Raw genomic sequence first — 115,343 nt, 5'->3', positions numbered from 1 at the left:
GTTGGCGTTCATGTGTTCTATAATACGATTAAGCAAAACATTCTCCTTATTTTTTAAAAATAATGAGAATATTATAATCAAAAAAACTAATTTTGAGCTTAATCTTTTGATCGCTTGATAATCAAACTCATAAAACGGAGCTGGATTCAATCTTTAGCGGAAATTTTGGTTTTGATTTCTATGCCTAAAAGTTTGAAAGCGTTAGTCAAACTCAAGCTCACCATTAAACAAATTTTTAAAAGCTCTTTCGCTTTAGGGGTGTCTAAGATTTTGCCAGCGTTATAGAAGCGGTGGAATTCTGAGGCGAGGGTTTTTGCGTATTCGCACATTTTTTGCAAGCCGTATTCTTCAAAAGAGGATTCAATTGCTTTAGGCAAGCTTAAAGCACTAAAAAGCAGGTACTTTTCTTCAGCGTTTAAATTTTTTAAAGGGGTTTGCAAAACCTCTTCTTTAGAAAAGGGGGATTTTTCTAGCATGGTGTGGATGCGTGAATTAGCGTAATGGATATAGTAAATAGGGTTTGAGCTGTCTTGCTTTTTTAAAGTATTGACATCAAATTCTAAATGGGTATCAAGCCGTTTGCTCAAAAAAATAAACCTCAAAGCGTCCTTACCCACATCATCAATCACATCTTTAATCAAAATAAAATTACCCGCTCTTTTACTCATCTTGTAAGGCTCGTTATCTTTGAGCAAGCGCACCATTTGAGCGAGTAAGACTTCAAGCTTGTTGGAATCATAGCCCAAAAACTCAAGGCTGGCTTTCACTCTAGCGATATAGCCGTGGTGGTCTGCCCCCCAAATGTTGATGTATTTGGTATAATCTTGCTTGAATTTTTCATCATGATAGACAACATCGCCGGTTAGATAAGTGTAGCTCTTATCTTCTTTAATGAGCACCCGATCGCTTTCATCTTGGTAGAGTGAAGATTTGAGCCAGATTTTAGAATCCTTTTCATAAAGGGCGTTCGCTTTTTCTAATCGTTCAAACACCGCATCTTTATGTTTAAAAATTTCTTTTTCGCTCGCATAGGAATCAAAATAAATGCCTAAAGCGTCTAAATTATCTTTAATTTCTAAAAGCATTAGATCTTTAGCATAGCCGCTCAAAACTTCAATGATAGTTTCTTCGTTTTCTTTAAAAAGGCTTGGCTCTAAATCGTTACTTGCCTTTTTGGCGATTTCAATGATGTATTCGCCCTTGTAAAAGACTTCCGGATAAGTTACGCTTTCTTTTAAAACATGCTCTCTGTAAGCGAGCCATACAGAAAGCCCTAACAAGCGGATTTGAGATCCCATGTCATTAACATAATATTCGCACAAAACTTCATGCCCTAAAAAACGAGCGATTTTAGCCAAACTATCGCCAAACACCGCCCCTCTAGCATGCCCTATGTGTAAAGGCCCTGTGGGGTTAGCGCTCACAAATTCTAAAAAGATTTTTTGAGAACGCTCGCTTTTAATTTGAGAGCCAAATTGTTCTTTTAATTCTAAAGCCTTTTGGGTGAAACGCTCTAAAAAATCTAAAGAAAGCGTGAAATTGATATAGCCCTTGCAAGCCACTACGCTGTCAAAAAACCCTTGAGTTTTTTTGTGCGTGCTGATTTTAAGGGCTAACTCTTCAGCGATAACTAGGGGCGATTTTTTAAAAACTTTGGCGAGATTGAAAGCAATGGGCGTAGCGTAATGCCCATACTCTCTGTCTTTAGGGTATTCAATAATGACTTCAACTTCTAAAATCTCTTCTAAAACGCCCTTAATGAGAGTGTGCATGTTTAACTTTCTTGTTTGCTTTTAATCTCGCTAGTTTCATGCACTTTGGTTTGCGTTGCTTGAGCGTCTAGGGTTTTTGGCTCGTTTTTAGCCTCTTCTTCATCGTCTTTCACGGCTTTTTTGAAATTCTTAATCCCACTGCCCAAACCTTTAGCCAACTCTGGGATCTTTTTAGCCCCAAACAACAATACAATCACCAATAAAACAATGACCCAATGCCATATGCTTGTGAATCCGCCCATATTTTACTCCTTAAACTATTGGTTGGTTTTTTCTTGAATTATAGCTTTTTTAAAAAATAATTGATAGGTTTTATAAGGATTCGTTTTTCCAGGCCTTGCATATTTTTTCAAAATTAAACGCTTTTAAGCGATAGACTAAAGTTTTTGCGATGCTTAAGATGATTTCTTTGGATTTTTCTAAATCTTCATTGATGATGAGGTAATCAAAGCTTTCCAAGCACTGCATTTCCTTATAAGCGTTGATCAAGCGTTTTTCTATCGTCTCTTTAGAATCTGTCCCCCTTAAAAGCAAGCGCTCTTTTAAAATTTCTTGGTTTTTGGTGCTAATGAACACTGAGCATGCGTTAGGGTAATGCTTTTTAAGGATCTCATGCCCTTGCACATCAATGTCAAAAATGACGATTTTGCCTTCTTTTAAGGCTTTTTCTACAGGGATTTTAGAAGTGCCATAGTAGTGGTTATGCACGATCGCCCATTCTAAAAACTGCCCTTTTTCTATGCCTTGTTTGAATTCTTCTTCGCTGACAAAATTATAATGCAAGCCATCAACTTCGCCCTCTCTAGGCTTTCGTGTGGTGGTGGAAAGGGAAAAATGGGTTTTTGGGATTTTTTCTTGCAAATACTTTGTAAGGGTGCTTTTACCCGCTCCGCTAGGGCCTGAAAGGATGAGTAAATTAAAATCATTATGCATTAGGTTTCTTATCCTCTAAAGTGATTTTAATGCTTAAGGTTTTGTTTTCTAAAAGGCTTTTTAAGGACTCTTGATTCAGGCTTTTTAATAAATCCTGCAAATTCAAGCGCAATTCTAGGGGGCTGGAAGTTTTATCGCTTTCTTCTTTTTCTTGCGGGGCTTTTATATCGCTCTCTTTAGGGGTTTCTGTGTCGTTCTCATTATTAGGAATTTTTGCAACAGCTTCATTCAAAAAGGGCAATTCTTCCCCCATCGCTTTAGCCATCACCGGCTCAGGAATGTCTTCAATGCTTTCGTAATGATCTTCTTGGGTTTCTTTTTCTTGTGGGGTTTCTGCGTTTTCTTGGATTTCTTCTTGGGTTTCTTCCTGTGGGATTTCTGTATTTTCTTGGATTTCTTGCGTTTCTTGGATTTCTTGCGTTTCTTGGATTTCTTGCGTTTCTTGGATTTCTTTATCTTGGATTTCTTGTGCTTGGTTTTCTACATCTTGCGGTGTTTCTTGCGGTGTTTCTGCGTTTTCTTGGGTTTCTTTTTTATCCTCTTGGCCGTTAGAGTTTTCTTGGATTTCTTTGACTAATTCTTGCATGGCCTCTAATTCTTGCGCGCTTGGGGAATCTTGTGTTTCTTCTTGTTTTTTCTCCTTATTTTCTTGCGTTTCTTCTTTGATTGGCTCTTGTTCTTTGACTCGCTCTTCTTGCGTTTCTTCTTTAGGGATTTCTAATTCTTGGGGTGCTTTCAACTCTTTAGAAACTTCTTCATCTTTGGGGGTTTCATCACCCTCTTGCGTTTCATCATCTTTAGGCTTTTCTTCTTCTTGGGGAGTTTCTTTAACCTCTTCTTTAATCTCTTCTTTTTCTTCTTCTTTAATCTCTTCTTTTTCTTCTTGATCGTTTAAAGTGGGGAGTAGTTGCTCTTCATTGTTAGGCTCTTCTTTGGCTAGGGCTTCTAAATCGCCTAAATTTTCTAATTCGTCCCAATTGGTTTCTAAAACTTCTTGAGTTGGGTCTAAATTCTGGCTAGGCTCTAGCTCGCTTGCGTTAGAACCAAGCTTTTTTTGAAGGACTTTCAACATTTCAGTGGGTAAAAAAGGTTTTTTGATTTTCATCTCAAAGCCCTCTAAGAAAGGCTGCGCTTCATCGCCCTTTTTATACATGCACACGCTGTTTTTATTTTGAGAGATGATTTCTTTTAATTCTAGCCAATCCACTTGGTCTAGTTTTTCCAAACATTCATCATCGGCTATTAAAAGCCATTCTGGATCTTTTTTAAGGTGTGCGGATAGCTCTTGATAATGGTTAAAATTTTCTATAGATAATTCTAATTTCTTAGAAACACTCTCAAGCAGTTTTTCAATCATGGGGTTTTGGTTGAATAGAATCATTTTCATTTTAGGGACTCCTTATTTTATTAAGAAACGCTTCTTTAAGCCTATCAATTTTTATCGCTTTTTTTAAATCTTTTATTATAATCAAAAATCCACTTGGTTGGTTGTTTTTATCATGAGTGTAATTTAAAATTAAGGATCATTTGATGTTCAACAAGTTTAAAAAAATCGTTGGCGTGGGTGTGTTAGTGGGCTGTTTAGGGGTTTTGCAAGCTAAAAACAGCTTATTTGTCTTACCTTATGAGCAAAGAGAGGCTTTGAATGCTTTAGTTTCTGGCATTAGTAACGCTAGAGAGAGCGTGAAAATCGCTATTTATAGTTTCACGCACAGAGATATTGCAAGAGCCATTAAAAGCGTAGCGAGTAGGGGGATTAAGGTGCAAATCATTTATGATTATGAAAGCAATCATAATAACAAGCAATCCACTATTGGCTATTTAGACAAATACCCTAACACGAAAGTGTGCTTATTGAAAGGGCTTAAGGCTAAAAACGGGAATTATTACGGCATCATGCACCAAAAAGTGGCGATCATTGATGATAAGATCGTGTTTTTAGGCTCAGCGAATTGGAGCAAAAACGCTTTTGAAAACAATTATGAAGTGCTTTTAAAAACCGATGACACAGAGACAATTCTCAAAGCCAAGAGTTACTATCAAAAGATGTTAGGGAGTTGCGTTGGGTTTTAAAAGCCCTTTTAGAAGTGGTAATTATACCCCACATAAAAGGCAAAGACCCTACGCATTTGAACCTTGAGTGCATCAGTAGTGTAGTATTTGTTATTAATGGTGGGGAATTTAAACCCGATTTCAAATTCATGTTCATCTACAAACAAAGCCTTGAGGCCAAAGTTAAAGAGGAATTGAAAAGAGGTGTTATCAACCGCACTGCTATTAGTGATGCCTAACAATTCCTGCCCTTTACTGCCAATATACCAGCTATTCCCCGCAATCGCAATCCCCCCAAAAACGCCAATATCCACGCTAATATCATCTTGATAGAAACTCCCTTGGAAGAAATTCCACACCGCATCCACGCCCACGCCATAAGTGATCATGTTATTGCCGCCATAATAACCTTTAGGGTATCTCATGCCATAGCCTTGCCAATCTAAAAAAGCAAAATAGCGCAAGCCCAAGATTTTATCCGGATGGAAAAAGTGGTTATAGCCCATGACTAATCCAATCCCATTAGATCCCATGTTGGTGAGTTTTTTAACGCTATTAACGCTAGTTATGATATTGGTGTAACCGGTTTGATAGTTAGTAACTTCTCTAACTTCATGGATATTAGTCATTAAATTGATAGAACCTGTTTGGTAATTGAATCCCATATACAAATTTTTTGTCCAAGAAGGCGCTGCACTTTCTTCTTTAGCTACTAAGGCGTGTGTCAGCAAGCTTGCGCCAACTAACATTTTTAACAAGGTTCTCAATTTTATCTCCTGCATAGTAAGTTTCATTATAAAGATCTTAAAGATCTAAATTTTACAACAACTTACTCAAAATTAAGCATTTATTCTTTACAAGAGAGTATAATTTAAGGCTTAAAATAACTCAAAAGTAAGGCTAGTGGATGAAAAAAGCGCTTTATTTAGGGGCTGTTGCGTTTAGCGTTATATTTAGCATGGCATCAGCCAATGAGCCAAAAATTGATTTTAACCCTCCCAGTTATGTAGAAGAAACCCCCTCTAAAGAATTTATCCCTGAATTGAACAAGTTGGGGAGTTTGTTTGGGCAGGGTGAGCGCCCTTTATTTGCGGATAGGAGGGCGATGAAGCCTAACGATTTGATCACAATCATTGTCTCTGAAAAGGCGAGCGCGAATTATTCCAGCTCTAAAGATTATAAAAGCGCTTCAGGGGGTAATTCCACGCCCCCAAGGCTCACTTATAACGGGCTAGATGAAAGAAAGAAACAAGAAGCGCAGTATTTAGACGATAAGAATAATTACAATTTCACTAAATCCAGCAATAACACGAATTTTAAAGGCGGTGGTTCGCAAAAAAAGAGCGAAGATTTAGAGATCGTGTTGAGCGCTCGAATCATTAAAGTGCTAGAAAACGGGAATTATTTCATTTATGGGAATAAGGAAGTGCTAGTGGATGGGGAAAAGCAAATCCTTAAGGTGAGCGGGGTGATCCGCCCTTATGATATTGAAAGGAATAACACCATCCAATCCAAGTTTTTAGCCGACGCTAAGATTGAATACACGAATTTAGGGCATTTGAGCGATTCCAATAAAAAGAAATTCGCTGCTGATGCGATGGAAACCCAAATGCCTTATTAAAAAGAGCAAAGCCTAGCATGAGAGCGATCGCTGTTGTTTTAGCCAGAAGTTCCAGTAAAAGGATCAAGAATAAAAATATTATTGATTTTTTCAATAAACCCATGCTCGCTTACCCTATTGAAACAGCGCTAAATTCCAAGCTCTTTGAAAAGGTGTTTATCTCTAGCGATAGCATGGAGTATGTGAATTTAGCTAAAAATTATGGGGCGAGTTTTTTGAATTTACGCCCTAAAGTTTTAGCAGACGACAGGGCCACGACTTTAGAAGTGATGGCTTATCACATGAAAGAATTAGAGTTAAAAGATGAAGATATTGCGTGTTGTTTGTATGGTGCTTCAGTATTTTTACAAGAAAAACATTTGAAAAACGCTTTTGAAACTTTAAAACAAAATCAAAATACGGATTATGTTTTCACATGCTCTCCCTTTAGCGCTTCGCCCTATCGTTCTTTTAGCCTTGAAAACGGCGTTCAAATGGCTTTTAAAGAGCATTCAAATACGCGCACGCAAGATTTAAAAACGCTCTATCATGACGCAGGGTTGCTTTATATGGGGAAGGCTCAAGCCTTCAAAGAAATGCGGTCTATTTTTAGCCCAAATTCTATCGCTTTAGAATTATCGCCCTTAGAAGTCCAAGATATTGACACTTTAGAAGATTTAGAATTAGCCAAGCTCAAATACAGCCGTTTGAAAAACGCATGCCAGTAAAAATTTTGTGCGATTGTTTTTTAACAAGCGGTTTAGGGCATGTGAGGCGTTGTGAAAAAATCCTTTTTTTTATAGAAAAATTAGGCGTTGAAGCGAGCCTTCATTTATATAAGCAAAACGATATAAGCACTTTTTTAGAGGGCGTTGGCAATGATGATTTGTTGATTGCAGACAGCTATCGTTTGAATTCAAAGGATTTTTATCTTTTAAAAGAAAAAGCCAAAAGCCTTATGGTGATAGAAGATGAAGAGCATGCTAAGGGGTTTTACCCTAAAAACACTAAGATCATGAATTTCACGCTGAACGCCTTAAAACACTATAACCATGCGTCTAAAGATCATTATTTGGGGGTGGGGTTTTACCCTGTTGATACTCGTTTTGTTTATGAGCGCCCTATCAATACAGAAAATAAAGAAGTGCTGATCACTCTAGGGGGGAGCGAGCAAAAAACGCTTAAAGAGATAGTCAAAATTTTAGAAAATAAGAATGTGAATTTGCATATCATTTCATCTTATACGCCTAAAAATCCTCCCAAAAACACGCATTATTACAGCCCTTTAAACCCCTTAGAGTTCAGTTCTTTGATGAAATTCTGCACTTGCGCTATTAGCGCTGCTGGTCAAACCCTCTATGAATTGGCCCTTTCTCAAACGCCCTCTCTTATCCTTCCCATCGCTTCTAATCAAATCATTCAAAGCCAGGAATTTGAAAATTCAGGCATTTTCAAACAAACGAGTTTAAAAACTCTAGCTAAAGATTTTGAAAATTTACAAATTCAAAAAAATCAAGCCTGGGCAAAAACCCTGACCTTTGGGAGTGAGCTAGAGGGCGCATTAAGGGAGTTTTTAGAAATTTGAAAAAAAATTATTCTTATAAAAATATCCAAGCGATTGATTTTACCCAGTTAAACGATGGAGAAAAATTGTTGGTTTTAGAATTTCGTAACCACCCAAACACTGCCTTATGGATGTATAGCGCTAATATTTCTTTAAAAACGCATTTGCAATTCATAGAAGATTTAAAAAATTCGCCTAGCCACCGCTATTTTTTGTTTAAAGAAGAGGGCGTTTATTTAGGGGTTGGCTCTATCACTAAAATCAATTTTTTTCATAAGCATGGGTATTTGGGGATTTATAAAAACCCTTTTTTGAAAAATAAGGGAGAAACGATTTTAAAAGCTTTAGAATGCATCGCTTTTGAAGAGTTCCAATTACATTCTTTGCACTTAGAAGTGATGGAAAACAATTTCAAAGCGATCGCTTTTTATGAAAAAAACCATTATGAGTTAGAGGGGCGTTTGAAAGGCTTTATCTCTAAAGAAAAGGAATTTATAGACGTTCTTTTGTATTACAAGGATAAGAAAGGATATAACGATCAATCTTTTCTAAAACTTTAGGGCAAATTTCTAGTTTTAAATTTAATACGCTTAAAGGCAAGTTGCAATCTTGTAATTTGACGAGATCTTTTGAAGTAACCAATAAGGAAGTGGCGTTATTTTGATAAAACTCTTTTTCTAAAAGATTCAAATCAAAAGGGGCATGGTCTCTAAAATACAATTTTTTAACCACTTCTTTGGGTAAAAACGCATCAAGCCTGCTAGGGTTAGCGATAGCCGTTACTAAAAGCATGCGTTTGGTGGGGTGAGAAATAGAGGTTATTCTTTTATAATCCTCATCTTCTGTAACGACTAAATGGGCTTCTTTATAGCTTTCAATATTTTCTCTATACAACCCGCTAGGCAAACAAAAGGGGTAGTAGGGGGGGACTTTAGGCTTTAAAAGCACATTGAATTGGTTGAAATTAAACCTAAAACCATCGTCTAAAAACACAATCTTTGATCCTAATTCAAGGGCTTTTAAAACGCCTAGCTCTCTTTTTTCGCTCACAATCACGCTTGCTTGTTTTAAATTCAAGGCCAAAAGATAGGCTTCATCGCCCGCTATTTTTTGAGGAACTAAAATGTTTCCCTTAATGCTCACCACCACTAAGCCTTTAGAATTTCGTTGATACCCCCTAGAAACAATAGCCACTTCTTGGTATCTTGGAGCGATCTCTAAAATGAAGGGCGTTTTACCGCTTCCCCCAGCAATCAAGTTGCCTATGCTGATAAGGGGGATTTTAAAATCATGTTTTTTAGCGGTTTTTCGTTTAAGGGTGGCGATGGCTTGATAGATTAAAGAAAAAGGATAGAGCGCGAAAATCAACCCTTTTTGTAGGAGAGTGGGGTCATAAAAATAGCGTTCTAAAAAGGGTTTATCGCTTTTCATTTAGGGTTAAATCGTTTGGCGATAGTGGGTAATTCCAATTTAAAGGCGTTTTTTTGGATACGGTTTATGATGTTTTTTACTAAAATTTCATCATAGCCTAATTGAGTGAGCGTTTCTGCATCAATGGGCTTGTTTTTGAACAACGCTTCAATATCCTTCAATAAAGGATCGATCACGCTATAAGGATAGCCCAAATCTTTTTCATCGCTTTGCCCCACAAATAAATCCGCGCTAGGGGGCTTATTTAAAATCTTTTTAGGGATATTTAAATAATAAGCGAGTTCATAAACTTCGGTTTTAAATAATTCCCCAATCGGGTTAATCGCGCACGCCAAATCCCCAAATAAAGTGCCATAGCCTAACATTCTTTCGCTTTTATTGCTCGTGCCAATGACTAAAGAATCGCTTTTTAAAGAATAATCGTATAAAAAAGCCATGCGCAATCTTGCACAAAAATTCCCCTTCCTGGTAAGGCTTGCGTCTTTAAAATGAGAATCAAAGATGGCTTCATAGGGAGCGATAGAATATTCTGTATAAGGGATAGAAAATGTTTCGCACAAATTTAAAGCGTCTGTTTTACTTTCTAGCATAGAGACTGAAGAGGGCATTAAAAGGGCATGGGCGTTTTCTTTAAAAACTTTTTGACACAGCACCCCAACGACCGCACTATCTAGCCCCCCACTCAGCCCGTAAACGACTTTTTTAAAGCCGCGTCTTTGAACTTCTTTTTCTAAAAAATCGCATAAATAAGCGATGAGTTTTTGGTAATCTTTTTGCATGCCTTAAATTATAATAGAAAAAACGCACCGCTTAAGTGAAAAATTAGTTTTTCTTGCTATAATCTTTGTTTCACTTCTTTAAAAGTGCTCGTAGCTCAGCTGAATAGAGCAACAGGTTGCGGTCCTGTAGGTCGGGGGTTTGAATCCCTCCGAGCACACCATTTCTTAACATTCTGCATGTTTTTAAACATTATCGCTCCCATTATGGTAAAATAAATACTTGCTTAAACACGCTAGGAGATTTGATTTTGGCATTACCCGTTTATTATGATAAAGACATTGATTTAGGCGTTATCCAATCCTTACAAGTGGGCGTTATTGGCTATGGCGCGCAAGGAGAGGCTCAAGCACTCAATTTGAGGGATTCTAAAGTGAAGGTGCGTATTGGCTTGTATCAAGGGAGTTTGAGTGCTTTAAAAGCAAAAAAAGAGGGTTTTGAAGTGCTGGGAGTCAAGGAGTTAGTCCAACAATCGGATGTGATCATGGCACTACTCCCAGATGAATTGCATAAGGGAGTGTTAGAAAAAGAAGTGATCCCTTTTTTAAAAGAGGGGCAAATTGTGGGCTTTGCCCATGGTTTTAGCGTGCATTTCAATCAGGTTGTTCTTCCAAAAGGCGTGGGTGCAATTTTAGTCGCGCCAAAAGGGCCAGGGAGCGCTTTAAGAGAAGAATACCTTAAAAATAAGGGCTTATACCATCTAATCGCCATAGAGCAAGAAAGTTCAATTCATAACGCTAAAGCGGTGGCTTTAAGCTACGCCAAAGCGATGGGTGGAGGGAGAATGGGGGTTTTAGAAACGAGCTTTAAAGAAGAATGCGAGAGCGATTTATTCGGCGAGCAAGCGGTTTTATGCGGGGGGTTAGAAGCGATCGTAAGGATGGGGTTTGAAACCTTAATCAAGGCAGGATACCCTGAAGAATTAGCCTATTTTGAATGCGTGCATGAAGTGAAATTAGTGGCGGATTTATTGCATTATAAGGGGGTAGAGGGCTTAAGAAAGCACATTTCTAACACCGCTGAATTTGGGGCGATTAAAGCTAGAGAGCCTATGGGAAATCTGTTGGAAAAACGCATGCAAAAAATCTTAAAAAAGATTCAAAACGGATCATTCGCTAAGGATTTTTTACTAGAAAAGAGCTTGAATTACCCCAGGTTAAACACAGAGAGGAAAGCCCTTAAAGAGACTAAAATAGAACAAATTGGGGAAATTTTACGCGCCCCATTCAATCATAAAAAATAAATCATTAAATTAAAAGGAATCATATGGCAATAGTAGTTACTATCACTTCAGGTAAGGGGGGCGTGGGTAAAAGCACCACCACGGCTAATTTAGCGATTGGACTTGCAGAGAGCGGTAAAAAAGTCGTAGCGGTTGATTTTGACATAGGCCTTAGGAACTTGGATATGATTTTAGGCTTAGAAAATCGCATTGTTTATGATGTGGTGGATGTGATGGAAAAAAATTGCAACCTTTCGCAGGCTTTGATCACGGATAAAAAGACTAAAAACCTTTCTTTTTTAGCGGCCTCACAAAGCAAGGATAAAAATATTTTAGATAAGGAAAAAGTAGCGATTTTAATCAACGCTTTAAGGGCGGATTTTGACTATATTTTGATTGACTCACCGGCTGGGATTGAAAGCGGTTTTGAGCATGCGATTTTACATGCGGACATGGCGTTAGTGGTGGTAACGCCTGAGGTAAGCTCTTTAAGAGATAGCGACAGAGTGATTGGCATTATTGACGCGAAGTCTAATCGGGCCAAAAGGGGCGAAGAAGTGCATAAGCATTTGATAATCAATCGCTTAAAACCTGAATTAGTGGCAAATGGCGAGATGATTCCCATAGAAGAAGTGCTTAAGATTTTGTGCTTGCCTTTAATTGGGATCATTCCTGAAGATCATCATATTATTTCAGCGACCAACAAGGGCGAGCCGGTGATTCGCACAGACTGCGAGAGCGCGAAAGCTTACCAACGCATCACCAGACGGATTTTAGGCGAAGAAGTGGAATACGTGGAATTTAAGGCTAAAAGAGGCTTTTTTAGTGCGTTAAAAGGGATATTTTCATGAGTTTGTTTGATTTTTTTAAAAACAAAGGGAGTGCGGCTACCGCAACCGATAGATTGAAATTGATTTTAGCCAAAGAGCGCACCTTAAATTTACCCTACATGGAAGAGATGCGTAAAGAAATCATTGCCGTCATTCAAAAATACACTAAATCTTCAGACATCCATTTCAAAACCCTTGACAGCAATCAGAGCGTGGAAACGATTGAAGTGGAGATTATACTGCCTAAATAGTTAGCCAACGAATGAAAAGCAATTTCCAATACAGCACGCTAGAAAATATCCCTAAAGCCTTTGATACGCTCAAAGACCCCCCTAAAAAGCTCTATTGTGTGGGCGATACCAAGCTTTTAGAAGCGCCTTTAAAAGTGGCTATCATCGGCACAAGAAGACCCACCCCTTATAGCAAGCAACACACGATCACTCTAGCCAGAGAGCTTGCTAAAAATGGCGCGGTTATTGTGAGCGGAGGAGCGTTAGGCGTGGATATTATCGCTCAAGAAAACGCCTTACCAAAAACCATCATGCTTTCGCCTTGCAGTTTGGATTTGATTTATCCTACGAACAATCATAAAGTGATCCAAGAAATCGCACAAAACGGCTTGATTTTAAGCGAATATGAAAAGGATTTCATGCCCATTAAAGGCTCTTTTTTAGCGAGAAACCGCCTAGTGATCGCTTTAAGCGATGCGGTGATTATCCCCCAAGCGGATTTAAAAAGCGGCTCTATGAGTAGCGCGAGATTAGCCCAAAAATACCAAAAACCCTTGTTTGTTTTACCCCAACGCTTGAATGAGAGCGATGGCACTAATGAGCTTTTAGAAAAAGGGCAGGCTCAAGGGATATTTAATATTCAAAATTTTATAAACACCCTTTTAAAAGACTACCATTTAAAAGAAATGCCTGAAATGGAAGATGAATTTTTAGAATATTGCACCAAAAACCCGAGCTATGAAGAAGCGTATCTCAAATTTGGGGATAAGCTTTTAGAATACGAGCTGTTGGGTAAGATCAAGCGCATCAATCATCTCGTGGTGTTAGCATGATTTTGGCATGCGATGTGGGGTTAAAACGCATTGGCATCGCTGTGCTTTTAAACGGCGTTGTCTTGCCCTTAGAAGCGATTTTACGCCACAACAGGAATCAGGCCTCTAGGGATTTGAGCGATTTATTGAGGGAAAAAAACATTCAAGTGCTAGTGGTGGGCAAACCCAATGAAAGCTATGCGGACACTCACGCACGCATTGAGCATTTTATCAAGCTTGTAGATTTTAAGGGCGAAATCGTTTTTATTAATGAAGATAACTCCAGCATAGAAGCCTATGACAATTTAGAGCATTTGGGCAAGAAAAACAAGCGGCTCGCTACCAAAAACGGCCGGTTAGACTCTTTGAGCGCTTGTAGGATTTTAGAGCGCTATTGCCAGCAAGTTTTAAAAAAGCGCTAGATCTGATTGCAATTTGATTATAATAAAGTCTAAATTTTTTAATAAAGGGAGAAGCGTCATGCTAGGAAGTTTCAAAAAAGCGATTTTTAGAGTTTTGTGCTTGGGTTTATTGGGGGGGTTAATGGCAGAGCCAAACCCTGAAGAGCTTTTTGATCAGGGCAAAGAGATTCTTGATTTTGCCGTGAGTGGTGGGGGTGGTGCATTTAGAGGAGATAGTCTTGAGGCTAAGAAGTATTATATTCAAGCTAAGGAATACTTTGAAAAAGCTTGTAATTTAAACTATGCTAAGGGGTGTGTTAGTCTAGGGGGTTTATATGAGGGTGAAAATCTGGTAATTAGGAGAGAACCTAGGTTAAAAAAGCGTTTGGAAAAAGCCATTCAATACTACTCTAAAGCGTGTGATTTAAAAGATGGTGAAGGGTGTTTTAATTTAGGGTATATATATGAACTAAATGGGTATGGAGTAGAAAAAAACTCAATAAAAGCCGCTTACTTTTACTCTAAAGCATGCAAACTAGGATTTCAAAAGACATGCGAGATACTCAAAGAATTGAAATAGGGGACAAAAAGCATGCGATAGTCTCATCTAGAAACTATCCCGCAAAAGCCCTATTTTAGGGGGTTAGAGCATCGCCAAAATGCCCCTTATTCTTTTAAGAAAATATTTTTACTAGGGAGTTTTAATCTTTTTTTGGTATTCTTTTAGGGGTCATTAGTCTTAAAAACTCTTTAAAAACGGATAATAATGAAAATCATGCATCAAGTTAGGGATTTTTTAGATTCTTGCAAACAAACGATCCACAAAAATTCTAGTGAAGTCTTTCAAAAAACCAAACGAGCGCTTTTTAAAGAAAAATCTCAAAAAATCAGGGAGCAAGCGGTTAAAATCGTAGAAAAACGCTTGATAAAAGAGAACATGCAACTGAGCGATTTTAATGAAGAAGAATTAAAAATCATGTTTGAAGCTGAAGAAAAAAGGTTGTTAGAGCAAATCCACGCTAAAGAATTGAAAGAAAAACAAGAAAAAACCACCAAGCATTTTAAAGAAGTTTGGGAAAAGGGCGAGAATGAGCAAGAAAAATAGCGTAATTTCTGGTTTGATGAATTTTTTTAGCGAAAAGAATGAACGCTGGCTGTTAGCCCACAGGCACACGAGAGGGTTTGTGATAGTGGCGTGGCTTTTTAGGTTTAAAAGCATTGCGTTTTCTATTTTGATCACTCTGTTGGTTATTTTAGTGGATATTTGGGTTTATAGCGATGTGCGCCAGTTTTTATTGGACACTTCTAGCTCGTTTGTTTGGCTTTTGATCGCTTTACTAATCAAGTGGGGCGTGATTGTTTTTAGTGTGCGTAAATGCTATAAGTTCAGCCAAAAAATGTTTGCAATCATTCAAAGAAAAAGACAGATTAGAGAGAATTTGAAAAACCGCTCCAACTACAAAGACACCAAAAATGCGGAAAAACTCTCTAGCATCGCTGAAGAGATTATTTCAAAAAAACAAGAAGAATTACAGAGCAAAGAAACCCCAGAGGGTAAGCATGATGGAGAGAGACTCTCTAGCGTTACTGAAGAAATCATTTCAAAAAAACTAGAAGAATTGAAAGCTAAGAATAATAAAGGCAGCTAAAAGGGTGTTGGACGCTTTATCTTAGCAAATTGATCTTAGCGGCGTCGTTTTTGATAGTGGATTCAGAGGGGTTTTCGCCTTCTATTTATACCGACAAGACGGAGCATCCCACGATTGGCTATGGCTATAATTTGAGCGTTTATTCTTATGAGGGTAAGCGTATCACCAAAGCGTATGGGCTTTTAACTGACATATTAAAAGAGAATTATAAGGCTCTCCTCTCTTATGGGTGGTATAAAAATTTGGACGCAATGAGGAGAATGGTCATCTTGGATTTGAGCTACAATTTAGGCTTGAACGGACTGCTCAAATTCAAGCAATTCATCAAGGCCATAGAGGATAAAAATTATGCTTTGGCTGTGGAGAGACTGCAAAAAAGCCCGTATTTCAATCAAGTGAAAAAAAGAGCGTCAAGGAATATGGAAATTTTGAAATTGGGGGGTTGCGAAAAACATTGTAAGAAAAAATACACGATAGAAAAGGTGATCAAAGAGGTGGGGCTTGAGCTCAAATCAAAGTCAGTCATGCCGTATTTTTTCAACGAATACGATCTGACCAAAAACGCCAACAGAGAAGAGCCTGAGAGATTGAGAAGCTAAATAATATCTATTTTGATGAAAACCCCTAAGGGGCGAGAAATTTTGAAAGAATATTTGAACGAGGGCTGTATTTTGCTTGGGGAATAAGGAATATTGTCATGCTAAAGAATTTCAAAAAGGCCTTTTTAGGGCTTTGTGCTTGGGTGCGTTGTGTTTATTGGGGGAGTGGTGTAGTAATTTAGGGAGGCTTTAAAAAAGCAAGGGAGCGGAAATGTTAAAAATAAGGGCTTGATGCGAGTAGGCCAAAAATCATGTTAAAACACCCAGTCTTAACTTTTGTAAAGGAATGGATTTGAGAATCAATCTTAAAATTTTGCTTTTTCTCTCTCTAAAAAGCCAAGTGGTAGCGTTTGGGTTGTTAAAACGCTCTTGAAAGGGTGAGCGTGGAATTTGCTTCTATCGTTTGGTTGCTCATAGTCAATATTCTGATTTTTATTCTCATGCTGGTGGATAAAAATTCGGCTGAGCAAAAAATGTGGCGTATTCCTGAAAAAGCTTTGTGGGCTTTATCGCTCCTTGGCGGGTCTGTCGGGTTTTTGGTCGCTATGGTTGTGTCCCACCATAAGATCTTAAAGCTTAAGTTTAAATACGGCGTTTCGCTCATTTGCTTGATAGAGAGCGCGATCCTTTACTTTGTCAGCAAGGATCTTTTTTGGATAGTAGTGCTAACGATATTCTCACTATCTTTGATACTGGTAGCGTTTAAGATCTTCCTCCTTAAAGACAACCCTAACAAACGCTTCAAAAACAACAAGGGGGATAAAAGATAATGTCTTATTTTTTTAAAATCATTCTGGGCACAAGCGTGATCGTGGGGGTGTTGTTGGTCTTATGGCGTTTGACTTACGATAAGTCCTGTTTCTCGTTGGTCTTTGTGCTGCTGATACTAGGGATTGTCGCTTACAGCTATATTTCTTTAAAAATGCATCAGAGGAAGTGCTTCGCCAAGTGTTTCGTGAATAGCGAATCCTTCTTATCCAAGATGCTACACTCCCCAATAATGGTGTCTTGCTTTTATTATATTTTTTCAATTTTCACATCCATATCCATCGCTTATAGCGTGCTGGACTATAATTGGATGATGTGGGGGATTGTTTTTTGCACTATCGTTGTTTGCGCTACGGTGTTTGGCGTGTTTGAAGAGATGCTTAAGAGTATCATCAAAGAAGATTATTTGATGCTGATGTCTAGAGAAGTGAGCGCTTTTGTGGGGACTCTTTTCTTCATTGGCTTGAGTTGCTATGCGATCTATCATGGCAACATGCCCGATTATTTGAAACCAGCTTTGATAGACACTATTAAGGCAGCGAGTGATTCCGCTTATTCAAATTGTGATTATACGAGTTATGTTTTAGAATTTAAAAAAATGTTAGAGGGGGTTACTTGGTGGGGCATGTGCAAAGCAGAGAGCATGGGCTTAAATAAGGGGTTTATGGTTGCGGGCTGGGTAGCGTTTATCATCTATAACGCTCTTAGTGGGATAGCCATCAGTAGGTTGAGCGCTCAAATCATTTATTGTTTATCAAAATGTATTAGGGGTGAGTGTGGAAAATGATGTTAAAGAAGATCTAGAGCAAGCAAGACCAAAGCTAGAACTAAAAAAACAAAAGCAAGAGCTAGAAAAGCTAACACAAGAAAAAGAACAAGAAATTAAAAAAAAAAGGAAGAAAGAAAGTATATTTACATTCTTTTAGGAATTATTTAGGAATTATTATTGTTTTATCCATACTTTATACTATTTTAAGTAGCATCCCATATAATGAACCCAGTCAAGCGATCAAAACAGCTCGCACAAAAACAATCATCGAAACTTTTCCAGATCTAATATCAGATCTAATAAAAAATAATTTTGATAGCCACCAACAAGAAATAAGCGATTTGCTGAGTAGCAGTAAGGATAAAATGCATAGCAAGGTGGACGCTCAAATAGACAATCTTTTTGATCCAATAGAAAACAATGTGGATAAGTTCTTAGACTGGCACTACTCTCTCAAGGGAAATTATAGCGAGTTTGCCCTTTTTGTAGCTAAAAAGATCGGCTTGAGCGCCGAAGACGCATTATTCAATAAATTACAGGAAAAACTTTTAGGGGCTGATTACAAACAACGATTAAAAACGATGACAGACAACATTTCTGATGCTTTTATAAGCTTGTTGCGCCAGCACAAAAAGGATACAGAAAAGATTGCCACACAAGGAGTGGCTGGTATTTCTCAAGTTGCGGAATCTTTAAAAAATATTGATGACAGAATAGAAAGAGATTTGAACTTAAAAATGGGTTTCGCAGCGACAATAGGGGCAACGGCTAGTGTGCGTGCTAGTGCACTTATGAAAAGGCTAGCCCCAAAGCTTGTGAAAAGGCTTGGCACTAAATTAGGGGCTAAATTCCTCGCAAAGATTGGCATAGCCGTGGGTGGCGTCTTATCAGCTCTTGGGACTGATGTGGCTTTTAATTATATTGATGAATGGCTCCACAGAGACGAATTCAAAAAAGAAATTTTGAACAACATCAACGAAGCGAAAGAAAACCTCAAAAACAGCTACAAACAGCAATTTAACGATAGCTTTGTTAAAATCAGCCAAGAATTTCAAGAGAGTTACAAAAACGCTCCTATGGTGGAGAAAAAAATCATTAAAGAGCATATAGACGATCTCAACCAAACCCCAGAAGAGGACAACTAAAAGATCAATCAATAAAAGAGCGGTAGATCTTTTAGAAACGGCATGAAGCGTTCGGGCATTGGGGAAGCGATTTTGTAGATCGCTCCTTTAAATTCAAACTCTAAACTAGCGGCATGGAGCATGAGGGTTGGGGCGTTATTTTCACGCTTTAATTGAAGGTATTCTCTAGCGTTTTCATCTATCACCCCATAAAGCCCCTCACCCACGATCCTATGATTTATACTGCTTAAATGCAAGCGGATCTGGTGTGTGCGCCCGGTAAGTGGGGTTATTTTAAGCAAGCTTATATCCAAAAAAGGGTTATAGCTTAAAGGCTCAACAAGGGTAATTGAAGGCTTGCCTAAAGGAGAAATTTTAGATCGAATGCGCAAATCTTTTTGAATGTTTTGTGGCGTTAGAATGGGTTTGTCTATTTTCATGCTTTTTTCAACCAACCCATGCGCTAGCGCTAAATAAGTTTTTTTTACTTTTTTTTGCATGAAAAGTGCTTTTAAATCCTTAACGCTTTGTAAGGTCTTGCCCGCTAAAACCAACCCGCTCGTTTCATAGTCCAGTCTGTGGGCTGGGTGGGCGTTTTTGCTAAAATGCGATTGGATGCAATCTAATAAGCTTTCATGGTAAAAATAGCCTTTAGGGTGGGTATAGACTTGAGCGGGTTTGTCAAACACGCCAAAATCTTTCGTTTCAAAAACAAGTTTTTCTTGTTTTTCATTAGGCTTGAAATGAATCAAGCGAACGACCCCTTGAATGATTTGAGATTTACGCACGGCTTGTTGGTTTTGTTTCAGGCGTTGTTTGTCAAGGTGCCGTTGGGCTTCTTTTAAAGAGCATTTTAAAACATCGCGCACCAAAAACAAGGCTTTGGTGGGTTTTAAAATTTCAAATTCTTCTTCAACAAAAGGCACTACAACAAACTTTTAACAAACATTTTAGGCTCATTAGAACACTCATCTAATTCCACGCTAAAAAGCACGCTCACCTTTTCGCCCGCTTTCAAAAACCGCTCAGCGTTAAAATAAATCGCCTCTTTAACGCATTCTTTATCCTTAAAACGCAAAACCTGGTGGCTTTCTTTAATGATTTTTTCTTCTATGACTTCTAAATTTTTTGCTTGGAATAGGGGTTCAGGGTTTTCTTGCCCATAAGGTTCGCCCGCTTCTATAATCTCTAAAAGCTCTCTGTCAATGTCTTTTAATTTGAGCGTTAAAGGGGGTTCTTTTTCACAAAAAGGCAAGACTTTAAAATCAAAATTTTCTAAAGTTTCAAAGAGCGAGACGATATTGTTTTTTCCAATGCTCAACCCGCACGCTTGCCTATGCCCTCCATAGCCGAGCAATAAAGAAGAAACCCCATTCAAAGCGTCAATGAGATCAATGTTTGGAGAGCTACGCCCACTCCCCTTATACACCCCTTCTTTAAAGGTAAAAACCAGGCTTGGCTTTTGAGTGGCTTCCACTAATTTTGAAGCCACGATCCCCAGCACGCCCTCATGCCAATTGTCCTTAAAAGCGACGATGATTTTTTCTCCAACCATCGCATGCTTAAAAGCTTCTTCAAAAACCTGCTGTTGGATCATTTTACGCTTCAAATTGCATGCTTTCAAGCGTTCATACAAAGAATAGCCATCTTGAAAATTATTCGCGCTTAAAAAATCTAAAGCCATTTTAGCGTCTTGCATGCGCCCTGCGGAGTTGATTAAAGGGGCGATATTAAAAGAAATATCGCTCGCTTTTAAAGAGCGTTTTCTAAAAACTTCTCTTTGGCGCAAAAACCCCATCGCCCCTAAGGATTCTTTTTGCAAAAAATACAAGGCTTTAGAAACTAAAAAGCGGTTAAAAAAAGTCAAAGGCATCATGTCAGCAATAGTCGCCACGCCCGCTAAGCATAGCAACTCACTAGAATGGCTTTTTTCTTTTCCTAAAAGCTGGTGGATTCCATAGCACAAATAAAACGCTACTAACGCCCCGCACACTTCCTTTTGGATAAAATCACAATCCGGTTGCTTGGGGTTGATCACCGCATAAGCGTCTGGGACTTCATCATTATTTAAGCAATGGTGATCGGTGATGATAAGGGTGTAATTTTTTTCTTTGCAAAATCGCGCGGCTTCAAAGGCGTTAATCCCGTTATCCACCGTGATGATTAAAGGGGCGTGGTGTTTTTCTAAAAATTTTTTAGAAATCCCATAGCCATCCATGAAGCGATTAGGGATTGCAATGCGGACATGCTTATAGTTCAGGCTTTCAAAAAATTTTGCCATGATAGTAGAGCTAATCACGCCGTCAGCGTCATAATCGCCCACCACTAAAATTTCTGTGTTTGCGCGTATGGCTTCTATGATTTTGAGCGCGGCTTTTTTCAAGTCTTTAAATAAAAAGGGGCTAGGAAACCCTTTTTCATTATAAGCGATAGAAGCCACTCGCTCTTTGATTTGAGCTTTAAGCTTTTGTTTCATTCTTTAGATTAGGATTTAGAAAGAGCGTTCTTAATGAAATCCAAAATAATAGGGTTAGGGCTTTGCAACCTGGAGGTGAATTCCGGGTGGAATTGCACCCCCACAAAGAACGGGTGTTCTTCTAATTCAATCGCTTCAATCAAATGATTCGCTCCAAAACCCACCACTTTCAAGCCCTTATTTTCCCACTCTTGGCGGTATTTGGGGTTGATTTCATAACGATGGCGGTGTCTTTCTTTAATATTGGGCTTTTTATAGGCTTTTTCTAGTAAGCTGTTTGGCATGATTTCGCATTCGTATTCGCCTAATCGCATGGTGCCTCCTAAAGGCGAGTTATAGGTGCGCACCTGTTTTTGGTGGTTTTGATCCATAAAATCTTCAATCAAATACACCACAGGGTATTCGCAGCGTTGGTTAAATTCCGTAGAGTTAGCCCCTTTTAAACCTAAAACATTGCGGCAAAATTCAACGATCGCTAATTGCATGCCCAAACAAATCCCTAAAAAGGGGAGTTTTTCCACCCTAGCTCTTTGAATGGCGCAAATTTTGCCCTCAATCCCCCTTTCTCCAAAGCCTCCAGGCACTAAAATCGCATCAACGCCCTCTAAATCCGTCTTTTCATTAAAATTCTCGCTATCCAGCCATTCAATATTGACTTGCGTATCCAGATGCGCACCCGCATGGATTAAGGCTTCAATCAAGGATTTATAAGATTCTTTCAAGCTTAAATACTTGCCCACAAAACCAATTTTAACTTTGTGTTTAGGAGCGATAATCTTTTCTACTAAAGTGTTCCAAGCCGCCATTTTGGGGTGTAGTTTATTCAAATTAAAGCGTCTGGCAATGGGGGTTAAAATGCCTTCTTGCAAGAAAAGAATGGGGCATGCGTAAATGCTTTTAGTGTCTGTGGCGACAATCACGCTGTCTTGCTCCACATCGCAACTCAAAGCGATCTTTTTTTTCAATTCTTTATCCAAAGGCTTAGGCGATCGTGCCAAAATGATTTGAGGGGTTACGCCAAGGCGCCTTAATTCCTGGACAGAATGTTGCGTGGGTTTGGTTTTTAATTCGTTAGTGGTTTGGATATAGGGGATCAGGGTTACATGCACATTGATGACTTTTTCATTCCCTAATTCCAGTTTAAGCTGGCGGATCGCTTCCAAATAAAACATGCCCTCCATATCGCCCACGGTTCCGCCCACTTCCACGATTAAAAAATCCAACCCCTTAGCCGCGCTTTTAATGCGCCTTTTGATTTCATCGGTTACATGGGGGACGATTTGAATGGTTTTGCCTAAATATTCCCCTTTCCTTTCATTTTCTATCACGCTTGAAAAAATCTGCCCGGTAGTGAAATTATTCAACCTTGTTAAATTCCTGTTCAAAAAGCGTTCATAATGCCCAATGTCTAAATCCGTTTCAGCGCCATCGCTAGTTACAAACACTTCCCCATGCTCTAAAGGGCTCATGGTGCCTGGATCAATATTGATATAAGGGTCAATCTTCAAAATAGAAACCTGGTAATTGCAATGCTGTAAAAGCGTAGCGATTGAAGAAGATGAAATCCCTTTCCCTAGAGAGCTTAACACGCCCCCTGTAACGAATATAAATTTGGCTCTATCCATTATGTCGTGTTCCTTTGATTTTTACTTCTCACATTGTAGTCTAAAAAGGGTTAAAAAGCTTTAAAAGAGAGTAAAAATTAAAGCGGTTTCAAAAAAAAAAAAAAACAATTTCAGTTTCTTATTAGTTAGGTTTGATTAAAATAAAAAGCTTTTATGCGTTTAAACTTCATTGTCTTAAATTTTTTAAGAGCGATTTTAAAATTCGTTGGCGTATAATATCCAATTTGAATGAACTGACTAAAAGGGTTTTAAATAATGGCCGAAAATTCTTTCAAAAATGTTTCCACACAACCCAAACCATTTTTCTTATTACCAGTTAAAACCCTGTTTCTTTTAGGAGGCGTTTTTAGCGCATTTTTTATCCTTATTGTTGGCTTGGTTTTTTTTGATTACGCCAATTCAATGGATAATGCCATTTTTAGCTTGATGCGTTCAAATTCTTCTAACCCTATTTTAGATCAAACGCTCCGACGCGTTGTTTTTTTAGGCTCTTCTCAATTCGTGTTGCCTTTGAGCTTGTTGGTGGGGGTGTTTTTAAGCCTTTATCGCAGAAATTTAGTGCTTGGGGTGTGGTTTGTGTTGAGCGTGATCTTATTTGAAGCCCTTTTAGAATCTTTAAAACACCTTTTTTTGCATTCTGTTCAATGGCTTTCGCACAGCGCTAATTTCCCTAGTGCTATTGCACTTTCTTTAACGCTATTTTATGGGTTGCTTGTTTTATTGATACCCCATTTGATCACGCATCAAATATTTCAAAACATTCTTTCTTATAGTTTATTTGGTTTGATTTTTTTAATAGGCTTAGCGCTCATTGTTTTAGGGGTGTCTTTTAGCAGTGTTTTAGGAGGGTTTTGTTTAGGGGCGTTAGGGGCTTGTTTTTCCATAGGGATTTATTTGAGCGTGTTCCAAAAGATCTAAGCGAACGGCTTAAAAGAATGAAAATTTTATCAAGGTTTTAATATTGGATTTAAAGATATTATTGCAACGGATTGTTGATTTTTTCATCAAGCTCAATAAAAAGCAAAAAATCGCCCTGATCGCAGCGGGGGTTTTAATCACGGCTTTGCTTGTGTTTTTATTGCTCTATCCCTTTAAAGAAAAAGACTACGCGCAAGGGGGCTATGGGGTTTTATTTGAAGGATTAGACTCTAGCGATAACGCTTTAATCTTACAACACCTCCAACAAAACCAGATCCCTTATAAAGTCTCAAGAGATGACACCATTCTTATCCCTAGAGATAAAGTGTATGAAGAAAGGATCACTCTGGCTTCTCAAGGGATCCCTAAAACGAGTAAAGTGGGCTTTGAAATCTTTGACACTAAAGACTTTGGGGCGACTGATTTTGATCAAAATATCAAACTCATTCGCGCCATTGAGGGGGAATTGTCGCGCACGATTGAAAGTTTAAACCCCATTTTGAAAGCCAATGTGCATATTGCAATCCCTAAAGACAGCGTGTTTGTGGCTAAAGAAGTCCCTCCTAGCGCTTCGGTGATGCTCAAGCTTAAGCCTGACATGAAGCTTTCACCCACTCAAATTTTAGGGATCAAAAATTTAATCGCTGCAGCTGTGCCTAAACTCACGATAGAAAATGTGAAAATCGTGAATGAAAACGGCGAATCAATAGGCGAGGGCGATATATTAGAAAACTCCAAAGAATTAGCCCTAGAGCAATTGCATTACAAACAAAATTTTGAAAACATTTTAGAAAATAAGATTGTCAATATCTTAGCCCCTATTGTGGGGGGTAAAAACAAGGTGGTCGCAAGGGTCAATGCGGAGTTTGATTTCAGCCAAAAGAAAAGCACCAAAGAGACTTTTGATCCCAATAATGTCGTAAGGAGCGAGCAAAATTTAGAAGAAAAAAAAGAAGGCGCTTCTAAAAAACAAGTTGGCGGTGTGCCTGGGGTTGTGAGCAATATCGGGCCTGTGCAAGGATTGAAAGACAATAAAGAGCCAGAAAAATACGAAAAGTCTCAAAACACGACCAATTATGAAGTGGGTAAAACCATTAGCGAGATCAAGGGCGAGTTTGGCACTTTAGTGCGTTTGAATGCGGCGGTTGTGGTGGATGGCAAGTATAAAATCGCGCTCAAAGATGGGGCAAATACTTTAGAATACGAGCCTTTGAGCGATGAATCGCTTAAAAAAATCAACGCTTTAGTCAAACAAGCCATTGGTTATAATCAAAATAGAGGCGATGATGTGGCGGTGAGTAATTTTGAGTTTAACCCTATGGCGCCTATGATTGACAACGCCACTTTGAGCGAAAAAATCATGCACAAAACTCAAAAAATCTTAGGTTCATTCACGCCTTTAATCAAGTATATTTTGGTGTTTATAGTGCTATTTATTTTCTATAAAAAAGTGATTGTGCCTTTCAGCGAACGCATGCTAGAAGTGGTGCCTGATGAAGATAAGGAAGTGAAATCCATGTTTGAAGAAATGGACGAAGAAGAAGATGAATTGAACAAACTCGGCGATTTGAGGAAAAAAGTAGAAGATCAATTAGGGCTTAATGCAACCTTTAGCGAAGAAGAAGTAAGATACGAAATCATTTTAGAAAAGATTAGAGGGACCCTTAAAGAACGCCCTGATGAAATCGCCACGCTCTTTAAACTCTTAATCAAAGATGAAATCTCTTCAGACAGCGCGAAAGGTTAAAAGATAGAAGGTTAAAAATGGCAACCAAGCTTACCCCCAAACAAAAGGCTCAATTAGACGAACTTTCCATGAGTGAAAAAATCGCTATTTTACTCATTCAAGTGGGCGAAGACACCACAGGCGAGATTTTAAGGCATTTAGACATTGACTCCATTACAGAGATTTCTAAGCAAATCGTGCAATTAAACGGCACAGACAAGCAGATCGGTGCGGCGGTTTTAGAGGAATTTTTTGCGATTTTTCAGTCTAACCAATACATCAATACCGGCGGTTTAGAATACGCCAGAGAGCTTTTAACCAGGACTTTAGGGAGCGAAGAAGCCAGAAAAGTGATGGACAAACTCACTAAAAGCTTGCAAACGCAAAAAAACTTCGCTTATTTAGGCAAAATCAAGCCCCAACAACTCGCTGATTTCATCATTAACGAACACCCTCAAACCATTGCCTTGATTTTAGCCCACATGGAAGCCCCTAATGCGGCTGAGACTTTGAGCTATTTCCCTGATGAAATGAAAGCCGAGATTTCTATTAGAATGGCGAATTTAGGCGAAATATCGCCCCAAGTGGTTAAAAGGGTTTCCACGGTGTTAGAAAACAAACTAGAATCGCTCACTAGCTATAAAATTGAAGTGGGTGGTTTAAGAGCGGTGGCTGAAATCTTTAACCGCTTAGGCCAAAAGAGCGCTAAAACCACGCTCGCTCGCATTGAAAGCGTGGATAACAAGCTCGCCGGTGCGATTAAAGAGATGATGTTCACTTTTGAAGACATATCCAAACTAGACAATTTCGCTATCAGAGAGATTTTGAAAGTAGCGGATAAAAAAGATTTGTCTTTAGCGTTAAAAACTTCTACCCAAGATTTAACCGATAAATTCTTAAACAACATGAGCAGCAGGGCAGCAGAGCAGTTTGTAGAAGAAATGCAATATTTAGGGGCAGTCAAAATCAAAGATGTGGATGTGGCCCAAAGGAAAATCATTGAAATCGTGCAGAGCTTGCAAGAAAAAGGCGTGATCCAAACCGGTGAAGAGGAAGATGTCATTGAATAGCCGTAAAAACTTGATCCAAAAAGATCATTTGAATAAGCATGACATTCAAAAATACGAATTTAAGAGCATGGCAAACTTACCCCCTAAAACTAATCCTAATGGCGCGTCTTTAGAAACGCCTAACCACCCGCAAGAGCCTTTGGAAAAAAAAGCGATAGAAAACGATTTGATTGATTGCTTATTAAAAAAAACCGATGAGCTTTCAAGCCATTTAGTGAAATTGCAAATGCAATTTGAAAAAGCCCAAGAAGAGAGCAAGGTTTTGATTGAAAACGCTAAAAACGATGGCTATAAAATCGGCTTTAAAGAGGGCGAAGAAAAAATGCGTAACGAGCTCACCCACAGCGTGAATGAAGAAAAAAACCAGCTTTTGCATGCGATCACGGCTTTAGATGAAAAAATGAAAAAATCACAAGATCATTTAATGGCTTTGGAAAAGGAACTGAGCGCGATTGCAATAGATATCGCTAAAGAAGTGATCCTTAAGGAAGTGGAAGACAACAGCCAGAAAGTGGCCCTTGCTTTGGCTGAAGAGCTTTTAAAAAACGTTTTAGACGCAACGGATATTCATTTAAAAGTCAATCCCTTGGATTACCCTTATTTAAACGAGCGTTTGCAAAACGCTTCTAAAATCAAATTAGAGAGCAATGAGGCTATTTCTAAAGGAGGCGTTATGATCACTAGCTCTAACGGGAGCCTTGATGGGAATTTGATGGAGCGCTTTAAAACGCTCAAAGAAAGCGTGTTGGAAAATTTTAAGGTGTGATTTTGCAAAATAAAACTTTTGATTTAAACCCTAATGATATTGCAGGCTTGGAGTTGGTGTGTCAAACGCTACGGAATCGTATTTTAGAAGTGGTGAGCGCTAATGGGGGGCATTTAAGCTCTTCTTTAGGGGCTGTGGAGCTGATTGTAGGCATGCATGCCCTATTTGATTGCCAAAAAAACCCTTTTATTTTTGACACTTCGCACCAGGCTTACGCTCACAAGCTCTTAACCGGGCGTTTTGAAAGCTTTAGCACTTTAAGGCAGTTTCAAGGTTTGAGCGGCTTTACTAAACCCAGCGAGAGTGCATACGATTATTTCATTGCCGGGCATAGCTCCACTTCGGTGTCTATAGGCGTGGGGGTGGCTAAAGCTTTTTGTTTGAAACAAGCGTTAGGCATGCCTATCGCTTTATTAGGCGATGGGAGTATTAGTGCGGGGATTTTTTATGAAGCCTTAAACGAACTGGGCGATAGGAAATACCCCATGATCATGATTTTAAACGATAATGAAATGAGTATCAGCACGCCTATTGGCGCTTTATCCAAAGCCCTTAGCCAGCTGATGAAAGGCCCGTTTTATCAGTCTTTCCGCTCTAAAGTTAAAAAAATCTTAAGCACCTTACCTGAAAGCGTGAATTACTTAGCGAGCCGTTTTGAAGAATCTTTCAAGCTCATCACCCCGGGCGTGTTTTTTGAAGAACTAGGCATTAACTATATAGGGCCTATTAACGGGCATGATTTGAATGCGATTATTGAAACCTTGAAATTAGCCAAAGAGCTTAAAGAACCGGTGCTAATCCATGCGCAAACCTTAAAAGGTAAAGGCTATAAGATCGCTGAAGGGCGCTATGAAAAATGGCATGGGGTGGGGCCTTTTGATTTGGATACCGGCTTGTCTAAAAAATCCAAAAGCACGATTCTATCGCCCACTGAAGCGTATTCTAACACCCTTTTAGAATTGGCCAAGAAAGATGAAAAAATCGTAGGCGTAACCGCAGCGATGCCTAGCGGCACAGGATTAGACAAACTCATTGACGCTTACCCTTTGCGCTTTTTTGATGTCGCTATCGCTGAACAACACGCCCTGACTTCTAGTAGCGCTATGGCTAAAGAGGGGTTTAAACCTTTTGTGAGCATCTATTCTACTTTTTTGCAACGCGCTTATGATTCCATTGTGCATGACGCTTGCATTTCTAGCTTACCGATTAAATTAGCCATTGATAGGGCCGGGATTGTGGGCGAAGATGGCGAGACGCACCAAGGGCTTTTAGACGTGTCGTATTTGCGCTCTATCCCTAACATGGTCATTTTTGCCCCACGAGATAATGAGACTTTAAAAAACGCCGTGCATTTTGCTAATGAACACCATTCAAGCCCTTGCGCGTTCCGCTACCCTAGGGGGTCGTTTGCGTTAAAAGAGGGGGTTTTTGAGCCTAGCGGTTTTGTTTTAGGGCAAAGCGAATTATTGAAAAAAGAGGGCGAAATTTTACTCATTGGCTATGGTAATGGCGTGGGGCGGGCGCATTTAGTCCAACTGGCTTTAAAGGAAAAAAACATAGAGTGCGCGCTGTTGGATCTCAGGTTTTTAAAGCCCTTAGATCCAAATTTAAGCGCCATCATTGCCCCTTATCAAAAGCTCTATGTTTTTAGCGATAATTACAAGCTTGGGGGGGTGGCTAGCGCGATTTTAGAGTTTTTGAGCGAACAAAATATTTTAAAGCCTGTTAAAAGCTTTGAAATCATTGATGAATTTATCATGCATGGGAACACCGCTTTAGTGGAAAAATCCTTAGGCTTAGACACAGAGAGTTTGACTGATGCTATTTTAAAAGATTTAGGACAAGAGAGATGAAAACAAAAGCGCCAATGAAAAATATCCGCAATTTTTCCATTATCGCTCACATTGACCATGGCAAAAGCACTTTAGCGGATTGTTTGATTTCTGAATGCAACGCTATCAGTAACAGAGAAATGAAGAGCCAAGTGATGGACACGATGGATATTGAAAAAGAAAGGGGCATTACGATTAAGGCTCAAAGCGTGCGCTTAAATTACACTTTTAAGGGGGAGGATTATGTTTTAAACCTCATTGACACCCCAGGGCATGTGGATTTTAGCTATGAAGTGTCTCGCTCTTTGTGTTCGTGCGAAGGGGCGTTATTGGTGGTGGATGCCACTCAAGGCGTGGAAGCGCAAACCATTGCAAACACTTATATCGCTTTAGATAACAATTTAGAAATTTTACCGGTGATCAATAAAATTGATTTGCCTAATGCGAATGTTTTAGAAGTCAAACAGGATATAGAAGACACGATAGGGATTGATTGCTCCAATGCTAATGAAGTGAGCGCTAAAGCTAAGCTAGGCATTAAAGATTTGTTAGAAAAAATCATTACCACCATTCCTGCCCCTAGCGGTGATTTTAACGCTCCCTTAAAAGCGCTCATTTATGATTCATGGTTTGACAATTATTTAGGGGCGCTAGCGTTGGTGCGTATCATGGATGGGAGCATCAATACCGAGCAAGAAATTTTAGTGATGGGAACGGGTAAAAAACATGGCGTTTTAGGGCTATACTACCCTAACCCTTTGAAAAAAATCCCCACTAAGAGTTTAGAATGCGGCGAGATTGGCATTGTGAGTTTGGGGTTAAAGAGCGTTACTGATATTGCGGTGGGTGATACGCTCACAGACGCTAAAAACCCTACCCCTAAACCCATTGAAGGCTTTATGCCGGCTAAACCCTTTGTTTTTGCGGGGCTTTACCCTATAGAAACGGACCGGTTTGAAGATTTAAGAGAAGCGTTATTGAAACTCCAGCTTAACGATTGTGCTTTGAATTTTGAGCCTGAAAGCTCTGTGGCGCTTGGCTTTGGCTTTAGGGTGGGCTTTTTAGGGTTATTGCACATGGAAGTGATCAAAGAAAGGCTAGAGAGAGAATTTGGCCTTAACTTAATCGCTACCGCTCCCACGGTGGTGTATGAAGTGCATTTGACGGATAATAGCATCAAATACGTTCAAAACCCTAGCGAATTGCCCCCTGAAAATCATATCGCTTGCATCAAAGAGCCTTTTGTTAGGGCGACGATCATCACGCCGAGTGAATTTTTGGGTAATTTAATGCAGTTATTGAATAATAAAAGAGGCATTCAAGAAAAAATGGAATATTTGAACCAGTCTCGTGTCATGCTCACTTATTCCTTGCCGAGCAATGAAATTGTGATGGATTTTTATGACAAACTCAAATCTTGCACGAAAGGGTATGCGAGCTTTGATTATGAGCCGATAGAAAACAGAGAGGCTCATTTGGTGAAGTTAGATGTGAGAGTGGCAGGCGATGTGGTGGATGCGCTTTCTATCATTATAGATAAAAACAAGGCGTATGAAAAGGGGCGCGCTTTAGTGGAAACGATGAAAGAGCTTATCCCAAGACAGCTTTTTGAAGTCGCCATCCAAGCGAGCGTGGGGAATAAAATCATCGCCAGGGAGACGATTAAATCTGTCGGTAAGAATGTAACGGCTAAGTGCTATGGGGGCGATATTACACGAAAAAGAAAACTCTTAGAAAAGCAAAAAGAGGGCAAGAAACGCATGAAGGCTATCGGTAAGGTAGAGCTTCCCCAAGAAGCGTTTTTAGCGATATTAAAGATCGATTAGGGCGTTGCTAAGTCTATGGCAAAACATAGAAATTATGAAATTTTAAATCTCATAGGCTATGCTTTGGCGAAATTTGATAATGATTTTATTAAAGAATTTGGTTTTTCTACTAAAAACGCCTTTTTTGAATATTGCGTCCAAATTGGCTTGGCTGACACGATTGGTGTTATCAAAAATCGCATGGATTTATTTGATTATTTTTTTCCTAACAAACGCAAAGGTTGGTGGCAAAAAGGCGATGCCTATATCCATAGAAAATTATGGATTGATAGCTTGTTTAAAGATGAAGACGCTAAAGGTTTTAGCTATATTGTGAAATGGTTTTTACAAGAACAATACGGAATCAAAGATTTAGGCGTTACCCCTAACGCTTACCTCAAAACCCGCTATAAAAGCATGCAAGAAACGGGTTTAGAAGCCGAATTGTATTTCTTAAACCACTATAAAAACATCAAAATATTCTCTTGTGGGCATTTAAAAGACATGCGTCTTTTTGGCGATGGGTATGACTTCTATATTCAAACCAACAAGCAAGCGTTTTTAGTGGAAGTTAAGGGGATTAGAGAAAAGCAAGGGACATTGAGATTGACCCAAAAAGAATACGAACAAGCGCAAACTTATAGCCATGATTATGTGCTTGTAGTGGTATTGAATTTGAGTGAAAAACCCTATCTTTTATCCATTGCTAACCCCTTAAAGCATTTAGAATTTAAGGCATGCGAGAGGAAGCAAAAAAGCATTTTAGAATACCACTTAATAGGGCAAATAAAATAAAATAACTATATTAAAGGTGGGGTTCATTTAATCTAATTAATAGCAGTGGTTGGAAATTTAGATATAATGAAGAGTTTTAACCAAGCTTGAGAGACGGATGAAAAAATCCGCTTGAATTATCTTAAAAACGAGCCAAGAAAGGAAAAATCCACATGAGCAATCATCATAACAACAAAAAAGAAGAGAATACAAACAAGGCACAAATTACCCCCCCAACAATAGTAACGATGCGGAGCCTTTAAAGGTAACCACACGCTACTTAGAGGTCAAGAATTATAAAAATATTGGCTTAGAGAAAAACATTTTTATTGAAGATTTGGATAGTTTTGATCTAGACAATAAGCCTAAGCAACAAATTGAGTTTAAAGCGTTCAAACTTTTTTTAAACCACACTTTCACAGATAAGTTAGGGGGATTGATCATCATTATTGGTGAGAACAATACCGGTAAAAGCAATTTATTGAAAGCTTTAGGGTGTTTTAGCGAGCATGTAAATGAATTTAAGAAAAACTGCACCCCTAATTATGTGGGCTATGAAGAATCGATAAGTTCTTTAAAATTAAGCACCCTTAAAGATAAAATACTCCAAAATGAAATGACTTTAACCATAGATAGTTCTTCAAAAATCACTTTTGATGAGAGTATTGCAAAGGTTGATTTGCTTGAAGGTGTTTGCTATAAAGCCCTTAACAATGATTTGTTAAGCGAAGAAGACAAGTTGTCTTATGAAAAGGCTATTGAAGAGTGCCGAAGTTTAGACCCATACAGAAGGGAGAGCAAATTGTTAGACTTATACAATAGCTATAATAAAACCATCTCTTGCGTCCCTAGTAACATTCAAAATGAATTGCCTTCTCAAGTCATTTCTAACATGAGAGATTTATTCGAGACGTTGTGGGAAGAAAATGTGCAAAATTTTAGGAGTGATTTTTGCGATAATCTTAAAACCAAGTTTAGAAGCGCTTGGTTAGAAAAAATGATTCAAGATTTAACTGCAAAGACAACCCTAGAAGATAAAAATGAAATCCTTAAAAATTTCAAAGAAAAATTGCTCCCAATCGCTCAAGAGTGGCTTAAAAATGACTACTACAACCGCAGAAGGTCTGATTTAAAACTTTCTCAAATCACTATCTGGCGTTTTATCAACGATGATGATTTTCTCAAAATAGAATCTGATGAACCCACCAATGAATTAGAACAAGTTCTAATAACCAACCTACAATTTACACAAGCGTAGATGATTTATTGAATAGCGAACCCATAGATGTGTCTAAAATCTCTCGCTTCCCTCAAGTGATTTACTACGATAACAAAAAGCGTTTCAAACATAAGGATTTGATTGTCAAGCCAGAAGAATTGGAAAAAAGTGTCTTTTTTAGGGCGTTTTTTAAAGCTATTGGTGTGAATTTATCAAGCGTTAAGAAAAGTTATTCAAAGGCGAGCGGAAACATTGGTTATTTGACACAGTTGCAAGATGAGATCAAAGAAAAAGTTATTTCTAAAATTACCAATAGATTTAACAGGCTTTATTTTCAAAAAGATCAAAACCGAAAATGGTCGTATTTATTTGATTTTAGATTGGACTTACACAATATTTCTCTATCGCTTTTTAAAAAAGATTCCAACAAACAAAAAGAAGTGTTGCATTTAGACGATCAAAGCGATGGGTTTAAATGGTTTTTCAATTTGTTTTTTGGCCTTTTATTTGGTAATTCCTTAAAAAAAATGCCATTGTTTTGATGGATGAAATGGGTTCAAACCTTTCTGTGCCAACTCGCAAAGAGTGTAGGAAATTTTTAAAAGAGTTTGGGCAAAGAGTGGGAGTTACTTTTGTTTTGGTAACCCATGATCCCTTTTTAGTGGATATGAATCATTTAAATGAATTGAGAGTCTTACGCCATAATGAAGAGTCTTTGCAAAGCGTTAGCATTCGTCATTTTTCATCTGTGGATTTGGGCGATAATGGGGCATTGAAAACCATTAAAAAATCTTTAGGCGTGAGTCATAAGATTCTCAATGAAAACGATCGTCTTTTGTTTGTAGAAGGCATTAGCGATTACAATTATTTGAGCGCGTTTAAATTGCTCTATGAACAGGAAAAAAAGACCTCCTTAAACATCGTGTTTTTACCCGTTAACGGACTAGGGAATGATGATTTAAAAGAATCAAAAAAGCCACAAATGAAACAAATTTTAGAAACTTTAGTTCAAGAAGAGCCAAACACCACGCTATTAGTGGATGGGGATACAAGGGGTAAGGCATGCGAAGAGTTGAATAAGGAATTAAAGAATAAGCTCAACATTCTAAAACTCAATGATTGCGATGATAGTTTTAAAAATTTCAAAAATATTGAAGATTGTTTCAGCCAAAAAGATAAAATCAAATTGGACTTAAAAAACAAAAGTTTTCGCTCACACACCGCCTATACCAGCGCTTTAAAGAATGACTTGCTCTTAAACCCTAATTTAGTGGAAACAGAAAGAAAATTTTTGCAAGCTTTTAAAATGGCTCTATCTTAAAATGAACGCTGATAGTCAAGTGGGTAATCAAAAAACTTGATTGGGGCGATAAAAACATTAAGGGAATTAGAAACCATTGGGGCACTCTCTAACCATTACAGAAACGGCACTAACTGTAGCGTCCTTAATGGGAACAATCCTACCACAAACGAACTTAAAACACAAGAGCCATAACAAGAAAAATGGGGGCGTTTGCTTACAGAATACCACAATAAAGAGCGTTTTAAACAACAAACGAAATAATTAAAATTGAATCATTGTTGAATAGCTAGCGGCTATAAAGAGAAGCTTGCGTTACCGTCTACTTTGCAAGCGATTACAAAAGAAAAGGCATTTAATTCTTTAAACTCTTTTAAAACTAATGCTATACAAAAAAGATTAACAAGGCTTTTAAAAAAGCGTTATTAGGGAGTTAGGGTATCGCAAAAACCCTCCTATGAATTTTAAAATCGCCAAAAGTTTAAGCTTTTGTAGCGAGTTTGTTGATCGCTTCAGCGTTCATGTCATCTTGATGGGTTTTTAGCACTTTAGAATACATGTCCAAAAAGCGGTTGATTTCAATCAAAGCGCTCATCTCGCGTACCGCATTGACATTGCTTTTTTCTAGCATGTATTGTTTTAACGCACCAGAGTCAGAGACTTGATGGACGCCTTCGCCCTGATAAATATAAAGGTTTTGCCCTATTTTTTTAAGGTTTTTAGGTTCGCTAAAACTCACTAAAGCTAACGCGCCCGCTTGAATTTGGGCTTCATTATCCCTAAAAGTGATTCCGCCATTTTGATCCACTTCAATTTCAGCGTCAGGCATGAGCATGATCTCTCCTTTTTCGTTCAAGCCAGAGCGTGAAAGCACCTTAAAGCCATTAAGAGTAACTAAAAAGCCGTCTTTATCAACGCTAAAATGCCCGTCTCTGGTATAAGCGACGCCCTCATTAGTTTGTATTGCAAAATAGAGGTTAGGGCTTGTTAGGGCAAAATCTAGGGGGTTATGCGTTCCTTCAAACGCGCCAAGGCTTCTATCCGTATAGATTTCTGATAGAATAGGCACACGATTGAGATTGCGGTTTAAATACTTCGCGCTCGCTTTGGTTTGATCTTCTAAGGGCAGTTGCTCTCGGTATTGTTGGTAAAGCCTTAAAAAATCGCCTGTAATTGCATCGTCTCTTTTAAAGCCATTGGTGTTTAAATTAGCTAAATTATTAGAGGTCAAATCCAAGCGGTTAAATTGTGTCGCCATAGCACCTGTGGCCGCATAATACCCATTTTGCATGCAAGAATCCTTTTAAAATGAAAAATTATAGCAAAAATTAAATAAAAACAGATTCATTCCAAATAGGTTTTTTAGGGAATATGATAACCATAACCATAAAAATAACAATACTAGCCATGACATAGCCCACAAACCCCGCTTCAAAACCATGCTGTTTGAACTCTAACGCTACATAACTCGCGCTCCCTCCAAAAAGCGCATTGGCGATCGCATAGGCTAGACCCACGCCAAGCGCTCGCACATGTTCAGGGAATAATTCCGCTTTAATGACCCCAGCAATGCAAGTGTAAAAACTCATGCTGCTCAATGCGAGTATTTCATAAAATAGGGCTTCATACACGCTAGTGGCATGCTTGATACCATAAAAGACAACGGGCGTTACAATAAGCCCTGTGATCGCAAAAACCATCAGCATTTGGGTGCGTTTGATTTTATCCGCAAGCATCCCGCATAAGGGCTGTAAGAAGATGAAATAAGAGAGCGCTAAAAGCATGATGAAACTGCTTTCTTTAGGGCTGAATGATGAGCTGTTGGTTAAAAAGATTTTTAAATACACCGTAAAAGTATAAAAACACAAACTCCCTCCCATAGTGAGTCCAAAAACTATCATTAAGGCTTTTTTATGGTGGAGCAATTCCTTCAAACTGCCTCTTTGGGTTTCTTTTACATTATTTACATTAGTCTCTTTTTGGGGAGTCGCTTCATTATCCATGGTTTCTTCCATGATATTTCTCAAAAAGAGCGAGAGTAGGGCTAATATACCCCCTAAAGCGAATAAATAACGCCAAGCGAACGCGCTGATTTGCTCATGCGTGTAAATGTTTTCAACGATAAAGAGTGAAAAAATAGCTAAGAGTTGCCCTCCAACTAAAGTTACATATTGGAAAGAGCCATAAAAACCTTTTTTACCATTCCTGCCTAATTCAGAGAGGTAAGTAGCGACCACGCCATATTCTCCTCCCACGCTAAAGCCCTGTAAAAGCCTGGCTAATAATAAAAACAAGAACGCCCATTCCCCTACGATTTCTTTAGTGGGGAGCAATGCGAGCAAAAAAGAGCCTAGCGCCATAAGGATAATGGAATACACCATAGAAGTTTTACGCCCCTTTTTATCCCCCAATTTACCAAAAAACAAACTCCCCAAAGGGCGCATGAAAAACCCTAGCATGAAAACCAAAAAAGCTGAGATGAGCGCTAGAGTGGGGTCGTTCGTGTGGGTAAATTCCTTAGCGAAATAAGGCGCTAAGAACGCATAAGCGTAAAAGTCATACCATTCCACTAAATTGCCTGAACTAGCGGCTAAAAGGGATTTTAAGGGTTTTTTGGTGGCGGGTTGGGGGTTCATGGCTATCCTTGAACATGAAATTTTTAGGTAATTTTACTAAGAGTTAGGGAAACCACAGATAATATTTGATTAATGGGTTAAAGGTTAGTGCCGTTTGTATCATTGAGAAAAGTTTTCTTAAAGAAAATGAATTTTAAAAATTAAAAACAATGTTTCTATTGCCAATATCCAATGAAAACAAAGCCTAAAAGTTTTGCAAAATCTCTCTGTTGCCTTTGGCGTTTCTTGGGGATAAAAAGCCTTGAGCTTCTAATTCGTCAGTAATGGTGGCGGCTTGGTTGTAGCCGATTTTTAATTGGCGTTGTAAAAAACTCGTAGAAGTGATCTTTTTTCTAAAATCACCGCTTTAGCCCTTTCTAAAATGTCATCGCCTTGATAGTTAGGGGTGTCTAAAGGCATGCGCGATTCTTCTAGCAAGAAATCTTTATCATATTCCACTTCTTTTTGGGCTTTAATAAAATCCACGATTTTTTTGATTTCATCTTCAGTGGCAAAGGGGGCATGCAAGCGCACTAACCCGTTTGTTCCTGGGGGGTAAAGAGCATATCGCCCCTTCCTAACAAGCTTTGCGCCCCATCGGTGTCTAAAATCACTTTAGAATCAATCTTAGTGCCTACCCTAAAACTCACCCTTGAAGGCAAGTTGGTTTTAATCAAGCCGGTTACGACATCCACGCTTGGGCGTTGGGTCGCTACAATGAGGTGCAAGCCGCTCGCTCGCCCCATTTGAGCGATCCTAGCGATAGGAAATTCCGCTTCTTTGCCCCCTGTCATCATCAAATCCGCTAATTCATCAATCACCACAATCAAATAGGGGAACGCTTCAACGCCGTTACTTGGGGCTTGTTCATTATAAGAATCAATGGTTTTAACCTTGTACTCGCTCATTAAAGAGTATCGGCGTTCCATTTCTTTAGCCACGCTTTGCAAAGCCCCAATAGCTTTTTTAGGGTCGGTGATAATGGGCGTGAGCAAATGAGGGATGTCCGCATAAATGCTAAATTCTACCATTTTGGGATCGATCATCACTAATTTGAGCTGATCGGGGGGTTTTTATAAAGTAAGGATAAAATCATCGCATTCACGCCCACGCTCTTACCGCTCCCTGTTGTGCCGGCAATGAGCAAATGAGGGAGCTTTTTTAAATCCGTGATGAAAGGGTTACCCACAATGTCTTTGCCTAAAGCTAGAGTTAAGGGCGAGCTGGATTTTTGAAACAATTCGCTCTCTAAAATTTCTCTTAAATAAATAATTTGGCTTTGGCTGTTAGGGATTTCAATGCCAACGACATCTTTACCCTTAATAGGGGCTTGAATGCGGATGGATTCAGCGCATAAAGTCATCGCTAAATCATCGCTCAAGCCTAAAATACGGCTCACCTTAACGTTAGGGGCTGGGCGGAATTCAAAAGTGGTTACAATAGGGCCTGAATAAGTGCGGATAATATCGCCATCAATTTTAAAGGTGCGCAGCTTGCTCAATAAATCCTGGATTTTTTGGTCAATCTCGTTTTCGTCTAAAGAAGTTTCTTTCAAACAAACCGCATTCAATAATTGCGTGGTGGGAAGCTCATAATCTTTGGGTTTTTGCACTTCGCCATAATCCAACCCGTCTAATATCTCTTTATTTTCGCTCAATTCTTTAACCATAACGGGTTTTTTAGCGCTTGTGGGGGTTAGTGGGCTAAAGCTTGGAGCGTTTTGCGCCTCTTTTTCTTCTTCTTTGAGATTTTCTTTTATCGTTTCTTCTATCATTTCTTCTTGCGCGTTTTCTTGTGGTCTTTCTTGCAAATCATCTCCTTTTATGGGGTGGTTGGGGGTTTTGTCATTTTCTGTTTTGTTGTCATTTTCTATTATGGGTGCAGATGCGGGCATGACGGGTGCTGATATGATAGGTTTGAGTGTGGCAGGTTTGGGCGTGGTGGGCGTAAGAGTTTCTTTTGTGGGCGTGGGTTCTCTTTCTTTGGTTTCTTGTTTAGTTTCTTTTAAAGGGGGGTTAGTGGGGTTAGTCAAATCATCAAATCGGTTTTTTTTAGGGTAAATGGTGTAATGGGTAGGGGGGTGGGAGGAAATTTGGACCAAGCCTTCTTGCGGCTCTGAATCGTTTAAAGTCGTGTTATAGGGGGTAGGGATCGCTAAAAACGATTCTTCGTTAGGGGTTTTGTGGTTTTCATCAATAAGGTTTTCTTTAAGGTTTTCTTTTTCTTTGTCGTTGTTGGTTTCTTTTTTTTGAATATCTGGTGGGGTGTTTTCAAAACCCTCTTTTTTTAGGCTAAAATTAGGGCTAAAAGCCTGTAAGCATTGTTTATAAATCTCTTTTAAAAGGTTTTGTGTCTTGTTTATATAAGGATAAAAAACGCTTTTAGGGGGCAGTTTGAATAAAATCAAATAAGAGATGACTAGCATGAGTATTATCAGCGCATAAAGCCCAAAGTCCCCTATAAAAGGGCGTAAAAACAAACGCGCGCTGTTGCCGATTTCCCCTTGATTTAAAAGGCTAGATTGCAAAAAGAGCAAAGATAAAATGCCTAATAGATGCCCTAAAGTTTTTTCTAAAACGATTTCTGTAAAAGGGTTTTTAGTCTTGTATAAAAGGAATAAAACCCACGCCAAATAGGGTAAATTAATCAATGAAAGATACCCAAAATATTTTTTATTGATTGCGGCAAACCACACCCCAAAACGCCCCACTAAACCGCTGTTACCCAGCCATGAAGATAGGGTTAAAAACGCTAATAAAACCCCTATGATTAAAGCTAAATAAAGTTTTTTAGATTTCATCGGTTGCACATGTCTTTAAAAGAGCAATACTCACAATCTTTAACTTCTAAAGTTTTTTCAAAATCAATTTCTTGCTTGAGCTTGGGGATAAGAGAAAATTCCAAATGATCCATTTTAGCCTGCAAAACAAGCTCGTCTTCTTCTAATAACTCGCCCTTTCTTAAGTCATAAAAAAAGGCTTTTATAGGATCTTTGTAGCCCAGATTTTTAAGGGCAAACGCATAGATGGCCATTTGATAATCGGTGCTGATTTGAGCGATTTCTATGGGGCTTAAGCCTCCTCTTTGTGTTTTACTCATGTTGTCTAATTTCAAATCGTTTTTAAATTTGTAATCCAATAAAATAATCTCATTGTCAGCCGTTTTGTCAATCCTGTCTATACGCCCTTTAAAAACAACGCCTTGAATGATCGTTTCAAAGCTTTTTTCAAGATCAAGGATTTTGATTTTTGCGTTAAAGCGTTCTTGCTCTTTTTTATAAAAAGCCTGGATTTTTTTAAGTGCTACAAGAGTGTCTAAACGCTCTTTAGGGGTAATGTTTTCTCTTGTTTCTAAGAGCCAAATGAGCCTCTCTTCTAATACATAAGGGTTTTTGTCTTTTTCATAAGCTTCTTTTAAAAGTTCATGGAGCAAACTGCCCACAGCGCTATTATTTTCATCTTTAGGGCTTTCTTTGAAGCGCTTCATGTAGTGGTAATAAAAACGGCGCTTGCAAGTTAAAAAAGCGTTCAATGAGCTAGCGCTAAAGCTAAAATCTTTAGGGATAGCGGCTTTGATTTCTTCTTCTTGGTAGTCTTTTAAAGGACTTGGTGCAAAAAGCGTGTAAGCGTCTTTGATAGGCTCTATATGCAAATCCAATTCTAAAAGCATGTTAGAGGCTTTTGAAGTTTCGCTCTCTATATAAGAAAGTGTTATTTCTTTAGAGTTTTTAAAGAGCTGGTAGTAATAATGTTTTTGCAAATTTTTCTTATCTAATAAAGTGGGGAGGTTGAGCGATTTCCTTAAGGCAGAGTTTAAAAACAAATCGCAATCTTTAAGGCTTGGCACGCAGGTTTCATTAAAATCCACAATAACGATTTTATCAAATTGCATGCCCCTTGTCTCTAAAGTGTCTATGACTCGTATTTTGCCCCCACTAGAATCGTCTAAGCGGAAATTGGCTTCAAATTCTTGCAAATACAAATGCAATAAATCTTTAAGGCTGTAGTTTTTAAGCGTGTCTTTTAAAAGATGATACTGGTGCATGATTTGAGAATGTGCTTCTTTTAAGGGCGCTTTTTCTTTAGAGCTTTGTTGTTCTAAAAGCGCAAGCGTAAGGTTTTCCAAATCCAATAAAGGCGATGCGCTCAAATCAAAACCGCTTTTTTGTAAATCTTCTAAGATTTTGACAAGCTCTGTATAATAAGGGCTGTTTTTAGCCCCTAATCCCATCGCAAAATTCAAATTGTTGTTTTTGTCTAAAAGTTTTAAAAAAGGTAAAAAATCCGCATTGGGCGTGATGATCGCCATTTTATTAGGGTCGTTATCTTTTTGCAAATATTCTTCTATGGTTTGTAAAACTAAAGCACCTTGTTTTAAATAACTGGAGTTAGCATAAAGCTTTGGTTCTATTTTTTGATCATTAAAAGTTTGAGAAAGGATCTTTTGGGTTTTAAAATCAATGGAATAATCGCAATCTGTCTCTAATTTGAGATTGAGAAATTCCAAAAATTTTTGGTTGTATTTATCGCAAGATAGGTGTAAAGTGATAGGCACTAACTCGGCCGCTTCCAATAGGCATTGCCTTTCAAAAACGCTCATAAAGCCGTCTAAATGCCATTCAATGGAGGAAAAATGCTCAAAAAATTCTTTTAAAATGGCGGGTTTTTCTTGCATGATTTTGTCATAAAAGCCTAATTCTTCTAGTTTTTTAATGTAGCGGTCATAAATCATTTCTAAGACTTCTAAATGCTTTTCATAATCCAAATAAATGTCTTTAAAAGAAAGTTCATTGAGTTTGATACAAGCAGAGCTTAATTCATCAAACAAATCAAACAAAAAAGAAGTGCTTTCCAAATACCCCAAAAAGCTGTTTTCAAAAAGCAAAAGCCCTTCAAGAATGGATTTTTTTTCTTTAGCGATAGCTTTAATGGTGTCTATCATTAAAATTAGCCGTGCACTGTTAGGGATTTTCTTTTTATTAGGGATGTAAAAAGCCTGTTCAAAAAAACTCCCCATGCTCATTGCGTTAGGCAAAAACCCTTCGCCTTGCTCTAAATAGAAATGTTTTAAACGCCTAGTGGAGCTAAAAACAAATAGGGGGGTTTTTTCTAAAAAAAGTTTTTCTAAGTTCATGCGTTGAGCAACCTTTTAGCTTGAGCGGTGATGTTTTCAACGCTAAAGCCAAATTTTTCAAAGAGTTTATCGCCCTTTGCTGAACTCCCAAAAGAATCCATGCCAATGATTTTATCCGCAAAACGATACCACTCTATCGCGCGGCTCGCTTCAATGACTAAGACTTTGCCCTTAAAGAGTTCTTTAAGGTAGCTTTCATCTTGCTCTATCAATAGATCAAAGCATGGCGCGCCGATGACTTGCGTTTGGATATTTTCTCGCTCTAAAATTTTAGCGCTCTCTAAAGCTAAAGAGACTTCGCTCCCGCTCGCAACAAGCGTGATAATGGGATCTTTAGAGTGGTGTTTAACATACGCCCCTTTTAAAACCTGCTCTTTAGAAACCTCATCAAGCACGGGCAAATTCTGGCGCGATAAAATAAGAGCGCTAGGAGCGTTCAAACTTAACGCTACTTGCATGCAAGCCGTATTTTCAAAAGCATCGCTGGGCCTGAAAGCGTAAAAATTAGGCAAAGCGCGTAAATGGCTCAATTGCTCTATGGGTTGGTGCGTCGCTCCGTCTTCGCCCACGCCAATGCTGTCATGCGTGAAGATAAAAAGGGCTTTTAATTTCATTAAAGCGCTCAAACGAATGCTTGGCATTAAATAATCGCTAAACACAAAAAAGGTCGCGCAAAAAGGCAAAAACAAGCCATACGCCGCTAAAGCGTTAGTGATAGCCCCCATGGCATGCTCTCTGATCCCAAAATGCAAGTTCTGCCCTAAAGGGAAATCGCCAGAGTGTTTCAAATGCGTGTTATTAGACGGGGCTAAATCCGCGCTCCCTCCTAAAAAGCCCTCGCATTCTTTGGCGATAGCGTTTAAAATCATGCCGTTACTCACTCTCGTGGCTAGAGATTCGCCTTTTTTAAAGGCGGGGTAATGGATGGTGTTAAAATCAAAATCCTTCAACGCATGGATTTTTTCTTTTATTTTAGGGCTTAAGGATTTTTCCCATAAGGCTTCTAAACTAACGCCCCTAACTTTCACTTCTTCAAAATGCATTTTGTTTTTTGGGCTAATGATAAAGCTTTCATCAGGGTTGATTTGAGCGTTTTCTTTGGATTGTTTTAACACTTCTTTATTTAAAGGCGAGCCATGCGTTTTTTCACTCCCCTCTAAACCAATAGCCCCCTTACCAATAATCGTATGAGCGATTAAAAGCGTGGGTTTATGGGATTTTTTGGCTTCTTCTAAAGCATCATTAATCGCTTGATAGTCATGCCCATCGCATTCTAGCACTTCCCAATTTTGCGCTAAAAAACGCATTTTAACCTGTTCGCTAAAACTAATATTAATAGCGCCTTCAATACTGATCTGATTACTATCATAAATCACAATGAGGTTATCAAGGCGAAAGTGCCCGGCCAAAGAAGCGCTCTCATAACTAATGCCTTCTTGCAAATCCCCATCCCCACACAGGCAATAGACTTTATGAGAAATCGCTTCTTTATCTAAAAGGGTTTGAGCGTATTGGCTCGCCATGCTAAAGCCCACAGCGTTAGCAAAACCTTGCCCCAAAGGGCCTGTCGTGATTTCAATGCCTTCGGTGTGGTGCAATTCAGGGTGTCCTGGGGTTTTAGAATGTAATTGCCTGAAACGCTTTAAATCGTCTAAGCTCAAATCAAAGCCCCACAAATGCAACAAACTATACGCTAACGCGCTCGCATGCCCCCCACTAAAAACCAACCTGTCTCTATTGAGCCATTTAGGGTTGGTGGGGTTTAGGTTGAGGTGCAAGCTTAAAACCACCATCACATCGGCTAGTCCCAAGCACACGCCCGGATGCCCGCTATTAGCCTTATCTATCATGTCCGCGCATAAAAAACGAAGCGTGTTCGCCATGCTTTTTAATCGTTCTAAGTCAGCGTTACTCAATCGCATCAAATTTTTCCATTTTTAAGGTTTTTGAGAGCCATTTTAACACAAATTATCTCAAAATCTCTTTGGCCATTAAGATGTCTTGTTGGATCTGATTTTTAAGCTCTTTTAAAGAATTAAAACGCATGTTGTCTCGTATTTTTTGAACCCAACGCAAAGCGATTTCTTTAGGCGGGTTTTCTATGATAGTGTCAATTGCATGGCATTCTATGGCGAAATTGTGATCCGTGCTTAAGCGATTGCCTATAAAACTCACGCTTTTTTGATAAATTTGATCTTTTATTTTCACTAAACTCGCATACACCCCAAAACCAGGGAGGATAAAATCTTTAGTTGTTATATTTAAAGTAGGCGCTAATTCTTTATGCCCTAAGCCTTGATCGCTAATGACTTTCCCGCACACTTCATAAGGCCTGCCTAAGAGCTTGTTAGCTAAAAGCAAGTCGCCATGACTTAGGGCTAGTTTGATCATCTTAGAATGCACGCTAATGTTTTGGACCTTCACTTCAGGCACAATAATGGTTTTTTCAAAACGCTCTTTTAAAAATAAAGCGTCATTTTGCCTCCCATGCCCAAACCTGAAATCATAACCCACCACTAGGCGTTCTAAATTGGGGAATTTCTTTTTTAAAAGATCTAAAAATTCTAAAGCATTTAGGAGTGAAATCTCTTCTAAATACACAAAAAATAAAGGCATGCCCACGAGTTTAGCGCGGTATTTTAGGGGGGTTAAATAGCCTTTAGTGTAATGTTTTTTTTCTATGATTAAAAGGGCTTTGGGATCTTTTAATTCCTTAAAAAGGGCTTGATGCCCTAGATGCAAGCCATCAAATTTACCGATAGCTAGGCTTTTAATCTCAGGCTCGCTTGAAATGGATAAAAAATTCAACATTCCCGTTTTTCCCTTTCACTAAGCTTTCTTGGATCTTTAAGATTTGAAAATCCTTTGTTTTTAAATGGTTTTTAAAGTTTTCTAAAGCGTTCAAAATGGCTTTTTTATCCATTACCACCCCCTTTTTATTGCGTTTTATTTTTCTACCCACTTCAAATTGCGGTTTGAAAAGCGCCAAAAATTCATCGCTTAAAGGCAAAATCGCTTCTAAAATACAATATAAAGAAATAAAGCTCACATCACAAAGCACTAAATCAATTGTTTCTGGCGTTTTAAACCCTCTAATATCGCATTCTTCGTAACATTCTATGCGTGTATCGTTCCTTAAATTTTCATCTAATTGCATTTTCCCCACATCCACGCAAAGCACCTTTTTGGCCCCTTTTAAAAGAGCCACTTGACTAAAGCCCCCCTTGCTCGCTCCCACATCTAAAACCACCTTTTCTTTAAAATCTATAAAATGATCTTCTAAAAAAGCCCCTAATTTTTCCCCAGCCCTGCTAACGAATGGATTGGTAGCGATTAATTCAATTTGATCACCCTCTTCAACGATAAAAGAGGGTTTAGAGATGACTACCTTATTGACTAAAACCTGATTTTTTAAAACCAACGCTTTAGCTTTTTCTCTGCTATTTGCTAAATGCTGGTTGAATAAGGCGTAATCTAATCGCATTAAAATTGAGGTAAGGGGACTTGATAAGCGAAATTAAAAACAATCTTGCCTAAACTATAGGCATCAAGCTCTAGTTTGGCTTCTTGCACCGCTAAATAATCCAATTTGTTAAAAGCGAGCAAAAAAGCTCGGCTCCACCGGTTCGTGGTTTCTAAAATGCCATCGAATTCATCTTTTGTGATTTCTCGCACCCATAAAGGCTCTGAGCCTATAGGTTTTGTGCCAAAAAGTTCATAAGAAATATAGCCATCATCTATCCAGTCGTTATTTTGCGTGAAAATCTCCACTAAAAAATACTCATGGTCATAGTAAGTGCCGCTATCCACATCGTTTAAATGCGTAGCGATAGCCGTGATGATAGGCACATTATCTTTGGTGATTTCGCCTTTCCTGCTGGCTTGGATCTTTTTTTCTAAAACTAAGTCTAGCGTGTAGGTGTCTTCATTAAAATTGCTCACACACCCCAAACAAAAGAATAAAAACACCAGAAGTGTTGAGAGATTTTTCAAGCCCATTCCTTGCTAAAACCCATGCCATTTTTAGCTAAAATAAAACCGATATTATAACTAAAAGGGGGTTTTATGCCAAAAAAATGCCGACACTTGCTCCAAACCAGCGATTTAAGCCTAGATGAAATCAAGCTTTTATTGAACAAAGCGAGCGTTTATGCGAACGATTTTAACGCCGTATCTTTAGAAACGAAAGAAAAAATGCAAAATAAAATCATCGTGGCGTTATTTTTTGAAAATTCCACCAGAACGGTGTCTAGTTTTGAAATCGCAAGCCTAAGGTTGGGGGCAAAAATAGTGAAATTAAACATGCAAACAAGCTCCGCTTCAAAGGGTGAAACTTTGATAGACACTTTCAAAAATATCCATGCCATGCAGCCTGACGCTATCATCACACGGCATGCTTTTTCAAGCGCGCCTTTTAAATTAGCCGAATTTTCACAATGCCCCTTGATTAACGCAGGAAGCGGCACAAGCGCTCATCCTACCCAAGCGTTATTAGATTTGCTCACCCTTTATCGGCATTTTGGCGGTTTAGAAAATCTAAAAGGGAAGAAAATCGCTTTCATAGGCGATGTGAAAAATTCCAGAGTAGCTAATAGCAACATTAAATTGCTCCAAAGGCTAGGGCTTGAGATCATGCTGTGCGCTCCAAGCTCCATGCTCCCTACCACTCCTTTAAAAACGACGCACAACATTGAAGAAGCGATAGAATTTGCTGACATCTTAATGAGTTTGAGGACCCAAACCGAACGGCACAACGCACCCATTTTTGCGAGCTTGAAAGATTACGGCAACGCTTATTGCATCACCCAAAAACGCCTAAGCGCTCACGCTAAAAATAAAGAGATCATTATTTTACACCCAGGCCCGGTGCATAGGGATATTGATATAGAAAGCGCAGTGTTAGAAGACAAGCGTTCTAAAGTCTTAGAGCAAGTCAAAAATGGCGTGGCAATGCGCATGGCGGTGTTGGAGTTTTTGCTATTAGATTGATTGTCAAACTTAAAAAATGCTTTTTAGCATTTTTTAAAATCAATATAAGGACTTTCATATTAAAAAAATGGGTTTGGTTGTAAAACGGCACAAAAACACCACTTTGATTAAATTTTGATTTACTTCATCTCATTTTATGATGAAACTAAAATAATTTCGTTATAATCTAAAATAATTGGGTTAATTAAAAGTAAATAAATAGCTTGATTATGCTTCTTTGTTTTTAGATCAGTTAAGAATTGTAGTCTTTAAGATGTATTGGCTATTAAAAGGAAAAAAATGAAAAATAGCGCGCCTTTAAAGAATCAAGTTTTTTGCGGGTTATATGTTTTAAGTTTGAGCGCTTCTTTGCAAGCGTTTGATTATAAAATTGAAGTTTTAGCGGAGTCCTTTTCTAAAGTTGGCTTTAATAAAAAAAAGATTGATATAGCTAGGGGGATTTATCCTACAGAGACTTTTGTAACCGCTGTAGGTCAGGGCAATATCTATGCGGATTTTTTATCCAAAAGCCTTAAAGATCAAGGGCATGTTTTAGAGGGAAAAGTCGGTGGCACGCTAGGAGGGATTGCTTATGATAGCACGAAATTCAATCAAGGTGGATCGGTTATTTATAACTACATCGGTTATTGGGATGGCTATTTAGGGGGTAAAAGAGCTTTGCTTGATGGCACGAGTATCCATGAGTGCGCGCTTGGTTCTGATGGCAAGGTGATTGATTCTATAGCGTGCGGGAACGCTAGGGCTAATAAAATCCGCCGTAATTATTTGATGAATAACGCTTTTTTAGAATACCGCTATAAGGATATATTTGCGGCTAAAGGGGGGCGTTATCAATCCAATGCTCCTTATATGAGCGGTTACACGCAAGGCTTTGAAATCAGCGCTAAAGTCAAGGATAAAAATGATGGGAGTCATAAACTATGGTGGTTTAGCTCATGGGGTAGGGCGTTCGCTTATGGGGAGTGGATTTATGATTTTTACTCTCCAAGAACCGTGGTTAAAAACGGGCGCACTCTAAATTATGGTATCCATTTAGTGAACTACACTTATGAGAGAAAAGGGGTTAGCATCAGCCCTTTTTTCCAATTTTCGCCCGGGACTTATTATAGCCCTGGGGTGGCTGTAGGCTATGATAGTAACCCTAATTTCAATGGCGTGGGCTTTAGATCCGAAACGAAGGCTTATATTTTGCTCCCTGTCCATGCCCCCTTAAGAAGAGATACTTATCGTTACGCTGTGAAAGCTGGCACTGCCGGGCAAAGCTTGCTTATTAGGCAACGATTTGATTACAATGAATTTAATTTTGGGGGAGCGTTTTATAAAGTGTGGAAAAACGCAAACGCTTACATCGGCACGACAGGAAACCCTTTAGGCATTGATTTTTGGACCAATAGCGTTTATGATATAGGGCAAGCTTTAAGCCATGTGGTAACCGCTGATGCCGTCTCTGGTTGGGTTTTTGGTGGGGGCGTGCATAAAAAATGGCTGTGGGGGACTTTATGGCGTTGGACTAGCGGCGCTTTAGCCAATGAAGCGAGCGCGGCTGTTAATGTGGGCTATAAAATCAGTAAGAGTTTGACAGCGAGCGTGAAATTAGAATACTTTGGCGTGATGACGCATGCAGGCTTTACGGTGGGGAGTTACAGACCCACGCCCGGCTCTAAAGTGCTTTATTCAGACAGGAGCCATTTGATGACAACCCTTAGCGCTAAATTCTAATCAATCGCTTTAAGCTGTTTATTAAAGCGTTAAAAATCCCTTAATAAAAACACTATAATACAAGTTTAATCAAATCCAAAGGTTAAGCATTTGAAACTCTTTTTCAGGCGGTATTCTAAATACCTTAAAGAGCATTATAAAAGTTTTATAGTGGTTTTATTTTCTTCTTTAGTGGTGGCTTTAAGCACGGCTTGGGGGACTTATTTGGTCAAGCCCACTTTAGATGAAATTTTTATCAATAAAGACACTCACATGCTCAAAATCCTGCCTTTTTTAGTGATTTTGGCGTATTTGGGTAAGAGTGGGGGCATGTATTTAGGCACTTATTTCACTAACTTTATTGGGCTTGATATTGTCAAAAAAATACGCAATACTATGTTAGAAAGCCTTCTCAAAATGGAAATGGATTTTTTTAACAGGACTAAAAAGGGCGAATTGATCGCAAGGATCACCAATGACATAGGTTTGATTAGAGCGAGTTTGTCCAATTATCTTTCAGAGAGTATAAGAGAGGGGCTAACGGTTGTTGGGTTAGTGGGGGTGGTGATCTATCAAAGCCCTAAATTAGCGCTAGTGGGGCTAGTCATCATGCCGCTAGCCGCTATTCCTATCAGTAAAATCATTCGTAAGGTTAAAAAACTCGCTAAATCCCATCAAGAGAGTAACGCCAAAATCACCGCTCGTTTGAGCGAAGTCTTTAACAATGTGGAAGCGATTAAAATCTCTAATGGCGAAAAATTAGAGCATAGGGCTTTTGTGAAAGAAAATGAAGCGTTTTTTAAAATCGGTATCAAAAACATCGCTGTGGCTGAAATTTCTTCGCCTTTAATGGAGTTTTTAGGCTCAATCGCTATAGCGTTAGTGATTTATTTAGGGGGGAATGAAGTGATTAGGGGCCATATTAGCGTGGGGGCGTTTTTTTCTTTCATCACGGCCCTTTTTATGCTCTATACGCCGATCAAACGCTTAACTAGGATTGTTTCTAATTTTCAAGAAGCCTTAGTCGCTAGCGACAGGATTCATGAGATTTTAGAAAGAGAGCCGGTTATTGTTGATGGGGAATTGACGCTAAATAACGCCATACACACCATAGAGTTTAAAAAAGTATGGCTGGCTTATGCACTAGACAATCAAGAGCGTTATGTTTTAAGCGATATTAGTTTGAAATTCCAACAAAATGAAATCATCGCTTTAAAAGGCGAAAGCGGGAGCGGTAAAAGCTCATTAGTGAATCTGATTTTACGCCTTTATGAGCCAAGCCAGGGCGAAATTTTCATCAATGATCAAAAAATAGAGAGCATCACTCAAAAATCCTTAAGAGAAAAGATTAGCGTTGTCACTCAAAGGGTGTTTATTTTTAACGGGAGCGTGGCTGAAAATGTGGCGTATGGTTTAGAAATTGATGAGGTGAAAATCAAAGAATGCCTAAAAAAAGCTCAAGCCTTAGATTTTGTGGAAAAAATGCCTCATGGGATAGAGAGCATTTTAGATGAATTTGGCGCTAATCTTAGTGGTGGCCAACGCCAAAGAATCGCCATTGCAAGAGCTTTGTATAAAGACGCTCAAGTTTTAATCTTTGATGAAGCCACTTCCGCTTTAGACAATCACACAGAAGAGAGCGTCAAACAAAGCATTTTAGAATTGAAACAAAACCGCTTGATCATTCTCATCTCGCACAACCCAAGCACGCTTAAATTAGCCACCAAGCATGTGAAATTAGAGCATGGGCGTTTGGTAGAATGCTAAGGGTTTTAAGCGTTGGTGTCGTTTTTATTTTACTAGGGTGTCAGTTTTTCAACAAAACGACGCTCCACTTAAAATATAAAGATTACCCCAAAAACAGCGCTTTAAAAACCGCTTCCACTTTAACCCCCCCTAAAATCTTTTTTAACGCTCGTTTTGTGCCGCCCTTTTACCAAAAAGAATTTAAAAAAGCGATCACCCAGCAAATCGCTTATTTTTTAAAAGATAAAAGCACTCTCACTTTCAATATTTCAGGCAATGTTTTTTTTTCTTTTGAAGAGAGTCCTAAGGATTTAAAAGCCATTAAAGAAAGGCTTAAAAAGACGATTGAGCCTAACACTGACCCTAAATCTGTCATGCAGTTTTTAAACCTTCAAGCGAGCTTGATTTTAGAATGCGTCCCGCAAACCACTTGCCCGTTTGACACCCTTTTAATCCCCACTGCTTTCAGCGTGCCTGTTTATTACGCTAATCGTTTGGGCGATAACCCCTCTCTTTTTTCCCAAGAAGACAAATCCTATCATAACGCTTTAATCAAGGCCCTTAATAAGGCTTACTATTCTCTTATGGAGGGTTTAGAAAAGCGTTTGAACGCTATAGAAAATGCAGAGTGGCTTTAAGGCATGAAAAAGGTTTTATTCTTTATTTTTGTCATTTTGTTTTCGGTAGGGATTTATTTAGCATGGAATGTTTTATTGGAAAAAGCCTTAGAATTGAAATTAGTAACCTCGGCTAACGATTTGCTTTTAAAATTGTTCGCGCTTCTTGGCGTTTTTTCCATGTTAGTGCTTTTTCAAGGCGTTATCTCTTCGTATAAGGAGCGCCAACTCAAACGCATTTTGCAAAAAATAGACGCCATGAACGGCTTTGAATTTGAAGAATATTCTAAAATCTTTTTCACTTCAAAGGGTTTTGAAGTTACAATCACTCAAAAAAGCGGCGATTATGGAGCGGATTTGATTGTAGAAAAAGATGGCGTCAAATGGGCGGTTCAAGCCAAACGCTACTCGCATAAAGTTTCGCCCAAAGCCATTCAAGAGGTGGTCTCTTCTAAAGCTTACTACGCTTGCGAAAAAGCTTGCGTGATCACCAACAGCTACTTCACGCAAGCCGCTCAAAAATTGGCTCAAGCTAACGAAGTGCTTTTGATTGATAGAGACGAATGGGTCAAATTTTTGGGTGGGAAAAACTAATCTAGTTAAAAATTTTTTAGGGCAATTTGCAGAAAATAATCAAAAAACAAATCCTAAAATTTTCTAATTTAACAAAATATATTACAATCATTCAAAAAATATTATTTTTACAAAAAGGCGTGCTGTGAAATTGTGGTTTCCTTATTTTTTAGCGATTGTGTTCTTGCATGCATTGGGTTTAGCGTTACTTTTTATGGCTAATAACGCTTCGTTTTATGCGGCGGCGTCTATGGCCTACATGCTAGGGGCAAAGCATGCGTTTGATGCGGATCACATCGCTTGCATAGACAACACCATTAGAAAGCTCACCCAACAAGGCAAAAACGCCTATGGTGTGGGGTTTTACTTTTCTATGGGGCATTCAAGCGTGGTGATTTTAATGACCATCATCAGCGCGTTTGCGATCGCTTGGGCTAAAGAGCATACGCCGATGCTAGAAGAAATAGGGGGGGTAGTGGGGACTTTAATTTCTGGGCTTTTTTTGCTCATTATAGGGCTATTGAATGCGATTATTTTAATAGATTTATTAAAAATCTTCAAAAAATCGCATTCTAATGAAAGCCTAAGCCAGCAACAAAATGAAGAGATTGAACGGCTTTTAACGAGTAGGGGCTTACTCAACCGCTTTTTTAAGCCCTTGTTTAATTTCATCTCCAAGTCGTGGCACATTTATCCTGTGGGTTTTCTTTTTGGGCTAGGCTTTGATACCGCTAGTGAAATCGCGCTTTTAGCCCTTTCTAGCAGTGCGATTAAAGTGAGTGTGGTGGGCATGCTCTCTTTACCCATTCTTTTTGCCGCTGGCATGAGTTTGTTTGACACATTAGATGGGGCGTTCATGCTCAAGGCGTATGACTGGGCGTTCAAAACCCCTTTAAGAAAAATCTACTACAACATCTCCATAACAGCCTTGAGCGTGTTTATCGCGCTTTTTATCGGGTTGATTGAGCTTTTTCAAGTCGTTAGCGAGAAACTCCATTTAAAATTTGAAAACCGCCTTTTAAGCACCCTACAAAGCCTGGAATTTACAGACTTGGGCTATTATTTAGTGGGCTTATTTGTAATAGCGTTTTTAGGCTCATTCTTCTTATGGAAAATCAAATTTTCTAAACTAGAAGGCTAGATTTTAAGCCCTCAAGTTATCGCTCAACAAATCTTTAAGGCTTTTATTTGAAAAACTTGGCATGAAGGCTTTAGGGTTTGAAAGGCTTTCACTCAAATAGCCTAATAATCCCTTAATTTCGTTTAATTTTTCTTCCAAATAAGCTTGAAACTCGCCCACATTTTCCAATAAATTCAAAGGATTATCCACAATCATGGAAAAAACTTCATCGTTAATGGCAATGTTGAGCTGGGTGTCAAACAAAGGGGAGGCTAAAAACTGGCAATTTTCTACAATTTCTCGCAATTCTTGTTTGATGATAGAAGCTTGCAAAGCGTCTTTATCTTCTAAACCCATGCTCTTATTGAAAAGCTTTTTGCAAGCGATTTGCAAGACTTGTAACGCTCCAACGCTCTCGTTTATATTTTTCATGTCCCTACTGAATTTAGCGATTTGCTGGGATTTTTCTATCGCATTGGTTTTAAAATCGCTTGTTTCAACACCGCCCAAATGCTTTTGAAGAGTTTTTAAAATATCCATAAAAAACCTTTTAAATAGAATTGATCATTCACAAGCATTTTTCGTTCCTTTTTTATGGAAACTTTAAAAAACACCCTTAAAAAGGTTTTTAGGTATAATTAGCGATCTTTTAGTTTCAAATAGTAGAGAGATTGGATGAAAAAAATATGGCTTTTGGTGTGGGGCTTGTATTCTTGGGTGTTTTTGAACGCGATAGAAACGATAGAAAAAGCCCCTACAAATGTAGAAGACAGAGACAAAGCCCCCCATTTGTTGCTTTTAGCAGGGATTCAAGGCGATGAGCCTGGAGGGTTTAATGCGACTAATTTGTTTTTAATGCATTATAGCGTTTTAAAAGGCTTGGTTGAAGTGGTTCCGGTATTGAATAAGCCTTCCATGTTAAGAAATCATAGGGGCTTGTATGGGGATATGAACCGCAAATTTGCCGCTTTAGACAAGAATGACCCTGAATACCCCACTATCCAGGAAATCAAATCCTTGATTGCAAAACCCAATATAGACGCTGTCTTGCATTTGCATGATGGCGGTGGGTATTACCGCCCTGTTTATATTGATGCGACGCTCAATCCTAAGCGCTGGGGGAATTGCTTTATCATTGATCAAGATGAAGTTAAGGGGGCGAAATTCCCTAACTTGCTTTCTTTTGCCAACAATACGATTGAGAGCATCAACGCCCATTTATTGCACCCCATTGAGAAGTATCATTTAAAAAACACGCGCACCGCGCAAGGCGATACAGAAATGCAAAAAGCCCTAACTTTTTATGCGATCAATCAAAAAAAGAGCGCTTTTGCCAATGAAGCCAGCAAAGAACTCCCTTTAGCATCAAGGGTGTTTTACCATTTGCAAGCCATTGAGGGCTTACTCAATCAGCTCAATATCCCTTTTAAGCGCGATTTTGAGCTTAACCCTAATAGCGTGCATGCCCTAATCAACGATAAAAGCTTGTGGGCAAAAATTAGCTCTCTGCCTAAAATGCCCCTTTTTAACTTACGCCCTAAACTCAATCATTTCCCTTTGCCCCACAACACTAAAATCCCGCAAATCCCCATAGAGAGCAACGCTTACATTGTGGGGCTAGTCAAAAATAAACAAGAAGTGTTTTTAAAATACGGCAACAAGCTCATGACACGACTATCGCCCTTTTATATAGAGTTTGATCCTTCTTTAGAAGAAGTGAAAATGCAAATTGACAATAAGGATCAAATGGTTAAAATAGGGAGCGTGGTTGAAGTGAAAGAGAGTTTTTATATCCATGCTATGGACAATATCCGCGCGAATGTGATTGGCTTTAGCGTTTCTAATGAAAATAAACCTAATGAAGCGGGTTATACGATTAGATTTAAAGATTTTCAAAAACGCTTTTCATTGGACAAGCAAGAAAGGATCTATCGCATAGAATTTTACAAAAATGATGCGTTTAGCGGGATGATCCTAGTGAAATTTGTGTAGGGATGGATAAACCTTACCAAAAGATCTCATAGCGTTTTAAGGCAACGCATGACATAACATGACAACCGCCAATAAAGGATAGTGATGCCAGACATTAGAAATCTTTATTTATCATTACCTAACTTAACGAATAGGCTATGTAAAATAAGCAACAGACTTCGCATCATGCGTTCATCTTGTTCTTTTTTTAGCAAGGGGATATTGTGTTTTAGAAAGAATGCATGAGATAATCCAAAAGGGCATGGATAGCCTAACACAGCGATTAGACAATGACTTAAAAGATGGTAACCCCCATATTCGTGTCCCTATTGAATACATAAGGGGCTTATGCCCTATTGGCAACATGAAATGATGGAGCTATGCATGTTGTTTGTTAAAATCTGTGAACTTATTCGCTCATCATTCAAAAGCCATTTATCCCACTAGCACGAAAAACTCCGTCCTTTAGGGCGGAGATGTAAGTGCTTAGCCGTTAGGCTATTTGAATATCGTTTCACTTGGATCCATTCGCTTTTTAGCGCATTCTATAAAAATCAAAGTTAGCTAGTTAATGCGGTGTTTCTTGTTCTTGTATGTATTGCTTAATCATCTCTAAAGGCGCACCCCCACAACTCCCAGCGAAATAACTAGGCGACCACAAATGCTTCCCCCACAAACTAGCTTCAACGCTTTTGAAATGGTGTTTTCTAGTCAAACGACTGCTAACGCCCTTTAAAGAATTGACTAACTTACTCACGCTCACTTTGGGTGGGTAGTTGATAAGCAAATGCACATGATCGCTCTCCCCATCAAATTCTACCAACTCGCTCTCAAAGTCCTTACACACTTTGGCAAACACCGATCCTAAAAAATCTATCACTTCCTTGTTGAACGCTTTACGCCGGTATTTAGTAACAAATACCAAATGCGCGTGTATTAAAAAAACACAATGCCTTCCGTGTCTCATATCATCAATTTTTTTCATAGACTTATTTTAACTAAAAGAGGTTAAAATACTTCTATGAAAGTCAATAAGGGTTTTAAATTCCGCTTGTATCCCACTAAAGAACAACAGGATAAATTGCAACACTGCTTTTTTGTCTATAATCAAGCTTATAATATTGGCTTGAATTTACTGCAAGAGCAATATGAAACCAACAAAGATTCACCTCCCAAAGAAAGAAAGTGGAAAAAATCAAGCGAGTTAGATCATGCGATTAAACACCACTTGAACGCTAGGGGGTTAAGCTTTAGTAGTGTGATAGCCCAACAATCACGCATGAATGTTGAAAGGGCTTTAAAAGATGCTTTTAAAGTTAAAAACAGGGGCTTTCCTCAATTCAAAAACTCTAAATCCGCCAAACAATCTTTTTCGTGGAACAATCAAGGTTTCTCTATTAAGGATAGCGATGAGGAGCGCTTCAAGACATTCACTCTGATGAAAATGCCTTTACTCATGCGCATGCATAGAGACTTCCCCCCTAATTTTAAAGTGAAACAAATTAGTATCTCTTGCAACCATAGAAAATATTTTGTTAGCTTTAGCGTGGAATACGAACAAGACATTACTCCCATCAAAAACCCTAAAAATGGTGTGGGGCTAGATTTGAATATCCTTGATATAGCTTGTTCTTGTGGGGTGAATAATCACAAAAAACTAACGGACTTTAAGCAATACCCAATAGACATGAAAGAATTACTAGGGATAGAAATAGATGAAGAGTTGGATACTAAACGACTCATCCCTACTTATTCCAAATTGTATTCTTTAAAAAAATACTCTAAAAAATTTAAAAGATTGCAAAGAAAACAAAGCCGTATGGTGTTAAAGTCTAAACAAAACAAAACCCAATTAGGAGGTAATTTTTACAAAACCCAAAAGAAATTAAACCAAGCCTTTGACAAGTCTAGTCATCAAAAAACAGACAGATACCATAAAATCACAAGCGAACTTTCAAAGCAATTTGAATGGATAGTAGTTGAAGATTTGCAAGTAAAAAACATGACTAAAAGAGCTAAACTCAAAAATGTTAAACAAAAGAGTGGGCTTAATCAATCTATTTTAAACGCTTCATTCTATCAAATCATTTCTTTTTTAGATTACAAACAACAGCATAATGGCAAATTGTTAGTGAAAGTTCCCCCACAATATACGAGTAAAACTTGCCATTGTTGTGGGAATATCAACCACAAGCTTAAATTAAATCATAGGCAATATTGGTGTTTAGAATGCGGGTATAGAGAACACAGAGACATCAACGCTGCGAACAATATTTTAAGCAAAGGGTTAAGTCTTTTTGGGGTAGGAAATATCCATGCAGACTTTAAAGAACAAAGCCTTTCGTGTTAGTGTCCATTAGAATGCTTTAGTTAGGAAGCTCCTTGCTTTAGCAAGGGGTGGTTTCACTATATTACTTCTTGCCCCGCATCCAATAAGGCTTCCTTAATCAAATCCTGTGTCGCTGGAGCGTCAAATTCTACAACCACGCTCTTTTTTTCCACGCTCGCATCAATAAAGCTCACGCCTTCAATTTCGCCCACAAATTTTTCAATTTTATCCACGCAATGGCTGCAAGTAATGCTTGGCACTTGAAAAGTAACTTTCATTCAATGATCCTTAATTTTAAAATTCCTTAGCCTTTGGGAGTTTAAGACCACACTCACAGAGCTTAAGCTCATCGCTAAACCCGCAATCGCCGGGCTTAACATGAGATTAGCCTTATAAAGAACCCCACAAGCTAAAGGGATAAACACGCTATTATAACAAAAAGCCCAAAACAAATTTTCTTTGATATTTTTAATGGTCGCTTGGCTCAATCGGATCGCGCTATAAACCGATTTAATGTCGTTATTAAAGCTCACAATATCCGCTGCTTGCACGCTCACATCGCTCCCTTTAGCCATCACCACCGCCACATCGCTCATAGCAAGGCTAGGAGCGTCATTCAAGCCATCGCCCACCATCATAACGATCTGCCCTTTTTCCTTAAGCTCTTTGATCTTGTTGAGCTTGTCTTGTGGTTTAGCGTTACTGATATAGCCATCAATCCCTAATTCAAGCGCGCATTTTTGGACATTCTCCTTATTATCCCCGCTTAAAAGAAAAGTGTTAATGCCTAATTTTTTGATTTGAGCGATATGTTCTTTCACGCCTTTTTTGGGCAAATCTTCTAAAACAAACGCCCCTAAAAGCTCGTCTTCTTTTTCACTGATCGCTCTACCCACAAACACTAAAATCCCGTTTTCTTGAATTTCTAGCGTGTTAATAGGGTTAAAAAATTCGCTACTGCCTACTTTAATGGTCTCTTTAGCGCCCTGATAATCTGTTTTAGCACTAATGCCAAAACCCGTTTTCACTTTAACCCCGCTCATTTCTTTTAAGGGAGCGTTACGCTCTTTGGCGTATTCTACAATCCCTTTAGCAATGACATGTTCGCTGCTCTTTTCAATACTGCCCGCTAAACTCAATAACTCTAATAATTCTATCTTAGAATGAACGCTTTTAACGACAGGCTTGCCGTTAGTGAGCGTGCCGGTTTTATCAAAAACGATCGTATTAACTAGCCTTGCTTTTTCTAAACTTTTAGCGTCTTTAAAAAATAAACCTAAAGAACTCGCTTTTTGGTTCGCTACTAAAATGCTCATAGGCGTAGCCAATCCTAAGGCGCAAGGGCAAGAAATCACTAAAACCGATACAAACACTTCTAAAGCGATCCCAAAATTCCACCAAAAATCAGGCTTAGGCGCAATGATGAGCCACACCACAAACGCTAAAACAGCGATAGCGATCACGCTTGGCACAAACACGCTTGAAACCTTATCCGCTAAGCGAGAAATCTCTGCCTTTGAGCTTTGAGCGTTATGGATCATTTCTATAATTTGAGACAAGGTGCTGTTTTTGTTATTTTGCGTGGCTTTCATTAAAAAACTCGTGTGGCTATTGAGCGTCCCTGAAAAGACTTTATCGCCGACTTTTTTATAAACCGGCAACGCTTCGCCGCTTAACATGCTCTCATCTAATTCCCCTTCGCCCTCTATGATTTCGCCATCCACTGCAATCGCACTTCCAGGGAGGACTTTCAAAATATCCCCCACCACAATGCTATCCACTAAAACTTCAATCTGTTGGTTATTTTGCATTTTAAGGGCGGTTTTTGGGGCGTTTTTCATCAAGGCTTGCATAGCATCTAAAGCTTTGTCTTTAGAAACGTTTTCAATGCGTTTGCCCACCATCACAAACATTAAAATCACGCACATGCTTTCAAAATAATAATGCCCATAAGACCACTGGCTTGTATAAACGAAATACAATTGCCACAAGCTTGAAATTAAGGCAGCGCTTGTGCCTATGGCGATAAGGCTACTCATGTTGGGCTGTCTGTGCCATAAGGCTTTAAACCCTTGAATGTAAAAATCCCTCCCCCAATGCATGACAATGAGCGTGCCTATAAGCTGTAAGCATGCGTTTAAAAAATTACTATGGTTGTTAATCGTAAGCAAGCTTTCAGGTAAAAGGCTAGGACTAAGCATCGCCCCCATAGAAAGATACACCACAAAAAGCGTGAAAATAACCGCCAACGCTAATTTAACATTAGGGCTAAAAAATTCTTTTTTTTCTTCTGCTAGAGTTTTTTTAGGGCTATAGCCCAGTTTTTCAATGAGTTTAAAAATTTCGTCTAAATTGGTTTCGTTTTCGTTAAATTCAATGTTAGCGCTCTTATTTAAAAGGCTCACTTCTATTTTTTTTACAAAACTCTTACGCCCTAAAGAGCGTTCAATCCCACTAGAGCACGCCGTGCAAGTCATTCCCTCTATGTAAAAAGATTCTTTCATGCGCTTTTATTTTTATTAAAAATAATTTTTACCATTAAAAAGAGCCACCGAATGATGCCATAAATCAAATACAGCCCCATAAACACGCTTAAAGCTTCTAAAGGGCGCACAAACACTAACGATAAAAAAATCAACACTAAGATGAAAAGCTTGAGATTCCATTTGACTTTTTTAAAATTAGGGTAGCGGATATTGCTCACCATAAGCACCCCCAATAAGACAATAAAGCCTAAAAATAACCTTTCGGTATTGCCTTCTAAGAAATGGTATTTATTATCCAATAACACACAAAGCACCACCAATACCGCCGCCGCAGGAATGGGAATACCGATGAAAGAATAAGGGTCGCTTGTGTTGGTGCTGATATTGAATCGCGCTAATCGTATCGCTCCAAAAATCACAAACAACGCGCTCACCGCCATGCCTATGCGCCCAAAGTTATACCCCACATAAAAGTAAGTAATAAGACTTGGGGCTACTCCAAAAGCGACTACATCAGCTAGGGAGTCAAATTCAATACCAAACTTGCTGGTGGTGTTGGTAAGTCTTGCGACACGCCCATCAAGCCCATCTAAAATAAGGCTCGCTACCACTAACCAACATGCCATGACAAATTGGTAACTAGAAGCGTAAAAAATACTCATCATGCCTAAAAAAATACTGCTAGCGGTAAAAAGATTGGGGAAAAGATAGAGAGGGTTAATAGGCATTAGAGATTCTTTTTAACTTGGCTTTTAGAATAGGAATAAAAACGATTTTAAAATCAATTATGGGAATAAAAATCTTACAAGCGCTAAAAAACTCACAAAAAAAGAGCGTTAAAGCAAACGCTTTATAACGCTGTTGATAAGCATGGGTTTTTAGAAAACAAAATCTAAAAAAAAGCTTTAAACAAACAGAATATTTATCATAAGGCTTTAAACCCTTATCAAAAATCTGTTTGTAAGCCCGCACTTTTAACTCGCTTGCTCTTCTAAAGGGATCAAACGGCTTTCTAAATTATTGGCGGCCTCGTATTCGCTGATGATTTCACGCACCCTCTCGCCTGTAATGACTTCTTTGTCAAACAATTCTTTGACCATGATTTCAATCGCTTCTCTATAGTCGCTCAAGGTTTGTTTGACATGCTCATAGCGCTCTTCTAGCAAATTTTTAATGAAAAAATCCATTTCTTCTGCAGTCTTTTCGCTAAATTCCCTACTGCTTCCATAACCGCCTCCTAAAAAGGCGTTCCGTTGCTTTTCTAACACCATAAGCCCACTGACACTGCTCATGCCGTAGTAACTCACCATGCCTTTAATAATATCAGTCGCTCTTTCTAAATCGTTGCTCGCACCGGTAGAAATTTCTTCCAAAAAAACATCTTCAGCCGCTCTTCCGCCTAAAAGCACATCAATTTCAGCGATGAGTTCGTGTTTTTGCATCAAGTATTTGTTTTCTTCAGGCGTGTTAAGGGTGTAGCCTAAAGCCGCCATGCCCCTTGGAATGATAGAGACTTTATTCACCCTAGCGCTCCCTTTAGTCATTTCAGAAATTACGGCATGCCCGCTTTCATGGTAGGCAACGATTTTCTTTTCTTTGGGGCTGATGCGCCTGCTTTTCTTTTCTAACCCCGCAATCCCTCTTTCAACTGCTTCTTTTAAATGCTGTTGCCTGACTTCTTTTTGGTTGTTTCTTCCTGCTAAAAGCGCGGCTTCATTGATGATATTCGCTAAATCCGCTCCTGCAAGCCCTGCGGTGAGTTTGGCGACTTCTTGCAAATTCACATCATTAGCGAGTTTCACGCCTTTAATATGCACTTTTAAGATTTCTACCCTGCCATTAAAATCAGGCTTATCCACTAAAACCTGCCTGTCAAAGCGCCCTGGACGCATTAACGCCGGATCTAAGATTTCGGGGCGGTTCGTTGCGGCTAAGACAATCACAGGCGCGTTTTCGCTCCCAAAACCATCCATTTCGGCTAAGAGTTGGTTTAAGGTTTGCTCTCTTTCATCGTTCCCGCTCACCACGCCTCCAGCCGCTCGGCTTTTACCTATGGCATCAATTTCATCAATAAAAATGATGCTAGGGGCTTGTTTTTTAGCGGTTTCAAACAAATCCCTAACCCTGCTTGCCCCTAAGCCCACAAACATTTCAATGAAACTGCTCCCTCCCATAGAGAAAAACGGCACATGCGCTTCGCCGGCTACCGCTTTGGCTAAAAGGGTTTTACCGGTTCCTGGAGGCCCTACTAATAACACGCCTTTAGGGATTTTAGCCCCTAAATTAGCGTATCGTTCGGGGTATTTTAAGAAATCTACGATTTCTACCACCTCTTCTTTGGCTTCTTCATTGCCCGCCATGTCATTAAAACGCACATTAGGTTTTTCAGCGTTAATGAGTTTTTTCGCGCTCCCCATGCCAAAAATACCCCCACCCATATTTTTTTGCATGCGGTTTGCCATAAACATCCATAGCCCTAAAATCACTAAAATAGGCATGAGCCACCCTAGCATGTCCGTAAAAAAGTTAGACTCGCTAAAACCAGAATAATTGATTTTTTTCTCGTCTAACAAAGGCACTAAGGTTAGATCAGGCACTCGTTTAGCGATATAAATCACACGATTGTTGCCCTCTTTGTGGCTGGCTTTGATCAAAGTTTGACCGATACTCACATTTTCCACTTCATTATTGCTGATGAGCTGTTTGATCTCATGGTAGCTCACATTTTTAGTGCTAGAAGCTAAGAAATTGTCCGAAAAACTGCCATCAGAATTGAAAGAGCGCAGAAAAAAAATGAGTAAAATCCCTCCAAGAACCGCAAGGATAATGGGACTTTGAAAAAAAGGTTTTTTAGGTTCGTTCGTTGGTTTCATTATAATCCTTAATTTATTGGTTGTTTTTTAAGCAATTTTAGAGCGACCCATTCGTTACGCTGTCGCTGTTCTAAAACCTCAAATCCATTATAATAGATCTGTAAAACAGAGTTTAAATGGGTTTCTAAAATCCCTGATAAAATAAGAGTGTGGTTACAAAGCCGCACAAATTCACTATACAAACTCTTAATCACATCAGCGACAAGGTTCGCCACAATAATATCAAAACGCCCTTCAATTTTTTGCGTAGAGCCATAAATGACCTTATCTTGCGCTAATAGGGGTATTTGATTCAAGCTAAAATTTTTTAGGGTTTCTTCAACGGCTAAACTATCCGTATCGCAAGCTACTAAAGCGCTAACGCCTTGTTTTTTTAAAGCGATGCTTAAAATCCCGCTCCCACAACCCACATCTAAGGCGTTTTTGCGTTTTAAATCAAGGTTAGAGAGCAGTTCCAAACACATAGAAGTGCTTTCATGATGGCCTGATCCAAAGGCCAAAGCCGGATCAATCATTATGCAATCATTTATAGCGACATGGCTTGGCTTTTGATGCCAGCTAGGGTGTATGTAAAATTTGGCGCATTGCACCGGCAAAATAGCTTGTTTGTAGGCTTCTAGCCAGTCTTTTGAAGCCAGATTGCGTGAAAGACAGAAAAAATCAAACTCGCTTTGCAAGTTTTGTTTTAAATTCAAACAAAACGCTTCTAATGCTAGAATGAGCGAGTCATTCAAATCCTTTTGAGAGCGTAAAATAACGAAATTTTTGAGGTGTGGGGGTTTTTCTTTTAAATCTTTCTTTAGGGGGTCATGAGTGGCGAAATAGTGCCAATTGGATTGGCTTATAAACTCAATGGTTTCTTTATCGTCAAACGCTTTTAAATTTTCTAAGCTAGATTCTTCTAAGGCTAGATGCGTGGTGTCTAAAAGAAAGCTCTCAAAAAGCTCTCGCTCCTTAGGGAAGATAAAGAAAAACTCATAATACATTGGCTTTAACACTCAATCGTTTGTCCCTAAAACAACCTCTAATTTTTCTTTCAAAACTTGGGGGGTAAAAGGTTTCACAATGTAGTTGTTCACGCCCGCTTTCAAAGCCGTAATGACTTCGGCCTTACCGCCCTCTGTGGTGATCATAATAATAGGGATTTCTTTAAAACGGCTATCAGAGCGCACCTTTTTAACGAGATCCAAGCCGTTCATTTCAGGCATGTTCCAATCTGTGATAAGCACCTTAGTGTCCGCATTAGCGTCTAGTTTCTCCCAAGCTTCCACCCCATGCTCAGCTTCTAAAACATCTTCATAGCCTAAGCGTGAAAGTGTATTTTTAATAATTCTTCTCATAGTTGAGCTATCATCTACTACCAGTAGTTTCAAAGCGCTTCTCCTTTTAAGATTGCATTTAAATTAGGCTCTTTTTAAACAGCCAAAGCGTCTCTAACGCCTTATAATAATAAATCGTTCCAAATAATAGCATGTTTTGATTAAAATTACCTTGACCAACAATAATCATTGGCTAAATGGAGCGTTTAATGAGCGTTCTCATTTGTAAAAAAATTCAGTTTGTTTTTGCTATCATAATAGTTTAAAAGTAATAAAATAACTTTTGAGTGCGATAAAGGGTCATTGGATGGTTTGAAAAAAGAAAGACAAGGATTTTACAAGTAAGTGTATTATTTAAGAATTTTAATACTGGGTATAAGTTTTTTAAATATTTTAAATGCTGAAAATTTGAGTTACATGTCTTCTTCTTATCAAATAGGCACGGTGTTTATGCGCCCTTTAAACACCAACAAGCTTTTACAAGGGGCTTCAATCCTTCAAGGCTATGAAGTGAATCCTAAAAACGATTGGGCGTATTCTAGGTATTATTTCTTTATAGATTATGGCAATGTGCTTTTTAATAATGACTCTACTTTGCAAGCGAACATGTTCACTTATGGGGTGGGAGGGGATTTCATGGTCGCCTACGCTAAAAACCCTATCAACCGCTGGGCTTTTTTCTTTGGCTTGCAACTGGCCGCCAACACATGGATACTTAACAATAAAGTCAAAGATTTGGTGGTGAATACTTGGGATTCATTAAAAGATTTCAATTTTCGTAACACTTATTTCAGGGCTATCGGGAAATTTGGGGTGCAGTTTCGCACGATCGTTTTGTATCATAAGGTGGATGTGGAAATTGGCATGAAAATCTTTCTAACCCCTGAAAGGCACAGCTTGTTTGAAAGGAGCTTTTTGTTTTTTGTTTCGCATTCGTGGCATTTTTAAATGGCGGAGAGAGAGGGATTCGAACCCTCGAAGGCTTGCACCTTACACGCGTTCCAGGCGTGCTCCTTCAACCACTCGGACATCTCCCCTTAAAAAAGGCTTACTATAACTAAGATTTGTTTAAAAAGGGCTTATTTTAAAAGGAGTGAATCTTTAGAAATCACGCCATCGATTTGATTTTTAGCGCAAATTTCCCATGACTCTGTATCGTTAAAATCCATAGAAAACAAGATTTTGCTATCTAATAAGTAATTAGTGGCGTGTTGTTGGGCGAGTATGGCTTGCTTAATATCCTTAAAAATACAATAGAGCGGTTTGAAAGCGTTGAATAAAAAAAAGGCGTCCGTTTCTATCTTGTGCGATAAAAAGATCACGCTAAAATGGACGCTATTTTCACAGCAATACTTAGCTAATTCCAAATTTTTTGAGTGCGCTTCAAAACACACTATATCGTTATTGGTGCTAGAATGAACGCCGTCGGTGTTTTTAATGAAAACAAAACGAGCGCTAGGGATTAAAGGGTGTCCTAAAATAAGCATTTTTATCTCTTATCATTCAAACAAGTTTCACTGCAATACGCCACTGCTCCGCTATAAATAGCGTCTTTGCTAGAGACATAGGTTTGGCATTTAGAGCATACAATCATGTGATCTTCTAATTCTTTGGGGGTTTGTTGCGTGTAAGAGTGGTTGTCTTTAAGGGGTTTTTGCCTCAAAAACAAACGCCATAAAATCCATGCGATAATGAGTAAGGGGATTAAAATTCTTAACATAAACTTTCCTTTGATTTGTAAAAATAAACTCGTTTTTGATGCACAAAACATTCAGTGTCTTCACAAGCGATTTCATCTTTTAATTGCTCGCCTTTATAGAATAAAAAATACCCCTTATCTTTTAGGAAGCGTTGGCTTTTTTCTATCAAAAAAGAAGAGCTAGCGACCGCTCTAGAAGTGATTAAATCCACTTGTAAAAGATTTTGATAATCTTCTAAACGCTTTTTAATGATTTCAATATTTTTTAAAGGTAAAACGCTTTTAAGGTAATTTAAAAAAGCCGCTCTTTTTATCCTTGGCTCTAAAAGAATGAATTGTGTTTCAGGTTTTTCAAGGGCTAAAGGGATAGCAGGAAGTCCCGCCCCGCTCCCAATATCCAAGCAGCTTTTAAAATCTTTGACAAATTCTAAAGGTTTTAGAGCGTCTGTGATCTGGGGTTCTAATTCGTTTAAATTTTTTGCGCCGCTCAAGTTGTGCGTTTGATTCCATTCTAAAAGGATGCGCGCATAATCTTGCAATAAGGGGTTCATAAAATCAGCATCCCATCGCCATAAGAATAAAAACGATACTTCTTTTCTATGGCTATTTTGTAGATTTCTTTGGTTTTTTCTAAGCCTATCATCGCGCTCACAAGCATTAAAAGGCTTGATTTGGGTAAATGGAAATTAGTGAGCAAATAATTGACATGCAAAATAGGATTAGCAAGATGCAAGAATATATCGCATTCAAACGCCTCTTGATTAGGGTTTTCTAAACGCTTAAAGTATTCCACGCTCCTTAAAGCGGTCGTGCCGATGCATAAAATCTCTTGGGATTTTTGCAAAATTTCTTGGCTCTTTTTAGGAATATGCAAAACTTCTGTATGGATTTGATGCTCTCTAATATCTTTAGTTTCTACGCCAAGAAAAGTCCCAGCCCCCACATGCAAGGTTAAAAAAGTGTGCTTGAAATCTTTCAATAATTTTTCTAAGGTATTTTGAGAAAAATGCAATGACGCTGTAGGGGCAGCCACCGCACCAATGTGTTTAGCGAACACGCTCTGGTATTCATGTGCATCCAAACTTTCATCCGCTCTTTTAATATAAGGGGGTAAGGGCATATGCCCGTATTGCTCTAAAAGCTTTAAGATATTTTCTTGATTTAAGGGGGTTTGATTGTCATAAAAAGCGATCAAGCGTTGGCCGTTATGGAGTAATTCCAAAACTTCAGCGTAATAATTTTCATCAAAAAAGATTTTATCCCCCACTTTGATCTTACCCTTGATTTGAGTTAGGGCGGTATTGTCTTTAAAAAAGCGGTGGAAAAACACTTCGGTTGTTTTTGATGGCAAAAAGGCATGCTTAGATCCAAAAAGCCTGGCCTTAATCACTTTAGTGTCGTTCAACACAATAAGGGTGTTTTTAGGGAAAAAATCTAAAACATGCTCAAAAGTGGTGTGCGTGATTTTTTGCGAACGCCTTTCATAGACGAGCAATTTAGCCTTTTCTTTGGGCAAAATGGGGTAGTTGGCGATCAATTCTTTAGGTAAGTGGTAATCATAGCTTTCTAAATCAAATTCTTTCAACTACGACTCGCTCTTTGTATTCTCTTTGGTGTTATTTTCGTTATCATTTTCGTTATTATTTTCGTTGTCTTTGGAAGCCGGATTGACCATTTTGGCGATTAAAATAGAAAGCCCATAAAGCCCCACTAAGGGCAACGCCATAAAAATTTGACTCACCACATCAGGAGGAGTGATAATCGCTGCTACAATAAAAATCACTACAATAGCGTATTTGAAATACGCTTTCAAACTCGCATCGGTAATCAAGCCCACTTTAGCCAAAAAATACGCCAAAACAGGCAATTCAAACGCCACGCCAAAGCCTAAAATCAAGCGCGTGAAAAAGCTCACGTAACTGGACGCAGAAATATTGGCCGCAAACACATCGCTCCCAAAAGTGGCCAAGTATTCAATGATGAAAGGGAACACCACATAATAAGAAAACGCCGCCCCCATCAAAAACATCCCACTCCCAAAAAACACAAAAGGCAAAATCACTTTTTTTTCATTCTTGTAAAGCCCTGGAGCGATAAAGAGCCACAATTGCCAAAAAATAATGGGCATGGAAATGACGATAGCGGCTGAAAAACTGATTTTAACCGCTACCATGACCCCTTCAATAGGGGAGAGCTGAATGAGCGTGCCTTTATAAGAATTTTTAACAAATTCAAAAATATTTTTCCAAAAATGAAAGCACCCCAAAAACGCCACTAAAATCGTTCCTACAGAAATCATCAAACGCTTTCTTAATTCCTGTAAATGCGGTTTTAAATCTTCAAACATGCTCTTTTTCTTTGTCGTGTTCTTTGGCGTTGTTATCGGTTGCTAATTGGACTTCTTTAGGAGATTCATCGCTTGAAATTTCTTCATTTAAGGCTTCTTCATTAGAAACTTCTCCGTTGGGGTGGTTAGGGGGCGTGTTGTTTTCTAGGCTTTGTTTGTAATCTTGCATCAAGTCCTGAATGCTTTTAATCTCCTTTTCTGCAGTTACTTTAGCGTCTTCTAATTCTTCAATCTTAACGCCTTTAAGACTCTCCACTTTATTTTCAAAGAGCTTTTGATACTCTAGGGTTTCTTTTTTGATTTCTTCAATATTGATTTCTTTATCTAAAGTGTCCTTAGCGTCATTGAGCGTTTTTTTAACTGCGCGAAAAAACTTCACCACATCCACGACAGTCTGGGGGAACTTTTCTGGCCCTAAAAAAATAATCGCCACAACCAACACCACAAGGATTTCAAAAAAGCCCATGCCAAACATAATAATCTGCTTTCACACCCTTTAAAATTTTATCGTTATTGTAGTGTAATTTTCTTTCTAAACAAGATTAAAAAGTAAAAGTTTGAAATGAAAAGGGTTTAGGGAGAATATTCTCAAAAGATAAATCCTTAAAACAAACTTTGAGATCTTAAAGTGGGGATTTTTAAAAGTGCATGGGTTTTAGGCGTGGCGATTCTGCCTTTAGCGGTGCGCTCTAAATAACCATTAGCGAGTAAAAAAGGCTCAATCACGTCTTCAATCGTGCCTTCATCTTCTCTCATAGACGCTGCAATCGTGTTCAAACCCACCGGCTTTCCTTGAGCGTTAGCCAACAAAGATAAATACGCCAAATCCGCTTCATCAAAGCCTAATTCGTTCACGCCTAATTCATTCAAAGCATGCAAAGTGATGTTTAAATCCATCAAGCTTGAATTTTTGACTAGCGCAAAATCGCGCACCCTTTTTAAAAGCCTTAAAGCGATCCTTGGCGTGCCTCTACTCCTTTTAGCGATTTCATCAGCGCTTTCTTCTTTGATGTCTTGGTTGAGTTTAGTGGCGGCTTTTTTGATGATAAGGGCCAGTTCGCTAGGGCTATAAAATTGCATTCTAAAACTCATGCCAAATCTGTCTCTTAAGGGGTTAGAGAGCATTCCAGCTCTAGTGGTAGCGCCAATAAGGGTGAAAGGGGGTAAATCAATTTTAATGGTTTGAGCGGCTGGGCCTGAGCCTATGATAATATCCAGTCTAAAATCTTCCATAGCCGGGTATAAAACCTCTTCAATCGCTGGGCTAAGCCGGTGGATTTCATCAATAAAAAGAATGTCTTTAGCTTGTAAATTCGTCAAAATGGCGGCTAAATCACCGCTTTTTTCTATCATGGGAGCGGCGGTGATTTTGATATTGGTTTCCATTTCTTTAGCGATGATATGGCTGATTGAAGTTTTACCCAAACCGGGCGGGCCAAAAAAGAGCATGTGATCCAAACTTTCTTGGCGTTTTTTAGCCGCGCAAATAGAAATTTGCAAGTTGCTTTTAATCTTTTCTTGACCGATAAAATCTTCCCAAAGATTGGGGCGCAAACTCACTTCTTGAGAAGTTTCAAAATCCAAGGTTTCTAAATTGACTATCCGTTCTTTCATTTAATGATAACTTTCTAGCTCATTAGGGAAGTTTCCCTTTTTCACATCATCAGCGTATTGCTTGATAGCGTTTTGAACCAATTCTTTCCCTTTAAGGTATTCTCGCACGAATTTAGGCTTAAAGCTATCAAAAAAGCCTAACATATCGCTCCACACTAAAATCTGCCCGTCGCAATCTTTGCCACTCCCTATGCCGATCGTGGGGATTTTGATTTTTTGCGTGATTGTTTGAGCGATAGGGGTGGTTATGCCCTCTAAAACCAACAAACCCACTCCGGCTTCTTCTAAACTCAACGCGTCTTCTAAAAGCTTTTTTTGTTGCTCTTCATTTTTTCCCTTAATCTTATAACCTCCATCAAGACGCACGAATTGGGGCATCAAGCCGATGTGTCCTACCACGATAACGCCTTCATTAGTGAGCGTTTTAATGAGCTTTGCTTTTTCTTTCCCCCCCTCTAGTTTGATCGCGCTCGCTTGGGTTTCTTTATAAACCCTAATGGCGTTTTTTAGAGCTGTTTTTTCATCTTTATAGCTTCCAAAGGGCATGTCTGTGATGATAAAAGGAGTCTTAGCACCCGCGCACACGGCTTTAGTGTGATAGAGCATCATTTTTACACTCGCGCTTAAAGTGTCGTTTTGATTGAAAAAACTCATATTCAAACTATCGCCCACTAAAATCACATCCACTAGCGGATCAAATATTTGAGCGAATAGCGCATCATAAGCGGTGATGGCGATGATTTTTTCTTGATTTTTTTTAGCTTGGAGATGGTTGAGAGTGATTTTTTTAATTGGGGCGGTTTGCATGCTCATTAAAAATCCTAAGTGTTAAATATAGTGGCATTGTAGCATGACTTTATTAGGGTGGGTAAAATTTTACTCCATTTTAACCGGTCATTTTAATTATTTTAGTATAATTGGAAAAAACTTTTAACAAACAATTCAAGGGATTTAGCGATTTTGGGTCTTAAAAAATATGTTATTTTATGGTTTTTAATGGGGTTTTATGCGGGATTGAACGCGCTTGATTATGACACTCTAGACCCAAAATACTACAAATACATCAAGTATTATAAAGCTTATGAAGATAAAGAAGTTGAAGAATTGATCAAAGACTTAAAAAGAGCGAACGCTAAAAGCGGGCTTATTTTAGGGATCAATACCGGGTTTTTTTACAACCATGAAATCATGGTTAGAACTAATAGTTCTAGCATCACGGGGAATATTTTAAATTATTTGTTCGCTTATGGCTTGCGTTTTGGCTATCAAACTTTCAGGCCGTCGTTTTTTGCACGCTTGGTCAAGCCAAATATCATTGGCAGGCGCATTTATATCCAATATTATGGAGGAGCTCCTAAAAAAGCGGGCTTTGGGAGCGTGGGGTTTCAATCGGTTATGCTGAATGGGGATTTTTTATTGGATTTTCCTTTGCCTTTTGTGGGGAAATACCTTTATATGGGGGGGTATATGGGTTTAGGCTTGGGGGTTGTAGCGCATGGGGTGAATTATACGGCGGAATGGGGGATGTCTTTTAACGCAGGATTGGCTCTAACGGTATTAGAAAAAAACCGCATTGAATTTGAATTTAAAATTTTGAATAATTTCCCTTTTTTGCAATCTAATTCTTCAAAAGAGACTTGGTGGGGAGCTATAGCAAGCATTGGGTATCAATATGTGTTCTAAAAAAATAAGAAATCTCATTTTATGCTTTGGTTTTATGTTAGGCTTGCACGCTGAAGAAAATACGGCTCAAGAGAATACGACTGAAGAAAACATGATTAAAGAAAATACCCCTAAAGACGCTCCCATTCTTTTGGAAGAAAAACGCGCCCAAACGCTAGAGTTTGAAGAAGAAAAGGGGACTGCAAAAAAGATTGATGAAAAAAGCCTGCTTGAAGAAATCCATAAGAAAAAACGCCAGCTTTACATGCTTAAAGGGGAATTGCATGAAAAGAATGAATCTCTCTTATTCCAGCAAATGGCTAAAAGTAAGAGCGGTTTTTTTATAGGCGTAATCCTTGGCGATATAGGGGTTAGCGCTCATTCTTATGAGAAGTTTGAACTTTTAAGCAATATTCAAGCTTCTCCTTTGTTGTATGGCTTAAGGAGCGGGTATCAAAAGTATTTTGCTAACGGGATTAGCGCTTTACGCTTTTATGGGGAATATTTAGGGGGGGCGATGAAAGGGTTTAAAAGCGATTCTTTAGCCTCTTATCAAACCGCAAGCTTGAATATTGATTTGTTGATGGATAAGCCTATTGACAAAGAAAAAAGGTTTGCGTTAGGGATATTTGGAGGCGTTGGAGTGGGGTGGAATGGGATGTATCAAAATTTAAAAGAGATTAAAGGGTATTCACAGCCTAACGCGTTTGGACTGGTGTTAAATTTAGGGGTGAGCATGACGCTTAACCTCAAACACCGCTTTGAATTAGCCTTAAAAATGCCTCCCTTAAAAGAAACTTCGCAAACCTTTTTATATTATTTTAAAAGCACTAATATTTATTATATTAGTTACAACTATTTATTGTAAAGGCTAAAACGTTGAAATTTAAATATGGTTTGATTTATATCGCGCTCATACTAGGACTTCAAGCGACAGATTATGACAATTTAGAAGAAGAAAACCAACAATTAGACGAAAAAATAAACCATTTAAAGCAACAGCTCACCAAAAAAGGGGTTTCGCCCAAAGAGATGGATAAGGATAAGTTTGAAGAAGAATATTTAGAGCGAACTTACCCAAAGATTTCTTCAAAGAAAAGAAACAAATTACTCAAATCTTTTTCCATAGCCGATGATAAGAGCGGGGTTTTTTTAGGGGGTGGGTATGCTTATGGGGAACTGAACTTGTCTTATCAAGGGGAGATGCTAGACAGATATGGCGCGAATGCCCCTAGCGCATTTAAAAACAATATTAAGATTAACGCTCCTGTTTCTATGATTAGCGCTAAATTCGGGTATCAAAAATACTTCGTGCCTTATTTTGGGACACGATTTTATGGGGATTTATTGCTTGGGGGAGGGGCGTTAAAAGAGAACGCGCTCAAGCAGCCTGTAGGCTCGTTTTTTTATGTTTTAGGGGCTGTCAATACCGATTTATTGTTTGATATGCCTTTAGATTTTAAAACTAAAAAGCATTTTTTAGGCGTTTATGCGGGTTTTGGGATAGGGCTTATGCTTTATCAAGACAAGCCTAATCAAAACGGGAGGAATTTGGTGGGGGGGGGCTATTCAAGCCCTAATTTTTTATGGAAATCTTTGATTGAAGTGGATTACACTTTTAACGTGGGCGTGAGTTTAACGCTTTATAGGAAACACCGCTTAGAGATTGGCACCAAATTGCCGATTAGCTATTTGAGAATGGGAGTGGAAGAGGGAGCGGTTTATCAAAATAAAGAAGATGATGAGCGTTTGTTGATTTCAGCTAACAACCAGTTCAAGCGATCCAGTTTTTTATTAGTGAATTATGCGTTTATTTTTTAAGGCTTGATCTTGGAGTTAAGGTTTAAAATTTTAGCGTTAGTCGTTTTAATTTTAGGGGGTTATTTGATTTTTAACGCTTTAATCACAAAAACCAAAGCTTTAAGTTTTAGTTTGAATAGCAAAGAGGATGCACTCAATGACAATAATGAAACGCTTTTTTGGGATTTAAAAAAGCCCATTAAGGTTAAAATCACAGCCCCAAAGGGCATCAAACGCTATGATTTAAAAGTAACCACGCAAGATAATTTGATCTTATATGAAAAAGAAAATCTGGTATTGGATAAACCCAAGTCTTTAGAAGTGCCTTTAATTAGGCCTGAAATCATGGGGTTAGAAGACAAGTGCCTTTTGTATGAAATTCAAGCGAGCGATTGGAGCTATGCTAATTTTTTCAATGGCAATAAGGCGTCTTTCAAACAGGAAGTGTGTGTTGATACGATAAAACCCTCAATCGCTATTTTATCTCGATCCCCAAGCATCGCTTATGGAGGGAGCGCGATAGTCATCTTTGAGGCTTTGGATAAGAATTTGTCTCAAGCGTTTGTGCGCGTCAAAAAAAAGGATTTTAAAGCGTTCAGGCTTGTAGAATTCAAACAGCGTAATGTTTTTATCGCTTTAGTGCCTTGGTCTTATGAGAATAAGGATTTTAAGGCGTTCATTGTCGCTAAAGATAAAGCTTATAACTCTAATACCATCCCTTTATTGTTCAAACGAAAAACCCATCGTTTGAGGGAAAGGGATATAGACTTAAACGCCTTAAAAGATAAGGTTGCACAGCAAGAAAAATTTCAAAATCACACTGAGCAAACTTTATTGGAAATATTTTCCAACGCGCGCCCAAAAGATTTAGAAAAAATCCACAAGATCGCTTTAGATCAAGGGGATTTTTATAAGGATTTTTCTCATTTTCAAGCACTAAAACCTTTGAACGGGCCTTTTAAAATGGTAAGCAATTTTTTAGAAAATCGGCGTATCTTAAAGGACAATCAGGTGTTGTTCCAATTCTTGCATTTAGGGGTGGATTTGATACCCAGTAAGGATTTATCTTTAGCGTTTGATCCATCGGTGAAGAGGGTTTTTAAGGGGGAGTTGGATTTTTATGGTAATAGTTTAATCAATTGCTATGGGTTAGGTTTGTGCGTTTTTTTAGCGCATTTAAAAGACGATGAAAGCGTGGGGAGTAGTGGTTTGAAATTAGGGAGCGGGTTGCATTTAGGGATGCTTTTGCAAGGGGTTTTTGTCCGGCCCAATGAATGGCTTAATGAGCAATGGATAAAAACCAATATCATCACCCCCATAGAGCAAGCCAAACGGCTTTTAATGAAAGGATAGTCATGTTAAAAACCAATCAAAAAAATGTGCATGCGTTTGAAATTGAAAAGCAAGATCCTGAAGTGGTCATGGAATTTTTAGAAAAAAACCATGCCCTTTTGCAATATTTTCTTATTATTTTTAAATACGATATTGAACCAGAAGTCAAAGCCATTTTGCACAAACACCAGCTTTTGTTTTTAGAAACGAATCGCGCTTTAAATGGGCGTCATATCAAAACCATGTCTTTAAAAGAAGAAACCAACCATTCAAAACCCAATCATTCTAAAACAGAACCTAAAACAACGATTTATGAGCGCCATATCAGGAGTGGGGAAGAGATTTATAGCGCTAATCATCTTATTTTTTTGGGTAATATCCACAATGGAGCGAAGATTATTTCAGAGGGCTGTGTGTCGGTTTATGGGGTGTGCGAAGGGGCGATTGTGTGCTTTGGAGAGTGCTTGATTTTAAAAGAAGTCAAGAGCGCTCAAATCGTTTTTCAAAATAAAATTTTATCTCTAAAAGAGGTTGAACGGCTTTTAGTAAATAAAAATATTAAAATAATCACTAAAAATGACGATATACTAGACATAAAGGAAGTATTATGAAACAAACAACCATTAACCACTCTGTGGAATTAGTAGGGATAGGCTTGCACAAGGGCGTTCCTGTGAAGCTTGTTTTAGAGCCTTTAGGAGAAAATCAAGGCATTGTTTTTTACCGCTCTGATTTGGGCGTGAAGCTCCCCTTAAAACCTGAAAACATCGTGGATACTAGAATGGCAACCGTGTTGGGTAAGGATAACGCTAGAATTTCTACGATTGAGCATTTGCTTTCAGCTATCCATGCGTATGGTATTGACAATCTTAAAATCTCTGTGGATAACGAAGAGATCCCTATCATGGATGGGAGTGCTTTGATTTATTGCATGCTTTTAGACGAAGCAGGGATTAAAGAATTAGACGCTCCTAAAAAAGTGATGGAAATCAAGCAAGCCGTTGAGATTAGAGAGGGCGATAAATTCGTTAAAATTGAGCCAGACAGCCAATTTTCTTTGAATTTCACGATTGATTTTAACCATCCGGTTATCGCTAAGCAAGCCCATCATTTCGTCTTTAGTAAAACCGCTTACAAAGAGCAAGTCGCTAAAGCCCGCACCTTTGGGTTTTTGCAAGAAGTGAATTACTTGCGATCCATTGGTTTGGCTAAAGGGGGGAGCTTGAATAATTGTATCGTGCTGGATGAAAACAGCATCTTGAATAAAGAGGGCTTAAGGTGCGAAAAGGAATTCGTGTGCCACAAGATTTTAGACGCTATGGGGGATCTAATGGTCTTAGGCATGCCTGTGGTGGGCAAATACACTTCTTTTTCAGGGAGTCATAAACTCAATTCCATGTTGGTTAAAGCCATTTTAGCGGACGCTAAAAATTACGAAGTTTTGATCGCTACGGATCCGGCTAAAGAGTTTGCGTTGCAAAAGGCTTTCGCTTAATCCTAAATTAGGGTTTATTTTTTGGAATTGGATTTAGCACTTATCTCTTTAGGCGAGAGAGTTTTGCTTGGGGTATATCAAAACAATTTTTTATGCACTTCTTACACTTCCAAATCAAAAACAAGCGAAGCTTTAGTGGAGGTTTTTTCGCAATTATTCAAAGATTTTAAAAACCCTACTTTACCGGCGATTAAAGGGGTTTATTACGCTAAAGGGCCAGGGAGTTTCACTAGCCTAAAGCTCACGCATGTTTTCTTACACACTTTGGCTTTAATCCATGACTTTGAACTCTATTCAACCACAGGCTTTGATTTTAACGACAACACGCCCATTTTGGCGTATGCCAATAAATACTTTGTTTCAAAAGAAAGGGAAAGCTTAACCGATTTTAAGGATTTGAAAATTGCGCCAAAAGATTTCATGCTGCCCTCTTTTTTAGAGAAAGACAAATTTACCCAATTGAACACGCCGTTTTACATTTTGCCTCCTATTTAGTGTATAATGCTAGTTTTAAAAATGAAAGGGTATCAACAATAGGGGTTTAAAATTTGGTAGTGAGTGTTCCTGCAACAAGTGCGAATTTAGGCCCCGGTTTTGATTGCTTGGGTTTGAGTTTGAATTTACGCAATCGTTTTTTTATTGAGCCTAGCAGCTTCCATGCGGTGAAATTGGTTGGGGAGGGTGAAGGGATCCCTAAGTTTTTAACCAACAATATTTTCACTAAAGTGTTTTATGAGATTTTAAAAAAGCATGGGAATGACGGCTCGTTTAAATTTTTATTGCATAATAAAGTCCCTATTACAAGGGGCATGGGGTCTAGCTCGGCGATGATTGTGGGGGCGGTCGCTTCAGCGTTTGCGTTTTTAGGGTTTGCTTTTGATAGAGAAAACATTGTCAATACCGCTCTAATTTATGAAAACCACCCGGATAATATCACCCCGGCGGTGTTTGGGGGGTATAATGCAGCGTTTGTGGAAAAAAAGAAAGTGATAAGTTTAAAAACCAAAATCCCCTCTTTTTTAAAAGCGGTGATGGTGATCCCTAATAGGGCCATTTCCACCAAGCAATCGCGCCATCTCTTGCCCAAGCGTTACAGCGTGCAAGAAAGCGTGTTTAACCTTTCGCATGCGAGTTTGATGACGATGGCGATTGTGCAGGGGAAGTGGGATTTATTGCGTTGTTGTTCTAAAGACAGGATGCATCAATATAAGCGCATGCAAACTTACCCCGTGTTGTTTGCGATCCAAAAGCTCGCTTTAGAAAATAACGCCCTAATGAGCACGCTTTCAGGGAGCGGTTCGTCGTTTTTTAACATGTGTTATGAAGAGGACGCCCCTAAATTAAAGCAGGTTTTGAGCAAGAAATTCCCTAAATTTAGGGTAGCGGTTTTAGATTTTGATAATGATGGGGTTCTTATTGAGAAAGACTGAAATTAAAATCCGCATGTGTGTGGCGTGCAGAATGCGCCAACCTCAAAAGGATTTGTTGCGTTTGAAAAGCTTTGACAATCAAATCATGGAGTTTGATGGCAAAGGCCGTAGTTTTTATGTGTGTGGAAATTGTTTGAAAAATGGAGAAAAAAAGTTGTTGAAAGCGGTTTCAAAAATAAAGAACGCCCCAAAAGATACCAAAAATATCATTACTTGGATTAAGGAGAGAAGCATAGCATGAGTGGTATGGTTGATTTAAAAGAATTTTTAGCCGAGCTTGGTAAGACCCAAAAAGAGCTTAAAAATGTGATCGAGCAAGCCAAAGATATTGGTTTAGAGCTTAAGACAAATTCTAAAATGACCCCAGAGCAAGCCGGCAAGCTATACAAATACATTGTGGATGGCATTAAAGAACAAATACAAGCTAATCAACCCGCTAAAAATCCTGAACAAGACAATAAAGACGATTTGAATACAGCCGTAGCGTCTAAATCTCTTAACAAAAAGGTTTCTAAAACGCCTAAAAAAGAAGAAACAAAAAGCCAGCCAAAGCCCAAAAAAACTAAAGAAAAGAAAAAAGAAGCTCCCACGCCCATTGCTAAAAAGAAGGGAGGGATAGAGATTGTCAACACTTTTGAAAACCAAACGCCCCCTGTAGAAAACACCCCTAAAGCGGTTAGCCACTCTCAAATAGAAAAAGCCAAGCAAAAACTCCAAGAAATCCAAAAAAGCCGAGAAGCCCTAAATAAGCTCACCCAAAGCAACGCTAACAACGCTAACAGCACCAATAACACTAACAACGCTAAAAAAGAAATCAGCGAAGTTAAAAAGCAAGAGCAAGAGATCAAACGCCATGAAAACATTAAAAGACGCACCGGTTTTAGGGTGATTAAACGCAACGATGAAGTAGAAAATGAAATTGAAAACAGCGTAACAGAAAGCAAAAAACCCACTCAAAGCGCGGCGGCTATTTTTGAAGACATTAAAAAAGAATGGCAAGAAAAAGACAAACAAGAGGCTAAAAAAGCCAAAAAACCCAGTAAGCCCAAAGCCACCCCCACCGCCAAAAACAACAAATCCCATAAAATTGATTTTAGCGATGCGAGGGATTTTAAGGGCAATGATATTTATGATGATGAAACCGATGAAATCTTATTGTTTGATTTGCATGAACAGGATAATCTCAACAAGGAAGAAGAAGAAAAAGAAATCCGCCAAAACATCAACGACAGGGTGCGCGTCCAAAGAAAAAACCCTTGGATGAATGAAAGCGGGATCAAACGACAATCCAAAAAAAAGCGTGCATTCCGTAACGATAACAGCCAAAAAGTGATCCAAAGCGCGATTGCAATCCCTGAAGAAGTGCGCGTCTATGAATTCGCGCAAAAAGCGAATTTGAATTTGGCTGATGTGATTAAAACCCTCTTTAATTTAGGGCTTATGGTAACTAAAAACGACTTTTTGGATAAGGATAGCATAGAAATTTTAGCCGAAGAGTTCCATTTAGAAATTTCTGTTCAAAACACTTTAGAAGAATTTGAAGTAGAAGAAGTGCTAGAAGGGGTGAAAAAAGAGCGCCCGCCTGTGGTGACTATCATGGGGCATGTGGATCATGGTAAAACTTCACTATTAGATAAAATCCGTGATAAAAGAGTCGCTCACACTGAAGCTGGGGGGATCACTCAGCACATTGGCGCTTACATGGTGGAAAAAAATGGCAAATGGGTGTCTTTCATTGACACCCCAGGGCATGAAGCTTTTAGCCAGATGCGTAATCGTGGGGCTCAAGTTACAGATATTGCAGTGATTGTGATAGCGGCTGATGATGGCGTGAAGCAACAGACTATTGAAGCTTTAGAGCATGCAAAGGCGGCTAATGTGCCTGTGATTTTTGCGATGAATAAAATGGATAAGCCTAATGTGAATCCGGACAAACTCAAAGCCGAATGCGCTGAGCTTGGTTATAACCCTGTGGATTGGGGCGGAGAGCATGAGTTTATCCCTGTTTCAGCTAAAACGGGCGATGGCATTGACAATCTGTTAGAAACCATTCTTATCCAAGCGGATATTATGGAATTAAAAGCCATAGAAGAGGGCAGTGCTAGAGCGGTTGTTTTAGAAGGAAGCGTGGAAAAAGGGCGTGGGGCAGTAGCCACTGTGATTGTCCAAAGCGGGACTTTGAGCGTGGGGGATAGCTTTTTTGCCGAAATGGCGTTTGGTAAAGTAAGAACGATGACTGACGATCAAGGCAAGAGCATTCAAAGTTTAAAACCCTCTATGGTGGCTCTCATCACAGGCTTGAGCGAAGTGCCGCCTGCAGGATCTGTTTTAATAGGGGTAGAAAACGATTCTATCGCGCGCTTGCAAGCTCAAAAGAGGGCGACTTATTTGCGCCAAAAAGCGTTGAGTAAAAGCACTAAAGTGTCTTTTGATGAGCTTTCAGAAATGGTCGCTAATAAGGAATTAAAAAACATTCCTATAGTCATTAAAGCGGATACGCAAGGAAGCCTAGAAGCCATTAAAAACAGCTTGTTAGAGCTTAATAACGAAGAAGTGGCGATTCAAGTGATCCACTCAGGGGTGGGGGCATTACTGAGAATGATTTGAGCCTGGTTTCTAGCAGTGAGCATGCCGTGATTTTAGGCTTTAACATCCGCCCCACCGGTAATGTGAAAAATAAGGCTAAAGAATACAATGTGAGCATCAAAACTTACACGGTGATTTATGCCTTGATTGAAGAAATGCGATCGCTGTTATTAGGCTTGATGAGTCCTATTATTGAAGAAGAGCATACCGGGCAAGCGGAAGTGAGAGAAACCTTTAATATCCCTAAAGTAGGCACGATAGCCGGGTGTGTGGTGAGTGATGGGGTGATCGCTCGTGGCATTAAGGCGCGTTTGATTAGAGATGGCGTGGTGGTTCATACCGGCGAAATCCTTTCTTTGAAACGCTTTAAAGATGATGTGAAGGAAGTTTCTAAGGGCTATGAGTGCGGAATCATGCTGGACAATTATAATGAGATTAAAGTGGGCGATGTGTTTGAAACCTATAAAGAAATCCATAAAAAAGAACTCTCTAATGAACGCTCATAAAGAACGCTTAGAATCCAATCTTTTAGAATTACTGCAAGAGGCTTTAGCGAGTTTGAATGATGGCGAGTTGAATTCTTTAAGCGTTACTAAAGTGGAATGCTCTAAAGGGAAGCACCACGCTTATGTGTTTGTGCTTTCATCAGATCATAAAATCCTTTCTAAATTGAAAAAAGCTGAGGGTTTGATTAGGCAATTTGTTTTGCAGGCGAGCGGGTGGTTTAAATGCCCAAAACTCAGTTTTGTTTCAGACAACAGCTTAGAAAAGCAACTCCGCCTAGACGCCATATTCAATGAAATCGCTAAAGGGAAAGATAATGACTAAAAAAATAGAAGAGAAAATAGAGGGCGTGATTGAAAGCTTGGGATACTTGCTTTATGATGTGAGTTTGGTTAAAGAAAACGAGCAGCATGTTTTAAGGGTGAGCCTTAAAAACCCTAATGGGGCGGTTAGCTTGGACATTTGCCAACAAGTGAGCGAGGTGATTTCGCCCTTATTAGATGTGTGCGATTTTATCCAAGACGCTTATATTTTGGAAGTGAGCTCTATGGGGTTAGAAAGAGTGCTTAAAACCCCCAAACACTTCAAGCTTTCTTTAGGCGAAAAAGTGGGAGTCAAACTCACAAATAAAGAAAGCTTTCAAGCCGTCCTTAAAGACGCTAACGATTTGAGCGCGGATTTTGAATTAGAGGATCACGCTATCAAAAGCGTGGAGTATAAAGATTTAAAGAAAGTTAAAACGCTTTTTGAGTGGTGAAATAACGCGAGCGGTAGGCGTTCTTACGATTTATGAGAAATTACCGCTTGATTGAAATTGGCTCTTGTTATTTGGCTAAAAAACGCCAAAAAGCATTTTTGAGATTTTACTCCTCCATTTGAACGATACTCATTATTTCTTTAACCACATTCACATCTTCTAGCGTGCTTAAATCTTGAGTGATGGGCTCCTTTTTGGCGATAGATTTCAAAAGCCTTCTCATGATTTTCCCGCTCCTGGTTTTAGGTAAACCCGGCACATACATGACATTGTCTAATTTCGCGATCTTTCCAATCTCAACGGATAAGATATGATTCATTTCTTTTAACAATTCTAAACTCTCGCCAAGATTGCATTTAGCCCCATCGCACAGCACCACAAACGCAAACAAGCCCTCTCCTTTAATCGTATCAGGGATACCCACTACCGCGCATTCAGCCACCATTTCATGTTTAGAAATAGCGCTCTCCACTTCAGCCGTGCCAATCCTATGCCCGCTCACATTCACAATATCATCTGTGCGCCCAATAATAGTGATGTATCCGTTTTCATCCACGATAGCGCCATCTCCAGAGAGGTAGACATATTCCCCATTCAACTTGATCTGAGAAAAATAGCTATCAATGTATCGTTTTTCATCGCCCCAAATGTTTCTTACCATAGAAGGCCATGGCTTAGTGATGCATAAAAACCCTTGCTCTCCGGGCTTTGTTTTAGTGCCATCTTCGTTTAAAACTTCTGCATGGATGCCAGGCAAAGGTAAAGTTGCACAACTGGCCCTTATAGGCGTAGCTCCCGGTAAAGGGCTGATAATATGCCCGCCTGTTTCTGTCTGCCACCAAGTATCCACGATACTGCATTTTGAATTGCCGATTTTTTCATAAAACCATTTCCATGCCGTAGGGTTAATGGGCTCTCCCACCGTTCCTAAAACTTTGAGCGATTCTAAATTATACTTTAAGGGTTCGTTTTCGCCTTTAGCATGCAGCATTCTTATAGCGGTGGGGGAAGTGTAGAATTTATCCACGCGGTATTCTTCTATCATCCTCCACCATCTCCCATAATCCGGATAAGACATCGTGCCTTCTAGTATCAAAGTCGTCGCCCCGCAAGCTAAAGGCCCATAAACCACATAAGTGTGCCCTGTGATCCAGCCAATATCAGCGGTGCACCAAAAATTATCGTTATCTCTAATATCAAAAACCCACTCCATCGTCATTTGTGCCCATAGCAAATACCCTGCACTGCTGTGTTGAATGCCTTTAGGCTTTCCGGTTGATCCGCTTGTATAGAGCAAGAATAAAGGATCTTCAGAGTCCATCATTTCAGGTTCGCATTTATCGGATTGGTAATGGACCATTTCATTATAGACAAAATCGCGCCCTCTCACATAGTCAATCTCTCTGGCGTTTCGTATCACAATGAGCGCTTTTTCCACGCTAGGGCAGGCGTTATTTTCTAGAGCCTTGTCAAGGGCTGGTTTGAGCATGTAAGGTTTGCCTTTTCTAAAAGTCCCGTCCGCTGTGATAACTAATTTGGCTTGAGCGTCGTTGATCCTATCCCTTAAGGCTTCAGGGCTAAACCCAGCAAAAACGATGCTATGGATCGCTCCAATCCTAGCGCATGCGAGCATCATATAAACGCTTTCTACAATCATAGGCATATAGATAATGACCCTGTCGCCTTTTTTGACATTGAATTCGTTTTTTAAAAGGTTGGCTGTTTTATTGACTTCAGAGTGGAGTTTTCTGTAAGTGATGACATTATAATCCCCCATTTCCCCTTCAAAAATGATCGCCACTTTATTTTTTTTGTCTTTTAAATGCCTGTCTATGCAATTGTAAGAAACATTGATTTTGCCGTTTTCAAACCATTTGAAAAAAGGGGCGTTATCGCTGTTTAAAACCTTATCAAAAGGTTTAAACCATGTGAGTTTTTGCTTGGCTAACTCGCCCCAAAAATGTTCATAATCTTCATTGGCTTCATGCACTAAATCCTTATATTCGCACATGTTTTTAATCCTAGCTTGCTTGGCAAACGCTCTGTTAGGGTTAAAGACTTTTGTAACGAATTCTAAATCTTCGTCTAATTGCATTATATCTCCTTTCTATGGCTTTAAGCGCATTTTTTATTATTGTATCCAAACTCACACTCTTTTAAAGGGAGGGATACTTTTCTCTTTCTGTGGGGGTTGAGACTGATAAAAAAGGAAACAATAGCAAGATGAAACCTAAAGGGTGTATTAGCGTTAATATGCTAATATAGCCAAAACATTATGACTACAAAAAGGGTGGTATGCTGATCTCTATAGCGTTTTTATTGGTTTTATGTCTTTTGAATTATAGTTCTTTTAGGATATTAAAATCGTTTTTAACCTTAAAAAAAATCTCTCAATACGCTTATTTGGGGTTTTTTATCCTTTTGAGCGCGGGTGAGGCGGCTTTTGCTTTTTATAGAAATGCTATGCCTAGCCATTTGTTTGTTTTGACTTCGGCGTGTTCGTTTGTATCTTTTATTATTTTTATCCTTTCTTTAAGTTTTTACGGGTTTTCTTACTCCATAGAAAAAATAGATTTTTTGCACTCAAGGCGTAAAAGTTTAAAAAACTTTTTAAAATTGGGGTTTTATCTGGCGTTATTAGGGTATTTTTGGCGTGGCTTTTATGAAGGGTTGGCCCGCCCTAAAATCAAAGAAACCCCTATTTATTTGGATAAGCTGGATAAAGAATTAAAGATTATTTTACTCACAGACATGCATGTGGGGAGTTTGTTGCAAAAAGATTTTGTTGATTACATTGTAGAAGAAGTCAATCAAAAAGAAGTGGATATGGTGCTGATTGGGGGGGATTTAGTGGATGAAAGCATTGAAAAAGTCAAATCTTTTTTACTGCCCTTAAACAACCTTAAAAGCACGCATGGCACTTTTTATGTGCCAGGAAATCATGAGTATTATCATGGCATAGAGCCGATTTTATCGTTTCTTGAAACTTTAAATTTGACGATTTTGGGGAATGAGTGCGTGCATTTAGGGGGGATCAATTTGTGCGGTGTGTATGATTATTTCGCAAGGAAGCATCAAAATTTTGCCCCTGATATTGACAAAGCTTTAAAAAAACGCAATGAGAGTAAGCCTACGATCCTTTTAGCCCACCAGCCCAAACAAATTAGAAGCCTCAAAGAAAGCCACTCTGTAGATTTAGTGCTTTCAGGGCATACCCATGCAGGGCAAATCTTTCCTTTTAGCCTTTTAGTCAAGTTAGCGCAAACCTATTTACATGGTTTATACAAGCACAGCCCCACCACTCAAATTTATGTGAGCAGTGGGGCAGGGTATTGGGGGATTCCTTTAAGGTTTTTAGCCCCTAGCGAGATCGCATACCTTAGGCTTTTACCTAAAAATCAAGCTTAGTCAAACAAAATCTTAAAATCGTAATCAAGCGGTTAAAAATAAGAATTAAAACAAGGAGTTAAAAAACAACCGCCAAGACAAAGGGAAAGGAGGGGGAGGTGACCCTTTAATCTTAGCGGTGCCAACCAAACCATAAGGAATGGTTGGATTTGTGATTATACAATAAAATGGTGGTTTTTAGCAAATGATTTTAAAAATTATCCATAAAAACGCTCAAAGGCATTTTTTACAACCAATAATCAAGGGCTTGATTTTAATCAAGCGATAACTTTTATTAATATTTTCTTAAACTAATTTAAAATTATGATATAATCAGTGCTTGAATTACTCTTAAATGCAGGAGTCATACACCATGCGCGTTCTACTGATTGAAAAAAATTCTGTTTTGGGTGGAGAAATTGAAAAGGGCTTAAATGTTAAAGGCTTTATGGCTGATGTAACAGAGAGTTTAGAGGATGGGGAATATCTTATGGATATTAGGAATTACGACTTGGTTATGGTTAGCGATAAAAACGCTTTAAGTTTTGTTTCTAGAATCAAGGAAAAGCATTCTTCTATTGTTGTTTTAGTTTCTTCTGATAACCCTACAAGCGAAGAAGAAGTCCATGCGTTTGAGCAGGGCGCGGACGATTATATCGCTAAGCCTTATCGCAGCATTAAGGCTTTAGTCGCAAGGATTGAGGCTCGTTTGAGGTTTTGGGGTTCTAATGTGATTGAAATTGGGGATTTGACCATTAGCCCTGATGAAGAAAAGATTATTTACAAGGGGCGTGAAGTTGAAGTTAAAGGAAAGCCTTTTGAAGTGCTTACCCATCTTGCCAGACATAGGGATCAAATCGTCTCCAAAGAACAGCTTTTAGACGCTATTTGGGAAGAGCCTGAAATGGTTACCCCTAATGTGATTGAAGTGGCTATCAATCAAATCCGCCAAAAAATGGATAAACCCTTGGGGATTTCCACGGTTGAAACCGTAAGGCGCAGAGGCTATCGTTTTTGCTACCCCAAACCGGCGTGTGAAGAATAAATTCTTTTTGCTAAAAAATAGATTAGAATGAGGGTGTGAAGCGGGTAAAGTCAAATATTTTAATAGCGATAATAGAGACACTTATATCATGCTGGTGTTTAGCTAGGAGCGTGATCATTTTATCTGCGATTAGTAGGGTATTTTGGTTAAAAAAACACTCAAATAAATTCGTATCAATTCATGGATTTAAATATTTATCAAAATACAAACTTTGGCTCTGTTTTCATTAGATATTGAAAAAGTCTTATTTTTGTGGGATTTTTATGGGATACAAGAAAAATACACAAAGAAAACGCTAGCTAAACTCTAGCTTGCACTAAAATTTTAGTATAGTGGCGTTGTGAGAGCCATTAAAACTATGATTGCTAATAGTAGTTTCATAGTTGGTCATCTTCTTTTTAAGATAGCCGCTCACTATACCCCAAACCCTAACATGCTCCAAATACCCGCAACAAAAAACAATAAAATAGAGAGATAACTTAAAATGATTATTTGCGTTGGCGTGATGATAATTTAAAAAACCTAAAAATACTAAAAAAGCGTTTTTTACAATCAAATGATTAAGAGAGCTTGATTTTAATCAAGCGATAGTTTTTTAAAAAAGCGGTTTTTTGGGGTTAGGGGAATAGTTTTTAAAATACCCCTCATTCCCTTAAGAAAATGAGTTTTTGCTATAAAACGATAGAATGAAAATTTTTAAACCTTATCAAAAAGAGTTTTTAAACTCTTGTTAGTTTTTGTTAGTTTTTTCTAAACAGATTAGTCTTAAGCGTTATTGAAGATTTCTTCAATTTGTTCTTTAATGTCCCTATAATTGAAACTCTCCCTAAAGCCATCAATCTTGCCTCCGCTCGCATTCCTATGCCCGCCCCCATTAAAACACATTTGACTGAGTTCGCACACATCGCAATTCCCATTCGCCCTTAAGCTCACATTCCCTTTAGCGTTCACATCTATATAAAAATCAAAATCCGGATTTTGCGTTAAAAAAAGATTAGCCAACACGCTAATACCCCCATAGAATAACTTAAAAACCCTTTTTTATCCTGGTAATAAACGCTGCAATCATGCTTTTTTAAAGAGAGCAAATGCGTTTGCGCGTTTGAAGAAATATTGTCCATCGTTTCTGTATCAGGGTCGCCCCCTAAAGCGATTTTTTTAAGCCTGAACAAATCGTTATCATAGGCTACAGGGGCATTTTCTAAAAACAAATAGTTTTTAACTTCTTCTAAAAGCTTTAATTTATAATCGCGGTTCTCATCATCAAACATGAAACGATTCAATTCAGAGCTTTGGTTAATCATGCGCATACACACCTTGCCTAATTCAAAGCCATAACCCTGCGTGTCCCAAATATCCACAGAATTGACCATTTCCACCAAAGGCTCTAGCCATGTTGTGTTTTTTGGCTCTAAAAGAGCGTAATGCTTTTTTAAAAATTCATACACGATTTTAGTCGCGCAACGGTTCGTGTCTAAAAAATACCAATGGAAACTTTCAGCCACTTCCTTACCGCTGATATGGTGATCCAAAAGCTGGATTTGAATGTTTTTATTTTGCAAGCGGTGTTCTTGGATTTTATCTTGCAAATACTCTGCTTCGTTTAAATTCAAATTCAAATCGCTAACCAAAATAAGGAATTCACTCTCTTTAGATTGAGCGATTGCGTTTAGAATTTCATAAATTCTCGCTGAGACTTCACGCCCGTAATTAGCGTTATAGCATTGGATATTTTTAAAAAATTGTTTTGAAACAAGCTGGCATGCATAGCCGTCTAAATCAATGTGTGAAAGGTGGTAAACTTGCATCATTCTCCTTTTTTATCAATTATTTATCCATTAAAAGTTAATATGGATCGTGCCTAAGGCTTCAAAATTAGAGTTAGGATCTAATTCCGCATGGCTTAGCACGACCACATCAATCCTGGCCTGCTCCATTTGATTAGAAAGAGCTTTTCTTAAATTAGGCTCTACGATCAAAATCACCGGAGCGATCCCTTTTTGCAAGACTTTCATGGCCTCTTCAGAAACCCCTTCAATGAGTTTTTGCAATTCGCCCACATTGAGTAGCAAGCTCTTAGAAGTGCCATTTTCTCGCAATTTATTCAGCAAAAATTGTTCGCTATCGGTAGAAAAGGTTAAAAATTTCAAACGCCCGTCTTCAGATTTAAAAGCGTTAGTGATCACCCTAGAAAGCCTTGCTCTCACTTGTTCGGTTAAGATATTCACATCGTTTTGAACCAATGGGGCAATATCGGTAATCGTTTCTAAAATAGTGAGCATGTCTTTAATGGGGATTTTTTCATGCAACAAGGCTTGCAAGACTGATCGGATCGCACCGGTGGGGATTTTTTTACTCTCTTCTACAATCGTAGGATAGTCTTTAGCCAAGCGCTCTAAAAGGGATTTCACTTCGTCTTTAGTGATAAAATCTTCAGCGTATTTTTTCACTAATTCGCTGGTGTGTGTCGCAATAACGGTGCTTGGATCAATAATGGTATAGCCTTGAATAATGGCTTCTTCTTTATTTTTGGTTTCAATCCATAAAGCGTCCATTCCAAAAGCTGGCTCTTTAGTAGGAATGCCTTCAATCTCTTTATTCACAAAACCGGTATTCATGGCTAAAAACTTATCTGGCATCACCATGCCCTCACCAATCACAATGCCTTTAAGCTTGATTTCATAATGCGTTGGGGGGAGTTGCAAATTATCCCTGATCCGGATTTGAGGCATCAAAAAACCATAATCGCTCGCTATCTTTTTTCTAATGCCCCTAATCCTTTCTAACAAATCGCCCCCTTGTTTCATGTCCGCAAGACTGATGAGCTGATAGCCTAAAGCCAATTCTAAAAATTCAATCTTTAACACTTCATCAATCGCTTGTTCTTCTTCTCTTTTAAGCTCTTCTTGGGTTTTAGCCCTTGTGGTTTGGGTGTGGGGTTTGATTTTAGAGCTGTGGGGTTTTTCGCTCAAATCCAAGCCGAATTTTTGACTCAAATAATTTTCTAATTTAGTGAGCAACCCGTCTTTTCCCTCCCTGCTAATCAGCCATGCGATGAACAAAAAGAGAGTCCCTACAAACGCTAAAGAAAAGGTAGGGAGTCCAGGAATGGTTGCAAAAAGCAATAAAATCGCCCCCACAATCACTAAGGTTTTGCTTTTATTGGTGAGCTGTGTGATGAGTTTGGAAGCAAAGTCCTCTTCTTCGTTTTGCGTGGTGCGAGTGGCGACAATACCGGTCGCTGTCGCAATGATTAAGGCAGGGATTTGCCCTACAAGCCCATCGCCAATGGTTAAGATAGTGAAAGTGCTAGCGCTAAAGCTCAAGCTCATATCCCTTTGAAACACGCCCACTAAAAACCCTCCAATGATATTGATAAGCGTGATGATGATAGAAGCGATCGCATCGCCTTTGACAAATTTAGACGCGCCATCCATCGCGCCATAAAAATCCGCTTCTTGGCTTAGAGCGGCGCGTCGTTTTTTAGCTTCCTTATCATCAATAAGCCCTGAATTTAAATCCGCATCAATCGCCATTTGCTTTCCTGGCATAGCGTCTAGAGCGAATCGCGCCCTTACTTCAGTAACCCTAGTAGAGCCATTAGTAACCACTAATAAATTCACCAGCACTAAAATACTAAAGATAATAGCCCCAATCACATAATTCCCGCTCACGCTAAATTCCCCAAACGCTGTGATAATATCGCTCACCGCACTAGGCCCTTTATAGCCTTGCGTTAAAATCATTCTGGTCGTGGCGACATTTAAAGCCAAGCGGTACAAGGTTACAATGAGCAATAAAGTGGGGAAAGCGCTAAAATCAGTCGGTTTGTCAATATAAAGCCCGATTAAAATAATCAACACCGATAGCGCGATAGAAATCGTGAGTAAAAAATCCAACACAAAAGGCGGTAACGGCACGATAATGATCGCTAAAATAGCTATCACAAAGACCACAAGGGCTAAGTCTTTGGATTGCAAGAAGCGTTTAAAGACGGGGAAAGTCTTTTTAAAAGCTAATTTGGAGCGTTCGTTTGCCATAATCTAAAATCAATGCCTTAAGGTAGGTGGTTTGTCTTTTTAGGCTTATTATAATATAAAGTTTAAGAGTATGACACAAAAAAGCTTATTTTACGCTATAATGCGATCTTTAAAATTATTACCAATTAGGAGGTCGTTATGGCTTTGAATCTGGAGAAAAAACAAGAAATCATTAAGGCGTTTGCCACTAAGCAAAACGATACGGGTTCTTGTGAGGTGCAAGTGGCGTTGTTGAATGAAAGGATCAGGCTTTTAACCGAGCATTTAAAAACTAACCCCAAAGATCATTCCAGTCGTTTAGGGCTTTTAAAATTAGTCGCTCAAAGACGCAACTTGTTGAAATACATCAAACGCACCGATCATGCGCGTTATGTGGTTTTGATTGAAAAGTTAGGCATTAAAGACAGATAATTTTATCGGTTTTAGGGCATGGCAAGTTTGTGTTGAAAGAGCGTTTAAAAGCCTTTTTTAGTGCGGATTCTGTCTTCACTTTAATTTTTGCCCTTTTCTTTCTCACTTCGTTTAAAAAGCCTTTAACGCAAGTCTTATTGATTGTTTTAATGGTTTTTTTGTTTTTTAGGTGTTATTTCCAAGCGTCTTTGAAAGAGATTTTTAGAATTAATCATCTAAAAACAATGCCTTTCAAATGGCTTACTCTGGCTTTTTTGGGCGTGTTTTTAAGCATCTTCCCTAACATGTTTAACATGCATGATAGCCAAACTTTCCGCTACAATTTATTTGCCCTAAACATGTCCTTAACTTATGCTTGCGGGGCGTTGTGCTTGCTTTTTGCCAGTTGTTTAAGAATCAAATTGAATCAAAAAATCCTTTTTTACAGCATGGCTGTTGCCAATTTCATCAACGGCTTGCTTTCATTGGTGCAAAAAATTTATTTTAACATGCCTAGAGCGCAAGGGTTTAGCACGGTTAAGGAGTATGTGGTTTTAGTGAACGTTTCCATTTTAGGCTGTTATATTTATGCGCTTTATTCGCAAAATCAAAAAGAGAAACTTTTTTTCACGCTTTCTGTTTTTGTGGGGTTTTTAGTCGTTATTTTAAGCGCTACAAGGAGCGCGACAATCGCTTTTATAGCTACTTTTTTAATCCTTTCTTGCTTTATTTTATACGCCAAAAAATCGCTCAAACCATTGGGTTATATGGTGGTTGTGAGTCTTATTTTGAGCGCTTTGTATATGGGGAGTAACGCTTTAGAAAAAAAGGGGGCAATAGAGCAATCTAGGGTTCAAAACCAAAGCTTTGAAGAAGATTTGAAACGCTACGCTAAAAAGGACGCTGATAGCAGTATCGGGTGGCGTTTGGAGCGCTGGAAAGAAGCCCTAACGGTTTTGCGTTTAAGGCCCTTTTTTGGTATGGCCGCTAGCGAGAAATGCCAGAGATTAGAAGAGATTTTGTCTTTATCAAAGTCTTATAGAGCCAAAGATTTGATTCTTTGTTATGAAAGATACGACAACCAAATCATTCATGTTCTAGCCACTAGGGGAATCATAGGCTTTTTAATCTGGCTCTTTTTTTTATTAGTCATTGTAAAGATTTTTTGGAGCGGGATAAAGCAAAACTCTTTAATCTCACTCTTTATATTAACGACTCTCACTTTTTATCTCGTTTTTGGTATCGGGTTTGACCCCTTTGATTTCTTCATTACGGGAAGTTTTTTTGTAGGAATGGTCATGATGGCTGTTTTTTTAAAAAAGGATAAAAGCGCTTTTTAGCATCAAAGGGTTTAATGCTAGTCAAGCGGTAGTTTCTTGTGATGTGCTCTTAGGGGGATTTAAGGGGTAAGATAAAAACTTATGCTATAATGCGATCTCATTCCATATTAAACAAGGAGAAATCAACAATGAAAATTTTAGTGATTCAAGGGCCTAATTTAAACATGTTAGGACACAGAGACCCAAGACTTTATGGCATGGTAACCTTAGACCAAATCCATGAAATCATGCAAACTTTCGTGAAGCAAGGCAATTTAGATGTGGAATTAGAGTTTTTTCAAACCAATTTTGAGGGCGAAATCATTGATAAAATTCAAGAGAGCGTGGGCAGCGATTATGAAGGGATTATCATTAACCCTGGAGCGTTTTCGCACACTTCTATTGCGATTGCTGATGCGATCATGCTAGCGGGCAAGCCCGTTATTGAAGTGCATCTCACTAACATTCAAGCCAGAGAAGAATTCAGGAAAAATTCTTACACTGGAGCGGCTTGTGGGGGCGTGATCATGGGATTTGGCCCGCTTGGTTACAACATGGCTTTAATGGCGATGGTCAATATTTTAGCCGAAATGAAAGCGTTCCAAGAAGCCCAACAAAACAACCCTAATAACCCCATTAACAACCAAAAATAAAAGGGGGCTATTGATGAGAGAATTAGAAAGAGACGCCCATTTCACGCTCAATGAAAATGCGATGTTTTTTGAATGCGCTTATAGTTGCGATAACGCTTTGTTTTTGCAATTAGACGATCGCTCGTTTTTTATCACTGATTCTCGCTACACCCAAGAAGCTAAAGAAAGCGTTCAGCCTAAAAAGGGCGTTTTAGCGGAAGTGATAGAGTCTAGCGATTTAGTCCAAAGCGCGATTGATTTGATTGCAAAGAGTTCGGTTAAAAAGCTCTTTTTTGACCCCAATCAAGTGAATTTACAAACCTACAAGCGTTTAAATTCAGCGCTTGGGGATAAGGTTACTTTAGAGGGCGTGCCTAGTTACCACCGCCAAAAACGCATCATTAAAAACGATCATGAAATCCAACTTCTCAAAAAATCTCAAGCGCTGAATGTTGAAGCTTTTGAAAATTTTGCTGAGTATGTGAAAAAGGTTTTTGATGAAAAAGAGTCGTTGAGCGAGCGGTATTTGCAACATAAGGTTAAGGACTTTTTGACTAAAGAGGGGGTTTATGATCTGAGTTTTGAGCCTATTTTAGCCTTGAATGCGAACGCGAGCAAGCCCCATGCTTTGCCTAGCGCGAAGGATTTTTTAAAAGCGGAGCATAGCATTCTTTTAGATATGGGGATCAAATACGAACGCTATTGCTCTGATCGGACTCGCACGGCTTTTTTTAACCCTAAAGATTTTGTCTTCACAAGAGAGCAGAGTTTCAAGGATAAAGAGCGTCAAAAGATTTATGACATTGTGAAAGAAGCGCAAGAAAAGGCTATTTCAGGCATTAGAGCGGGCATGACCGGTAAAGAAGCGGACAGCTTGGCTAGGGGAGTGATTAGCGATCATGGTTATGGGCAATACTTCACTCACAGCACCGGGCATGGCATTGGCTTAGACATTCATGAGCTTCCCTATATTTCATCGCGCAGCGAAACCATTTTAGAAGAGGGCATGGTGTTTTCTGTAGAGCCTGGGATTTATATCCCTGGATTTTTGGGGTGCGCATTGAAGATTTAGTGGTGATCAAAAATTCTAGGGCTGAGCTTTTGTGATGCGAGAGATCCTTACTAGCCGCTTTTTCCCTAGCCTTTTTAAAAAAAGGCTTGATTTTTCTAACAGGGTGGTTTTAGGGCTGGGATCTAATCTTAAAAATCCTTTAAAAATATTAAAAAATTGTTTTTTATACTTTAAAAATCATAGTAGAATCGGGAAAATTTTTTCTTCGCCTGTTTATATCAACCCGCCTTTTGGTTACACGAAGCAACCTAACTTTTATAACGCTACGATTATCCTTAAAACATCTTTAAGTTTGCGCCATTTTTTCGCTCTGGTTTTTTATATAGAAAGGCGTTTTGGGCGCCAAAGGAAGCGCGATTTTAAAGACGCTCCAAGAACTTTAGACATTGATATTATCGCTTTCAATCAAGTCATTTTAAGACAAAACGATCTGACTTTACCTCATCCTAAATGGAGTGAAAGGGATTCGGTATTAGTGCCGTTGGCTTTGCAACAAATTCTTTTTAAAAAAGGGGAGTGGTGAAATTCTATACCTATAGTGGGGAGACGGCCGCTGAAGCTTTAAAGATCGCTCAAAGCCACCATGGGGTGGATACGCTGGTGTTTAAAACCCAAGAAATCCGTAAAAAAACGCTCACTTCTTCTGGGCTTTATGAAATCGTTGTGGCGGTTGAAGAAGAAAGCGAAAACAAACCTCCTAAAGCCCCCTTATTCCAGAAAGTTTGTATGATGAAGAATTGAATGAAGAAGATGTAGTCATGCAGCTTTCAAGCACTGTAGAAGAAATGCGCAAACTCGCCGGGGTTTCATCCAGTCAGCGCAACTATAGTTTTTCAAAAAATAAGACCCTTTTAGAAAAAGACGCTCCATTAGAGGATACGCCTTTAGAGGCTAACCAACAAGACGCTTTATTGCAAGCTTTAAAAGATGAAGCCAACCATAAAAAAGAAAGAGAAAAAAGAGAAGTCAAACAAGAAGAAGAAATTAAAGACATCAATCTGCAATTAAGTAAAATCAGAGACAGCTTAAAACTCATTCAAAACATGTTTTGGGATGAGAAAAACCCTAATTCTATTAATATCCCTCAAGAATTTGCAGAAATTTACAAACTGGCCAAACAAAGCGGGATGAAATCCAGCCATTTAGATGAAATCATGCAATTGAGCTTGGAATTGATGCCTTTACGCATGCGGGAAAATTCCGTAACGATCAAGCGTTATTTTAGAGAAGTGTTGCGCAAAATGATCCTGTGCCGCCCTGAAGATTTGAATTTAAGGCAAAAACGCATTTTAATGCTTGTAGGACCAACAGGCGTGGGGAAAACGACGACTTTAGCTAAATTAGCCGCGCGCTATTCTAGAATGTTAGCTAAAAAATACAAGGTGGGCATTATCACTTTAGACAATTATCGTATTGGGGCTTTGGAGCAATTAAGTTGGTATGCTAATAAAATGAAAATGAGTATAGAAGCGGTGATTGACGCTAAAGATTTTGCTAAAGAAATTGAAGCTTTGGAATACTGCGATTTTATTTTAGTGGATACGACAGGGCATTCGCAATACGATAAGGAAAAAATTGCCGGTTTGAAGGAATTTATAGATGGGGGTTATAATATTGATGTGTCCTTAGTGCTTTCGGTTACCACTAAATACGAAGACATGAAAGACATTTATGATTCTTTTGGGGTGTTAGGGATTGACACTTTAATCTTTACGAAATTAGATGAGAGCAGGGGGCTAGGGAATTTGTTTTCTTTAGTGCATGAAAGCCAAAAGCCTATCAGTTATCTTTCTGTCGGGCAGGAAGTGCCTATGGATTTGAAAGTGGCTACTAATGAGTATTTAGTGGATTGCATGCTAGATGGCTTTAGTAACCCTAATAAGGAACAAGCATGAGTAATCAAGCGAGCCATTTGGATAATTTTATGAACGCTAAAAATCCCAAAAGTTTTTTTGATAATAAGGGGAATACCAAATTCATCGCTATCACAAGCGGTAAGGGGGGCGTGGGGAAATCCAACATTAGCGCTAATTTAGCTTATTCTTTATATAAGAAAGGTTATAAGGTAGGGGTGTTTGATGCGGATATTGGTTTAGCGAATTTAGATGTGATTTTTGGGGTGAAAACCCATAAAAATATCTTGCATGCCTTAAAGGGTGAAGCCAAATTGCAAGAAATCATTTGCGAGATTGAACCCGGGCTTTGCTTAATTCCCGGGGATAGTGGCGAAGAAATTTTAAAATACATTAGCGGCGCGGAAGCTTTAGATCAATTCGTGGATGAAGAGGGGGTTTTAAGCTCTTTGGATTATATTGTAGTTGATACAGGCGCTGGGATTGGAGCCACTACGCAAGCGTTTTTGAATGCGAGCGATTGCGTGGTGATTGTTACCACACCCGATCCTTCAGCGATTACCGATGCGTATGCATGCATTAAAATCAACTCCAAAAATAAAGACGAATTGTTCCTTATCGCTAACATGGTAGCCCAACCTAAAGAAGGCAGGGCGACTTATGAAAGGCTATTCAAGGTGGCTAAAAACAATATCGCTTCATTAGAATTGCACTATTTAGGGGCGATTGAAAACAGCTCCTTATTGAAACGCTATGTGAGGGAGCGCAAAATTTTGAGAAAAATAGCCCCTAATGATTTGTTTTCGCAATCCATTGATCAGATAGCGGGTCTTTTGGTTTCTAAATTAGAAACCGGTGCTTTAGAAATACCAAAAGAAGGTTTGAAAAGCTTTTTTAAAAGGCTTTTGAAGTATTTGGGGTAGACTGATGAGAGTTCAAAATTTTATCCATTTTTCTGTTGTGGTAGGGTTTTTTTTAGGGTTAGTGTTTTCGGTGTTGAAATTCAATGAGCCAGAGAGCATTTTATTATGGACGGTGTTATCCACGCTTGGGGGATACTTGATCGCGTTGTTGTTTGCGTCTATTTTTATCGCTTGCACGGATTTAGATATTTGTCTTTTTGACAAAAAAGGCACTGAAGAGAGCTTGCTTCGTTTCAACCATGAGTTTAAGAACAGAGAAAAAGAAGTGGCTAGTATTTTAGAATACATTAGAAGTTATGATTTTGATGATGGAAAATAGAATGCCCAAAGGAATTCAAAAAACTGAAACCAGCGAAAAAAATATAGAAAAGGTTTTGAACGCCTATGATAAGCAACAACACCACCATCAAGACGATCTCGCTATCCAGTATTTACCGGCCGTGCGCGCGATGGCGTTTCGTTTAAAAGAGCGCTTGCCCAGCTCTATTGATTTTAACGATCTGGTTTCCATTGGCACTGAAGAATTGATTAAATTAGCCAGGCGTTATGAGAGCGCGTTAAACGATTCTTTTTGGGGGTATGCTAAAACTCGTGTCAATGGGGCGATGCTAGATTATTTGCGTTCTTTAGATGTGATTTCTCGCTCTAGCAGGAAACTCATTAAAAGCATTGATGCTGAAATTACCAAACACCTTAATGAGCATGGGAAAGAGCCTAGCGATGCGTATTTAGCAGAAGCTCTAGGAGAAAATATTGAAAAGATTAGAGAAGCTAAAACGGCTTCAGATATTTATGCGTTAGTGCCAATAGATGAGCAATTCAATGCGATTGAGCAAGATGAAATCACTAAAAAGATTGAAGCAGAAGAGCTGTTAGAGCATGTCCAAAAAGCGTTGAATCAAATGAGCGAACGAGAGCAAATCCTTATCCAGCTTTATTACTTTGAAGAGTTGAATTTGAGCGAGATCAAAGAGATTTTAGGCATTACTGAATCGCGCATTTCTCAAATCATTAAAGAAGTGATTAAAAAGGTGCGTAAATCCTTAGGAGTGGATCATGGCTGATATTTTAAGCCAAGAAGAAATTGATGCGCTTTTAGAAGTCGTTGATGAAAATGTGGATATTCAAAATGTCCAAAAAAAAGATATTATCCCGCAGCACAGCGTAACCCTCTATGATTTCAAACGCCCTAATCGTGTGAGTAAGGAGCAATTGCGTTCTTTTAGGAGTATCCATGACAAAATGGCTAGGAATCTTTCTAGTCAAGTCTCTTCTATCATGCGTTCTATTGTAGAGATCCAGCTCCACAGCGTGGATCAAATGACTTATGGTGAATTTTTGATGAGTTTGCCTAGCCCTACGAGTTTTAATGTCTTTTCCATGAAGCCTATGGGAGGAACGGGGGTTTTAGAAATCAATCCTAGCATCGCTTTCCCCATGATTGACAGACTATTAGGAGGTAAGGGGAGTGCGTATGATCAAAACAGGGAGTTTAGCGATATTGAATTGAATTTATTGGATACGATTTTACGCCAGGTGATGCAAATTTTAAAAGAAGTGTGGTCGCCCGTGGTGGAGATGTTTCCTACTATTGACGCTAAAGAATCCAGCGCGAATGTGGTCCAAATCGTCGCTCAAAATGAAATTTCTATCATGGTGGTTTTAGAGATTATCATCGGGCATAGTCGTGGGATGATGAACATTTGCTACCCGGTGATTTCCATTGAGAGCATTCTTTCTAAAATGGGGAGTAGGGATTTGATGCTTTCAGAAACGAACTCTAAAAAGAGCCGCAATAAGGAATTGCAAGCGCTATTGAGCGGGGTGAGCGTGGATATGATCGTGTTTTTGGGCGCGGTGGAATTGAGTTTGAAAGAAATGTTGGATTTAGATGTGGGGGATACTATCCGGTTGAACAAGATCGCTAATGATGAAGTGAGCGTGTATGTGCATAAAAAAAAGCGTTATTTAGCGAGCGTGGGGTTTCAAGGGTATAGGAAAACCATTCAAATTAAAGAAGTGGTCTATAGCGAAAAAGAACGCACTAAAGAAATTTTAGAAATGTTAGAAGAACAGCGCAGAGGCAAAGTGGGCGATATTATGAAGATAGAAGAAGAGTGAGAAATGCAAGATTTTATTAAAATTTTTATTCAAGAGATTGTCTCTACTTTAGAAGGGTTAGTGGGTAAGGCCCCGAGCGTGGGATTAGAAAAAGAAATTTCTAGTAGCGACGAATCTTTTTTGAAATTAATCAGCACGCCTTATGCAAGGGTTAAGATTAGCGCGATTGAAAAAGAAGAGAGCTCTATTGAATTACTGGCTCCGGTAGATTTAGTTACCGCTTTAAGCGATTTGATGCTAGGAGGTGAGGGGGCTAGCAAGGAAGAAATGGATAATGACGATTTAGACGCTTTTAAAGAAATGGCTTCTAATATTTTTGGCGCGATCGCTACGAGCTTGAAGTCTCAAGAATTGCTCCCCAAACTCAATTTCACTACCACGAACGCTGAAATCGCTAAAGAGCTTCCTAAAAAAGAAGATTACGCTAAAGCGATGGTGTTTTCTTTTAAAATGGAAGCCATCAAAGAAAGCCAAATCATTTTATTGACTACGGCGGCTTTTGAGGGCCAATTTGAAAAAACGCATAAAGAAGAAAAAGAAGAAACGACACAGAGCGCTACTGAAGAGATTAAAACCCATGATGCGTCTTTAGAAAACATAGAAATCCGCAATATCAGCATGCTTTTGGATGTGAAATTGAATGTTAAAGTGCGTATCGGGCAAAAAAAGATGATTTTAAAAGACGTGGTCTCTATGGATATAGGGAGCGTGGTAGAGTTGGATCAATTGGTGAATGACCCTTTGGAAATTCTTGTAGATGACAAGGTGATCGCTAAGGGCGAAGTGGTGATCGTGGATGGGAATTTTGGCATTCAGATCACAGATATTGGCACTAAAAAAGAACGCTTAGAACAATTGAAACATTAAATCTTTTTATCATAAAAGGAAAGGGATATGGCTATTTTTGGGGAATTAAGCTCGCTTGGGCATTTGTTTAAAAAAACGCAAGCGTTAGAAATTTTGCATGCGTATTTAAAAGAGGTCATGCAAAAGGGTAGTAAAGCGAATCAAAGGGTTTTAAACCTCGATCCTAATACGGAATTTCAAACGCCTTTAGGGCATGGCATCTTTAGCATAGAGCAGAGTTATTGTTTAGAGCATGCTAAAGAAAGCGAGAAAGGTTTTTTTGAAAGCCACCGACAATATGTGGATTTCCAGCTGATTATCAAAGGCGTTGAGGGGGCTAAGGTGGTGGGTATCAATCAAGCTGTCATTAAAACCCCTTACGATGAAAAAAGAGATTTGATCGTTTATGAGCCGGTTAGTGAAGCTTCTTTTTTGCGTTTGAATGCGGGCATGCTGGCTATTTTTTTTGAAAGCGATGTGCATGCGTTGAGATTCTATGGAGAGTCTTTTGAAAAATATAGGGAAGAGCTAATTTTTAAAGCGGTCGTTAAAGCGCCTAAAGGATTGATCAAATTAAAATTATGAAATTGGTGAGTCTTGTTATAGTTTTTTGTTGTTTTTTAGGGGCTGTAGAGTTGCCTGGAGTTTATCAAACTCAGGAATTTTTATACATGAAAAGCTCTTTTGTGGAGTTTTTTGAGCATAACGGGAAGTTCTATGCCTATGGTATTTCTGATGTGGATGGCTCTAAAGCCAAAAAAGACAAACTCAATCCTAACCCAAAGCTAAGGAATCGCAGCGATAAAGGCGTGGTGTTTTTAAGCGATTTGATTAAGGTTGGAAAACGATCTTATAAAGGCGGTAAAGCGTATAATTTTTATGACGGCAAGACCTACTATGTAAGGGTTACTCAAAATTCAAACGGGGATTTAGAATTCACTTCAAGCTATGATAAATGGGGGTATGTCGGCAAGACTTTCACTTGGAAACGCTTGAGCGATGAAGAAATCAAAAATCTAAAACTCAAGCGTTTTAACCTGGATGAAGTCCTTAAAACCATTAAAGATAGCCCTATCTAAGCTAGCTTTTTTAAAACCTTTTAACATTCACTCTCTTGGCATTCTTTACACCACACAAACATTTTCATGTCATGGCTAATCAGCTTGGCTTGATATTTTTTAACGACTTCATTCTGGCGGTTTTCAATTTCAGGGTCTGCAAATTCAATGATCTTACCGCAATGTAAACAAATGATGTGATCATGGTGTTCTTTAGCCGCAATTTCATAACGCCGGCCGCTTTTTGAAGTCTCTAAAACACAGATAAAATTTTCTTTTTCTAAGAAATTCAAAATGCGATAGACTGAAGAAATGCTGGTGTTTTTGTCCTTTTGGCGGATAGAATGCGTGATTTCTTCAGGGCTTAAGTGTGTGCCGCTGCGATACAAAACGCTTACCACTTCTTCTCTTTGTTTTGAATTTTTGAGTCCGTTTTTTTTGATAGACATCCTCAAGCGCTCTAAAATAGATTCTAAAGTTTCTAATCTTTTCATGCTGATATTTCCCTTATCCGTAAAATGATTTTTATAACTAGAATATTATTATACAATAATAATGCGATGAACCATAGATAAAACTCATTATTATTTTAATTTAATCAAAAAATATTGATTTTTTATTACCATTGTCGCATTTTAATGTAACTTATAAGATCAATTTCTTATCTTATCAAGCCATTCTAAAAGGGTTTTTTCAAACCCTATGCCTTGAGAAGAAACCAAATTGAGGGGTTTTTCTAAATAATCTTGTTTGACATAGCCGTTATAATCATGCGGGTAAAGGTAGTCTTTAGCGTTAGGCAGCAGGTGTTTAGGAATAGGGTAGAGTGAGCCTTTTTGAACGCAATCCAAAGCCTGATTGATCGCTCTATAAGCCGTGTTAGACTTGGGCGAACAAGCCAGATAAATCACGCATTGGCTTAAAATAATGCGCGCTTCAGGGTAGCCGATTTGTTTGACTGAAAACAAGCAAGAAGAGGCTAAATTAAGGGCGTTTGGGTTAGCGTTACCAATATCTTCGCTCGCAAAAATCACCAGCCTTCTGGCAATAAATTCTGGGTTTTCCCCGCCAGCAATCAAGCGTGCCAGATAATAAATGGAAGCGTTTTCATCGCTCCCTCTTAAAGATTTGATTAACGCGCTAGTGAGGTTATAATGCGTATCATCGCTATAAGATCCGTCATTTAGGCTATGGGGCCGTAAGGACTGCAAGGTTTTTAAAGTGATAGGATTTTCTATTTTAGCGCTCAAATCTAAGAGGTTTAATAACGCTCTAGCGTCGCCAGCGCTGTTGTTTAAAAGGTAGGTTTTAGCGTCAGGCTCTATTTGTTTTTTGAGTAATGTTAAAGCTTTAGCGCAAAGCTTGTCTAAATCGTTCTTTTTTAGGGGGGTTAATTCAAAAATAAAACTTCTTGAGCGGATCGCATGGCTTAGGCTGTAATTAGGATCTTGCGTGCTAGCCCCTAAGATTAAAGCGTGATCTTTTTCCATAATGGGGAGTAAAAATTCTTGTTGGGTTTTATTCAATCTGTGGGTTTCATCAATAAAAACAACGGGTTTTAAAAGGGCGTGTTGGTAATTTTTAAGCTTAAGGCGCAAATCCTCTAACTTAAAATCCGTCGCATTAAACAAAAGAATGGGGTGCTCTAGGGAGCGAGCGATGATTTGAGCCAGGCTTGTTTTACCCACGCCAGGAGGGCCATAGAAAAAAGCGTGGGGGAAGTGTTTGGATTGTAAGGCTTTAAATAAGGGGGCGTCTTTCCCTATTAAATGCTCTTGGCCTAAAAAATCTTCTAGGCTTGTGGGGTTTAAAAGTGCAGTCAGGCTCATTTTTTAAATAAAATCAATTCGTAAAAATTCGTAGGGGTGTTTAAATTTTTCGTTGGGGTTTTGGTGTTTTTAGAGTGTTTTTGCAGAGCGTCTTGCAATTCTTTATTGAGATTGTCTAATTCATCAAGCTTTTCTTTTAAACGCAAGATAATATCCACGCCCGCTAGATTAACCCCCATATCCCTTGTAAGGCGTAAAATCGTTTTGATTTTATCCATGTCTCGTTGGGAATACAAGCGCATTTTCCCATCAGTCCTGCTAGGCTCTATCAAACCCTCTTTTTCGTATTGGCGCAAGGTTTGAGGGTGCACGCCTAAGATTTTAGCCACAACGCTGATTAAATAAAGCGGTTCATCATAATCGCACACGATTCCTCCTTACAATTCTTTTTCTAATAACGCTTTTAACTCATTAGAAAGCGTTTCCGTTTTAGGCAAGATCAAACGAGCTTGCAAATACAAATCCCCCACATGCGAAGTTTTTCTGTTTTTGATCCCTTTTTCTTTAATGCGGAATTTTTGCATCGCTTTGGTGTTAGGGGGAATGGTTAGGGTTAAGGTTTTATGCCAAGTAGCGATTTCAATTTTCCCTCCAAAAAGAGCCGTTTTTAAGGGTAAATCAAAGATTTGGGTAATATCATCTTTCTCGCGCCTGTAAATTTCATCTTCTTCAATATGGATCTGCAAGAGCAAATCGCCCCTAGTCGTTCGCCCCATTTTCCCCTTGTTGCGAACCCTGATTTTTTCGCCCTCTTCCACGCCGATAGGGATTTTAAGGCTAAAGGTCTCATTATTGATGCTCACTTGTTTTTTATTGCCTAAAAGGGTGTCTAAAACAGAGACACTTAAAGTGGCGGTCATGTCTAAATTTTCAGGGGCGAAATTGGAAAAATTAAAGCCAGAAAAGCCTTGCGAGTTTTGAGAAAATCTTTGCGAAAAGCCTCCTCTCCCAAAAATAGAGCTTAAAATATCGTCTAAATCTTCACTAGTTCTGCGGCTTCTTGCAAAATCGCTGAAATTCTGCCCCCCAAACATGTTGTCGCCAAACTGATCGTATTGGCGGCGCTTTTCTTCGTCGCTTAAAATTTCATAAGCGGCGTTGATTTCTTTGAATTTTTCTTCGGCTTCTTTGGTTTTATTCAAATCCGGATGGTATTGCCTAGCTAAACGGCGGTAGGATTTTTTGATTTCATCTTGGCTAGCGTTTTCGCTCACGTTTAAAGTTTGGTATAAACTCTTACTCATGGATCACCTTTAAAATAGTTTTATTAGAATACTATCATAAATCTTTAGTGTTAGTCAATCAAGTTTATTGATAATGCTTTTAGGTGATGGAGATTTTAAACCCGTTTCAGCGCAATTAAAAGGAATTTTCATTAAAATACTAGGTTTAAATCCACGATGAGTTTTTAATGCAATATAAGAAAAATAAGAAAAGATATTATTATTTAGCGTTAGGGATCCTTTTTTTAAATGGTCTGTCTTTGAAAGCTTTAGAAATCGCCGTCAAACCTTTTGGCTATCTGGGGCTATTGTATAATCAAGGGGCGCAAAAAAACCCTCACAGCTATGTGGGGGCTTTAGCGCGTCTTGGGGTGGATTTTTCTTATAGCAATGGGTGGTCCTTTGGTATTGGGGCTATTGGGGCTTGGAATATTTATAACAAACAGCGTTTGGCTAACCTTTACATCAGTCTAGGGAATTTTTTTGGTAACCCTAACAACGTTAAGCCTTATTTGAGCGCTGGCGATGTTTCTGATGCGTATCTTCAATACACTAACCAGCGTTTTAAAATCGCTTTAGGGCGTTTCAATACCGATTTTGTGGATTTTGATTGGATAGGGGGTAATATTCAAGGGGTCTCTGTGGCTTTCAAGCAAAATTCCATGCGTTATTTTGGGATTTTTATGGATAGCATGCTTTATAATGGGCATCAAATCAATAAAGAGCAAGGGAATCGGATCGCTACTTCCCTAAACGCTCTAGCGTCTTATGATCCTGTGTCTAAACGCTTGTATGTGGGGGGGGAAGTGTTTGTTTTGGGCGCAGAATACAAAAATAAAAATTTGACATTCGTTCCCTTTATTTTAACGGACACCCGCTTGCCTTTGCCCACCCAAAATGTTTTAGTGCAAGTGGGGGGTAAGTTGGAGTATGACGCTTCTTTAGCTAAGGGTTTCACTTCGCGCACTCTAGTGCATGGCATGTATCAATACGGCAACACTGATGCGGCTACAAGCGCTAAAAATGCCGGTTTGTTTTTGATCGATCAAACTTTTAAATACCAAATTTTTAATTTTGGAACGGGTTTTTATATCGTTCCGGCAAGAAACAATAAGGGCTATCTATGGACTTTTAACGACAGGACTAAATTCTATGGCCGTGGGATCAACGCGCCCGGTGTGCCAGCGATTTATTTTGCAAATTCTAGCATTTCAGGCTATGTTTTTTTAGGGCTTAAGACTAAAAGGGTGCGTTTAGACGCGATGGTGGCTTTTGGGGATTACCAAGAATATTCTTTAATGAGCAGCTTTAGGGTTTGGACTTATAGGAGTTTGTCTTTTGATATGGGTGGGGGGTATGTGTATGCTTATAATTCTAAAGCCACGAGAAAAAGCCTTGGAAATAGTTCTTTTGTCTTTTTTGGGAAGTTTTTGTTTTAAAAAAATGCCGTTTTTACAATCAATAGTGAAGAGTTTGCAATAAAGTAAGCGATAATTTTTTGTTTTTAAAAATCAATATTAAAAGAAGTTTTTGTTTTAAAAATGTTTTAAGAAATTCTTTTGAAATCAGATTTTTGTGTTTTTTTAGGGAAAAAAGCTTTTTTAAACTCAGGCTCCCATAGTTTGATCACGCCATGGTGGGTCATCTGGTGCATATTGACTAAACGCATGTTTAAAAGAGCCTTTTCTTTAGCTTCGCTATCGCTCAAATCTTCTTTAATTTTGAACGCTTGAATGATCTGTTCCCACAGCTCATGCTCTTTAGCGTCTTCGTTTAAAAAATCTTTATAGTTGAAGCCGCCAATCCCTTTAACCCCTTTAATATTATCCCCCTTATCCCCCACAACGCACTGGTAATAAGCAAAAAAATGGGCTTCTTTTTGACTCACATTAAAAAAGGCGTTGGTTTTCAAGTTGAAATGAGAACCTCTATTGGAATATAAAATATCCTTATCCATGCTGGCTATCACATAATTGTTGGGGTCTTTTTTTTTATAAAATGAGATAATATCATCGGCTTCATATTCAAAACAATGTTCGCCCTGGATTTTAGCCCCTTTTTTTAGGGGGTATTTTTCCGCCAAAGCGATTTTTAGGGTTCTTAGAAGGGCTTTAAAATCTTCATCAAATTGGTGGCGTTTTTGTTTGTAATGATCGCACAGCTGGTAGCGGAAACTCTCTCTGCCCCTAGTGATAAAAAAGAGCGTTTTAGAGCAACGGGTCTTGCGCATGATAGATAAAATTTGAGTGGTAAGAAAGATTATGCCCACTTCTTGCAAGCTGTAAGCGGCGAATCTTTTAGGGAGCGTTTTATTAGAGAGCAAACGCCTAACAATATTAGGGATAACGCAATCAATGTCTAGTAAAAGAGTTCTTGGATGCATGAATCTTGTTTTGTTAAACGCTTGTCTAATGGTTAATCCTTAAGTTGAATTTCATTTTTTTAAAAGTTAAACTATTATAGTAAATATATAGCAAATAATAAGTTATTTTAATAATAATTAACTCTATTCTCATTCAATACGCTAAATTTTAAGAGATCACCGCTTGTTTTAGCTCTTTTGATTGTAAAAACGCTTTTGGCATTCTTGCATTTTATGATCAACGCCCCACAAAAAACAGGGCTTAAGGATTTTCTGTTATTTGCGCGGTAAGTTATATTTCCGGCGTTTTTCCCAAAGGCTTTTGCGGCTAATGCCAAGCTTGTTGGCTAATTCTGTATCGGTGCAAGTAGAAGAAAAATGCCTGATCGCTTCTTTTTCATATTCTTGAATGGAAAGGAAAGTCGTGTTATCGCTAAACAAAGATAGGGGTCTATTGCCGCATTCAATGCTCACAATTTTAGGGAATTCTAGGGGTTCTTTATGGGTATAGGACAAAACAATAGGGCATGAACGGGCCAATTCTAACAATTTCAATTGTTCATCTTTTTTAAGCTCTTCTAAATGCATGATGTAAAAAGGGCGTTCTAATTTGTCTTTATTCTTGTATAGTTCTTTCCAAGTGGTATCTTTTAGAGAGAAAAAAGAAAAATCCATTTGCCTTTCTTTAGCGTATTGCAATAAATAAGCGTTCGCAAGCTCTTGAGAGGGCGTGTGGATGATAAAGGGCGGCCGGTAAGAAAAATCTTTAGGCAAGGGCAATTCCGCATGGATAAAGTCTAAGTAATTTTCATAAAATCCTAGGCGAGCGGTCATTTCTTGGTAGGCTTTGTGGTATTGGATCTTACGCAACAATTCATCCATTTTAAAAGGTTTTAGAATATAATCTCTCGCTCCCGCTTGAATGGGTTTATTCACGCCATCTTCATTGACATGCGAAGCCATCATGATAATGATTTGCTTGGAATTATAACGCACAAAGTGTTCGCAACGCCCTTGAGTGCAAACTTTAGAAGAAACCAAAATCACATCATAAGGCTCTTTATTTTCTTCTGAAATGCTAGAGATGATCTCGCAAAAATGCCCTAAATCATGCAAATTATGCGAAATACTCCTAGCTAGCGCTAAATCGTCTTCAATGATTAAGATTTTCATCAATTCTCCCTTTTATCACATTTTATCACATTTAAAGTTTTTGTTTATAACGCATGCTCACATGCGCTTGGACTAACAGCCCTTCTTGTTGGCCAATGAACCCCATTTTTTCCATTGTGGTGGCTTTCAAGCTGATTTGAGATTTTTCTAAACCTAAAAGTTGGCTCAAATTCTCTAAAATCGCCGGTTTGTAAGGAGTGATTTTAGGGATTTCGCTAAAGATAGTCGCCCCCATTTCAAACAATTCAAACCCAATGCTTTGAGAAAAATCCAACACGATTTTTAAAAGCTCTTTAGAAGAGGCGTTTTTGTATTTGGGGTCATTATCAGGGAACCATTCGCCAATATCCCCCCTTTAATCGCTCCTAAAATCGCATCAATAACTGCATGCAACAAAGCATCGCCATCGCTGTGAGCCTTTAACCCAAACTCGCAATCCAAAACAACTCCCCCTAAAACCATAGGCTTATTTTTAACAAACGCATGCGTATCAAAGCCCATGCCTATAAAAGTGTCTTTTGCTGGGTTAAAAAAAGGCGTAAAAAACTTTAAATCGTCGCTCGTGGTGAGTTTGTGCAAATCCTTACTGCCTTCAATATAGCTCACCAAATCAGGGAAAGCTTGTAAAATCGCGCTGCTTTCATCTTTAAAATCCCCTTGATTTAGGGCTGATTGGAGCGTTTTGGTGTGGCTTAATTGCGGGGTTTGAATGAGTTTGATCGCTTCTCTATCTAAAGCCTCGTTATAATAGATCGCCGTGTCATAGCAAGGCAAGTAAGGAGCGATGCAATAATGGCTCGTTTGTTGGAGGGTTAAAAACAAACTTTTGAGCGCTTCAATATTGGCTAAACCCCTAGCCACATCGCTGGTGAGCGTGTAAGCGCTATTAATTACTTTTAAAGCGTTACGCACGGATTCTTGCCTTGATGCCCCGCCTTTTACAAGCTTGATTTTGGGGTAATGGCGTTGGATATAAACATAATCCAATCCGCTTACGACTAAAAGGATTTCTTTAAAGTCTAGGGCTTCTTTAAAGCTTTCATAAACGCTGAGCCATAAGGGGGTATGATTAGAGCGCAACCATTGTTTTTTGATGGTTTGAGAAAAACGCTTAGACTCCCCAGCGGCCAATAAAACAACGCTCGTTTGTTTAACAAGAATCTCTAGCGTTTCTTTAGTTTCAAAAGGGTCTTCTTCCAAACTTTCTAAAGAGAGTTTAAAAGCTTCCCCATTCACTCTAATCAAAGACATGCGACCAACAACCCACCTCTATCATTTCACCAAAATGATCCTATAACCTTGATTCAAATCTAAAACTAAGAATCGTTTGGGTTTGCCTTTATACTTTTCTAAAGCATGGTTAAAATCCGCAACGCTTTTAACTTCAACCTCTTCAATTTTTGTGATAATGTTGCCTTGCCTAAAGCCGGCTTGTTCTGCTGGAGAATTTTCATTCACTTGAGAGACTAAAACCCCTTGAACATCATCGCTCAAACGCATAGACCTTTTGGTTTTTTGAGTTAAATCTTCTACTTGAAGCCCGTTCAATTGGCCTTGCGCGCCGTTTTGAGCAGAAATGGTTTCTTTTTTGTTGGGGTTTTTCCTTTCAGCAAGAGTGAGGGTGAAGGCGCGTTCTTTTTTATCTCTAACGACTTTTAAGGTTACTCTTTGATTGGGCAACATAGAGCCGATTAGGTTTCTCAATTCGTTCGTGTTTTTAACTTTTTTGCCATTGACTTCGGTGATCAAATCCCACACCAAAATCCCTGCTTTTTTAGCCGGAGAGTCTTTTTCTACGCTAATGACCACCGCCCCTTCTTTATTGTCATAAGAATTTTGCAAATCGCTGCTCAAATCTTGCAAGCCCACGCCCAAGTAACCTCTCTCAATCTTACCGGTTTTGATGAGTTGGGTTACAATATCTTTAACCATGTTAGAAGGGATGGCAAAGCCAATGCCGTGGTTGCCCCCAGTTTTAGAGATAATAGCGGTATTGATCCCCACTAACCCTCCACGGCTATCAATCAAAGCGCCGCCGGAATTTCCAGGATTGATAGAAGCGTCTGTTTGAATGAAATTTTCATAGCTGTTGATCCCAATCCCGCTTTTATTGAGCGCTGAAACAATGCCTTGCGTAACGCTTTCGCCCACGCCAAAAGGGTTACCAATCGCAAAAACCAAATCGCCCACTAAAATATCATTAGAATCAGAGAATTTGATCGTGGGCAGGTTGTCTTTAGTGATGCGAATCACGGCCAAATCGCTTTCAGAATCCGTGCCTACTAAAGTGGCGGAATATTCTTTATTGCTCCCTGGAATAGTAACTTTAATCTTATCCGCGCCATCAATCACATGGTTATTCGTCACAATATAGCCATCTTTAGAAATGATGACGCCACTGCCTAAAGCCCTTTCCATTCTTTCTTTAGGGATCATGCCGCCCAAATCCCCAAAAAATTGTTGGAAAAAGGGGTCATTAAACACACCGCCACCTATAAAATTGTTTTTAATCTTCTTTTCAGTAGAGATATTCACCACCGCCTTAATAGAATCCTTAATAGAATCGTGGTAAGAATAGATCGTATCGTCTTTAGAAGGGACGCTTATGCGCTCTTTCACTTTGGGCATGCTTTGGATTTGGATATTGCCCGCATTCAAGCTTAACGCTAAAGCCAAAGAGATAAAAAGGGTTTTTTTCATCATGGTTACTTCCTTAAAATTTGCTAAACTTCAAAATTAAAAAAAGATTATATCAAATCTTTTTTGTTATTTTCATTAGCTTTTTGTGTAAAATAGTATCCAATGTAACACACAACAGCAAAAACAATCGTCAAAATCATCCCGATGCGTTGATCCTTATCCATAGCCGAACCGATCACGCCGATAATACACCCCGTGATCCCTATGAGTTGCAAAAAGGGCAGGAAAGGGGCTTTATAGGGCAAATCTTCTAAAGAATGCCCGGCTTTTAAGTATTGCTTGCGGAAAGAATATTGCGAAACGGACACGCTAACCCACACGATAATCACCGTGAAACTGATCACATTAATCAAAGCTTCCACGACATTTTCTTTGGCATAAATTTGGACTAAAAGCCCTATGAGAGAAAAAGAAAGGGAAAAAAACATTGCATAAGTGGGCGTGCCTTGTCGGTTGAGTTGGGAAAAAACTTTAAAAAACATCTTTTGTTTGGACAGCCCATAAATCATGCGGCTCGCTCCATAAAGCCCTGAATTAGCGGTAGAAAACATCGCCGTAATGATAACAGCGTTCATTATATCAGCCACATAAGGGATACCCATGCCAATAAAGGGCAAGTTGATGCGCTCTAAAACGCTCACAAAAGGGCTTTGCGCGATAGAAGAATCATTCATGGGTAAAAAAACAGAAATGACAAACACAGAGCCTAAAAAGAAAAAGACAATCCGCCACAAGGTCGCCTTAATCGCTTTGGGCATCACTTCGCTAGCGTTTTTAGTCTCTCCTACAGCCACCCCAATCACCTCTGTGCCAGTGAATGCAAAAATGACAGCGAGCATCGCGCTAAAAACCGCTGCGCTCCCGTTAGGGAAAAGCCCTTTGTCGCCAAAATGGAAATTATCAAAAATAGAACTAAACCCATGCAAATAGATTTGATAAATGATCCCAATTACGCCAATGCTTATAAAAGCGATCACCGCTAAAACTTTAATCAGGCTAAAGAAAAACTCGCCCTCGGCAAAAATTTTAACCGAAAAAAAGTTTAATAAAAAAACTAACGCAATGCATAAAATAACCCAATAATGGATAGGAATATTTACAAACCAGCGTTGCATGAGCATGCCTATAGCGATGTATTCTAACGCAACCGTGATCACCCAGCCAAGCCAATACATCCAAAAAACCATATAGCCCGTGCCAGGGCCTATGAATTTAGCCGCATAATCCCCAAAACTGCCCGTAGTGGGATAAACGCTAGCCAATTCGCCTAAAGAGAGCATGATGCAATAAACCACAAGCCCTCCAAAACCATAAGCGATCAAGGTCCCTAAAGGGCCAGCGCTCGCAATATTACCCCCAGTGCCTACAAAAAGCCCTGTGCCAATCGCTCCTCCAAATGCAATCATTAAGAGATGGCGCATTTTCATGTCTCTTTTAAGCTCGCCTTGTTTTTGCATGGTATTTTGATGCGTTATCTTTTGATTGTCCATGCGACACCTCCTTAGATTGAAAATAAAAATAGCTTGAATTATAACAAAAATAAAATAAAATGATTTTTTTTAATTGAATATTGAAAATAAAATTTTAAAAAAACGAAAGAATGCTAAAGTTAATGTTTATCAATATTTGATGAGAGCGGATTTTTAAGGTATTTTCTTAAAGAACGCTAAAAACTTCTTCTAAAACATTAAGATTTATAATATTTAATCGTGTAATCTATCCCCGAATAAAGGGTTAAAAAAACCGCTATAGCCACAAGCACATAAGAGTAAGTTAAATTGGCTAATAAAGCGCCAATCGCCACGACTTGAGAAACGGTTTTATATTTGCCTAGTGCATTGACAGGAATATCCTTTTTTTCATTAGCGGCTAAGACTCTAAGCCCTGAAATAAAAAATTCGCGCCCTAAAATCACAAACGGGACCCACGCATTCACACGATCCAAATAAACTAACCCTAAAAACGCGCTCAAAATAAGGATTTTATCCGCCAAAGGGTCAAAGATTTCCCCAAAGCGTGATTTGGCTTTATAGCTTCTGGCGATGTAACCGTCCAATAAATCCGTGAGCGCAGCAAACAAAAAACCGATGAAGAGATCATGTTGATGTGAAAGGGGGTTAAAAAACTAAAATAAGTGCGCGTGTTTAACAATAAAAACAATAAAAATAAGGATAAGACAATGCGTAAAATCGTTAAAAAATTAGGCAAGAGTTTTAAAACTTTCATGCTTTCAAAAAGACTTGTGAAAAATTCAAAAACGCGCGCCCTAAAAAACTGAGCGCCACACACATTAAAATCACAGCGATCGTTAAAAAAATGATAACTAACGCTTGCGCTAAAACCCCTAAAAGAGCCAGCATGAAACTAAAAAGCAATAACCTAAAACCGCTTAAAAAAAATCTTTCTTGCGTGTAAAGGCTCAATTCTCTATAGAGTTTGTGCAGATAAAAAATAGAAACACCATTACCGATTAGTGAAAGGGCGTTACTGGCGTTAGGGACAAGATAGCTTAAAATAGCGCATAAAATCACCGCCAAAAAACTGAAAGCGAAATTTTCAAAAAACCCTAAATGGTGCGTGATTTTAGAAAGCCTGTAAAAACCAATCGCCCCCACAATAAACCCGATCGCGCATAAAAAAAGAGATAGTAAGATGATATAAGCCGATTGACTATTAAAGAGATTAGAAACTTGGAGCGGTTTCGCTCCGCTTAAAGCGATAGAAAAAACCAAAAGAACAGCCCCACACAAAGGGGCGAAAAAATAGCCCAACAAGCATTTTTTAATGAATTGCAACTCTTTGTTTTGGTGGATATGGATAATGTTTTTCAAAAAAAAATCTTTATTTAAAAGTGGTCCCACCATCCACAACGATCGTTTGCCCTGTAAGCCAACCGCTTTGGGTCTCATCGCATAAAAAATAAGCCGCCCCGGCTAGATCGTTAGGATTGCCCATGCGTTTTAGGGGCGATTGCTCTTCTACTTTTTCTTTAATCTCCACATAATCAGGGAAGGCTTTCAAAGCGTCCGTATCAATAGGTCCGCCACTAACCGCATTCACTCTAATGTTAAATTCGCCTAAATCCACGGCAGCGTATTTGACCATGGTTTCTACGGCGTTTTTAGAATTGCCATGCCCAGCGTAATTAGGCATATAAACTAAATTCCCGGTAGAACTTAAGCTCACGATCGCCCCGCCGCCTATTTTTTGCATGCGTTTTGCCGCTTCTTGAGCCCCCACCACAAACGCTAACACGGTGGCTATGTAAATATTGTTTAACCCCTTAGGTTTTAATCGCATAAACGGCGCAAATCCCCCCACGACAGAGCGCCCATAAATAATGGCGTTAGAAATAAAAAAATCCACTCTGTCAAAATCCGCGTCAATTTGCTTAAAAAGCTCTGTGTATTGCTCAGGCTCTAAAACATTAAGGGGGTAGGCTTTGGCTTTAATGGAATATTTTTGCTCCACATATTCTATAATTTTGTTGGCTTCTTCAACATTTTTATTGTAAGTGAAAGCGATATTCACGCCACTTTGAGCGAAGCGATACAATATCGCCTTGCCAATCCCTCTAGTCGCACCGCTGATCACTAGGGTTTTGTTTTTCATGTGATTGGAATGATTCATGCAATTACCTCATATTGTTGTAAAGTTTTTTCTAAAAGTTTGATCGTTTCTTTGCTTGGGGCTACTAAAGGCAGTCTGTAACTTGGGTTTTCAATCAAGCCGGCTAAATGCATGGCCATTTTAATAGGGATAGGATTTGTTTCTACAAAAAGGGCTTGATGCAAATCAAAAAGCTTATTTTGGATTTCTAGGGCTTGTTGGTATTTTTGTTTGAGCGTGCAATTGACCATTTGTGAAATCAGATTAGGCATTAAATTACCGGTCACTGAAATCACGCCGCACCCCCCTGAAAACATGATGGAGTGGTTGAGTGAATCTTCCCCGCTAAAAATTTTAAAATCTTTTTCATAATAATGCAATTCTGTTACTCTTTTCAAAGAGCCAGACGCTTCTTTAATGGCTTTAATGTTAGGGACTTCTCTAAAGAGTTTGAGAGCGGTTGGGACTTCAATAGACACGCCCGTTCGGCTTGGCACATCATAAAGCATGACAGGGATTTCCACCGATTGAGCGATGGTCTTATAATGTTCAAACAAGCCTTGCTGGGTGGGGCGGTTATAATAAGGGCTTACGCATAAAATCGCATCCGCACCGATTTTTTGGGCGAACTTTGCTAAAGAAAGCGACTCGCTCGTGGCGTTACTGCCCACGCCGGCTAACACTTTCATGCGTGAATTGGAAGGCGTTTTAGTGTTTTTGCAAGTTTCTATGGCGATTTCAATGCAACGCATATGCTCTTTATGGGTGAGCGTGGCGGATTCTCCTGTCGTGCCAACAGGCACGCATGCGTCCATGCCCTGAAAAATTTGGCGCTTGATCAAGGATTCATAAGCGGCCTCATCAACGCTCAAATCTTTTTTAAAAGGCGTAATTAACGCGCTAGATGAATGAAATTGCATGTTATAAGGCTCTTTTAAGGTTTCAAAAACACGGTGGTTGATTGGGTGTCTTTAAAATATTCATTAGCCACACGCACCAAATCGCTCACTTTTAAATCCAAAAATTGTTGCTGGTAATCCGTCAAGCCTTGAATATCGTTTTGCACTAAATAGTCCGCAAAAAGCCCCGCCACATCGCTGGAACTTTCTAAGTTAGAAATAAAGTCAGCTTTTTGATTGATTTTGAGCTTGTCTAACTCCGCTTGAGTGATTTCGCCTTTTTTAAGCTTTTCTAAAAGTGCTACGATTTCTTTTTGTAAGGCTTCGGCTTTGATATTAGGGTTACCCCCCGCAATGAATAAAAACACGCTTTCATCTTGCAATTGCATGTTGTGTGAGAAAGCTTGAGAAGCCAGGCGTTTTTTATCCACTAATTCGCTTTGTAACCACGAGCTTTTACCTTCGCCTAAAAGCCTACTCAAAGCGTCTAAGGCGACTTGATCTTTATGCTTGAAAGCAGGCACTTTATACCCTAACGCTACCCATTCTAAATGGACCCCATCTTTATGCACGACTGCCGTTCTGGCTCCGTCTTGCTTAGGCTCTTTCATGTAAGGGGTGGGGATAGCTTTTTCATCAAGGTTTTTTAAGGATTCAAAATGCTTTTTACTCAATTCAAAAACCTTTTGGGAATTGACATCGCCTACCACTAAAACGATAGCGTTTTTAGGCTGATAATAGAGCGAATGGAATTTTTTAATGTCTTTTAAAGTCCAGTTTTGAATATCGTCCATAAAACCGATGGGCGTCCAATGGTAGGGGTGATAGACATAAGCGGTGTTAAAAAAGCGGAAATAAAGCATGCCGATAGGGGAATTATCGGTGCGCCATCGCCTTTCTTCAGCGACCACTTGACGCTCAGGCAAAAACTCATCTTCTTTTAAATTCAAAGAACCCATCGTTTCAGCGAACAATTCTAAAGATTTATCCAAGTTAGCTTGACTGGTTTTAATGAAGTAGCGCGTGATGTCAAAGCTCGTAGAAGCGTTACTCACGCCCCCAAAACGCTTCACGATCTTATCAAATTCGCCGGCTTTAAGGTTTTTGGTGCTTTTAAAATTCAAATGCTCTAACATGTGAGCGATCCCGCTTTTTCCCATGACTTCGTTTCTAGAGCCGACTTTATAAAGCACATCCACTTCTATAACCCCGGTTTTATTTTCTAAGGGGACGCTTACGACTTGCAACCCGTTTTTTAAGGTAACGCTCTCATGTTTGGGTAAGTAAGATTGTGCGTGCATGCTCGCTCCTAAAGTGACTAACAAGACAGAACTAAGCCCTAAAAGTCTTTTAACAGAAAAATATCTCATCTTAAATCCGCTCCTATAGCCTCTTTAACGCTCAAAAATCCATCTTTTTGGAGTAATTTTACCAAATCTTTAAGAATATTTTGGCATAAATTTGGCCCATTGTAAATAAAAGCGCTATAAATTTGTAACAGACTCGCTCCCATTTTAATCCTTTCATAAGCTTCTTTGGCATCGCTAATCCCCCCCACAGAAACAAGAACGCTTTTATTAAAAAAGGCTTTAGCCAATTCTTTAAAGATTTCACGGCTTTTTTTAGTCAGGCATTTCCCGCTCAAGCCCCCCGTTTCTTTAGGGGCGAACACCAGGCTTTTATCAATGGTCGTGTTAGTCGCAATAATCCCATGCGCTCCGGCTTCAATAGCGCTATTGACAATTTCTAGCATGTCGTTTATTTCTAAATCCGGGGCGATTTTTAAAAATAAAGGCTTATGGGTTATTTCTTTCGCCATGCAAAAAAGCTCATTCACAAACGCTTTGTTTTGTAAATCCCTTAAATTAGGGGTGTTGGGCGAAGAAAGGTTGAAAGTGTAATAATCGCCAATGTTTAAACATTGATTTAAAACCGCCTGATAATCTTCTAAGGCATGCGCTTGCTCTATGTGTTTGTTTTTGCCTAAATTGATGCCAACAGGGGTTTTATAAGGGGCGAAGCGATTGAACGCTCTTACCCCCAAAATCGCCCCGTAATTATTAAACCCCATCGCATTTTGCAAGGATTCTTCTTCAATGTGCCTGAAAAGCCTTGGTCTTTCA

Annotated in this window: 111 protein-coding genes, 2 tRNA genes and 10 pseudogenes (2 of these 123 cut by a window edge); 67 read left to right on the top strand and 56 right to left on the bottom strand. The window is 38.8% G+C overall.

Translation table 11 applies throughout. The annotated features are described in order from the left end of the window. From hugZ to D2C78_07390, 5 genes are all read right to left on the bottom strand, one after another. On the bottom strand, positions 1–36 hold the 5' portion of the coding sequence (gene hugZ / locus D2C78_07410; protein QEF35839.1) for a HugZ family heme oxygenase. 720 nt of this gene lie to the left of the window's left edge; 36 of the gene's 756 nt are visible here — the first part of the coding sequence; its start codon is at positions 34–36; its stop codon lies beyond the left edge, outside the window. 110 nt (positions 37–146) lie between these two features. Next, positions 147–1,772, bottom strand: coding sequence for an arginine--tRNA ligase (locus tag D2C78_07405; GenBank protein ID QEF35684.1), 1,626 nt, complete (start codon positions 1,770–1,772; stop codon positions 147–149). A gap of 2 nt (positions 1,773–1,774) precedes the next feature. Next, positions 1,775–2,014: a twin-arginine translocase TatA/TatE family subunit gene (gene tatA / locus D2C78_07400; GenBank protein ID QEF35683.1), complete on the bottom strand. Its 240-nt coding sequence runs from the start codon at positions 2,012–2,014 to the stop codon at positions 1,775–1,777. Between the two features lie 70 nt (positions 2,015–2,084). After that, positions 2,085–2,705, bottom strand: a complete 621-nt coding sequence (locus tag D2C78_07395) for a guanylate kinase (protein QEF35682.1) — start codon at positions 2,703–2,705, stop codon at positions 2,085–2,087. Further along, entirely contained in the window at positions 2,698–4,092 is a 1,395-nt protein-coding gene (locus D2C78_07390) for a hypothetical protein (GenBank protein QEF35681.1), read from the bottom strand. Before D2C78_07390 ends, D2C78_07395 begins: the two co-directional genes overlap by 8 nt. 143 nt (positions 4,093–4,235) lie before the next feature. Here D2C78_07390 and D2C78_07385 point away from each other — a divergent pair, with 143 nt between their 5' ends. Further along, on the top strand, positions 4,236–4,778 hold the full coding sequence (locus D2C78_07385; GenBank protein ID QEF35680.1) for a nuclease NucT: 543 nt from the start codon (positions 4,236–4,238) through the stop codon (positions 4,776–4,778). 8 nt (positions 4,779–4,786) lie between these two features. Here the strand turns inward: D2C78_07385 and D2C78_07380 are convergent, their stop codons facing one another. Next, the gene (locus D2C78_07380; protein ID QEF35679.1) at positions 4,787–5,551 is read right to left on the bottom strand and encodes an outer membrane protein; all 765 of its coding nucleotides are present in this window, start codon (positions 5,549–5,551) and stop codon (positions 4,787–4,789) included. A gap of 113 nt (positions 5,552–5,664) precedes the next feature. Between D2C78_07380 and flgH the strand changes: the two genes are divergently transcribed. From flgH to pseH, 4 genes are read left to right on the top strand one after another with little or no spacing between them, the layout of a single operon-like run. Continuing rightward, on the top strand, positions 5,665–6,378 hold the full coding sequence (gene flgH, locus D2C78_07375; GenBank protein QEF35678.1) for a flagellar basal body L-ring protein FlgH: 714 nt from the start codon (positions 5,665–5,667) through the stop codon (positions 6,376–6,378). Between the two features lie 17 nt (positions 6,379–6,395). Continuing rightward, positions 6,396–7,085 carry a pseudaminic acid cytidylyltransferase gene (pseF, locus tag D2C78_07370; protein ID QEF35677.1) on the top strand — a complete coding sequence of 230 codons (690 nt, stop codon included), beginning with the start codon at positions 6,396–6,398 and terminating at the stop codon, positions 7,083–7,085. Next, a complete protein-coding gene (locus D2C78_07365) occupies positions 7,055–7,942 on the top strand; it encodes a CMP-N-acetylneuraminic acid synthetase (GenBank protein ID QEF35676.1) in 888 nt (295 codons plus the stop codon). Before pseF ends, D2C78_07365 begins: the two co-directional genes overlap by 31 nt. Continuing rightward, positions 7,939–8,481: a UDP-4-amino-4,6-dideoxy-N-acetyl-beta-L-altrosamine N-acetyltransferase gene (gene pseH / locus D2C78_07360; GenBank protein ID QEF35675.1), complete on the top strand. Its 543-nt coding sequence runs from the start codon at positions 7,939–7,941 to the stop codon at positions 8,479–8,481. The genes D2C78_07365 and pseH overlap by 4 nt, the downstream gene beginning before the upstream one ends. Here the strand turns inward: pseH and D2C78_07355 are convergent. Together D2C78_07355 and D2C78_07350 are read right to left on the bottom strand one after the other, a co-directional pair. Further along, the gene (locus D2C78_07355; GenBank protein QEF35674.1) at positions 8,414–9,352 is read right to left on the bottom strand and encodes a tetraacyldisaccharide 4'-kinase; all 939 of its coding nucleotides are present in this window, start codon (positions 9,350–9,352) and stop codon (positions 8,414–8,416) included. The genes pseH and D2C78_07355 overlap by 68 nt on opposite strands. Further along, on the bottom strand, positions 9,349–10,131 hold the full coding sequence (locus D2C78_07350) for an NAD+ synthase (protein QEF35673.1): 783 nt from the start codon (positions 10,129–10,131) through the stop codon (positions 9,349–9,351). The genes D2C78_07355 and D2C78_07350 overlap by 4 nt, the downstream gene beginning before the upstream one ends. Before the next feature lie 84 nt (positions 10,132–10,215). Here D2C78_07350 and D2C78_07345 point away from each other — a divergent pair. The 14 genes and pseudogenes from D2C78_07345 to D2C78_07280 all read left to right on the top strand — a co-directional run bounded on the left by D2C78_07345 (position 10,216) and on the right by D2C78_07280 (position 18,554). Continuing rightward, positions 10,216–10,292: transfer RNA gene (locus D2C78_07345), tRNA-Arg, on the top strand. A gap of 87 nt (positions 10,293–10,379) precedes the next feature. Beyond that, positions 10,380–11,372 carry a ketol-acid reductoisomerase gene (ilvC, locus tag D2C78_07340; GenBank protein QEF35672.1) on the top strand — a complete coding sequence of 331 codons (993 nt, stop codon included), beginning with the start codon at positions 10,380–10,382 and terminating at the stop codon, positions 11,370–11,372. A gap of 23 nt (positions 11,373–11,395) precedes the next feature. Then, entirely contained in the window at positions 11,396–12,202 is an 807-nt protein-coding gene (minD, locus tag D2C78_07335) for a septum site-determining protein MinD (protein QEF35671.1), read from the top strand. After that, positions 12,199–12,432, top strand: a complete 234-nt coding sequence (gene minE / locus D2C78_07330; protein QEF35670.1) for a cell division topological specificity factor MinE — start codon at positions 12,199–12,201, stop codon at positions 12,430–12,432. Before minD ends, minE begins: the two co-directional genes overlap by 4 nt. An 11-nt stretch (positions 12,433–12,443) precedes the next feature. Then, the gene (gene dprA, locus D2C78_07325; protein ID QEF35669.1) at positions 12,444–13,244 is read left to right on the top strand and encodes a DNA-protecting protein DprA; all 801 of its coding nucleotides are present in this window, start codon (positions 12,444–12,446) and stop codon (positions 13,242–13,244) included. Beyond that, positions 13,241–13,645 (top strand): Holliday junction resolvase RuvX, encoded by a 405-nt coding sequence (gene ruvX / locus D2C78_07320; GenBank protein QEF35668.1) that lies wholly within the window; start codon positions 13,241–13,243, stop codon positions 13,643–13,645. The genes dprA and ruvX overlap by 4 nt, the downstream gene beginning before the upstream one ends. 58 nt (positions 13,646–13,703) lie before the next feature. Next, complete coding sequence (locus D2C78_07315) at positions 13,704–14,204, top strand: sel1 repeat family protein (protein QEF35667.1); 501 nt, start codon at positions 13,704–13,706, stop codon at positions 14,202–14,204. 186 nt (positions 14,205–14,390) lie between these two features. Then, a complete protein-coding gene (locus D2C78_07310) occupies positions 14,391–14,729 on the top strand; it encodes a hypothetical protein (GenBank protein ID QEF35666.1) in 339 nt (112 codons plus the stop codon). Further along, positions 14,713–15,273, top strand: coding sequence for a hypothetical protein (locus D2C78_07305; protein QEF35665.1), 561 nt, complete (start codon positions 14,713–14,715; stop codon positions 15,271–15,273). Before D2C78_07310 ends, D2C78_07305 begins: the two co-directional genes overlap by 17 nt. A gap of 56 nt (positions 15,274–15,329) precedes the next feature. Beyond that, positions 15,330–15,872: a lysozyme gene (locus D2C78_07300; protein QEF35838.1), complete on the top strand. Its 543-nt coding sequence runs from the start codon at positions 15,330–15,332 to the stop codon at positions 15,870–15,872. 76 nt (positions 15,873–15,948) lie between these two features. Then, positions 15,949–16,065 carry a hypothetical protein gene (locus tag D2C78_07295; protein QEF35664.1) on the top strand — a complete coding sequence of 39 codons (117 nt, stop codon included), beginning with the start codon at positions 15,949–15,951 and terminating at the stop codon, positions 16,063–16,065. Positions 16,066–16,249: 184 nt separating this feature from the next. Continuing rightward, entirely contained in the window at positions 16,250–16,642 is a 393-nt protein-coding gene (locus tag D2C78_07290) for a DUF1294 domain-containing protein (protein ID QEF35663.1), read from the top strand. Next, positions 16,642–17,427: a hypothetical protein gene (locus D2C78_07285; protein ID QEF35662.1), complete on the top strand. Its 786-nt coding sequence runs from the start codon at positions 16,642–16,644 to the stop codon at positions 17,425–17,427. The genes D2C78_07290 and D2C78_07285 overlap by 1 nt, the downstream gene beginning before the upstream one ends. After that, positions 17,417–18,554, top strand: a pseudogene (locus D2C78_07280) (hypothetical protein). Before D2C78_07285 ends, D2C78_07280 begins: the two are co-directional and overlap by 11 nt. A gap of 8 nt (positions 18,555–18,562) precedes the next feature. Here the strand turns inward: D2C78_07280 and D2C78_07275 are convergent. The 3 genes from D2C78_07275 to pyrG are packed head-to-tail and all read right to left on the bottom strand — an operon-like array spanning position 18,563 to position 22,634. Further along, the gene (locus D2C78_07275) at positions 18,563–19,459 is read right to left on the bottom strand and encodes an RluA family pseudouridine synthase (GenBank protein QEF35661.1); all 897 of its coding nucleotides are present in this window, start codon (positions 19,457–19,459) and stop codon (positions 18,563–18,565) included. Next, entirely contained in the window at positions 19,459–21,009 is a 1,551-nt protein-coding gene (gene recJ, locus D2C78_07270; protein QEF35660.1) for a single-stranded-DNA-specific exonuclease RecJ, read from the bottom strand. Before recJ ends, D2C78_07275 begins: the two co-directional genes overlap by 1 nt. Positions 21,010–21,017: 8 nt before the next feature. Beyond that, positions 21,018–22,634 carry a CTP synthase (glutamine hydrolyzing) gene (gene pyrG, locus D2C78_07265; protein ID QEF35659.1) on the bottom strand — a complete coding sequence of 539 codons (1,617 nt, stop codon included), beginning with the start codon at positions 22,632–22,634 and terminating at the stop codon, positions 21,018–21,020. A gap of 131 nt (positions 22,635–22,765) precedes the next feature. Here pyrG and D2C78_07260 point away from each other — a divergent pair, with 131 nt between their 5' ends. From D2C78_07260 to D2C78_07210, 11 genes and pseudogenes are all read left to right on the top strand, one after another. Continuing rightward, positions 22,766–22,954, top strand: a complete 189-nt coding sequence (locus D2C78_07260) for a hypothetical protein (GenBank protein QEF35658.1) — start codon at positions 22,766–22,768, stop codon at positions 22,952–22,954. Beyond that, positions 22,890–23,552: a PAP2 family protein gene (locus tag D2C78_07255; GenBank protein QEF35657.1), complete on the top strand. Its 663-nt coding sequence runs from the start codon at positions 22,890–22,892 to the stop codon at positions 23,550–23,552. Before D2C78_07260 ends, D2C78_07255 begins: the two co-directional genes overlap by 65 nt. A 43-nt stretch (positions 23,553–23,595) precedes the next feature. Beyond that, a complete protein-coding gene (gene fliF / locus D2C78_07250) occupies positions 23,596–25,299 on the top strand; it encodes a flagellar basal body M-ring protein FliF (protein ID QEF35656.1) in 1,704 nt (567 codons plus the stop codon). Positions 25,300–25,316: 17 nt separating this feature from the next. After that, on the top strand, positions 25,317–26,348 hold the full coding sequence (gene fliG, locus D2C78_07245) for a flagellar motor switch protein FliG (GenBank protein QEF35655.1): 1,032 nt from the start codon (positions 25,317–25,319) through the stop codon (positions 26,346–26,348). Beyond that, positions 26,335–27,114: a flagellar assembly protein FliH gene (gene fliH, locus D2C78_07240; protein ID QEF35654.1), complete on the top strand. Its 780-nt coding sequence runs from the start codon at positions 26,335–26,337 to the stop codon at positions 27,112–27,114. Before fliG ends, fliH begins: the two co-directional genes overlap by 14 nt. Beyond that, positions 27,111–28,967, top strand: a complete 1,857-nt coding sequence (locus tag D2C78_07235) for a 1-deoxy-D-xylulose-5-phosphate synthase (GenBank protein ID QEF35653.1) — start codon at positions 27,111–27,113, stop codon at positions 28,965–28,967. Before fliH ends, D2C78_07235 begins: the two co-directional genes overlap by 4 nt. Further along, positions 28,964–30,772, top strand: coding sequence for an elongation factor 4 (locus D2C78_07230; GenBank protein ID QEF35652.1), 1,809 nt, complete (start codon positions 28,964–28,966; stop codon positions 30,770–30,772). Before D2C78_07235 ends, D2C78_07230 begins: the two co-directional genes overlap by 4 nt. 15 nt (positions 30,773–30,787) lie before the next feature. Next, entirely contained in the window at positions 30,788–31,546 is a 759-nt protein-coding gene (locus tag D2C78_07225; GenBank protein ID QEF35651.1) for a DUF3883 domain-containing protein, read from the top strand. Positions 31,547–31,862: 316 nt separating this feature from the next. Continuing rightward, positions 31,863–32,783 carry a hypothetical protein gene (locus tag D2C78_07220; protein ID QEF35650.1) on the top strand — a complete coding sequence of 307 codons (921 nt, stop codon included), beginning with the start codon at positions 31,863–31,865 and terminating at the stop codon, positions 32,781–32,783. 8 nt (positions 32,784–32,791) lie between these two features. After that, positions 32,792–33,286, top strand: coding sequence for a hypothetical protein (locus tag D2C78_07215; protein QEF35649.1), 495 nt, complete (start codon positions 32,792–32,794; stop codon positions 33,284–33,286). Positions 33,287–33,579: 293 nt separating this feature from the next. Further along, a pseudogene (locus tag D2C78_07210) lies at positions 33,580–34,105 on the top strand (hypothetical protein). Between the two features lie 420 nt (positions 34,106–34,525). On the opposite strand, the gene D2C78_07205 reads toward D2C78_07210, so the two are convergent. From D2C78_07205 to D2C78_07170, 8 genes and pseudogenes are all read right to left on the bottom strand, one after another. Next, positions 34,526–35,335 carry a flagellar hook-basal body protein gene (locus tag D2C78_07205; protein ID QEF35648.1) on the bottom strand — a complete coding sequence of 270 codons (810 nt, stop codon included), beginning with the start codon at positions 35,333–35,335 and terminating at the stop codon, positions 34,526–34,528. 37 nt (positions 35,336–35,372) lie between these two features. Continuing rightward, positions 35,373–36,680 (bottom strand): MFS transporter, encoded by a 1,308-nt coding sequence (locus D2C78_07200; GenBank protein ID QEF35647.1) that lies wholly within the window; start codon positions 36,678–36,680, stop codon positions 35,373–35,375. Between the two features lie 184 nt (positions 36,681–36,864). Continuing rightward, positions 36,865–39,468 (bottom strand): annotated as a pseudogene (locus D2C78_07195) (DNA translocase FtsK). Beyond that, on the bottom strand, positions 39,456–41,792 hold the full coding sequence (locus tag D2C78_07190) for an exonuclease (protein ID QEF35646.1): 2,337 nt from the start codon (positions 41,790–41,792) through the stop codon (positions 39,456–39,458). The pseudogene D2C78_07195 and the gene D2C78_07190 overlap by 13 nt, the downstream one beginning before the upstream one ends. Then, entirely contained in the window at positions 41,789–43,714 is a 1,926-nt protein-coding gene (gene tkt / locus D2C78_07185; protein QEF35645.1) for a transketolase, read from the bottom strand. Before tkt ends, D2C78_07190 begins: the two co-directional genes overlap by 4 nt. Before the next feature lie 46 nt (positions 43,715–43,760). Then, positions 43,761–44,603, bottom strand: a complete 843-nt coding sequence (locus D2C78_07180) for a bifunctional riboflavin kinase/FAD synthetase (GenBank protein QEF35644.1) — start codon at positions 44,601–44,603, stop codon at positions 43,761–43,763. Then, positions 44,569–45,276, bottom strand: coding sequence for a TlyA family RNA methyltransferase (locus D2C78_07175; GenBank protein ID QEF35643.1), 708 nt, complete (start codon positions 45,274–45,276; stop codon positions 44,569–44,571). Before D2C78_07175 ends, D2C78_07180 begins: the two co-directional genes overlap by 35 nt. Next, positions 45,276–45,791, bottom strand: coding sequence for a hypothetical protein (locus tag D2C78_07170; GenBank protein QEF35642.1), 516 nt, complete (start codon positions 45,789–45,791; stop codon positions 45,276–45,278). Before D2C78_07170 ends, D2C78_07175 begins: the two co-directional genes overlap by 1 nt. A 66-nt stretch (positions 45,792–45,857) precedes the next feature. Between D2C78_07170 and pyrB the strand changes: the two genes are divergently transcribed. From pyrB to D2C78_07140, 6 genes are all read left to right on the top strand, one after another. Then, positions 45,858–46,781 carry an aspartate carbamoyltransferase gene (gene pyrB, locus D2C78_07165; GenBank protein QEF35641.1) on the top strand — a complete coding sequence of 308 codons (924 nt, stop codon included), beginning with the start codon at positions 45,858–45,860 and terminating at the stop codon, positions 46,779–46,781. A gap of 279 nt (positions 46,782–47,060) precedes the next feature. Next, the gene (hofB, locus tag D2C78_07160) at positions 47,061–48,500 is read left to right on the top strand and encodes an outer membrane beta-barrel protein HofB (GenBank protein QEF35640.1); all 1,440 of its coding nucleotides are present in this window, start codon (positions 47,061–47,063) and stop codon (positions 48,498–48,500) included. Between the two features lie 90 nt (positions 48,501–48,590). After that, positions 48,591–50,246, top strand: a complete 1,656-nt coding sequence (locus D2C78_07155) for an ABC transporter ATP-binding protein (GenBank protein ID QEF35639.1) — start codon at positions 48,591–48,593, stop codon at positions 50,244–50,246. Then, on the top strand, positions 50,240–50,863 hold the full coding sequence (locus D2C78_07150; protein ID QEF35638.1) for a neuraminyllactose-binding hemagglutinin family protein: 624 nt from the start codon (positions 50,240–50,242) through the stop codon (positions 50,861–50,863). The genes D2C78_07155 and D2C78_07150 overlap by 7 nt, the downstream gene beginning before the upstream one ends. 3 nt (positions 50,864–50,866) lie before the next feature. Next, entirely contained in the window at positions 50,867–51,436 is a 570-nt protein-coding gene (locus D2C78_07145; GenBank protein QEF35637.1) for a restriction endonuclease, read from the top strand. 124 nt (positions 51,437–51,560) lie between these two features. Next, positions 51,561–52,556: a HoxN/HupN/NixA family nickel/cobalt transporter gene (locus D2C78_07140; GenBank protein ID QEF35636.1), complete on the top strand. Its 996-nt coding sequence runs from the start codon at positions 51,561–51,563 to the stop codon at positions 52,554–52,556. Between the two features lie 3 nt (positions 52,557–52,559). Here D2C78_07140 and D2C78_07135 read toward each other — a convergent pair whose 3' ends face one another. After that, the gene (locus D2C78_07135) at positions 52,560–53,075 is read right to left on the bottom strand and encodes a hypothetical protein (GenBank protein QEF35635.1); all 516 of its coding nucleotides are present in this window, start codon (positions 53,073–53,075) and stop codon (positions 52,560–52,562) included. A gap of 135 nt (positions 53,076–53,210) precedes the next feature. Between D2C78_07135 and D2C78_07130 the strand changes: the two genes are divergently transcribed. Beyond that, positions 53,211–54,527, top strand: a complete 1,317-nt coding sequence (locus tag D2C78_07130) for a purine-nucleoside phosphorylase (GenBank protein QEF35634.1) — start codon at positions 53,211–53,213, stop codon at positions 54,525–54,527. A 547-nt stretch (positions 54,528–55,074) separates the two neighbouring features. Here the strand turns inward: D2C78_07130 and tnpA are convergent. Then, complete coding sequence (gene tnpA / locus D2C78_07125) at positions 55,075–55,491, bottom strand: IS200/IS605 family transposase (protein ID QEF35633.1); 417 nt, start codon at positions 55,489–55,491, stop codon at positions 55,075–55,077. Positions 55,492–55,527: 36 nt separating this feature from the next. On the opposite strand from tnpA, the gene D2C78_07120 reads away from it, so the two are divergent. Beyond that, a complete protein-coding gene (locus D2C78_07120; GenBank protein ID QEF35632.1) occupies positions 55,528–56,856 on the top strand; it encodes a transposase in 1,329 nt (442 codons plus the stop codon). A 56-nt stretch (positions 56,857–56,912) separates the two neighbouring features. Here the strand turns inward: D2C78_07120 and D2C78_07115 are convergent, their stop codons facing one another. Genes D2C78_07115 through D2C78_07085 form a run of 7 tightly spaced genes read right to left on the bottom strand, consistent with a single transcriptional unit; the run spans position 56,913 to position 63,567 of the window. After that, on the bottom strand, positions 56,913–57,113 hold the full coding sequence (locus tag D2C78_07115) for a hypothetical protein (protein QEF35631.1): 201 nt from the start codon (positions 57,111–57,113) through the stop codon (positions 56,913–56,915). After that, positions 57,114–59,339: a Cu(2+)-exporting ATPase gene (locus D2C78_07110; GenBank protein QEF35630.1), complete on the bottom strand. Its 2,226-nt coding sequence runs from the start codon at positions 59,337–59,339 to the stop codon at positions 57,114–57,116. After that, positions 59,336–60,049 (bottom strand): CDP-diacylglycerol--serine O-phosphatidyltransferase, encoded by a 714-nt coding sequence (gene pssA, locus D2C78_07105; protein ID QEF35629.1) that lies wholly within the window; start codon positions 60,047–60,049, stop codon positions 59,336–59,338. The genes D2C78_07110 and pssA overlap by 4 nt, the downstream gene beginning before the upstream one ends. Beyond that, entirely contained in the window at positions 60,039–60,293 is a 255-nt protein-coding gene (locus D2C78_07100; protein QEF35628.1) for a hypothetical protein, read from the bottom strand. The genes pssA and D2C78_07100 overlap by 11 nt, the downstream gene beginning before the upstream one ends. Before the next feature lie 2 nt (positions 60,294–60,295). After that, positions 60,296–62,194, bottom strand: coding sequence for an ATP-dependent metallopeptidase FtsH/Yme1/Tma family protein (locus D2C78_07095; GenBank protein QEF35627.1), 1,899 nt, complete (start codon positions 62,192–62,194; stop codon positions 60,296–60,298). Between the two features lie 8 nt (positions 62,195–62,202). Continuing rightward, the gene (locus tag D2C78_07090) at positions 62,203–63,192 is read right to left on the bottom strand and encodes a 50S ribosomal protein L11 methyltransferase (protein QEF35626.1); all 990 of its coding nucleotides are present in this window, start codon (positions 63,190–63,192) and stop codon (positions 62,203–62,205) included. Further along, positions 63,193–63,567 (bottom strand): two-component system response regulator, encoded by a 375-nt coding sequence (locus tag D2C78_07085; GenBank protein ID QEF35625.1) that lies wholly within the window; start codon positions 63,565–63,567, stop codon positions 63,193–63,195. Positions 63,568–63,858: 291 nt separating this feature from the next. On the opposite strand from D2C78_07085, the gene D2C78_07080 reads away from it, so the two are divergent. Continuing rightward, the gene (locus tag D2C78_07080; GenBank protein QEF35624.1) at positions 63,859–64,461 is read left to right on the top strand and encodes an outer membrane protein; all 603 of its coding nucleotides are present in this window, start codon (positions 63,859–63,861) and stop codon (positions 64,459–64,461) included. Between the two features lies 1 nt (position 64,462). Here D2C78_07080 and D2C78_07075 read toward each other — a convergent pair. The 9 genes from D2C78_07075 to panB form a co-directional block, all read right to left on the bottom strand. Then, positions 64,463–64,550, bottom strand: a tRNA-Ser gene (locus D2C78_07075). Between the two features lie 42 nt (positions 64,551–64,592). Continuing rightward, positions 64,593–65,000 (bottom strand): hypothetical protein, encoded by a 408-nt coding sequence (locus D2C78_07070; protein ID QEF35623.1) that lies wholly within the window; start codon positions 64,998–65,000, stop codon positions 64,593–64,595. Between the two features lie 2 nt (positions 65,001–65,002). Further along, positions 65,003–65,284: a prokaryotic metallothionein family protein gene (locus tag D2C78_07065; protein ID QEF35622.1), complete on the bottom strand. Its 282-nt coding sequence runs from the start codon at positions 65,282–65,284 to the stop codon at positions 65,003–65,005. Beyond that, positions 65,227–65,763, bottom strand: a complete 537-nt coding sequence (rsmG, locus tag D2C78_07060) for a 16S rRNA (guanine(527)-N(7))-methyltransferase RsmG (GenBank protein QEF35621.1) — start codon at positions 65,761–65,763, stop codon at positions 65,227–65,229. The genes D2C78_07065 and rsmG overlap by 58 nt, the downstream gene beginning before the upstream one ends. Continuing rightward, complete coding sequence (gene queA, locus D2C78_07055; protein QEF35620.1) at positions 65,760–66,797, bottom strand: tRNA preQ1(34) S-adenosylmethionine ribosyltransferase-isomerase QueA; 1,038 nt, start codon at positions 66,795–66,797, stop codon at positions 65,760–65,762. The genes rsmG and queA overlap by 4 nt, the downstream gene beginning before the upstream one ends. Then, the gene (gene tatC, locus D2C78_07050) at positions 66,798–67,559 is read right to left on the bottom strand and encodes a twin-arginine translocase subunit TatC (protein ID QEF35619.1); all 762 of its coding nucleotides are present in this window, start codon (positions 67,557–67,559) and stop codon (positions 66,798–66,800) included. Next, positions 67,552–68,034 carry a Sec-independent protein translocase subunit TatB gene (tatB, locus tag D2C78_07045; protein ID QEF35618.1) on the bottom strand — a complete coding sequence of 161 codons (483 nt, stop codon included), beginning with the start codon at positions 68,032–68,034 and terminating at the stop codon, positions 67,552–67,554. Before tatB ends, tatC begins: the two co-directional genes overlap by 8 nt. Before the next feature lie 128 nt (positions 68,035–68,162). Beyond that, positions 68,163–69,173, bottom strand: coding sequence for a Holliday junction branch migration DNA helicase RuvB (ruvB, locus tag D2C78_07040; protein QEF35617.1), 1,011 nt, complete (start codon positions 69,171–69,173; stop codon positions 68,163–68,165). Then, positions 69,174–69,986 carry a 3-methyl-2-oxobutanoate hydroxymethyltransferase gene (gene panB / locus D2C78_07035; GenBank protein QEF35616.1) on the bottom strand — a complete coding sequence of 271 codons (813 nt, stop codon included), beginning with the start codon at positions 69,984–69,986 and terminating at the stop codon, positions 69,174–69,176. It abuts the gene before it with no gap. A gap of 147 nt (positions 69,987–70,133) precedes the next feature. Between panB and D2C78_07030 the strand changes: the two genes are divergently transcribed. From D2C78_07030 to D2C78_06975, 12 genes and pseudogenes are all read left to right on the top strand, one after another. Beyond that, positions 70,134–70,856 (top strand): hypothetical protein, encoded by a 723-nt coding sequence (locus tag D2C78_07030; GenBank protein ID QEF35615.1) that lies wholly within the window; start codon positions 70,134–70,136, stop codon positions 70,854–70,856. Beyond that, complete coding sequence (locus D2C78_07025; protein QEF35614.1) at positions 70,846–71,703, top strand: outer membrane beta-barrel protein; 858 nt, start codon at positions 70,846–70,848, stop codon at positions 71,701–71,703. The genes D2C78_07030 and D2C78_07025 overlap by 11 nt, the downstream gene beginning before the upstream one ends. 11 nt (positions 71,704–71,714) lie before the next feature. Next, a complete protein-coding gene (locus D2C78_07020) occupies positions 71,715–72,656 on the top strand; it encodes an outer membrane beta-barrel protein (protein QEF35613.1) in 942 nt (313 codons plus the stop codon). A gap of 63 nt (positions 72,657–72,719) precedes the next feature. Next, positions 72,720–73,988: a M23 family peptidase gene (locus tag D2C78_07015; protein QEF35837.1), complete on the top strand. Its 1,269-nt coding sequence runs from the start codon at positions 72,720–72,722 to the stop codon at positions 73,986–73,988. After that, positions 73,925–74,578: a septum site-determining protein MinC gene (gene minC / locus D2C78_07010; GenBank protein QEF35612.1), complete on the top strand. Its 654-nt coding sequence runs from the start codon at positions 73,925–73,927 to the stop codon at positions 74,576–74,578. The genes D2C78_07015 and minC overlap by 64 nt, the downstream gene beginning before the upstream one ends. Continuing rightward, complete coding sequence (lpxC, locus tag D2C78_07005; GenBank protein ID QEF35611.1) at positions 74,575–75,462, top strand: UDP-3-O-[3-hydroxymyristoyl] N-acetylglucosamine deacetylase; 888 nt, start codon at positions 74,575–74,577, stop codon at positions 75,460–75,462. Before minC ends, lpxC begins: the two co-directional genes overlap by 4 nt. Positions 75,463–75,483: 21 nt before the next feature. Beyond that, positions 75,484–75,957, top strand: a complete 474-nt coding sequence (locus tag D2C78_07000) for a tRNA threonylcarbamoyladenosine biosynthesis protein TsaB (GenBank protein ID QEF35610.1) — start codon at positions 75,484–75,486, stop codon at positions 75,955–75,957. Between the two features lie 53 nt (positions 75,958–76,010). Beyond that, complete coding sequence (locus D2C78_06995; protein ID QEF35609.1) at positions 76,011–76,892, top strand: homoserine kinase; 882 nt, start codon at positions 76,011–76,013, stop codon at positions 76,890–76,892. Then, a complete protein-coding gene (locus D2C78_06990; GenBank protein QEF35608.1) occupies positions 76,864–77,133 on the top strand; it encodes a YlxR family protein in 270 nt (89 codons plus the stop codon). Before D2C78_06995 ends, D2C78_06990 begins: the two co-directional genes overlap by 29 nt. Next, positions 77,130–79,984: pseudogene (locus D2C78_06985) on the top strand (translation initiation factor IF-2). The gene D2C78_06990 and the pseudogene D2C78_06985 overlap by 4 nt, the downstream one beginning before the upstream one ends. Beyond that, positions 79,971–80,306 carry a 30S ribosome-binding factor RbfA gene (gene rbfA / locus D2C78_06980; GenBank protein ID QEF35607.1) on the top strand — a complete coding sequence of 112 codons (336 nt, stop codon included), beginning with the start codon at positions 79,971–79,973 and terminating at the stop codon, positions 80,304–80,306. The pseudogene D2C78_06985 and the gene rbfA overlap by 14 nt, the downstream one beginning before the upstream one ends. Beyond that, positions 80,299–80,739, top strand: coding sequence for a ribosome maturation factor RimP (locus D2C78_06975; protein QEF35606.1), 441 nt, complete (start codon positions 80,299–80,301; stop codon positions 80,737–80,739). The genes rbfA and D2C78_06975 overlap by 8 nt, the downstream gene beginning before the upstream one ends. Before the next feature lie 106 nt (positions 80,740–80,845). Here D2C78_06975 and acs read toward each other — a convergent pair whose 3' ends face one another. Then, on the bottom strand, positions 80,846–82,834 hold the full coding sequence (gene acs / locus D2C78_06970) for an acetate--CoA ligase (GenBank protein QEF35605.1): 1,989 nt from the start codon (positions 82,832–82,834) through the stop codon (positions 80,846–80,848). A gap of 200 nt (positions 82,835–83,034) precedes the next feature. Here acs and D2C78_06965 point away from each other — a divergent pair, with 200 nt between their 5' ends. Both D2C78_06965 and D2C78_06960 read left to right on the top strand, forming a co-directional pair. Beyond that, positions 83,035–84,147 carry a metallophosphoesterase gene (locus tag D2C78_06965; GenBank protein QEF35604.1) on the top strand — a complete coding sequence of 371 codons (1,113 nt, stop codon included), beginning with the start codon at positions 83,035–83,037 and terminating at the stop codon, positions 84,145–84,147. 352 nt (positions 84,148–84,499) lie between these two features. Beyond that, entirely contained in the window at positions 84,500–85,171 is a 672-nt protein-coding gene (locus tag D2C78_06960) for a DNA-binding response regulator (GenBank protein ID QEF35603.1), read from the top strand. Between the two features lie 765 nt (positions 85,172–85,936). Here D2C78_06960 and D2C78_06955 read toward each other — a convergent pair. Then, positions 85,937–86,982 (bottom strand): annotated as a pseudogene (locus D2C78_06955) (3',5'-cyclic-nucleotide phosphodiesterase). Between the two features lie 27 nt (positions 86,983–87,009). After that, the gene (flhA, locus tag D2C78_06950; protein QEF35602.1) at positions 87,010–89,211 is read right to left on the bottom strand and encodes a flagellar biosynthesis protein FlhA; all 2,202 of its coding nucleotides are present in this window, start codon (positions 89,209–89,211) and stop codon (positions 87,010–87,012) included. Positions 89,212–89,349: 138 nt separating this feature from the next. Between flhA and rpsO the strand changes: the two genes are divergently transcribed. The 13 genes and pseudogenes from rpsO (at position 89,350) to D2C78_06885 (ending at position 99,446) form a co-directional block, all read left to right on the top strand. Next, positions 89,350–89,622, top strand: a complete 273-nt coding sequence (rpsO, locus tag D2C78_06945) for a 30S ribosomal protein S15 (GenBank protein ID QEF35601.1) — start codon at positions 89,350–89,352, stop codon at positions 89,620–89,622. 29 nt (positions 89,623–89,651) lie between these two features. Next, on the top strand, positions 89,652–90,941 hold the full coding sequence (locus tag D2C78_06940; protein ID QEF35600.1) for an O-antigen ligase family protein: 1,290 nt from the start codon (positions 89,652–89,654) through the stop codon (positions 90,939–90,941). Positions 90,942–91,069: 128 nt separating this feature from the next. Continuing rightward, entirely contained in the window at positions 91,070–91,573 is a 504-nt protein-coding gene (gene aroQ, locus D2C78_06935; protein QEF35599.1) for a type II 3-dehydroquinate dehydratase, read from the top strand. Between the two features lie 13 nt (positions 91,574–91,586). Next, positions 91,587–92,659 (top strand): annotated as a pseudogene (locus tag D2C78_06930) (aminopeptidase P family protein). Next, positions 92,656–93,147, top strand: coding sequence for a 2-amino-4-hydroxy-6-hydroxymethyldihydropteridine diphosphokinase (folK, locus tag D2C78_06925; protein ID QEF35598.1), 492 nt, complete (start codon positions 92,656–92,658; stop codon positions 93,145–93,147). Before D2C78_06930 ends, folK begins: the two are co-directional and overlap by 4 nt. Then, positions 93,141–94,519 (top strand): annotated as a pseudogene (gene flhF, locus D2C78_06920) (flagellar biosynthesis protein FlhF). The gene folK and the pseudogene flhF overlap by 7 nt, the downstream one beginning before the upstream one ends. Continuing rightward, entirely contained in the window at positions 94,516–95,400 is an 885-nt protein-coding gene (locus D2C78_06915; GenBank protein QEF35597.1) for a MinD/ParA family protein, read from the top strand. Before flhF ends, D2C78_06915 begins: the two are co-directional and overlap by 4 nt. A gap of 4 nt (positions 95,401–95,404) precedes the next feature. Then, positions 95,405–95,719 (top strand): hypothetical protein, encoded by a 315-nt coding sequence (locus D2C78_06910; GenBank protein QEF35596.1) that lies wholly within the window; start codon positions 95,405–95,407, stop codon positions 95,717–95,719. Next, positions 95,697–96,464: an RNA polymerase sigma factor FliA gene (locus D2C78_06905; protein ID QEF35595.1), complete on the top strand. Its 768-nt coding sequence runs from the start codon at positions 95,697–95,699 to the stop codon at positions 96,462–96,464. Before D2C78_06910 ends, D2C78_06905 begins: the two co-directional genes overlap by 23 nt. Next, positions 96,457–97,521, top strand: coding sequence for a flagellar motor switch protein FliM (fliM, locus tag D2C78_06900; protein ID QEF35594.1), 1,065 nt, complete (start codon positions 96,457–96,459; stop codon positions 97,519–97,521). Before D2C78_06905 ends, fliM begins: the two co-directional genes overlap by 8 nt. Before the next feature lie 3 nt (positions 97,522–97,524). After that, complete coding sequence (gene fliY / locus D2C78_06895) at positions 97,525–98,388, top strand: flagellar motor switch protein FliY (GenBank protein QEF35593.1); 864 nt, start codon at positions 97,525–97,527, stop codon at positions 98,386–98,388. A gap of 27 nt (positions 98,389–98,415) precedes the next feature. Then, a complete protein-coding gene (locus tag D2C78_06890) occupies positions 98,416–98,952 on the top strand; it encodes a DUF386 family protein (GenBank protein QEF35592.1) in 537 nt (178 codons plus the stop codon). Beyond that, a complete protein-coding gene (locus tag D2C78_06885; protein ID QEF35591.1) occupies positions 98,949–99,446 on the top strand; it encodes a DUF2147 domain-containing protein in 498 nt (165 codons plus the stop codon). The genes D2C78_06890 and D2C78_06885 overlap by 4 nt, the downstream gene beginning before the upstream one ends. Positions 99,447–99,466: 20 nt before the next feature. On the opposite strand, the gene D2C78_06880 is transcribed toward D2C78_06885, so the two are convergent. The 4 genes from D2C78_06880 to D2C78_06865 all read right to left on the bottom strand — a co-directional run bounded on the left by D2C78_06880 (position 99,467) and on the right by D2C78_06865 (position 102,498). Then, positions 99,467–99,919 (bottom strand): transcriptional repressor, encoded by a 453-nt coding sequence (locus D2C78_06880; GenBank protein ID QEF35590.1) that lies wholly within the window; start codon positions 99,917–99,919, stop codon positions 99,467–99,469. Between the two features lie 159 nt (positions 99,920–100,078). Continuing rightward, on the bottom strand, positions 100,079–101,254 hold the full coding sequence (locus D2C78_06875) for an AAA family ATPase (GenBank protein QEF35589.1): 1,176 nt from the start codon (positions 101,252–101,254) through the stop codon (positions 100,079–100,081). Beyond that, positions 101,251–101,622 carry a MerR family transcriptional regulator gene (locus D2C78_06870; GenBank protein QEF35588.1) on the bottom strand — a complete coding sequence of 124 codons (372 nt, stop codon included), beginning with the start codon at positions 101,620–101,622 and terminating at the stop codon, positions 101,251–101,253. Before D2C78_06870 ends, D2C78_06875 begins: the two co-directional genes overlap by 4 nt. A gap of 9 nt (positions 101,623–101,631) precedes the next feature. Then, a complete protein-coding gene (locus D2C78_06865) occupies positions 101,632–102,498 on the bottom strand; it encodes a J domain-containing protein (protein ID QEF35587.1) in 867 nt (288 codons plus the stop codon). 167 nt (positions 102,499–102,665) lie between these two features. Here D2C78_06865 and D2C78_06860 point away from each other — a divergent pair, with 167 nt between their 5' ends. Continuing rightward, complete coding sequence (locus D2C78_06860) at positions 102,666–103,916, top strand: hypothetical protein (GenBank protein ID QEF35586.1); 1,251 nt, start codon at positions 102,666–102,668, stop codon at positions 103,914–103,916. Positions 103,917–104,023: 107 nt separating this feature from the next. Here D2C78_06860 and D2C78_06855 read toward each other — a convergent pair whose 3' ends face one another. The 12 genes and pseudogenes from D2C78_06855 to D2C78_06800 form a co-directional block, all read right to left on the bottom strand. After that, on the bottom strand, positions 104,024–104,860 hold the full coding sequence (locus tag D2C78_06855) for a 5'-3' exonuclease (GenBank protein QEF35585.1): 837 nt from the start codon (positions 104,858–104,860) through the stop codon (positions 104,024–104,026). 25 nt (positions 104,861–104,885) lie between these two features. Then, positions 104,886–105,062, bottom strand: a pseudogene (locus D2C78_06850) (hypothetical protein). Positions 105,063–105,115: 53 nt separating this feature from the next. Beyond that, on the bottom strand, positions 105,116–106,012 hold the full coding sequence (locus D2C78_06845) for a response regulator (GenBank protein QEF35584.1): 897 nt from the start codon (positions 106,010–106,012) through the stop codon (positions 105,116–105,118). A gap of 31 nt (positions 106,013–106,043) precedes the next feature. Next, positions 106,044–107,263 (bottom strand): annotated as a pseudogene (locus D2C78_06840) (bifunctional 2-C-methyl-D-erythritol 4-phosphate cytidylyltransferase/2-C-methyl-D-erythritol 2,4-cyclodiphosphate synthase). 21 nt (positions 107,264–107,284) lie between these two features. After that, the gene (locus D2C78_06835; GenBank protein ID QEF35583.1) at positions 107,285–108,715 is read right to left on the bottom strand and encodes a Do family serine endopeptidase; all 1,431 of its coding nucleotides are present in this window, start codon (positions 108,713–108,715) and stop codon (positions 107,285–107,287) included. 44 nt (positions 108,716–108,759) lie between these two features. Then, complete coding sequence (locus D2C78_06830; protein ID QEF35582.1) at positions 108,760–110,202, bottom strand: amino acid permease; 1,443 nt, start codon at positions 110,200–110,202, stop codon at positions 108,760–108,762. Positions 110,203–110,399: 197 nt separating this feature from the next. Continuing rightward, positions 110,400–111,001, bottom strand: a pseudogene (gene pgsA / locus D2C78_06825) (CDP-diacylglycerol--glycerol-3-phosphate 3-phosphatidyltransferase). Then, entirely contained in the window at positions 110,935–111,543 is a 609-nt protein-coding gene (locus D2C78_06820; GenBank protein ID QEF35836.1) for a hypothetical protein, read from the bottom strand. Before D2C78_06820 ends, pgsA begins: the two are co-directional and overlap by 67 nt. Before the next feature lie 10 nt (positions 111,544–111,553). Then, positions 111,554–112,342, bottom strand: a complete 789-nt coding sequence (locus tag D2C78_06815) for an enoyl-ACP reductase (GenBank protein ID QEF35581.1) — start codon at positions 112,340–112,342, stop codon at positions 111,554–111,556. Beyond that, positions 112,339–113,241: a 4-hydroxy-tetrahydrodipicolinate synthase gene (locus D2C78_06810; protein QEF35580.1), complete on the bottom strand. Its 903-nt coding sequence runs from the start codon at positions 113,239–113,241 to the stop codon at positions 112,339–112,341. The genes D2C78_06815 and D2C78_06810 overlap by 4 nt, the downstream gene beginning before the upstream one ends. A gap of 14 nt (positions 113,242–113,255) precedes the next feature. Beyond that, entirely contained in the window at positions 113,256–114,590 is a 1,335-nt protein-coding gene (locus D2C78_06805; protein ID QEF35579.1) for an insulinase family protein, read from the bottom strand. Then, positions 114,587–115,343, bottom strand: the 3' portion of a protein-coding gene (locus D2C78_06800; protein QEF35578.1) for a quinone-dependent dihydroorotate dehydrogenase. 299 nt of this gene lie beyond the right edge of the window; only the last 757 of its 1,056 coding nucleotides appear in the window; its start codon lies off the right edge, out of view; the stop codon is at positions 114,587–114,589. The genes D2C78_06805 and D2C78_06800 overlap by 4 nt, the downstream gene beginning before the upstream one ends.

Source organism: Helicobacter pylori (assembly GCA_008032935.1).
Lineage (GTDB): Bacteria > Campylobacterota > Campylobacteria > Campylobacterales > Helicobacteraceae > Helicobacter > Helicobacter pylori_CX.
This window is presented reverse-complemented; position numbering and strand designations above follow the sequence as displayed.

What these genes read in the sequence shown, in the direction of transcription:
- D2C78_07405 (QEF35684.1), bottom strand. Translation starts at nt 1,772, where the DNA reads ATGCACACTCTCATTAAGGGCGTTTTAGAAGAGATTTTAGAAGTTGAA.
- tatA (QEF35683.1), bottom strand. Translation starts at nt 2,014, where the DNA reads ATGGGCGGATTCACAAGCATATGGCATTGGGTCATTGTTTTATTGGTG.
- D2C78_07395 (QEF35682.1), bottom strand. Translation starts at nt 2,705, where the DNA reads ATGCATAATGATTTTAATTTACTCATCCTTTCAGGCCCTAGCGGAGCG.
- D2C78_07390 (QEF35681.1), bottom strand. Translation starts at nt 4,092, where the DNA reads ATGAAAATGATTCTATTCAACCAAAACCCCATGATTGAAAAACTGCTT.
- D2C78_07385 (QEF35680.1), top strand. Translation starts at nt 4,236, where the DNA reads ATGTTCAACAAGTTTAAAAAAATCGTTGGCGTGGGTGTGTTAGTGGGC.
- D2C78_07380 (QEF35679.1), bottom strand. Translation starts at nt 5,551, where the DNA reads ATGAAACTTACTATGCAGGAGATAAAATTGAGAACCTTGTTAAAAATG.
- flgH (QEF35678.1), top strand. Translation starts at nt 5,665, where the DNA reads ATGAAAAAAGCGCTTTATTTAGGGGCTGTTGCGTTTAGCGTTATATTT.
- pseF (QEF35677.1), top strand. Translation starts at nt 6,396, where the DNA reads ATGAGAGCGATCGCTGTTGTTTTAGCCAGAAGTTCCAGTAAAAGGATC.
- D2C78_07355 (QEF35674.1), bottom strand. Translation starts at nt 9,352, where the DNA reads ATGAAAAGCGATAAACCCTTTTTAGAACGCTATTTTTATGACCCCACT.
- D2C78_07350 (QEF35673.1), bottom strand. Translation starts at nt 10,131, where the DNA reads ATGCAAAAAGATTACCAAAAACTCATCGCTTATTTATGCGATTTTTTA.
- minD (QEF35671.1), top strand. Translation starts at nt 11,396, where the DNA reads ATGGCAATAGTAGTTACTATCACTTCAGGTAAGGGGGGCGTGGGTAAA.
- minE (QEF35670.1), top strand. Translation starts at nt 12,199, where the DNA reads ATGAGTTTGTTTGATTTTTTTAAAAACAAAGGGAGTGCGGCTACCGCA.
- dprA (QEF35669.1), top strand. Translation starts at nt 12,444, where the DNA reads ATGAAAAGCAATTTCCAATACAGCACGCTAGAAAATATCCCTAAAGCC.
- ruvX (QEF35668.1), top strand. Translation starts at nt 13,241, where the DNA reads ATGATTTTGGCATGCGATGTGGGGTTAAAACGCATTGGCATCGCTGTG.
- D2C78_07315 (QEF35667.1), top strand. Translation starts at nt 13,704, where the DNA reads ATGCTAGGAAGTTTCAAAAAAGCGATTTTTAGAGTTTTGTGCTTGGGT.
- D2C78_07310 (QEF35666.1), top strand. Translation starts at nt 14,391, where the DNA reads ATGAAAATCATGCATCAAGTTAGGGATTTTTTAGATTCTTGCAAACAA.
- D2C78_07305 (QEF35665.1), top strand. Translation starts at nt 14,713, where the DNA reads ATGAGCAAGAAAAATAGCGTAATTTCTGGTTTGATGAATTTTTTTAGC.
- D2C78_07285 (QEF35662.1), top strand. Translation starts at nt 16,642, where the DNA reads ATGTCTTATTTTTTTAAAATCATTCTGGGCACAAGCGTGATCGTGGGG.
- recJ (QEF35660.1), bottom strand. Translation starts at nt 21,009, where the DNA reads ATGAAACAAAAGCTTAAAGCTCAAATCAAAGAGCGAGTGGCTTCTATC.
- pyrG (QEF35659.1), bottom strand. Translation starts at nt 22,634, where the DNA reads ATGGATAGAGCCAAATTTATATTCGTTACAGGGGGCGTGTTAAGCTCT.
- D2C78_07255 (QEF35657.1), top strand. Translation starts at nt 22,890, where the DNA reads ATGGCCGAAAATTCTTTCAAAAATGTTTCCACACAACCCAAACCATTT.
- fliG (QEF35655.1), top strand. Translation starts at nt 25,317, where the DNA reads ATGGCAACCAAGCTTACCCCCAAACAAAAGGCTCAATTAGACGAACTT.
- fliH (QEF35654.1), top strand. Translation starts at nt 26,335, where the DNA reads ATGTCATTGAATAGCCGTAAAAACTTGATCCAAAAAGATCATTTGAAT.
- D2C78_07230 (QEF35652.1), top strand. Translation starts at nt 28,964, where the DNA reads ATGAAAACAAAAGCGCCAATGAAAAATATCCGCAATTTTTCCATTATC.
- D2C78_07225 (QEF35651.1), top strand. Translation starts at nt 30,788, where the DNA reads ATGGCAAAACATAGAAATTATGAAATTTTAAATCTCATAGGCTATGCT.
- D2C78_07205 (QEF35648.1), bottom strand. Translation starts at nt 35,335, where the DNA reads ATGCAAAATGGGTATTATGCGGCCACAGGTGCTATGGCGACACAATTT.
- D2C78_07200 (QEF35647.1), bottom strand. Translation starts at nt 36,680, where the DNA reads ATGAACCCCCAACCCGCCACCAAAAAACCCTTAAAATCCCTTTTAGCC.
- D2C78_07190 (QEF35646.1), bottom strand. Translation starts at nt 41,792, where the DNA reads ATGAACTTAGAAAAACTTTTTTTAGAAAAAACCCCCCTATTTGTTTTT.
- tkt (QEF35645.1), bottom strand. Translation starts at nt 43,714, where the DNA reads ATGCGATTGAGTAACGCTGACTTAGAACGATTAAAAAGCATGGCGAAC.
- D2C78_07180 (QEF35644.1), bottom strand. Translation starts at nt 44,603, where the DNA reads ATGTTGAATTTTTTATCCATTTCAAGCGAGCCTGAGATTAAAAGCCTA.
- D2C78_07175 (QEF35643.1), bottom strand. Translation starts at nt 45,276, where the DNA reads ATGCGATTAGATTACGCCTTATTCAACCAGCATTTAGCAAATAGCAGA.
- D2C78_07170 (QEF35642.1), bottom strand. Translation starts at nt 45,791, where the DNA reads ATGGGCTTGAAAAATCTCTCAACACTTCTGGTGTTTTTATTCTTTTGT.
- pyrB (QEF35641.1), top strand. Translation starts at nt 45,858, where the DNA reads ATGCCAAAAAAATGCCGACACTTGCTCCAAACCAGCGATTTAAGCCTA.
- hofB (QEF35640.1), top strand. Translation starts at nt 47,061, where the DNA reads ATGAAAAATAGCGCGCCTTTAAAGAATCAAGTTTTTTGCGGGTTATAT.
- D2C78_07150 (QEF35638.1), top strand. Translation starts at nt 50,240, where the DNA reads ATGCTAAGGGTTTTAAGCGTTGGTGTCGTTTTTATTTTACTAGGGTGT.
- D2C78_07145 (QEF35637.1), top strand. Translation starts at nt 50,867, where the DNA reads ATGAAAAAGGTTTTATTCTTTATTTTTGTCATTTTGTTTTCGGTAGGG.
- D2C78_07135 (QEF35635.1), bottom strand. Translation starts at nt 53,075, where the DNA reads ATGGATATTTTAAAAACTCTTCAAAAGCATTTGGGCGGTGTTGAAACA.
- D2C78_07130 (QEF35634.1), top strand. Translation starts at nt 53,211, where the DNA reads ATGAAAAAAATATGGCTTTTGGTGTGGGGCTTGTATTCTTGGGTGTTT.
- tnpA (QEF35633.1), bottom strand. Translation starts at nt 55,491, where the DNA reads ATGAAAAAAATTGATGATATGAGACACGGAAGGCATTGTGTTTTTTTA.
- D2C78_07120 (QEF35632.1), top strand. Translation starts at nt 55,528, where the DNA reads ATGAAAGTCAATAAGGGTTTTAAATTCCGCTTGTATCCCACTAAAGAA.
- D2C78_07115 (QEF35631.1), bottom strand. Translation starts at nt 57,113, where the DNA reads ATGAAAGTTACTTTTCAAGTGCCAAGCATTACTTGCAGCCATTGCGTG.
- D2C78_07110 (QEF35630.1), bottom strand. Translation starts at nt 59,339, where the DNA reads ATGAAAGAATCTTTTTACATAGAGGGAATGACTTGCACGGCGTGCTCT.
- pssA (QEF35629.1), bottom strand. Translation starts at nt 60,049, where the DNA reads ATGCCTATTAACCCTCTCTATCTTTTCCCCAATCTTTTTACCGCTAGC.
- D2C78_07095 (QEF35627.1), bottom strand. Translation starts at nt 62,194, where the DNA reads ATGAAACCAACGAACGAACCTAAAAAACCTTTTTTTCAAAGTCCCATT.
- D2C78_07070 (QEF35623.1), bottom strand. Translation starts at nt 65,000, where the DNA reads ATGCTTATTTTAGGACACCCTTTAATCCCTAGCGCTCGTTTTGTTTTC.
- D2C78_07065 (QEF35622.1), bottom strand. Translation starts at nt 65,284, where the DNA reads ATGTTTTGTGCATCAAAAACGAGTTTATTTTTACAAATCAAAGGAAAG.
- rsmG (QEF35621.1), bottom strand. Translation starts at nt 65,763, where the DNA reads ATGAACCCCTTATTGCAAGATTATGCGCGCATCCTTTTAGAATGGAAT.
- tatC (QEF35619.1), bottom strand. Translation starts at nt 67,559, where the DNA reads ATGTTTGAAGATTTAAAACCGCATTTACAGGAATTAAGAAAGCGTTTG.
- tatB (QEF35618.1), bottom strand. Translation starts at nt 68,034, where the DNA reads ATGTTTGGCATGGGCTTTTTTGAAATCCTTGTGGTGTTGGTTGTGGCG.
- ruvB (QEF35617.1), bottom strand. Translation starts at nt 69,173, where the DNA reads ATGAAAGAACGGATAGTCAATTTAGAAACCTTGGATTTTGAAACTTCT.
- panB (QEF35616.1), bottom strand. Translation starts at nt 69,986, where the DNA reads ATGAGCATGCAAACCGCCCCAATTAAAAAAATCACTCTCAACCATCTC.
- D2C78_07025 (QEF35614.1), top strand. Translation starts at nt 70,846, where the DNA reads ATGTGTTCTAAAAAAATAAGAAATCTCATTTTATGCTTTGGTTTTATG.
- minC (QEF35612.1), top strand. Translation starts at nt 73,925, where the DNA reads ATGGATAAAAACCAATATCATCACCCCCATAGAGCAAGCCAAACGGCT.
- lpxC (QEF35611.1), top strand. Translation starts at nt 74,575, where the DNA reads ATGAAACAAACAACCATTAACCACTCTGTGGAATTAGTAGGGATAGGC.
- D2C78_06990 (QEF35608.1), top strand. Translation starts at nt 76,864, where the DNA reads ATGATGGGGTTCTTATTGAGAAAGACTGAAATTAAAATCCGCATGTGT.
- rbfA (QEF35607.1), top strand. Translation starts at nt 79,971, where the DNA reads ATGAACGCTCATAAAGAACGCTTAGAATCCAATCTTTTAGAATTACTG.
- D2C78_06975 (QEF35606.1), top strand. Translation starts at nt 80,299, where the DNA reads ATGACTAAAAAAATAGAAGAGAAAATAGAGGGCGTGATTGAAAGCTTG.
- acs (QEF35605.1), bottom strand. Translation starts at nt 82,834, where the DNA reads ATGCAATTAGACGAAGATTTAGAATTCGTTACAAAAGTCTTTAACCCT.
- D2C78_06965 (QEF35604.1), top strand. Translation starts at nt 83,035, where the DNA reads ATGCTGATCTCTATAGCGTTTTTATTGGTTTTATGTCTTTTGAATTAT.
- D2C78_06960 (QEF35603.1), top strand. Translation starts at nt 84,500, where the DNA reads ATGCGCGTTCTACTGATTGAAAAAAATTCTGTTTTGGGTGGAGAAATT.
- flhA (QEF35602.1), bottom strand. Translation starts at nt 89,211, where the DNA reads ATGGCAAACGAACGCTCCAAATTAGCTTTTAAAAAGACTTTCCCCGTC.
- rpsO (QEF35601.1), top strand. Translation starts at nt 89,350, where the DNA reads ATGGCTTTGAATCTGGAGAAAAAACAAGAAATCATTAAGGCGTTTGCC.
- aroQ (QEF35599.1), top strand. Translation starts at nt 91,070, where the DNA reads ATGAAAATTTTAGTGATTCAAGGGCCTAATTTAAACATGTTAGGACAC.
- D2C78_06915 (QEF35597.1), top strand. Translation starts at nt 94,516, where the DNA reads ATGAGTAATCAAGCGAGCCATTTGGATAATTTTATGAACGCTAAAAAT.
- D2C78_06910 (QEF35596.1), top strand. Translation starts at nt 95,405, where the DNA reads ATGAGAGTTCAAAATTTTATCCATTTTTCTGTTGTGGTAGGGTTTTTT.
- D2C78_06905 (QEF35595.1), top strand. Translation starts at nt 95,697, where the DNA reads ATGATTTTGATGATGGAAAATAGAATGCCCAAAGGAATTCAAAAAACT.
- fliM (QEF35594.1), top strand. Translation starts at nt 96,457, where the DNA reads ATGGCTGATATTTTAAGCCAAGAAGAAATTGATGCGCTTTTAGAAGTC.
- fliY (QEF35593.1), top strand. Translation starts at nt 97,525, where the DNA reads ATGCAAGATTTTATTAAAATTTTTATTCAAGAGATTGTCTCTACTTTA.
- D2C78_06890 (QEF35592.1), top strand. Translation starts at nt 98,416, where the DNA reads ATGGCTATTTTTGGGGAATTAAGCTCGCTTGGGCATTTGTTTAAAAAA.
- D2C78_06885 (QEF35591.1), top strand. Translation starts at nt 98,949, where the DNA reads ATGAAATTGGTGAGTCTTGTTATAGTTTTTTGTTGTTTTTTAGGGGCT.
- D2C78_06880 (QEF35590.1), bottom strand. Translation starts at nt 99,919, where the DNA reads ATGAAAAGATTAGAAACTTTAGAATCTATTTTAGAGCGCTTGAGGATG.
- D2C78_06875 (QEF35589.1), bottom strand. Translation starts at nt 101,254, where the DNA reads ATGAGCCTGACTGCACTTTTAAACCCCACAAGCCTAGAAGATTTTTTA.
- D2C78_06865 (QEF35587.1), bottom strand. Translation starts at nt 102,498, where the DNA reads ATGAGTAAGAGTTTATACCAAACTTTAAACGTGAGCGAAAACGCTAGC.
- D2C78_06860 (QEF35586.1), top strand. Translation starts at nt 102,666, where the DNA reads ATGCAATATAAGAAAAATAAGAAAAGATATTATTATTTAGCGTTAGGG.
- D2C78_06855 (QEF35585.1), bottom strand. Translation starts at nt 104,860, where the DNA reads ATGCATCCAAGAACTCTTTTACTAGACATTGATTGCGTTATCCCTAAT.
- D2C78_06845 (QEF35584.1), bottom strand. Translation starts at nt 106,012, where the DNA reads ATGAAAATCTTAATCATTGAAGACGATTTAGCGCTAGCTAGGAGTATT.
- D2C78_06835 (QEF35583.1), bottom strand. Translation starts at nt 108,715, where the DNA reads ATGATGAAAAAAACCCTTTTTATCTCTTTGGCTTTAGCGTTAAGCTTG.
- D2C78_06830 (QEF35582.1), bottom strand. Translation starts at nt 110,202, where the DNA reads ATGGACAATCAAAAGATAACGCATCAAAATACCATGCAAAAACAAGGC.
- D2C78_06815 (QEF35581.1), bottom strand. Translation starts at nt 112,342, where the DNA reads ATGAATCATTCCAATCACATGAAAAACAAAACCCTAGTGATCAGCGGT.
- D2C78_06810 (QEF35580.1), bottom strand. Translation starts at nt 113,241, where the DNA reads ATGCAATTTCATTCATCTAGCGCGTTAATTACGCCTTTTAAAAAAGAT.
- D2C78_06805 (QEF35579.1), bottom strand. Translation starts at nt 114,590, where the DNA reads ATGAGATATTTTTCTGTTAAAAGACTTTTAGGGCTTAGTTCTGTCTTG.